Source organism: Segeticoccus rhizosphaerae (genome assembly GCF_005222685.1).
Lineage (GTDB): Bacteria > Actinomycetota > Actinomycetes > Actinomycetales > Dermatophilaceae > Segeticoccus > Segeticoccus rhizosphaerae.
In genome coordinates, this window is record NZ_SWMA01000003.1 from 171,649 (window position 1) to 278,162 (window position 106,514).

Annotated in this window: 104 protein-coding genes, 1 pseudogene and 1 riboswitch (1 of these 106 running past the window's edge); of the genes and pseudogenes, 62 read left to right on the plus strand and 43 right to left on the minus strand. The window is 69.6% G+C overall.

What is annotated here, in order from left to right; translation table 11 throughout:
- The 10 genes from FCN22_RS03650 to FCN22_RS03695 form a co-directional block, all read left to right on the plus strand.
- Positions 1–621, plus strand: partial view of an FAD-dependent monooxygenase gene (locus FCN22_RS03650; RefSeq protein ID WP_137120161.1) — the 3' portion only. It extends 528 nt beyond the left edge of the window; 621 of the gene's 1,149 nt are visible here — the last part of the coding sequence; its start codon lies off the left edge, out of view; its stop codon occupies positions 619–621.
- 137 nt (positions 622–758) lie between these two features.
- Positions 759–1,097 carry a YciI family protein gene (locus FCN22_RS03655; RefSeq protein ID WP_137120162.1) on the plus strand — a complete coding sequence of 113 codons (339 nt, stop codon included), beginning with the start codon at positions 759–761 and terminating at the stop codon, positions 1,095–1,097.
- Between the two features lie 14 nt (positions 1,098–1,111).
- Positions 1,112–2,257, plus strand: coding sequence for an RNA polymerase sigma factor (locus tag FCN22_RS03660; protein WP_238384493.1), 1,146 nt, complete (start codon positions 1,112–1,114; stop codon positions 2,255–2,257).
- 140 nt (positions 2,258–2,397) lie between these two features.
- On the plus strand, positions 2,398–2,940 hold the full coding sequence (locus FCN22_RS03665) for a YceI family protein (protein ID WP_137120164.1): 543 nt from the start codon (positions 2,398–2,400) through the stop codon (positions 2,938–2,940).
- 201 nt (positions 2,941–3,141) lie between these two features.
- Positions 3,142–4,554, plus strand: a complete 1,413-nt coding sequence (gene nhaA, locus FCN22_RS03670) for a Na+/H+ antiporter NhaA (RefSeq protein ID WP_137120165.1) — start codon at positions 3,142–3,144, stop codon at positions 4,552–4,554.
- A 24-nt stretch (positions 4,555–4,578) separates the two neighbouring features.
- Positions 4,579–4,908, plus strand: coding sequence for a DHCW motif cupin fold protein (locus FCN22_RS03675; protein WP_137120166.1), 330 nt, complete (start codon positions 4,579–4,581; stop codon positions 4,906–4,908).
- Positions 4,909–5,082: 174 nt separating this feature from the next.
- The gene (locus tag FCN22_RS03680) at positions 5,083–5,841 is read left to right on the plus strand and encodes a LamB/YcsF family protein (protein ID WP_137120167.1); all 759 of its coding nucleotides are present in this window, start codon (positions 5,083–5,085) and stop codon (positions 5,839–5,841) included.
- Positions 5,842–5,843: 2 nt separating this feature from the next.
- Complete coding sequence (locus FCN22_RS03685; RefSeq protein ID WP_137120168.1) at positions 5,844–6,794, plus strand: LLM class flavin-dependent oxidoreductase; 951 nt, start codon at positions 5,844–5,846, stop codon at positions 6,792–6,794.
- Positions 6,791–7,759: a CoA transferase subunit A gene (locus tag FCN22_RS03690; protein ID WP_137120169.1), complete on the plus strand. Its 969-nt coding sequence runs from the start codon at positions 6,791–6,793 to the stop codon at positions 7,757–7,759. The genes FCN22_RS03685 and FCN22_RS03690 overlap by 4 nt, the downstream gene beginning before the upstream one ends.
- On the plus strand, positions 7,756–8,517 hold the full coding sequence (locus FCN22_RS03695; RefSeq protein ID WP_202911378.1) for a CoA-transferase subunit beta: 762 nt from the start codon (positions 7,756–7,758) through the stop codon (positions 8,515–8,517). Before FCN22_RS03690 ends, FCN22_RS03695 begins: the two co-directional genes overlap by 4 nt.
- Positions 8,518–8,556: 39 nt before the next feature.
- Here FCN22_RS03695 and FCN22_RS03700 read toward each other — a convergent pair whose 3' ends face one another.
- From FCN22_RS03700 to FCN22_RS03710, 3 genes are read right to left on the minus strand one after another with little or no spacing between them, the layout of a single operon-like run.
- Positions 8,557–9,387: a putative hydro-lyase gene (locus tag FCN22_RS03700; protein ID WP_137120170.1), complete on the minus strand. Its 831-nt coding sequence runs from the start codon at positions 9,385–9,387 to the stop codon at positions 8,557–8,559.
- Positions 9,387–10,433 (minus strand): LLM class flavin-dependent oxidoreductase, encoded by a 1,047-nt coding sequence (locus FCN22_RS03705; RefSeq protein ID WP_137120171.1) that lies wholly within the window; start codon positions 10,431–10,433, stop codon positions 9,387–9,389. Before FCN22_RS03705 ends, FCN22_RS03700 begins: the two co-directional genes overlap by 1 nt.
- Positions 10,430–11,134, minus strand: a complete 705-nt coding sequence (locus FCN22_RS03710; RefSeq protein WP_137120172.1) for a GntR family transcriptional regulator — start codon at positions 11,132–11,134, stop codon at positions 10,430–10,432. Before FCN22_RS03710 ends, FCN22_RS03705 begins: the two co-directional genes overlap by 4 nt.
- A gap of 96 nt (positions 11,135–11,230) precedes the next feature.
- Between FCN22_RS03710 and FCN22_RS03715 the strand changes: the two genes are divergently transcribed.
- Genes FCN22_RS03715 through FCN22_RS03730 form a run of 4 tightly spaced genes read left to right on the plus strand, consistent with a single transcriptional unit; the run spans position 11,231 to position 14,753 of the window.
- Entirely contained in the window at positions 11,231–12,487 is a 1,257-nt protein-coding gene (locus tag FCN22_RS03715; protein WP_137120173.1) for an NRAMP family divalent metal transporter, read from the plus strand.
- A 30-nt stretch (positions 12,488–12,517) separates the two neighbouring features.
- Complete coding sequence (locus FCN22_RS03720) at positions 12,518–13,279, plus strand: LamB/YcsF family protein (protein ID WP_137120174.1); 762 nt, start codon at positions 12,518–12,520, stop codon at positions 13,277–13,279.
- Positions 13,279–13,896 carry a 5-oxoprolinase subunit PxpB gene (gene pxpB, locus FCN22_RS03725; protein WP_137120175.1) on the plus strand — a complete coding sequence of 206 codons (618 nt, stop codon included), beginning with the start codon at positions 13,279–13,281 and terminating at the stop codon, positions 13,894–13,896. The genes FCN22_RS03720 and pxpB overlap by 1 nt, the downstream gene beginning before the upstream one ends.
- A complete protein-coding gene (locus FCN22_RS03730; RefSeq protein WP_137120176.1) occupies positions 13,893–14,753 on the plus strand; it encodes a 5-oxoprolinase subunit C family protein in 861 nt (286 codons plus the stop codon). Before pxpB ends, FCN22_RS03730 begins: the two co-directional genes overlap by 4 nt.
- Positions 14,754–14,823: 70 nt before the next feature.
- Here the strand turns inward: FCN22_RS03730 and FCN22_RS22070 are convergent, their stop codons facing one another.
- The gene (locus FCN22_RS22070; RefSeq protein ID WP_238384494.1) at positions 14,824–15,441 is read right to left on the minus strand and encodes a VOC family protein; all 618 of its coding nucleotides are present in this window, start codon (positions 15,439–15,441) and stop codon (positions 14,824–14,826) included.
- A gap of 184 nt (positions 15,442–15,625) precedes the next feature.
- Between FCN22_RS22070 and ggt the strand changes: the two genes are divergently transcribed.
- The gene (ggt, locus tag FCN22_RS03740; RefSeq protein ID WP_137120177.1) at positions 15,626–17,497 is read left to right on the plus strand and encodes a gamma-glutamyltransferase; all 1,872 of its coding nucleotides are present in this window, start codon (positions 15,626–15,628) and stop codon (positions 17,495–17,497) included.
- 55 nt (positions 17,498–17,552) lie between these two features.
- Here ggt and FCN22_RS03745 read toward each other — a convergent pair whose 3' ends face one another.
- Genes FCN22_RS03745 through FCN22_RS03765 form a run of 5 tightly spaced genes read right to left on the minus strand, consistent with a single transcriptional unit; the run spans position 17,553 to position 22,700 of the window.
- Positions 17,553–19,148: a thiamine pyrophosphate-binding protein gene (locus FCN22_RS03745; RefSeq protein ID WP_137120178.1), complete on the minus strand. Its 1,596-nt coding sequence runs from the start codon at positions 19,146–19,148 to the stop codon at positions 17,553–17,555.
- Entirely contained in the window at positions 19,141–20,103 is a 963-nt protein-coding gene (speB, locus tag FCN22_RS03750) for an agmatinase (RefSeq protein ID WP_137120179.1), read from the minus strand. The genes FCN22_RS03745 and speB overlap by 8 nt, the downstream gene beginning before the upstream one ends.
- A 4-nt stretch (positions 20,104–20,107) precedes the next feature.
- Complete coding sequence (locus tag FCN22_RS03755; protein WP_274381537.1) at positions 20,108–20,875, minus strand: amino acid ABC transporter ATP-binding protein; 768 nt, start codon at positions 20,873–20,875, stop codon at positions 20,108–20,110.
- Positions 20,872–21,774, minus strand: coding sequence for an amino acid ABC transporter permease (locus FCN22_RS03760; protein WP_137120180.1), 903 nt, complete (start codon positions 21,772–21,774; stop codon positions 20,872–20,874). Before FCN22_RS03760 ends, FCN22_RS03755 begins: the two co-directional genes overlap by 4 nt.
- Positions 21,775–21,779: 5 nt before the next feature.
- Complete coding sequence (locus FCN22_RS03765) at positions 21,780–22,700, minus strand: ABC transporter substrate-binding protein (protein WP_162308124.1); 921 nt, start codon at positions 22,698–22,700, stop codon at positions 21,780–21,782.
- Positions 22,701–22,839: 139 nt separating this feature from the next.
- Here FCN22_RS03765 and FCN22_RS03770 point away from each other — a divergent pair, with 139 nt between their 5' ends.
- Positions 22,840–23,427 (plus strand): cupin domain-containing protein, encoded by a 588-nt coding sequence (locus FCN22_RS03770; protein ID WP_137120182.1) that lies wholly within the window; start codon positions 22,840–22,842, stop codon positions 23,425–23,427.
- 58 nt (positions 23,428–23,485) lie between these two features.
- Here the strand turns inward: FCN22_RS03770 and FCN22_RS03775 are convergent, their stop codons facing one another.
- Together FCN22_RS03775 and FCN22_RS03780 are read right to left on the minus strand one after the other, a co-directional pair.
- Entirely contained in the window at positions 23,486–24,994 is a 1,509-nt protein-coding gene (locus FCN22_RS03775; RefSeq protein ID WP_137120183.1) for an FGGY-family carbohydrate kinase, read from the minus strand.
- A gap of 67 nt (positions 24,995–25,061) precedes the next feature.
- Positions 25,062–26,090, minus strand: coding sequence for a LacI family DNA-binding transcriptional regulator (locus FCN22_RS03780; protein ID WP_238384495.1), 1,029 nt, complete (start codon positions 26,088–26,090; stop codon positions 25,062–25,064).
- Between the two features lie 417 nt (positions 26,091–26,507).
- Here FCN22_RS03780 and FCN22_RS03785 point away from each other — a divergent pair, with 417 nt between their 5' ends.
- The 7 genes from FCN22_RS03785 (at position 26,508) to FCN22_RS21555 (ending at position 32,602) form a co-directional block, all read left to right on the plus strand.
- Positions 26,508–27,455 carry an ABC transporter substrate-binding protein gene (locus FCN22_RS03785; RefSeq protein ID WP_202911379.1) on the plus strand — a complete coding sequence of 316 codons (948 nt, stop codon included), beginning with the start codon at positions 26,508–26,510 and terminating at the stop codon, positions 27,453–27,455.
- Positions 27,456–27,530: 75 nt separating this feature from the next.
- Positions 27,531–28,397, plus strand: coding sequence for an ATP-binding cassette domain-containing protein (locus FCN22_RS03790; protein ID WP_238384496.1), 867 nt, complete (start codon positions 27,531–27,533; stop codon positions 28,395–28,397).
- The gene (locus tag FCN22_RS03795; RefSeq protein WP_137120186.1) at positions 28,394–29,653 is read left to right on the plus strand and encodes a sugar ABC transporter permease; all 1,260 of its coding nucleotides are present in this window, start codon (positions 28,394–28,396) and stop codon (positions 29,651–29,653) included. The genes FCN22_RS03790 and FCN22_RS03795 overlap by 4 nt, the downstream gene beginning before the upstream one ends.
- A gap of 33 nt (positions 29,654–29,686) precedes the next feature.
- Positions 29,687–30,694 (plus strand): NAD(P)-dependent alcohol dehydrogenase, encoded by a 1,008-nt coding sequence (locus FCN22_RS03800; RefSeq protein ID WP_137120187.1) that lies wholly within the window; start codon positions 29,687–29,689, stop codon positions 30,692–30,694.
- 19 nt (positions 30,695–30,713) lie between these two features.
- Positions 30,714–31,583 carry a sugar phosphate isomerase/epimerase family protein gene (locus FCN22_RS03805; protein ID WP_137120188.1) on the plus strand — a complete coding sequence of 290 codons (870 nt, stop codon included), beginning with the start codon at positions 30,714–30,716 and terminating at the stop codon, positions 31,581–31,583.
- Entirely contained in the window at positions 31,583–32,416 is an 834-nt protein-coding gene (locus tag FCN22_RS03810) for an alcohol dehydrogenase catalytic domain-containing protein (RefSeq protein WP_137120189.1), read from the plus strand. Before FCN22_RS03805 ends, FCN22_RS03810 begins: the two co-directional genes overlap by 1 nt.
- A 36-nt stretch (positions 32,417–32,452) precedes the next feature.
- On the plus strand, positions 32,453–32,602 hold the full coding sequence (locus FCN22_RS21555; RefSeq protein WP_162308125.1) for a hypothetical protein: 150 nt from the start codon (positions 32,453–32,455) through the stop codon (positions 32,600–32,602).
- A gap of 117 nt (positions 32,603–32,719) precedes the next feature.
- Here the strand turns inward: FCN22_RS21555 and FCN22_RS03815 are convergent, their stop codons facing one another.
- The 3 genes from FCN22_RS03815 to FCN22_RS03825 are packed head-to-tail and all read right to left on the minus strand — an operon-like array spanning position 32,720 to position 35,824.
- Positions 32,720–33,592, minus strand: coding sequence for an amidohydrolase family protein (locus tag FCN22_RS03815; protein WP_137120190.1), 873 nt, complete (start codon positions 33,590–33,592; stop codon positions 32,720–32,722).
- Positions 33,589–34,545, minus strand: coding sequence for an aldo/keto reductase (locus tag FCN22_RS03820; RefSeq protein WP_137120191.1), 957 nt, complete (start codon positions 34,543–34,545; stop codon positions 33,589–33,591). Before FCN22_RS03820 ends, FCN22_RS03815 begins: the two co-directional genes overlap by 4 nt.
- On the minus strand, positions 34,538–35,824 hold the full coding sequence (locus FCN22_RS03825) for an enolase C-terminal domain-like protein (protein ID WP_137120192.1): 1,287 nt from the start codon (positions 35,822–35,824) through the stop codon (positions 34,538–34,540). The genes FCN22_RS03820 and FCN22_RS03825 overlap by 8 nt, the downstream gene beginning before the upstream one ends.
- Positions 35,825–36,009: 185 nt before the next feature.
- On the opposite strand from FCN22_RS03825, the gene FCN22_RS03830 reads away from it, so the two are divergent.
- From FCN22_RS03830 to FCN22_RS03860, 7 genes are all read left to right on the plus strand, one after another.
- Positions 36,010–36,774, plus strand: a complete 765-nt coding sequence (locus tag FCN22_RS03830; protein WP_202911380.1) for an SDR family NAD(P)-dependent oxidoreductase — start codon at positions 36,010–36,012, stop codon at positions 36,772–36,774.
- Positions 36,775–36,935: 161 nt separating this feature from the next.
- Positions 36,936–38,570 carry a fucose isomerase gene (locus tag FCN22_RS03835; RefSeq protein ID WP_137120193.1) on the plus strand — a complete coding sequence of 545 codons (1,635 nt, stop codon included), beginning with the start codon at positions 36,936–36,938 and terminating at the stop codon, positions 38,568–38,570.
- A gap of 223 nt (positions 38,571–38,793) precedes the next feature.
- Entirely contained in the window at positions 38,794–39,849 is a 1,056-nt protein-coding gene (locus tag FCN22_RS03840) for an ABC transporter permease (protein WP_137120194.1), read from the plus strand.
- A 44-nt stretch (positions 39,850–39,893) separates the two neighbouring features.
- A complete protein-coding gene (locus tag FCN22_RS03845; RefSeq protein ID WP_137120195.1) occupies positions 39,894–41,003 on the plus strand; it encodes an ABC transporter substrate-binding protein in 1,110 nt (369 codons plus the stop codon).
- 19 nt (positions 41,004–41,022) lie between these two features.
- Entirely contained in the window at positions 41,023–41,820 is a 798-nt protein-coding gene (locus FCN22_RS03850; protein ID WP_137120196.1) for an ATP-binding cassette domain-containing protein, read from the plus strand.
- 74 nt (positions 41,821–41,894) lie between these two features.
- The gene (locus tag FCN22_RS03855) at positions 41,895–42,893 is read left to right on the plus strand and encodes a LacI family DNA-binding transcriptional regulator (protein WP_137120197.1); all 999 of its coding nucleotides are present in this window, start codon (positions 41,895–41,897) and stop codon (positions 42,891–42,893) included.
- Positions 42,894–43,037: 144 nt separating this feature from the next.
- Complete coding sequence (locus FCN22_RS03860; protein WP_137120198.1) at positions 43,038–44,036, plus strand: LacI family DNA-binding transcriptional regulator; 999 nt, start codon at positions 43,038–43,040, stop codon at positions 44,034–44,036.
- A gap of 71 nt (positions 44,037–44,107) precedes the next feature.
- Here the strand turns inward: FCN22_RS03860 and glnA are convergent, their stop codons facing one another.
- Positions 44,108–45,532: a type I glutamate--ammonia ligase gene (gene glnA / locus FCN22_RS03865; protein ID WP_137120199.1), complete on the minus strand. Its 1,425-nt coding sequence runs from the start codon at positions 45,530–45,532 to the stop codon at positions 44,108–44,110.
- A gap of 122 nt (positions 45,533–45,654) precedes the next feature.
- Here glnA and FCN22_RS03870 point away from each other — a divergent pair, with 122 nt between their 5' ends.
- The gene (locus FCN22_RS03870) at positions 45,655–46,104 is read left to right on the plus strand and encodes an RDD family protein (protein ID WP_238384497.1); all 450 of its coding nucleotides are present in this window, start codon (positions 45,655–45,657) and stop codon (positions 46,102–46,104) included.
- 26 nt (positions 46,105–46,130) lie between these two features.
- Here FCN22_RS03870 and FCN22_RS03875 read toward each other — a convergent pair whose 3' ends face one another.
- Positions 46,131–46,919 carry a DUF4191 domain-containing protein gene (locus FCN22_RS03875; RefSeq protein WP_137120200.1) on the minus strand — a complete coding sequence of 263 codons (789 nt, stop codon included), beginning with the start codon at positions 46,917–46,919 and terminating at the stop codon, positions 46,131–46,133.
- Between the two features lie 5 nt (positions 46,920–46,924).
- Positions 46,925–47,953 carry a lipoyl synthase gene (gene lipA, locus FCN22_RS03880; RefSeq protein ID WP_137120201.1) on the minus strand — a complete coding sequence of 343 codons (1,029 nt, stop codon included), beginning with the start codon at positions 47,951–47,953 and terminating at the stop codon, positions 46,925–46,927.
- Positions 47,954–48,264: 311 nt separating this feature from the next.
- Between lipA and FCN22_RS03885 the strand changes: the two genes are divergently transcribed.
- The gene (locus tag FCN22_RS03885; RefSeq protein WP_137120202.1) at positions 48,265–50,088 is read left to right on the plus strand and encodes a feruloyl-CoA synthase; all 1,824 of its coding nucleotides are present in this window, start codon (positions 48,265–48,267) and stop codon (positions 50,086–50,088) included.
- A gap of 59 nt (positions 50,089–50,147) precedes the next feature.
- Here the strand turns inward: FCN22_RS03885 and FCN22_RS03890 are convergent, their stop codons facing one another.
- Both FCN22_RS03890 and FCN22_RS03895 read right to left on the minus strand, forming a co-directional pair.
- On the minus strand, positions 50,148–51,134 hold the full coding sequence (locus FCN22_RS03890; RefSeq protein ID WP_162308126.1) for an ABC transporter permease subunit: 987 nt from the start codon (positions 51,132–51,134) through the stop codon (positions 50,148–50,150).
- The gene (locus tag FCN22_RS03895; RefSeq protein ID WP_137120204.1) at positions 51,131–52,099 is read right to left on the minus strand and encodes an ATP-binding cassette domain-containing protein; all 969 of its coding nucleotides are present in this window, start codon (positions 52,097–52,099) and stop codon (positions 51,131–51,133) included. The genes FCN22_RS03890 and FCN22_RS03895 overlap by 4 nt, the downstream gene beginning before the upstream one ends.
- A 170-nt stretch (positions 52,100–52,269) precedes the next feature.
- Between FCN22_RS03895 and FCN22_RS03900 the strand changes: the two genes are divergently transcribed.
- Entirely contained in the window at positions 52,270–52,701 is a 432-nt protein-coding gene (locus FCN22_RS03900) for a hypothetical protein (protein ID WP_202911381.1), read from the plus strand.
- A complete protein-coding gene (locus tag FCN22_RS03905) occupies positions 52,698–54,266 on the plus strand; it encodes a GMC family oxidoreductase (protein ID WP_137120205.1) in 1,569 nt (522 codons plus the stop codon). Before FCN22_RS03900 ends, FCN22_RS03905 begins: the two co-directional genes overlap by 4 nt.
- 63 nt (positions 54,267–54,329) lie before the next feature.
- Here FCN22_RS03905 and lipB read toward each other — a convergent pair whose 3' ends face one another.
- Positions 54,330–54,959, minus strand: coding sequence for a lipoyl(octanoyl) transferase LipB (gene lipB, locus FCN22_RS03910; protein ID WP_137120206.1), 630 nt, complete (start codon positions 54,957–54,959; stop codon positions 54,330–54,332).
- Between the two features lie 86 nt (positions 54,960–55,045).
- Here lipB and FCN22_RS03915 point away from each other — a divergent pair, with 86 nt between their 5' ends.
- Together FCN22_RS03915 and FCN22_RS03920 are read left to right on the plus strand one after the other, a co-directional pair.
- Positions 55,046–57,301, plus strand: coding sequence for an MMPL family transporter (locus FCN22_RS03915; RefSeq protein ID WP_137120207.1), 2,256 nt, complete (start codon positions 55,046–55,048; stop codon positions 57,299–57,301).
- Positions 57,298–58,335, plus strand: a complete 1,038-nt coding sequence (locus FCN22_RS03920) for a Gfo/Idh/MocA family protein (protein WP_137120208.1) — start codon at positions 57,298–57,300, stop codon at positions 58,333–58,335. The genes FCN22_RS03915 and FCN22_RS03920 overlap by 4 nt, the downstream gene beginning before the upstream one ends.
- A 1-nt stretch (position 58,336) precedes the next feature.
- Here the strand turns inward: FCN22_RS03920 and FCN22_RS03925 are convergent, their stop codons facing one another.
- The gene (locus FCN22_RS03925) at positions 58,337–59,050 is read right to left on the minus strand and encodes a YwaF family protein (RefSeq protein ID WP_137120209.1); all 714 of its coding nucleotides are present in this window, start codon (positions 59,048–59,050) and stop codon (positions 58,337–58,339) included.
- A gap of 27 nt (positions 59,051–59,077) precedes the next feature.
- Entirely contained in the window at positions 59,078–60,493 is a 1,416-nt protein-coding gene (locus FCN22_RS03930; RefSeq protein WP_137120210.1) for an APC family permease, read from the minus strand.
- Between the two features lie 71 nt (positions 60,494–60,564).
- Here FCN22_RS03930 and FCN22_RS03935 point away from each other — a divergent pair, with 71 nt between their 5' ends.
- Together FCN22_RS03935 and FCN22_RS22490 are read left to right on the plus strand one after the other, a co-directional pair.
- Positions 60,565–61,590 carry a GlxA family transcriptional regulator gene (locus FCN22_RS03935; protein ID WP_137120211.1) on the plus strand — a complete coding sequence of 342 codons (1,026 nt, stop codon included), beginning with the start codon at positions 60,565–60,567 and terminating at the stop codon, positions 61,588–61,590.
- Positions 61,591–61,773: 183 nt separating this feature from the next.
- On the plus strand, positions 61,774–62,205 hold the full coding sequence (locus tag FCN22_RS22490; RefSeq protein ID WP_137120212.1) for a helix-turn-helix domain-containing protein: 432 nt from the start codon (positions 61,774–61,776) through the stop codon (positions 62,203–62,205).
- A 67-nt stretch (positions 62,206–62,272) separates the two neighbouring features.
- Here FCN22_RS22490 and FCN22_RS03945 read toward each other — a convergent pair whose 3' ends face one another.
- Positions 62,273–62,881, minus strand: a complete 609-nt coding sequence (locus FCN22_RS03945) for a ClpP family protease (RefSeq protein WP_137120213.1) — start codon at positions 62,879–62,881, stop codon at positions 62,273–62,275.
- The gene (locus tag FCN22_RS03950; protein WP_137120214.1) at positions 62,881–63,528 is read right to left on the minus strand and encodes a ClpP family protease; all 648 of its coding nucleotides are present in this window, start codon (positions 63,526–63,528) and stop codon (positions 62,881–62,883) included. The genes FCN22_RS03945 and FCN22_RS03950 overlap by 1 nt, the downstream gene beginning before the upstream one ends.
- Positions 63,529–63,790: 262 nt before the next feature.
- Here FCN22_RS03950 and FCN22_RS03955 point away from each other — a divergent pair, with 262 nt between their 5' ends.
- Positions 63,791–65,305 carry a serine/threonine protein kinase gene (locus FCN22_RS03955; protein ID WP_137120215.1) on the plus strand — a complete coding sequence of 505 codons (1,515 nt, stop codon included), beginning with the start codon at positions 63,791–63,793 and terminating at the stop codon, positions 65,303–65,305.
- A gap of 109 nt (positions 65,306–65,414) precedes the next feature.
- On the opposite strand, the gene sucB is transcribed toward FCN22_RS03955, so the two are convergent.
- Together sucB and lpdA are read right to left on the minus strand one after the other, a co-directional pair.
- Complete coding sequence (gene sucB, locus FCN22_RS03960) at positions 65,415–67,268, minus strand: 2-oxoglutarate dehydrogenase, E2 component, dihydrolipoamide succinyltransferase (protein WP_137120216.1); 1,854 nt, start codon at positions 67,266–67,268, stop codon at positions 65,415–65,417.
- A gap of 48 nt (positions 67,269–67,316) precedes the next feature.
- Complete coding sequence (lpdA, locus tag FCN22_RS03965) at positions 67,317–68,696, minus strand: dihydrolipoyl dehydrogenase (RefSeq protein WP_137120217.1); 1,380 nt, start codon at positions 68,694–68,696, stop codon at positions 67,317–67,319.
- Positions 68,697–68,995: 299 nt separating this feature from the next.
- Between lpdA and FCN22_RS03970 the strand changes: the two genes are divergently transcribed.
- Complete coding sequence (locus FCN22_RS03970) at positions 68,996–69,268, plus strand: hypothetical protein (RefSeq protein WP_137120289.1); 273 nt, start codon at positions 68,996–68,998, stop codon at positions 69,266–69,268.
- Between the two features lie 107 nt (positions 69,269–69,375).
- On the plus strand, positions 69,376–69,570 hold the full coding sequence (locus FCN22_RS03975) for a DUF5302 domain-containing protein (RefSeq protein ID WP_137120218.1): 195 nt from the start codon (positions 69,376–69,378) through the stop codon (positions 69,568–69,570).
- A gap of 110 nt (positions 69,571–69,680) precedes the next feature.
- Here FCN22_RS03975 and FCN22_RS03980 read toward each other — a convergent pair whose 3' ends face one another.
- The gene (locus FCN22_RS03980; protein WP_137120219.1) at positions 69,681–71,195 is read right to left on the minus strand and encodes a leucyl aminopeptidase; all 1,515 of its coding nucleotides are present in this window, start codon (positions 71,193–71,195) and stop codon (positions 69,681–69,683) included.
- 98 nt (positions 71,196–71,293) lie between these two features.
- Between FCN22_RS03980 and gcvT the strand changes: the two genes are divergently transcribed.
- Together gcvT and FCN22_RS03990 are read left to right on the plus strand one after the other, a co-directional pair.
- Complete coding sequence (gene gcvT, locus FCN22_RS03985; protein WP_137120220.1) at positions 71,294–72,403, plus strand: glycine cleavage system aminomethyltransferase GcvT; 1,110 nt, start codon at positions 71,294–71,296, stop codon at positions 72,401–72,403.
- 80 nt (positions 72,404–72,483) lie between these two features.
- A complete protein-coding gene (locus FCN22_RS03990) occupies positions 72,484–73,650 on the plus strand; it encodes a M24 family metallopeptidase (RefSeq protein ID WP_137120221.1) in 1,167 nt (388 codons plus the stop codon).
- A gap of 119 nt (positions 73,651–73,769) precedes the next feature.
- Here the strand turns inward: FCN22_RS03990 and FCN22_RS03995 are convergent, their stop codons facing one another.
- The 6 genes from FCN22_RS03995 to FCN22_RS04020 all read right to left on the minus strand — a co-directional run bounded on the left by FCN22_RS03995 (position 73,770) and on the right by FCN22_RS04020 (position 79,810).
- Entirely contained in the window at positions 73,770–74,534 is a 765-nt protein-coding gene (locus tag FCN22_RS03995; protein ID WP_137120222.1) for an adenosylcobinamide-GDP ribazoletransferase, read from the minus strand.
- A 17-nt stretch (positions 74,535–74,551) separates the two neighbouring features.
- Complete coding sequence (locus FCN22_RS04000; RefSeq protein ID WP_162308127.1) at positions 74,552–75,127, minus strand: bifunctional adenosylcobinamide kinase/adenosylcobinamide-phosphate guanylyltransferase; 576 nt, start codon at positions 75,125–75,127, stop codon at positions 74,552–74,554.
- Positions 75,124–75,972, minus strand: coding sequence for an ECF transporter S component family protein (locus FCN22_RS04005; protein WP_137120291.1), 849 nt, complete (start codon positions 75,970–75,972; stop codon positions 75,124–75,126). Before FCN22_RS04005 ends, FCN22_RS04000 begins: the two co-directional genes overlap by 4 nt.
- A gap of 152 nt (positions 75,973–76,124) precedes the next feature.
- Entirely contained in the window at positions 76,125–77,789 is a 1,665-nt protein-coding gene (locus FCN22_RS04010; protein ID WP_137120223.1) for an ABC transporter ATP-binding protein, read from the minus strand.
- Complete coding sequence (locus FCN22_RS04015) at positions 77,786–78,940, minus strand: energy-coupling factor transporter transmembrane component T (RefSeq protein ID WP_137120224.1); 1,155 nt, start codon at positions 78,938–78,940, stop codon at positions 77,786–77,788. Before FCN22_RS04015 ends, FCN22_RS04010 begins: the two co-directional genes overlap by 4 nt.
- Positions 78,941–78,952: 12 nt before the next feature.
- Positions 78,953–79,810 carry an SCO2322 family protein gene (locus tag FCN22_RS04020; protein WP_238384498.1) on the minus strand — a complete coding sequence of 286 codons (858 nt, stop codon included), beginning with the start codon at positions 79,808–79,810 and terminating at the stop codon, positions 78,953–78,955.
- Positions 79,811–79,910: 100 nt separating this feature from the next.
- A riboswitch (cobalamin riboswitch) is annotated at positions 79,911–80,042 on the minus strand.
- Between the two features lie 54 nt (positions 80,043–80,096).
- Between FCN22_RS04020 and FCN22_RS04025 the strand changes: the two genes are divergently transcribed.
- Positions 80,097–81,632: a cobyric acid synthase gene (locus FCN22_RS04025; RefSeq protein ID WP_137120225.1), complete on the plus strand. Its 1,536-nt coding sequence runs from the start codon at positions 80,097–80,099 to the stop codon at positions 81,630–81,632.
- A gap of 53 nt (positions 81,633–81,685) precedes the next feature.
- Positions 81,686–82,207: a SixA phosphatase family protein gene (locus tag FCN22_RS04030; protein ID WP_137120226.1), complete on the plus strand. Its 522-nt coding sequence runs from the start codon at positions 81,686–81,688 to the stop codon at positions 82,205–82,207.
- An 8-nt stretch (positions 82,208–82,215) separates the two neighbouring features.
- Here FCN22_RS04030 and FCN22_RS04035 read toward each other — a convergent pair whose 3' ends face one another.
- Together FCN22_RS04035 and FCN22_RS04040 are read right to left on the minus strand one after the other, a co-directional pair.
- A complete protein-coding gene (locus FCN22_RS04035) occupies positions 82,216–82,620 on the minus strand; it encodes a secondary thiamine-phosphate synthase enzyme YjbQ (RefSeq protein ID WP_137120227.1) in 405 nt (134 codons plus the stop codon).
- An 11-nt stretch (positions 82,621–82,631) separates the two neighbouring features.
- The gene (locus tag FCN22_RS04040) at positions 82,632–83,372 is read right to left on the minus strand and encodes a PIG-L deacetylase family protein (RefSeq protein ID WP_137120228.1); all 741 of its coding nucleotides are present in this window, start codon (positions 83,370–83,372) and stop codon (positions 82,632–82,634) included.
- Between the two features lie 133 nt (positions 83,373–83,505).
- Here FCN22_RS04040 and cobT point away from each other — a divergent pair, with 133 nt between their 5' ends.
- From cobT to FCN22_RS04055, 3 genes are read left to right on the plus strand one after another with little or no spacing between them, the layout of a single operon-like run.
- On the plus strand, positions 83,506–84,633 hold the full coding sequence (cobT, locus tag FCN22_RS04045) for a nicotinate-nucleotide--dimethylbenzimidazole phosphoribosyltransferase (RefSeq protein WP_238384499.1): 1,128 nt from the start codon (positions 83,506–83,508) through the stop codon (positions 84,631–84,633).
- A 53-nt stretch (positions 84,634–84,686) separates the two neighbouring features.
- Positions 84,687–84,905: a hypothetical protein gene (locus FCN22_RS04050; RefSeq protein ID WP_137120230.1), complete on the plus strand. Its 219-nt coding sequence runs from the start codon at positions 84,687–84,689 to the stop codon at positions 84,903–84,905.
- Positions 84,902–86,248, plus strand: a complete 1,347-nt coding sequence (locus FCN22_RS04055) for a serine hydrolase domain-containing protein (protein WP_137120231.1) — start codon at positions 84,902–84,904, stop codon at positions 86,246–86,248. The genes FCN22_RS04050 and FCN22_RS04055 overlap by 4 nt, the downstream gene beginning before the upstream one ends.
- Before the next feature lie 126 nt (positions 86,249–86,374).
- Here the strand turns inward: FCN22_RS04055 and FCN22_RS04060 are convergent, their stop codons facing one another.
- Together FCN22_RS04060 and FCN22_RS04065 are read right to left on the minus strand one after the other, a co-directional pair.
- A complete protein-coding gene (locus FCN22_RS04060; RefSeq protein ID WP_137120232.1) occupies positions 86,375–87,214 on the minus strand; it encodes a methyltransferase domain-containing protein in 840 nt (279 codons plus the stop codon).
- Positions 87,215–87,227: 13 nt separating this feature from the next.
- Positions 87,228–87,800, minus strand: coding sequence for a DUF3043 domain-containing protein (locus FCN22_RS04065; protein WP_137120233.1), 573 nt, complete (start codon positions 87,798–87,800; stop codon positions 87,228–87,230).
- A 105-nt stretch (positions 87,801–87,905) separates the two neighbouring features.
- On the opposite strand from FCN22_RS04065, the gene FCN22_RS04070 reads away from it, so the two are divergent.
- Together FCN22_RS04070 and FCN22_RS04075 are read left to right on the plus strand one after the other, a co-directional pair.
- Positions 87,906–89,252 carry a dipeptidase gene (locus FCN22_RS04070; protein ID WP_373681277.1) on the plus strand — a complete coding sequence of 449 codons (1,347 nt, stop codon included), beginning with the start codon at positions 87,906–87,908 and terminating at the stop codon, positions 89,250–89,252.
- Between the two features lie 14 nt (positions 89,253–89,266).
- On the plus strand, positions 89,267–90,313 hold the full coding sequence (locus tag FCN22_RS04075; RefSeq protein WP_137120235.1) for a glutathione S-transferase family protein: 1,047 nt from the start codon (positions 89,267–89,269) through the stop codon (positions 90,311–90,313).
- Positions 90,314–90,316: 3 nt separating this feature from the next.
- Here the strand turns inward: FCN22_RS04075 and FCN22_RS04080 are convergent, their stop codons facing one another.
- Positions 90,317–91,510 carry a cysteine desulfurase-like protein gene (locus FCN22_RS04080; RefSeq protein ID WP_137120236.1) on the minus strand — a complete coding sequence of 398 codons (1,194 nt, stop codon included), beginning with the start codon at positions 91,508–91,510 and terminating at the stop codon, positions 90,317–90,319.
- A 113-nt stretch (positions 91,511–91,623) separates the two neighbouring features.
- The gene (nadA, locus tag FCN22_RS04085; protein WP_137120237.1) at positions 91,624–92,847 is read right to left on the minus strand and encodes a quinolinate synthase NadA; all 1,224 of its coding nucleotides are present in this window, start codon (positions 92,845–92,847) and stop codon (positions 91,624–91,626) included.
- A gap of 156 nt (positions 92,848–93,003) precedes the next feature.
- On the opposite strand from nadA, the gene FCN22_RS04090 reads away from it, so the two are divergent.
- From FCN22_RS04090 to aat, 9 genes are all read left to right on the plus strand, one after another.
- A complete protein-coding gene (locus FCN22_RS04090; protein WP_137120238.1) occupies positions 93,004–94,581 on the plus strand; it encodes an ATP-dependent DNA ligase in 1,578 nt (525 codons plus the stop codon).
- Positions 94,582–94,659: 78 nt separating this feature from the next.
- Positions 94,660–95,190, plus strand: coding sequence for a hypothetical protein (locus tag FCN22_RS04095; RefSeq protein ID WP_137120239.1), 531 nt, complete (start codon positions 94,660–94,662; stop codon positions 95,188–95,190).
- Positions 95,191–95,244: 54 nt separating this feature from the next.
- Positions 95,245–95,754, plus strand: coding sequence for a mycothiol transferase (locus FCN22_RS04100; RefSeq protein WP_137120240.1), 510 nt, complete (start codon positions 95,245–95,247; stop codon positions 95,752–95,754).
- A gap of 133 nt (positions 95,755–95,887) precedes the next feature.
- Positions 95,888–96,583, plus strand: a complete 696-nt coding sequence (locus FCN22_RS04105) for a M50 family metallopeptidase (RefSeq protein WP_137120241.1) — start codon at positions 95,888–95,890, stop codon at positions 96,581–96,583.
- Positions 96,584–96,617: 34 nt separating this feature from the next.
- The gene (locus tag FCN22_RS04110) at positions 96,618–97,415 is read left to right on the plus strand and encodes a metallophosphoesterase (protein ID WP_137120242.1); all 798 of its coding nucleotides are present in this window, start codon (positions 96,618–96,620) and stop codon (positions 97,413–97,415) included.
- Between the two features lie 68 nt (positions 97,416–97,483).
- Positions 97,484–98,641, plus strand: coding sequence for a glycerate kinase family protein (locus tag FCN22_RS04115; protein ID WP_137120243.1), 1,158 nt, complete (start codon positions 97,484–97,486; stop codon positions 98,639–98,641).
- Between the two features lie 151 nt (positions 98,642–98,792).
- A complete protein-coding gene (locus tag FCN22_RS04120; RefSeq protein WP_238384502.1) occupies positions 98,793–99,191 on the plus strand; it encodes a HesB/IscA family protein in 399 nt (132 codons plus the stop codon).
- A 154-nt stretch (positions 99,192–99,345) separates the two neighbouring features.
- Entirely contained in the window at positions 99,346–100,332 is a 987-nt protein-coding gene (locus FCN22_RS04125) for a carbohydrate kinase family protein (protein ID WP_137120244.1), read from the plus strand.
- A gap of 25 nt (positions 100,333–100,357) precedes the next feature.
- Complete coding sequence (gene aat / locus FCN22_RS04130; protein ID WP_137120245.1) at positions 100,358–101,035, plus strand: leucyl/phenylalanyl-tRNA--protein transferase; 678 nt, start codon at positions 100,358–100,360, stop codon at positions 101,033–101,035.
- Here aat and FCN22_RS04135 read toward each other — a convergent pair.
- Together FCN22_RS04135 and FCN22_RS04140 are read right to left on the minus strand one after the other, a co-directional pair.
- Complete coding sequence (locus FCN22_RS04135) at positions 101,008–101,298, minus strand: sulfurtransferase TusA family protein (RefSeq protein ID WP_137120246.1); 291 nt, start codon at positions 101,296–101,298, stop codon at positions 101,008–101,010. The genes aat and FCN22_RS04135 overlap by 28 nt on opposite strands.
- On the minus strand, positions 101,295–102,485 hold the full coding sequence (locus FCN22_RS04140) for a cysteine desulfurase family protein (protein WP_238384503.1): 1,191 nt from the start codon (positions 102,483–102,485) through the stop codon (positions 101,295–101,297). The genes FCN22_RS04135 and FCN22_RS04140 overlap by 4 nt, the downstream gene beginning before the upstream one ends.
- Before the next feature lie 96 nt (positions 102,486–102,581).
- On the opposite strand from FCN22_RS04140, the gene ctaC reads away from it, so the two are divergent.
- From ctaC to FCN22_RS04155, 3 genes are read left to right on the plus strand one after another with little or no spacing between them, the layout of a single operon-like run.
- Positions 102,582–103,481 (plus strand): aa3-type cytochrome oxidase subunit II, encoded by a 900-nt coding sequence (ctaC, locus tag FCN22_RS04145; RefSeq protein WP_373681275.1) that lies wholly within the window; start codon positions 102,582–102,584, stop codon positions 103,479–103,481.
- Positions 103,481–105,247: an aa3-type cytochrome oxidase subunit I gene (gene ctaD / locus FCN22_RS04150; RefSeq protein WP_137120248.1), complete on the plus strand. Its 1,767-nt coding sequence runs from the start codon at positions 103,481–103,483 to the stop codon at positions 105,245–105,247. Before ctaC ends, ctaD begins: the two co-directional genes overlap by 1 nt.
- 2 nt (positions 105,248–105,249) lie before the next feature.
- Positions 105,250–105,651, plus strand: coding sequence for a cytochrome c oxidase subunit 4 (locus tag FCN22_RS04155; RefSeq protein ID WP_137120249.1), 402 nt, complete (start codon positions 105,250–105,252; stop codon positions 105,649–105,651).
- 54 nt (positions 105,652–105,705) lie between these two features.
- Here FCN22_RS04155 and FCN22_RS04160 read toward each other — a convergent pair whose 3' ends face one another.
- Both FCN22_RS04160 and FCN22_RS04165 read right to left on the minus strand, forming a co-directional pair.
- Positions 105,706–106,050 carry a metallopeptidase family protein gene (locus tag FCN22_RS04160; RefSeq protein WP_202911389.1) on the minus strand — a complete coding sequence of 115 codons (345 nt, stop codon included), beginning with the start codon at positions 106,048–106,050 and terminating at the stop codon, positions 105,706–105,708.
- Positions 106,051–106,154: 104 nt separating this feature from the next.
- Positions 106,155–106,514, minus strand: a pseudogene (locus FCN22_RS04165) (cytochrome bc1 complex cytochrome b subunit); the annotation flags it as partial.

Consider the following 106,514-nt stretch of genomic DNA (forward strand, 5'->3'; position numbering starts at 1 on the left):
CTCACCGACCCGTCAGACATCGACGAGGAGGGAGAGATGTGGGGGCGTGGCCTGCGGTTCGGGTGGGCACCGCTGCCGGACGGTCGGGTCTACTGCTTCGCCGTCGTCAACACGCCTGCCGGAGAGGGTCCGCAGGCTTTGCCGCAGGTGGCTGAGCGCTTCAGCGGTTGGCACGCACCCGTCCCACAGCTGCTCCGGGCCGTGCCGCCCGAGGCTGTGCTCCACCACGATCTGTACGAACTGCCCCCGCTGTCGACGTACGTCTCCGGCCGCGTCGGTCTCATCGGCGATGCCGCACACGGCATGGCACCGAACCTGGGGCAGGGCGCGGGGCAAGGGATCGAGGATGCGGTCACCTTGGCGGCCGTGCTCAATGCGGCACCCAGCATCCCGGCCGCGCTGGCCGCCTACGACCAGCAGCGCCGGAGCAGAACCCAGTCAGTGGCCCGGCGCTCCCGCCTCATCGGTGTCATCGCCCAGCTCCAGTCGGCCCCTGTCGTGGCCGTGCGCGATGCCGTCATGCGGTGCACGCCGGATCGCGCCGTGTTCCGTTCCCTGAAGCCGGTGTTGTCCTGGCAACCGCCGTCCGGCACCGGACGGTGGCGGAACGGCGGCGTGTGAGCCGCGGAATGGGGCTCGGCACCGTGGACGGAGCGGAGTAGCTTCGGGACGTTCTGAAACTGCGTTCCGGGCTGGTGTCCCCCACACGACGGCTTGTTCGTCGTCCTGGTGAGAGTCCACTCCCTCAGGAGGTTCCCATGCAGTACGCCTTGATGTTCTACTCCGAGCCTGGCGCGGGAGAGGCGTTGTCGGAGGCGGAACGCGATGTGGCCCGGGCCGACTTCTCGGAGCTGCTCCACGACCCCCGGCTCGTGGTCGGCGCCCAGCTTGCTCCGGTGGAATCGGCCACGAGTGTGCGCGCGCATGCAGGCCGCACCCTGGTCACCGATGGCCCGTTCGCCAACACCAAAGAGGTGCTGGGCGGCCTGGTACTGGTCGAGGCGGCCGACCTGGACGAGGCCCTCGAGCTGGCAGCCGCCGTCCCCATCGTCCGTTTCGGCGGGGTGGTCGAGGTCCGCCCGGTGGTGGCGCGCTGACCACTCTGGAGCAGGTGTTCCGCGACGAGTGGGGCCGTGTACTGGCCTCACTGGTGGGGTATCTCGCCGACTTCGACCGGGCGGAGGACGCAACCCAGGAGGCGTTCACCATCGCGGCGCAACGCTGGCCGGTCTCCGGCGCGCCGACCAACCCCGGGGCGTGGCTGACGACGACGGCCCGCAACCGGGCGATCGACCGGATCCGTCGCGAGCGCACGTTGGCGCAGAAGTTCCCCTTGCTTCAGGCGGCGGAGACGACCATGGACGAGTTCGACGACACCCCGATCAAGGACGAACGGCTCGAGCTGGTCTTCACCTGCTGTCACCCTGCTTTGCCCTTGGAAGGGCAGGTGGCGCTCACGCTGCGGGCACTGGGCGGATTGGAGACGGCCGAGATCGCACGGGCTTTCCTGGTGTCCGAGGAAGCCATGAAGCGTCGCCTGTCGCGCGCCAAGGCCAAGATCAAGGCCACGGGCATCCCGTTCGCGGTCCCGGACGCGCACCTGCTCCCGGATCGCCTCGACGCCGTCCTGGCAGTCGTCTACCTGATCTACAACGAAGGCTACGCGGGCCGGGTGGACCTCGCTGCGGAGGCAATACACCTCGGGGGCGTCCTTGCCGGGTTGATGCCGGACCAGCCGGAGACCCACGGGCTGATGGCGCTGATGATGATCCACCATGCACGACGGCGGGCCCGGTTCGCCGGTCAGGACCTGGTCCTGCTGGAAGACCAGGACCGCTCCCTGTGGGACCGGGACCAGATCGCCGCGGGACGAGCAGCGCTCGACCGTGCGCTCGCGCTCGGCGGGCGGGGTCCGTATGTCGTCCAAGCCGCCATCGCCTCGCTGCTCGCGGTCGAACGGGTCGACTGGCCGCAGGTGGTCCAGCTGTACCGCCGGCTGGCCGACCTGACTGACTCACCGGTGGTGCGGCTCAACGGAGCCGTGGCGTTGGCCCAGGACGGCTACCCCGAGGTGGCGCTGCGCGAGGTGGAAGCGCTCGACCTCGACGACTACCTCTACTACCACTCGACGCGCGGCGAGCTGTTGCGCAGGGTCGGCCGCGACGAGGAGGCCCGCGAGGCCTATCGACGGGCCCTCGACCTTGCGAGCAGCGTCCCCGAGCGCAGGTTCCTGACCAGGCGGCTCAACCAGACCTGACCGGGCTGTCCCACCAGGTGGTGTCCCTTCGTCGTCAGTATGACGGTGTCGTCCACGACGACACGGCATACCGCCTGCGGCGTAGAGCACGCGGCACCACCACACCATTGGAGGAGACAGTGGGACCCACCATCTCGACCGTGACGCACCCCGACTATCGAGTCGGCACGTGGAAGGCGGACCCGGTGCACTCCGAGATCGCCTTCTCCGTGCGCCATCTCATGCTGAGCAACGTGCGCGGCCGGTTCACCCGATACGACGTCACGATCAACACCGGCGAAGATATGTCGGAGTCGTCGATCACCACGACCATCGAGCTCGCGTCGATCGACACCGGCAACCAGCCGCGCGACGAGCATCTCCGATCCGCCGACTACCTCGACGTCCAGCACCACTCGGTGATGAGCTACCGCTCCACCGGTATACGTCGCGACGGCGACGGATGGGTCGTCGACGGCGAGTTGACGTTGCACGGCATCACCCGGTCGGTGTCGTTGACCAGTCAGGTGAACGGGTTCGCCGCAGACCCCTTCGGGGGTCGGCGGGCCGGATTCTCGGCCACAGCGAAGATCAGCCGGCGAGAGTTCGGCATCGGCGCGGCCCTCCCGCTGGACGGCGGTGGCGTCGCGGTCGGAGACACGGTGGCGATCAGTCTGGAGATCGAAGCCGTCCTGCAGCAGTGAACCCGGGGTCCAAGGCCCGTTCGAGGGACCGCGCTGAGCTCGGCCGCCCTGGCGGCATGACCACGTCGCGCGCTGGAACCGAGCTCAGTATTGCCCTCCGTGGACTGGTTCTCCGGTGCCGGTAGGTCTGACGCGGCCACCTCTCGACGCGTTCTTCGCCCCGCTGCTCGTCCGGCGAGGACCCGGCGGGAGGATGCGGCTGTGGACGAACACGACACCGACGATGAGCTGGAGCTGCGTGAACCGGTGCTCCGTAGCTGGCGGGAGAGTGACCGATTCATTCCCCGCAGAGTGGTTCGCCCAGCGCAGCGGCTGATGGACCTCGAGGTGAGCGCAGCCGTCCTCATGTTCGTGGCTGCAGTCATGGCGCTGGCCTGGGCCAATTCCCCCTGGGGCGATTCGTACCTGCGGTTCTGGAACACCCGGATCGACGTGTCCGTCGCCGACGTCAGCGTCCTGCGCATGGACCTGCGTGGGGGAGTGACCGATGGCTTGATGACGATCTTCTTTCTGGTTGTTGCCCTCGAGATCAAGCGGGAGTGGGTAAGCGGCGAACTGCGTGACCGGAAGACTGCGGCGCTGCCGATCGTGGCCGCAGCCGGGGGGATGGTCGTGCCGGCCTTGATCTATGCCGCCTGGAACGCGGAGGGCCCAGCGTCACACGGCTGGGGCATCCCCATGGCCACTGACATCGCCTTTGCGGTGGCGGTGGTCGCCCTGGTCGGCGGGAGAGTGCCGGCCAGCGCCCGACTGTTCCTGCTCACCCTCGCGATCGCCGACGATCTCGGCGCCATCCTGGTGATCGCTCTGTTCTACTCCGGCGGCCTTTCCGCCTACTGGCTGTTGGGCGCCATCGCCATGGGCATCGCGGCCTGGCTTCTCCAGCGCGTGAACGTCAGATCCATGTCGGTGTTTGTCGCGTTGGGTGTCGTCTGCTGGTACATGCTGCGCCAGTCGGGCGTCAACGCGACCATGGCGGGGGTGGCCTTCGGTTTCCTCACACCAGCTGGCTCCTTCCTGCCGAGTGACCAATTCGGTGACGTCGCTCGCGGTCTGGCCGCTCGAGTCGGCGACCGCACCAAGGACGGCCTCACAGAGGCCGACGTTGACGAGAACGCCAACAGCCTTCGCGAGATGGTGCGCCTCTCGCGTGAGACTCAAGCTCCGTTGGACCGCGTCGCCTGGCGTCTGGGCAGTTGGTCGGCCTTCGTGGTGGTCCCCGTCTTCGCTCTGGCCAATGCCGGCGTACAAGTTCCACACACATCTCCCGGCCGCTGGCTGACCAACCCGGTGGTCCTCGGTGTCGGAGTTGGTCTCGTGCTGGGCAAGACCATCGGGGTCTTCGGCACGTCGTGGGTCTTGGTCAAGCTGGGCTGGGTGCGTATGCCCGGCAGTATGACCAATCGGCACCTGCTCGGGGTATCGATCTGCGCGGGCGTGGGATTCACGGTGGCGTTGTTCGTCGCACGCCTCGCCTTCGCTGAGGCAGAACTGGGTAACGATGCTCGGCTCGGGATCATGTCTGGCAGTCTCGTGGCTGGCGTCATCGGCTACTTGGTGCTCCGGTATCTGTGCGGCCGAGAACCGGCGGCTGCCGCCTCTCTCGATCGTTGAGCCTTGCCCGGGTAGGGTCCAACGATGCGCTTGGAAGACACTCCGTTCGACGTCACGACCTGGGCGGCTGTTCCGGTGGTGGAGCATCCCGGTGCGAACGGCGTGGCACGCTGGCGCTCCTGCCAGTTCGGCCACCTTCGCGTCCGGATGGTGGAGTACTCACCCGGCTACCGCGCCGACCACTGGTGCACCAGAGGCCACATACTGCTGGTCCTGGAGGGTGAGCTCGTCACAGAGCTGAGTGACGGGACGGTCTACACCATCCCGGCTGGAAGCAGTTACCAGGTCGGGGACGACCTATCGGCCCACCGCTCGACCGCCCCCCGCGGAGCCAGGTTGTTCGTGGTGGACTGACGGGCCCGCGGTGTGGGAAGCGACTTCACCTGCCCGGGCTCGAGCAACGACCACCCGGTTGACGCTCTAGGCTGGCGGCGTGTTGGAGGTGCGCCTCACCGAGGCAGCGTGCGTTCTGGTTGACCACGCCGTCGCGGTCATCCGCGCCCTCGCTACGACGACGAGAGGTGGGTCATGTCAAGGATCGCGCTGACGACAGACATCGGTGAGGGCCTGGGACGCTGGGAGCTGGGGGACGACGAGGCGCTGCTCGGGATCGTCACCAGCGCCAACATCGCGTGCGGGTTCCACGGGGGCGACCCGAGCATCATGCGCCGCACCTGCGAGACGTCGGTCAAGAACGGCGTCTCGATCGGCGCGCAGGTCAGCTACCGCGACATCCACGGTTTTGGCCGCCGTTACATCGCCGTGCCGCAACGCGAGCTGACGGACGACCTGCTCTACCAGCTCGGTGCCCTCCAAGCCTTCGCCAAGCTGGCCGGCGGGCAGGTCGACTACGTCCGAGCGCATGGCGCGCTCTACAACGTGGCCGCCACCAACACCGAGCACGCACAGGCCATCGTCGACGCCACCGTGGCATTCGACCGCAACCTCCCGCTGCTCTGCCAGGTCGGTACCGAGACCTGGCGGTTGGGCGAGGAGGCCGGACTGCGCACCGTGGCCGAGGCGTTCGTCGACCGGGCCTACACGCCCGAAGGGCTCCTGGTCCCGCGCACCGAGAGCAATGCCATGCTGCGCGATCCGAGGGAGGCGGCCGAGCGGGCCGTCGAGCTGGCCACGAACGGCAACATCACTGCGGTCGACGGCACCTCGATCCACGTCGACGCGGAGGCACTGCTCGTGCACTGCGACACCGAGGGGGCGGTCGAGATCGCACGCGCCACCCGGGCGGCATTGGAAGCCGCGGGAATCGATCTCGTCCCCCTCAGCTGATCATGGCCGACATCCCCTTCGGGCTGGCCATCGAGAACTTCACCTCGAGCCACACGAGCCCCCGCGTCGGTGACCTGGTGCGCTATGCCACGCGGGCGGAGGAGCTGGGCTTCCGCTCGCTGTGGGCTTGGGACCACCTGTTCCTGGGCAGCCGGCAGCCCTTCCCGCAGCTCGAGGCATTGACCACGCTCGCGGTCCTCGCGGCCCACACCGAGCGCGTCACCCTCGGCACCGGTGTCCTGGTCCTGCCGATCCGTGACCCGGCCCTGCTCGCCAAGACCGCCGCCACGATCCAGCAGGTGTCCGGCGGCCGGCTCTGCCTCGGAGTGGCGGCCGGCTGGTACGAGCGAGAGTTCGAGGCGACCGGCACGCCATACAGAGGCAGGGGTTCCCGGTTCGAGCGCAACCTGGAGATCTGCAAGCAACTGTGGACCCAGGACGAGGTGAGCGGGGTCTGGGATGACCTGTCGTTCCGGCGAGTGCGCATGCTTCCCAAGACGGAGCGTCCGGGCATCCTCATCGGCGGCTACGTCGACCGGGTGCTGCGCCGTGCCGCGACGCTGGGCGATGGATGGCTGACCTACTTCTACACGGCCGACGCGTTCGCGGAGTCATGGGCCAAGGTGTGCCGCTTCGCCGAGGAGGCCGGGCGGGACCCGGGGGAGTTGCGCAACGTGTCGCAACTTCCGTTGTGCATCGGCGATTCCCACGAGGCGGCAACGAGGCAGATCGGACCCTGGCTGGCGTCCTACTTCGACACCCCGGAGTGGAGCAACGCGACACCGGACAGCGCCATCCGCGGCACGCCCGAGCAGTGCGCCGAGCAGTTGGCCGCCCACCTGGACGCCGGCGTCCAGGAGATCTGCCTGGTGCCCTACGGCTACGAGAGCGAGCAGGTCGAGCGGTTCGCCGCCGAGGTGAGTCCGCTGCTGGAAAGGAGGCCGCGGTCATGACAACCTCCGGGATCACCGCCCCGGCCGACACCCTGCGCGCCCGCCGCGAGCTGGAGTCGGGCCCAAGCCGCGTTCGTGAGAAGTTGACAACCGCAAGGGAAGCCGTCGCCGCGCACGTGCATGACGGCGACGTGGTGGCAGTCGGCGGGACCAACCACGCCCGCACCCCCATGGCTCTGCTGTGGGAGGTGCTGCGCCAGGGCCGCACCGGCCTCGCGCTTTCCCGCCCGTTGACCTGCTTCGAGTGCGAACTGTTCCTCGCCTCGGGCGCGGCCGACCGCGTGATCACCAGCTGGGTGGGGATCGGCCACGGGTGGGGCCTCGCCCGTGTGCTGCGGGAATTCGTCGAGCAAGGCCGCGCCACATATGAGGAGTGGAGCCATCTCGGGCTCGGGCTGCGCTACAAGGCTGGGGCCATGGGGATGCCCTTCCTGCCAACCCTGAGCATGCTCGGCTCCGACCTGGCCGACCGGCTCGAGCTCAAGACGACCACCTGTCCGTATACCGGGCAGGTGGTGCACGCCGTGCCCAGCCTCAACCCTGACGTGGCGCTGATCCACGTCCAGCAGGCTGACCCGTTCGGCAACTCGGTGATCGACGGCTACCAGCTGATGGACGCGGACGTGGCGCCTGCCGCACGGCGTGTGATCGTCTCGGCCGAGGAGATCGTGTCCACCGACGAGCTGCGTCGTGATCCTGCCCGCACGGTGATCCCCGGGTTCGCCGTGGACGCCGTGGTCGAGCAGCGCTTCGGCGCCTACCCACACGAGTGCTACGGGCGCTACGACACCGACAAGGACGCGTTCTCGTCCTACATGGAGCGCGTGAAGCAGGAGGGTGCCGAAGGAGCCCGAGCCTACGTGCGCGAGGTGCTCGCCCACGGCGACTTCGACTCCTACCTCGAGGCGGTCGGTGCGGATCGTCTCGCGACGCTGAGCCGTGTGGAAGGACTGATGCCGCAGTGATTACCACGACGGGCGCCCGACCCGACGAGGTCATGACGATCAGCGCGAGTCGACTGCTCGAGGACGACAAGGTGATGTTCGCCGGCATCGGGCAGCCGCTGCTTGCTGCGGGCCTGGCCCGTCGCCGCCAAGCGCCGGGTCTGACGGTGATCCTCGAGGGGGGCATGATCGGCGTGCAGCTGCTACCCGGCGAGTTCCCGGCGTCCACCAACGAGATGCGGGCCGCGGTGGGAGCTGAGATGCTGACGAGCGCAACGGACATCTTCCTGATGGCCCAGCGGGGCTTCTTCGACTACGGCTTCATCGGCGTCGGCCAGATCGACCGATACGGCAACGTCAACACCAGCCTGATCGGGGCACACGACCAGCCATCGGTCCGGCTGCCCGGGCCGGGCGGGGCCAACGACATCGCATCGATGTGCAACCAGACGTTGATCGTGACCAGCCACGAGCCGCGGCGGTTCGTCGAGCGGGTCGACTACATCACAAGCCCCGGCTACCTCGAGGGTGGCAACTCACGAGCGGAGGCGGGGCTCCTCCACGGCGGCCCGTCCTTCGTCGTCACCGACCTCGCGCTGATGGACTTCGAGCCGGAGAGTCGCCGGATGCGCCTGCGCGGGCTGCAACCCGGGGTGTCGGTCGAAGACGTCCAGAACGCCACCGGGTTCCAGTTGCTCGTCGCTGAGGAGCTCGACGCCCTCGACCCGGTCAACGCCGAGGAGCTGGCCATCCTGCGCCAACTCACCGGGCGCGTCTGAGACCCGGGGCAGCCCCGCTGGGCCGCCCCAGGTCAGGCATCAGTTCTGCTGATACACCGAGTCGGGGACATCGGTGACGAACATGTGGCCCGGGGCGTGCGTGATGGCGAACGGCGGCTTGGAAGCCATCAACGCCGCCTGAGGCGTCACACCGCACGCCCAGAAAACCGGTACGTCCCCCTCCTCGAACCGGACGGGCTGACCGAAGTCCGGTTGCGCGAGATCCGTGATGCCCAACGCCTCGGGCGCGCCCACGTGCACGGGCGCACCGTGCACCTCGGGCATGCGGCCGGTCACCTGGACGGCCTTGGTCACCAGGCCAGCGGGGATGGGACGCATCGAGACCACCAGTGGCCCGGACAGGCGTCCCGCTGACCGGCACTGCGTACTGGTGCGATACATGGACACGTTGGTGCCCTGGTCGATGTTGCGCACCGGCACCCCTGCCCCGATCAGCGCGTTCTCGAAACTGAAGCTGCAACCGATGAGGAAGCTGACGAGGTCGTCCCGCCAGAGGTCTGCGACGTCCGACGGCTCGTCGGCCAACTCGCCGTCGCGCCAGACGCGGTAACGGGGCAGGTCGGTGCGCAGGTCCGCGTCGGGCGCCAGCACCGTGCTGGTCACGCCCGGCTCGGTGACGTCGAGCAGCGGCACTGGCTTGGGGTTGCGTTGCCCGAAGAGCAGCATGTCGAACGCCCAGTCCTTCGGCAGGATCACGAGATTCGCCTGGGTGAAGCCAGTTGCCCAGCCGCTGGTCGGCGTGACCAAGCCGTCGCGGAAACGCCGGCGGGCCTCGCGCGGCGAGGAGCGTCTCGCCTCGTCCCGCTCGACCCGGGTCGCGGGGATGTTCGCTTGTTCGGTCGTGGTCATCACGCAGTCTCCTTAGATGTCGTGCTCGCACCGCGGTCGGCGGGCGCCGTGCCGCCCGCAGCGAGCATCGGCCCGATGACCCGGCCGAACGCTTCGACCTCGTCCTCGGGCAGGTGATAGTGGTCTTCCCAGGTATGCGTGGGAAACAGGAAGACCCGCTGCAGGCCGACCTCGTCCCGGGCCCGCAGCAGCCGCTCGGCGCAGTGTTCCGGGGACCCGAAGAGACCAAAGGCGTCGAGGATCCGGTCGACCAGCTCGTCGTCCAGGGAACCGGGGTCGAAGTCCTCGGCCAAGTCGATCCCGGCCTCACGCAGCCAGCGCAGATTCGACGCGCTCGGATAGGTCAGCCAAGGCTTGTCCTTGCGGAACCATGCCCGTGGCCAGCGGCGCACCTCGTCCTCATCGCCGAGCCCGATGGGCACGATGAGGATCTCCTCCAGCGAGGCAGGGTCGCGGCCGGCCCGCTCCGCGCCGCGTCGGACACACTGTCGGGCGGCCTCGACGCTGCCCGGGTCGAGGCCCACGAGCATCATCACGCCGTCGGCCACCTCGCCGGCCAGCTCCAGCAGTTTGGGACCGGAGGCCAGCACGATGACCCTGGAGCCGGCAGCCGGTCGGTTGGACAGCTCGAGCGGGTGACCGTCCCAGTCGGCCCGTCCGGGGCCGAGCAGTCCGCGCAGCGTCGTCACGATCTGGCCGAGCCGCGCGCGCGCGGCTCGCGGCTGCCCCGCCTTCTCTACGGACAGGAAGCCGGGTGCCACAGTGACGAAGGCACGTCCCGGGGCCAGCTCGTCGAGCGAGTTGACCAGCGACGCGAGCACGAGTGGGTGCCGGGTGACGACGTTGGACGTGGCGGGGAACAAGGCGATCCGGTCAGTGGCGTACGCCATTGCACTGAGGGCCAGGTAGGCGTCCCGCCCGGTGTGGTGGTGGTCGGGCACACCCACGCCGTCGAGTCCGGCCCGCTCACAACGCGCCGCGAACGCGGCGAGCTCGGGCAACGGACGCCCGAGTGGCACCCGGATGCTCACCTCGATCGGCTTCATCGGGAGGGGATTCCCTGAGGAGCAGCCACGATCGCGTGACCGCGTTCGTGAGCGCTGTCGGCGCGGTAGGCGGACAGCAGCTGGTCCTCCGAGTCGCGCAGGTAGCGCTGAAGCTCATCGGCCGCCTGCTCGACTTGCCCGGCCTCCAGCAGGCTCAGCAGCTCGTGGTTACGGGCCAAGTAGGGCTCGTGCCACTTGCGGGCGTCACCCACGACGTGAAACGCCAACCGTAGCTCGGCGAGCAGTCGCCGGACGACCTCGTCGGCGTGCGGACTGCCTCCGAGCCCGACCAACTCCTGGTGAAACCGCATGTTGGCGGTGCCGAGCGCCCGCCAGTCCTCACGCCGCTGTGCCACGTCACCGTCATACACCGACTCCCGGACCGATGCGAGCTCGTCGGGATCGAGGGCTGGCAGTAATCGCAGCGTGCCGCACTCCACGAGTCGACGCATGTGGTAGACGTCGACGAGGTCGGCCTCACCGAGCTCACGCACGAAGACGCCGTAGTTGAGCCGATGCACCAGCAGACCGTCGTGCGCGAGCAGCCGAAACGCCTCACGCAAGGTGTTCCGCGAGATGCCGAGCGGCCCGACCAGGTGCTCCTCGCGGAGTTGCTCGCCGGGCAGCAGGCTGCCCTCGACGATACGTCGGCGCAAGATCTCGGCGGCGCGTTCGGCGACCGTGCCTCGTCGTGCGGTCATCCTCCACCTTCGTCTTCGGGCTCGTGGGGCAAGGCGGGTGTCCACAGATAGAAACACACCCTTGTCGCATTGTTCAACACTCCCTATGGTGTGTCCATGCCATCGGTCGAGAAGTCCGATCAAACCCCTTCCGGAGACAGCTCCGCCACAGCTGGGGCCGTCCGCAAGACAGGCTCGCGTACGACGCTGATCGGCGCGGTCTTCCTGATGGCGACCTCGGCCATCGGACCCGGGTTCATCACGCAGACCACGTCGTTCACGGTCCAACTGGGCGCCGCGTTCGCCTTCGCCATCATCATTTCGATCCTGGTCGACATCGCCCTACAGCTGAACGTATGGCGGGTGATCGGGGTCGCGGGAAAGCGGGCCCAGGAGCTGGGCAACCTGGTGCTCCCGGGACTCGGCTGGGTGATGGCCGCGCTCGTGCTCATCGGTGGATTCGTCTTCAACGTCGGCAACGTGAGTGGTGCCGGCCTGGGCACCGACGCGATGTTCGGCCTGACCCCCAAGTGGGGTGGCGCGCTCTCCGCGCTGTTCGCGATCGGGATCTTCGTGTACAAGCGGGCCGGACTGGCGATGGACCGGTTGGTGATCCTGCTCGGTGGGTTGATGATCGGTCTGACCGCTTACGTCGCCGTGACCTCGGGCCCTCCGGTGGGGCAAGCGCTGCGCAATGTCGTGCTGCCCGAGAAGGTCGACTTCCTGGCGACGACGACGCTGATCGGCGGCACCATCGGTGGCTACATCGTGTACGCCGGCGCCCACCGGTTGCTGGACTCCAAGATCACGGGGCCGCAGAACGTCGCAGACATCACCCGCACCTCCATCATCGGGGTGCTGGTGACCGGGGTCATGCGGATCATCCTCTTCCTGGCGATCCTGGGTGTCGTTGCGTCGGGTGCGAAGCTCGACCCGGCAAGCCAGGCCGCCTCCGCGTTCCAGCACGCGGCCGGGACGGTCGGTCTGCACATCTTCGGTGTGGTGCTGTGGGCTGCCTCCATCACCAGCGTGATCGGCGCTTCCTACACGAGCATCTCCTTCATCACCTCCAGCACCCGCACCTCCGAGCGCACCCGCTCCCTGCTGGTGGTGGGCTTCATCGTCATCACCACGGGGATATTCCTGGCCATCGGGGCAGCCCCCGTGACGCTGCTCATCTTCGCCGGCGCCTTCAACGGGTTGTTGCTGCCGGTTGGCATCGGCATCGTGATGTGGGTCGCCTGGCGACGCACCGACCTGCTGGGCGGCTATGACTACCCTCGCTGGCTGGTGGTCATAGGGGTGCTCGCCTGGCTGCTGACCATCTACCTCGCGATCAAGTCGATCGGTCCCGTGATCGACCTGTTCCACTGATCAGGCACCCAACGGAAGCGGAGGCACACTATGACCAGCGTCGACCTGAACTCGGATCTGGGTGAGGGATTCGGCCACTGGACGCTCGGTGACGATGACGCGCTGCTGAAGGTCATCACCAGCGCCAACGTCGCGTGTGGCTTCCACGCGAGCGACGCCTCCATCATGCGGCGGGTCTGCGAGCGCGCGGTCATGGAGGACGTCGCGATCGGTGCCCAGGTGGGTTACCGCGACCTGCCCGGCTTCGGCCGCCGGTTCATCGACATCGAGCCGGAGGCGCTGACCCAGGACGTGATCTATCAAATCGGCGCGCTCGAGGCATTTGCCCGGGTGGCCGGCTCGCGGGTGCGCTACGTCAAGCCGCACGGCGCGCTCTACAACGCGATCGTCCACCATGAGGAGCAGGCCGCCGCAGTGGTGCAGGCCATGCTCGACTACGACCGCACACTTCCAGTGCTGGGGCTGCCCGGCTCCGCGTGGGTGCGTCAGGCCCGCGAGGCCGGCCTGACGGTGGTCGAGGAGGCCTTCGCCGACCGTGCCTACACCCCGGAGGCCACCTTGGTGTCGCGCCGTCTGGAGGGAGCTGTGCTGCATGACGGCGCAGCCATCGCCCAGCGGTGCGTGGCGATGGCCACCGGCGGCACGATCAAGGATGTGGAGGGCGGCGACCTCACCATCACTCCCGGCTCGATCTGTGTCCACGGCGACACCCCGGGCGCCGTGACCATTGCGCAGCAAGTCCGGGATGCTTTGAGCGAGGCGGGCGTGTCGCTCTCCGCTTTCGCCCCCTGATGCGTGTCCTGCCGAGCGGGAGTACAGCACTGCTGGTCGAGCTGGAGCACCTGGACGAGGTGCTCGCGCTCTACACCGCGCTGATCGACCTCCAACTCGAGGGCGTGATCGACGTCGTCCCTGCCGGGCGCACCATCCTGCTGTCCATCGACCCGGACGTGACTGAACTGTCCACGGTGGAGCGGGAAGTGCGTGCCGCCGAGCCACGCCATGCGGCACGGAAATCGGGAGAGCTGGTGGAGATCCCGGTGGTCTACGACGGGCAGGACCTCGACGGCGTGGCAAAGATCCTCGGATGTGACGCGGCAGAAGTCATCCGCCGACACACTGCCGACGAGTGGACTGTCGCCTTCTGCGGATTCGCCCCCGGATTCGCCTACATCACCTCCGCCAGCGGCGCCTGGCAGATCCCACGCCGAGAGAGCCCCCGCACCTCCGTCCCCGCTGGATCAGTCGGACTGGCAGGGGAGTTCAGCGGGATCTACCCGCAGGCTTCTCCCGGTGGGTGGCAGTTGATCGGGCACACCGAGGTCGCCGTCTTCGACATCGATCGAGAGCCCCCGGCACTGCTCAGTCCTGGCACGCCGGTCCGCTTCGTCGACGTAGGGCGGTCATGACCGACACCCTCGCAACCCTGACCGTGGTGGAGCCCGGCCCGTTCACCACCGTGCAGGACTCAGGACGACCCGGGCAGGGCTCGCTGGGCATCGGCCGCTCCGGCGCCTGTGACCGAGCCTCCTACCAGTTGGCCAACCGCCTGGTCGGCAACCCCAACGGCGCCGCGGCCCTCGAGGTCACTCTCGGCGGCCTGGTCGTCCGCGCTGAGGGCGACCTCTGGGTCGCAGTCACCGGGGCGCCGTGCCCGGGCGTGCCCCTGAACTCGCCCGTGCTTCTTCGCCGGGGCGAGCAGTGGCGGTTCGGGGTGCCGTCTGTGGGCGCGCGCAGCTACCTCGCGGTCCGCGGCGGCATCGACGTGCACCCCGTGCTGGGCTCGCGGTCCACCGACGTGCTGGCTCGCCTGGGGCCGGACCCCCTGAGCGTCGGAGACCGGCTCCCCATCGGGACATCAACGGATGCCATGCCCGGGGTGGACGTCGCGGCCGTTCCAGCTCCGACGGGCGATGAGCTTCGGGTGCAGGTCCTACCCGGGCCTCGACGCGACTGGTTCAGCGACGACGCATGGCTCTCCCTGCTCGACCAGCGATACACGGTGACCCCGGACAGCAACCGAGTCGGTCTGCGCCTGGACGGGATCCCGCTCGAACGCACCAACAACGGTGAACTCATCAGCGAGGGAATGATGCGCGGAGCGCTGCAGATCCCGCCCTCCGGCACGCCGGTGCTGTTCCTGGCCGACCACCCGGTCACGGGGGGGTATCCGGTGATCGGCTATGTCGCCGACCACGACGTGGACCGCTGTGGGCAGCTGCAGGTCGGTCAGGGGCTCCGCTTCACCACACGCCCGTCTCGATAGACGTCCTTCAGCGCGGTCGCCCCTGGTGTCGGCGCCGGGCCCCGTTCGCGACGACTCGCGGCTTGACGGCTCACCCCTCCGGGTAGCCGGAGTCGAGGCAGAGGATGTTGCCCTCGCTGTCCTTGAACCAGGCCGCGTGGCCCATCCCGGCCATGTCGGCGATGCCGTCATCCCACTCCACGCCCGGCATGTCATAGGTCTCGAGTGCGACGCCCTTGGCTTGCAGGGCGCGCGCCTCTGCCACGACGTCGTCGACGTGGAACTGGGCGATGGTGTGGCCGGCCTGACCGGCGTAGTCGGTCTGGTAGACGCTGAAGGTGGTCCCGCCGTCGGTGTGGTAGATCAGCACTCCGGCGTCGCCCAGCTCGGTGGCCGGCCTCAGGCCCAGAACGTCGGCGTAGAACGATCGAGCACGCGCCAGATCCGCGGCGGGGATGTTGGCGGTGACGGATGCACTGGTCAGCATGGGGTCCTCCTGATGAGCTGCCTCCCGGCATACACCCCCTCCGGGTGACGCCGCAGCCGAACCACAAAATTGGATTCGCACTGCCTGCGGGTACAGCTGGTCCCCGACAGGTTGGAGGGACTCGTCGACGTGCCGGCCGTCGCGGACCATGATGTGGATCCTTGCGGAACGTGCGAGTCGCTGCGCCAGCCCGTCGACGAACAGCGCGATCTTGCGTCGCACGTCCGGCTCCCTGTGCCCACCACCACCGTTGCGTCACGCAACACCCCACCATGGAAGGAACGCCTGGTCCTTCGGTTGACGAGGACTGCGTGCGGCAGGTTCTGGTGCACAACTGTTGCGCCGGTCGAGGAGCGGGGCCATGGTGATGGGTGGATCTTTTACGCCCTGTGAAGGAGAGGCACCCATGTCGCTTGCGCACCGTCTCCGTCGTCACCGCGTCTTCGTCGGCACCTGCGCGGCGGCAGTCGCCGTGGCGACCGTGGCCGCAGCAGGTCAGACCGCCGTCGCGGCAGGCCAGCCAGAACTCGCCCATCCCGCGGGCCTACAGGGGGAACAGTCGAAGCAGCCGGTCGCGACCGGCACGGGTGGAGCGGTCTCGTCGGTCGACCCGGATGCTTCCCGGGCGGGCATCGCGGTGCTGAGACGCGGCGGCAACGCCGTCGACGCGGCGATCGCCACCGCGGCGACTCTCGGGGTGACCGAGCCGTTCGTAGCCGGGCCGGGTGGCGGCGGCTTCATGGTGATCTACCTGGCCAAGCAACATCGGGTCGTCACGATCGACGGTCGCGAGACCTGCCCCGCCGCCTGCACCAAGAACCTGTTCGTCGAGAACGGCGCACCGCTGGAGTTCGAGGAGGCTCGACACTCCGGGCTGGCTGTCGGTGTCCCGGGCATGGTGGCCACCTGGGCGCAGGCGGTGCGCCGCTACGGCACCAAGCGGTTCGCTCAGGACCTGCGCCCGGCGATCCACCGGGCGCAGCGGGGCTTCATCGTCGACGACACCTTCGTGCAGGAGACCAAGGAGTCGCTGGCCGACCTGCAGGCCTTCACCTCCAGCCGGAAGCTGTTCCTCAAGCACGGGCAGCCGCTTCCCGTCGGCACCAGACTGCGCAATCCCGACCTGGCCCGCACCTACCGGCAGCTGGCCCGCACCGGCCCGAGCTTCTTGTATGACGGTCCGCTCGCCAAGGCGATCGCCCACACCGTGCAACACCCGCCGGTGTGGAAGGGCACGCCGCTCCAGGTGCGGCCCGGCATCATGACCGTGAAGGACCTGGCGCGCTACCGCGCCGAGGAGCCGGCCCCGACTCACGTGAACTATCGCGGCTTCGACATCTACGGGATGGCCCCGCCCTCCTCGGGAGGCTCCACCACCGGTGAGGCGCTGAACATCCTGTCCGGCTACGACATGTCCGGTGAGTCGCGCGTGCTGGCGCTGCACCACTACCTGGAGTCGCTGCGCTATTCCTTCGCCGATCGCAACCGCTACGTCGGCGACCAGGACTACGTGGATGTGCCACTGCACGGGCTGCTCGATCCCGACTTCGCGGCCACGCGGCGCTGCCTGATCACCGACCGGGCAGCGACCAGCCCCGTCGCCCCGGGCGACCCCTACCGGCCCTACGCCGGGTGTTCGGATCGTACGGCCGCGGCATCGGCATCCGCCGACCACGAGCAGTCGACGAACAACATCGTGACGGCCGACAAATGGGGCAACGTGGTGGCCTACACCAACACCATCGAGCACTTCGCCGGCACCGGGATGACCGTGCCCGGATACGGCTTCCTGCTCAACAACGAGATGACCGACTTCGACTTCGCGCCGGCCAGCCCGGACGTCCCCGACGTCAACCTGCCCGCTGGCGGCAAGATCCCCCGCTCGAGCATGAACCCGACGGTGGTGCTGCGCGACGGCAAGCCGGTGTTCGCGGTAGGGAGCCCCGGCGGCGCCACCATCATCACGACGGTGCTGCAGATCCTGATCAACCGGATCGACTTCGGCATGTCGATGGAGAAGGCGATCGAGGCGCCCCGGGTGGGCAACTTCAACACGCCGACCAGTTTCGCCGAACAGGCCTTCCTCGACTCGCGAGCCGCAACCCGGCTCGAGAAGGAGCACGGGCAGAAGTTCAGCGTGGTGACCGGCCCCACCCAGCTCGACAAGGAGATCGGTGCCGCGACTGCGGTCGAGCTGCTACCCGGCCATCGATTCCGCGCTGACGCCGAGCCGGTCCGTCGAGGCGGCGGATCCGCCATGGTGGTGCACCAACGCTGACGCCGGCCGGGAAGCCCGGCCAGCGACGAGGCTCATCGTGAGCGACTGGGGGGACTCACACGCTCAGATGGATGAGCGTTGGCCGGCCTGCGTCCAGCGCCTGGGCCGCCAAGGGGCCCAGCTCGTCAGGTGAATCCGCCGAGACCCCGCGAGCGCCCATCGCCCTGGCCATCGCAGGGAAGTCGGGACGCGTCAGGTCGACTGCCTGCGGCTCGATGCCCCGAACAACCATCTCGTCGCGGATCTCTCGGTAGCCGCCGTTGTCCACGACCACGACAGGGATGGAAAGACCTTGCTCGACCGCCGTGACGATCTCCTGGATGCTGAACATCGCCGCCCCGTCACCGAAGAGCGCAACCACGGGTCGGGACGGAGCGGCCACCTTGGCTCCGATCGCTGCTGGAAGTCCATAGCCCAAAGTCGCGTAGCCGGTGGGGTAGACGAGCCGATTGGCCCTCGTGAACGGCCAGTGGTGAACCGTGCCGTAGTAGGTCACCTGCGAGCTGTCGCCCGCCACCACCGTGTCGGGCGGGAGCGCCTCTGCCAGTGAACGCTGCATCTCCGCCCACGGATGGCCGTCCATTCGCGCCTCGATCGCTATGCGCTCACGGTGCCGGCCAGCGATCCCTCGGTCCCACTGGACCTCCGAACCATCGCCGAGGCGGGCCAGCAGACCGTCGAGTACCAAGGCTGCGTCGCCCAGGATCGGCAGGTCGGCTGCCACGTTCTTGTGCAGCTGGGCCGGTTCGATGTCGATCCGCAGGATGGTGCGGTCGCCTTCTCGGCCCGCCTCGATCTTGCCGCCCCAGAGATCGGAGTCACCGAGCTCGCTACCGACGACGACCAGGACGTCTGCCTCGTTGGCGGCAGTGTGGGCGGACGGCAGTCGTAGTGAGGCTCCCAGCGCCGCAGGATGGTCCTCGTCCACCACCCCCTTGCCGTTGACCGTCGTCAATACGGGAATACCGCGGTCCGCCAGAGCCGTCACCTGGTCCGAGGCGCCTCGGCTGCCTCCTCCGGCGATCACCAAGGGATACTTCGCGGTCGCAAGGACGCGAGCAGCTGTCGCAAGTGCATCGCCGGAGGGCGCCGTGGGCGGAGCCGTCCGCCGGGGATGGACGTCGCGCCGGGCCCAGTCTCCTTCGAGCACGTCCACCGGCACCTCCAGGTGCACGGGTCTGGGTCGGTTGGACGCGAAGCGCTCGAAGATCATGGACACGACGTCGGGCACCTCGTCGGCTGCTTCGACGCGGATGCTGGTCCCGCAGACCGCGGCCAGAGCCCCTTGCTGGTTCTTGACCTCGTGCAGCCAACCGGCGTCCGCACCCACCTGCCCTCGTGGAGGACCCGGCGAGACGGCCAACACTGGGACGGAGTCGGCATACGCCGTCGCCAAGGCGGTCATCGCATTGGTGATGCCCGGTCCGGAGGTGGTGATCAGGACGCCGGGCCCGCCGGACGTGCGCGCATACCCGTCCGCGGCATACCCCGCGCCTTGCTCGTGTCGGGTCACCACCTGGCGGATCCCTGAGTCCGGGAGGTAGCGGTAGAGCTCGAGGTTGTGCGTGCCCGGGATGCCAAAGACGGCTCGGACCCCTTGGGCCACCAGGGAGTCGATGACCGCGGCACCTCCCGTGACGGAATCAGGCACGCTCCGCCCCCGGCCGCGGTGCCATGGCGCTGATGAGCTCGTAGGCGGCGTGCGCGGCGGCGATACCCGTCACCTCGGCGTGGTCGTAGGCCGGTGCAACTTCGACGATGTCGGCACCGACGAGGTTGAGCTCGGCAAACGAACGCAGGATGGACAGCAACTCGCGGCTGGTCAGGCCGCCGGCCTCGGGGGTTCCCGTGCCAGGCGCGAATGCCGGGTCGAGGACGTCGATGTCGAGCGAGACGTATGTCGGCCGGTCGCCCACGCGGGACCGGATCCGCTCCACGACGCCACGCCAACCGATGTCATCCATCTCGGGGGACCCCACCAGTTGAAATCCCAGGACCTGGTCGTCTTCGAGGTCCTGGGGTGAGTAGAGGGGGCCACGGATTCCGACGTGCATGCTTCCGGTCCTGTCGATCAGCCCCTCCTCGCTGGCTCGGCGAAATGGTGTTCCGTGCGTCAGGGGAGCTCCGAAGTAGGTATCCCAGGTGTCGAGGTGGGCGTCGAAGTGGACCACCGCGATCGGACCGTGAGCCTCGTGCATGACTCTCAGCAACGGGAGCGCGATCGTGTGGTCTCCTCCGATGGTCATGAGCTTGGCCCCGGTGGCCGCGAGATCCCGTGCCCCCGCATCGATCTGGCCGATCGCCTCTTCGATGTTGAACGGGTTGCACGAGATGTCACCGGCGTCGGCCACCTGCTGGAGCGCGAAGGGCTCGACCTGCTGGGCCGGGTTGTAGGTGCGCAACAGCTTGGACGACGCGCGGACGTGGGCAGGGCCAAACCTGGCGCCGGGGCGGTAGCTGACGCCGGAGTCGAAGGGCACACCGACGACCGCCACGTCGGCCCGTGCCACCTCGTCGATCCGTGGGAGCCGGGCAAACGTCGGCGGGCCGACGAACCGGGGATGCACCGTGGCGTCGACGGGACCGTGCGGAGAGGAGTGAGTCATGTGATCACAGCACCTTGGAGAGGAAGGACTTGGTCCGGGTATGGGTGGGGTTCGTGAAGAGACCACTGGGTGATCCTTGTTCGACGATGACGCCGGCATCCATGAAGGCCACCTGGTCACAGACCTCGCGTGCGAAGCCCATCTCGTGGGTGACCACGATCATCGTCATGCCGCCTGCGGCGAGCGACTTCATCACGTCGAGCACCTCGCCGACCAACTCCGGGTCGAGGGCCGATGTCGGCTCGTCAAAGAGCATGAGCCTGGGCTCCATGGCCAGGGCCCGGGCAATGGCGACGCGCTGCTGTTGACCACCTGACAGCTGCGCGGGGTAGGCGGCCGACCGGTCTGCCAAGCCGACCTGCTCGAGCAGAGCCAGGGCCCTGTTGCGGGCAGCTTCCTTGCTTTCCCTCTTGACGAAGACCGGTGCCTCCATCACGTTCTCGACCGCAGTCCGGTGTGGGAAGAGGTTGAATCGCTGAAAGACCATTCCGACGCTGCGTCGGGCAGCGGCCACCTCACGAGGCCGCAGCTCGTGCTTCTTGCCGCCCTGCCGCCGGTAGCCCACCAGTTGACCGTCAACGCTGATCTCCCCACCATCGATCCGCTCGAGGTGGTTGATGCAGCGTAGGAACGTGCTCTTGCCCGAACCCGATGGCCCCAGCAGGGAGATCACCTCGCCGGGCGCCACGGTGAGATCGATGCCCTTGAGGACCTCCTGGTCCCCGAACTTCTTGCGCACCGCACGGGCATCCACCATCGGTGTGGCCATCATCGCCCTCCCAACGCCAGACGGAATCGCTTTGCCGGCATGGCTGCCGAACTGCGCGCCATGCGTCGTTCCAGTCTCGTCTGGAGGAGCGTGAGGATGGTGGTGAGGACGAGATACCAGATGCTGGCCACGATGAGCAGCGGGATCTGCTGGAAGTTGCGTCCGTAGATCAACTGCACGGTCGTGGTGAGCTCAGGCAGCCCGATCACGAGGCACAAGGACGTCAGCTTCAGCATGGAGATGGTGTCGTTGGCGGCGGGCGGGACGATGATGCGTGCCGCCTGCGGCAGAACCACCCTGCGGTAGTTGATCCAGGGACTCATCCCGAGGGCTTCTGCCGCCTCGGTCTGCCCCTTGTCCACCGAGGTGATCCCCGCACGCACGATCTCGGCCATGTAGGCGGATTCGTTCAGACCAAGGCCGAGGATGGCCGCTGCGAAGGGTGAGATCAACGTGTTCGTGGAGAACGTCACCGCTTCCGGGCCGAACGGGATGCCCAAGCTGATCTGGGGCAACACCGTGCCCAAGAAGAACCAGAAGAGCAGCTGGACCAGGATCGGCGTGCCCCGGAAGAGCCCGATGTAGCCGGACGCCGCACCGCGCAGCAGGGGATTCTCCGAGAGGCGCATCACCGCGAGGATCGTCCCCAGCACGATCCCGACGGCCATCGCGACTGCCGTCAGTTCGATAGTCATCACCAGGCCCCGCATGACCGACTTCTCGAACAGGTAGCCCCACACCAGGTCGAGCCGCAGCTGCGGTGAGGTCACCACGAAGTTGACGAACATCGCCGCCAGCACCAACAGCACGGCCGCAGCGACCCAGCGGCCCGGGTGGCGCAGGCGAACGATCGGCTCGTCGGCGTGGCCGGTTTCTGTCTGCGTGGCGGTGTCGGTCGTCATCGCCGTCACGTCCCAGAGTTGATCGGCGCGGTCTTGAGCGCCTGGTCCTGAAGGTTCCATTTCGCGAGGAGCTGGTCGTAGACCCCTGAAGAGATGACCTTCTTCAGCGCGGCTTGCACCGCATCACGAAGCTGCGGGTCCTTCTTGGGGATGGGGATGCCGACCGGCAACGTGCCAAAAGGCTTGGCGGGAACCTCGAAGGACTGCGGATCCTGCTTCACGTTGTAGGCCAGCGTCAGGTCGAGCGCGACCACCGCGTCCGCGCGCCCGGACTGCAGCGCCTGTACTGCACTGGCCTGGTCGGGGAAGGGCAGCTTGTTCACCGCCTGCTTGCCGTCCTTCTTGCAGGCCTTGCTGATGTCGTCCACCGCGAGGTCCCCGGTGGAGCTCTTCTCCACCGCTGCCTTGACACCACACAGGTCGAGCTTCTTGGTCAGCTTCTTGGGGTTGCCCTGCTTGACCATGAAGGTCACGCCCGAGTGGAGGTAGTCGACGAAGTCGACCGTGCCCTGTCGCGACTTCTTGTCGATCATGCTCGTCAGGGACAGGTCATAGCGTCCCGCGTCGAGTCCGCCGATGATCCCGTCGAAGTTGGTGTTGTGGAACTCGAACTTGACGCCGAGCACCTGCGCGAGTGCGCGCCCGAGGTCGGCGTCGAAGCCCAGCACCGTCTTGTTGTCGCTGGCGAAGTACTCCATCGGCGGGAAGCTCACGCCTGACGCCACCTTGACCACGCCGGACCCGGCGATGTCCTTCGGCAACTTGGCCGCGATGGAGTCATCCTTCTGCAGGCTCTTGACCTGGGCGCTGGAGGGCGTGCTGCCCGCCGTGGCCCCCGCACCACCGCCCTCGTCCGGGGCGGAACACCCTGCCGCCACCACCGTGGTTGCCAGGGCGCCGACGAGAACCAGATGACGTAGCTGCATGGTGGTCTCCATGGGATATTGTTTCGTCTGAGACAACAGAAGTTGCGTGTCAAGGGTCAGTGCCAGCGCTTGCGTTGTCAAGGGTTACGGCGGGATTGACCGAAACTTCCGCACCGCAGAAGAAGTGGAGACATCGACCATGAAGCCCTTGCCCGTCTCGCCCACGAATGACGGCGTCCGCATCGGCGCCAAGTTGCGGGCTGCCCGCAAGGCCAATGGCTTCACGTTGGAACAACTGGCTGGGGCGGCGGGGCTCACCAAGGGCTTCCTCAGTCGGATCGAGCGCGATGAGACGTCACTGAGCGTGGCATCATTGATCACGCTCTGCCAGGTCATGAGTCTGGATGTCGGGACGCTCTTCAGCTCGCCGGACGTCGCGCTGGTGCGACACAGGTCGGCGCCGGCCATCAACCTCGGCGGCGCGGGCGTTGACGAGCGACTGATGACGCCGCGGTCCCAGTCCCACCTCCAACTGGTGCACACCACAGCAGAGCCAGGGGGCACCGGCGGCAGGGAGCTCTACACCATCAACTGCCAAGTCGAAATCGTCCACGTCCTCAAGGGAGCCGTCGACCTCGTCTTCAACGACCACACCCAGCGGCTCACCGCAGGAGACGCCTTGACGTTCCCCGGGGGCGAGCCACACACCTGGACCAACGTCAGTGACACCAGGAAGGCAGAGCTGCTCTGGATCCTCGTGCCGGCTCCCTGGAGTGGAAGCGCCTGAGCGGATCGACGCCATCCGCCACACAATGTGGACGAGCCCGGGTTCACCAGCTTCGGTGTCAGGCGTCGGTGTCCCAAGCAGTGCCTTGCAGGCGGGCCAACGCATGCGCCTGTTCTCGGGTGGCTGGGTACAGGGACTCGTAGTGGTCGAAGAGCTCGTCATACAGTGGCCGAACCGTTGCGTCCGGACTGATGACGTGGTCGACGCGGGACCAATCGGTGTCCGCGGACGCCAGCCCGCTACCGATTGCCGACATCAGGGCGTCGCCGTAGCTGGCACCGATGGTTTGCTCGGGGACGTCCTGCTCCCGACCGGTGACATCGCTGACGATCTGGGTCCAAAGCCGACCCTGCGTGCCGCCACCAACTGCAATGAGTCGCTGGACCGGATTGGCCGGTGTGTCAAGAAGTTCGAGGATCTGGCGGATGCCGAAGGCGATGCCCTCGTAGACGGCTCGGAACAAGTGGCCGCGTCGATGTCGCAACGTGAGACCCGCGATCACGCCACGGGCGTGGCGATCGAAGATCGGGGTGCGCTCGCCGGCGAAGTACGGGAGGAGGAGCAACCCGTCAGCGCCAGCCGGGGCCGCCGCTGCCTCCTCGACGAGCGTCTCGAATGGAACGCCGCCGACCAGTTGGCGTAGCCAGTCGGTCAAACTTCCTGACGTCGACATCCCCGCAGCCAGGCAGCGGCTCCCCGGTTCGACACCCACCGTGTTCCACAGTTGCGGGTGGGGCGCGACGGCGCGCAGTTGTTGGACGAAGAACATCGTCGAGCCATACATCAGCATCAGGTCACCGGGCTTTCGTGCGCCGCCACTGAGCGCTTCGGCCCACGCGTCCACGGTGCCAGCGCACACTGGAGTGCCGGGTCGGAGCCCCGTCTGCTCCGCTGCGCGCGCAGTCACCGAGCCGACCACCTCGGCCGGCCATGCGAGTCGGGGTTGAGGCATCGAACCCATCACCTGGTCATACCAGGGCTGGTGCCAGGACTCGGAATGAATGTCGTAGAGCGGCACGCTCTGGCTGGCGGTGTGATGGTCGAGGATGTACTCGCCAGTGAGCCGGAAGGCGACATACGAGCTGGAGTTGAACCATCGCGCCGCGCGGTCCCAGGTCTCCGGCTCGTGACGCTGCACCCAGAGGGCTTTCGGCCCGACTGCCTGCGTGGTCAAGGGCGTCGCACATCGCTCGAGCACAGCGGCTGCGCCGAGTCTCCGAGTCAGTTCATCGATCTCCGCGGTGGCCCGCATGTCGATCCCGTAGAGGATCGCGGGGCGTACGGGGGCGCCGGCTGCATCGGTCAGCAGTAGGCAGGGACCTACACCGCTGACGGTGATCGCTGCGACTGCGTCGGATCCAACTCGCTCCGTGAGTTCCCGGGAGATCTCGACGACGTCCTCCCACCAGGTCCCCGAGTCCATCTCCGCCCACCCTGGCGCGGGCAGCGACATGCTGTGCGGGCGGGGACGAGTCACGGTCGCCACGATGTCGCCGTCAGGCGTCGCCAGCACCCCCTTGCTGCTGGCCGTGCCGAGGTCGATGCCCAGCAGGTACTGGCCACTCATGCGTGACGCCGATGGCACAAGGGGGTGTCACGGGGGAGTCGGTAAGGAGTTGGTTCCCGGTGGTGCTTCATGTGCCCTCCTTGTAGTCGGCTGGTCCGGCGGTGGATGCCCGTACGACGAGCTCCGGCTCGAAGACAACATGTCGGTCTTGCGGCGTAGCGCCGGTCAGGACATCGGTCAGCAGATGAGCCGCCGTCGTGCCCATCTCGTAGTGAGGTCGACGAACACTGGTCAGGGAGACCGAGAGCTGCCTGGCGAACGGGATGTCGTCGTACCCCATCAACGACACGTCATCAGGCACACGAAGGCCATGCGACAGCAGTGATTGCAGGACCCCGAACGCCAGCAGGTCAATGGCGGCGGACACGGCGGTCGGCCTGCGTTTGGCGGGAAGCTTCGCGAGACGTTCGCCCACTTCGCGACCCGCCTCGACGGTCAGCTCGGCGGGGATCACCTCGAGTCGTACGTCGAGCCCCTCACCGACCGCCTCATCCACCGCCCTCCGGACACCGGCGAGCCGGTCGTGCACTGGCGCAGCCGTCAGTTCGTCCCCGACGAACGCCAGGTGACGGTGCCCGAGCTCGATGAGATGCCGTGCAGCGTCGCGGCCACCGGTCACATCGTCGACTGCCACCGAGAGCCTGTGCTCACCGCTTTCGGCACGGTCCACGACAACGACAGGAATGCCGCCCGTCCGGATCCGATGGAGACCATCGGCGGACTCGTCGTGGGGGATGACGATCAGGCCAGCCACACGCCCCTCCGCAAACAGCCGGAGGTACGTCTTCTCCCTGCTTATGTCACGGCCACTGTTGGAGATCAGCACCGTCCAGCCCCGTTCGGCCGTGGCGTCTTCCACGCCTCGGGCAAGATCCATGAAGCCGGGGTTCCAGGCATCGAGCAGAAGCAGTCCCACGGTGTTGGAGTAGCCGGCTCGCAGTTGCCTGGCCGGCTCGTTCCGGACAAAACCGAGTTGCGCGATCGCCGCCTCGACGGCAGCCGTCTTCCCCGGGCTCACCCGGTCGGGGTGATTCAGGACGTGCGAGACGGTCCCTTGGGAGACGCCAGCGAGCCTGGCCACATCCTTGATGCCCACCCGTGGACGACGTCCAGAACCCATGGCGATGGGAGGGTTGGGTCGGCCGTCAGGGCGTCGGCGACCGTCTTCAGCTGATTCCGATGTGACTCTTGACACGTTCCAAACCTGTCACTAATCTCCGTGAATATCCAACTTTGACACGATTCAAAAATCGGGTTGAGCACCGCGGGCAACAGAGTCCAAGAAGGGACCGACATGAGGTCGCAGAGGATGCCGGATCGGATGACAACGAGGAAGTGGGCGGGGTCTCGGCGGACCCTGGCCGTGACGGGAGCGCTCCTGCTGGCTGCCACCACGGCGGCCTGCGGTAGCAGCGACAACGGAGGCTCCGGTGGAGATGGGGGTTCCGACGCCGGTGGTTCCGCTGGTTCCGCTGGTTCCGGCGGCAGCAAGGCGGCAAAGGTCGCCTTCTTGATGCCTGACACGGGATCTACACGTTACGAGCTGCACGACCGACCAGGCTTCGAGAAGAGGCTCAAGGAGCTGTGCAGCGACTGCACCCCTCTGTACAACAATGCCGATGGCAGCGCGGACAAGCAGCAACAGCAGTTCAACTCCGCGATCACCCAGGGCGCCAAGGTGATCGTGCTTGACCCAGTCGACTCCGCTGCCGCCGTCTCGCTGGTCAACGCGGCGCATGCTCAGGACGTCAAGGTGATCGCCTACGACCGCCCCATCCCAAAGGCCAAGGTCGACTTCTACGTCTCGTTCGACAACGAGGAGATCGGGAAGAAGATCGCCACCTCGCTCATCGAGAAGGTCAAGACCAACAAGGTGCCCGCAGGATCTGGGATCCTGATCGTCAACGGCTCCCCGACCGACGCGGCCGCCGGCTTGATCAAGAAGGGCATCCACGAGGGTGTCGACAACAGTGGCGTTCCGGTGCTGGCCGAGTACGACACCATCGACTGGAAGCCGGAGAACGCACAGAAGTGGGCCTCGGGTCAGATCTCGAGGTTCGGCAAGAAGATTGTGGGCGTCGTGGCCGCCAACGATGGCACCGGAGGTGGAACCATCGCCGCCTTCAAGGCCGCTGGAGTCAATCCGAACCCACCAGTCAGTGGCAATGACGCCACCGTGGCGGGACTTCAGCTGATCATCTCGGGCGATCAGTACAACACCATCAGCAAGCCGAGTGAGATCGTCGGTGGCGCGGCTGCCGAGGTGGCGGTCAAGCTGATCAACGGTGAGAAGCCGGAGGCGAGCGACACCCTCTTCGGGTCGCCGACGAAGCTCTACCAGCCGATGCTGATCACCGCGAAGAATCTGAAGTCCGAGGTCGTGGACAAGGGCATCACTCCCGCCAAGGATCTGTGCACCGGCGCATACGTCAAGGGCTGCAAGAAGCTCGGAATCCAGTGAGCCGCCCCTCCCGCCGGTCCGGGTGACCGGCGGGAGGGCCCTCGAGAAGCGCAAGACCTTCGTGGGAGTGAGCAGATGGACACCATGCCCCAGGTCAGCCCGACCAACCGGAAGACCGCGTTGCTCAGTATGCGCGGGGTGACCAAGACCTTCGGAGCGGTCAATGCGCTCACCGACATCGACCTTGATGTGGAGGCCGGCGAGGTGGTCGCGATCGTGGGCGACAACGGAGCCGGCAAGTCGACGTTGGTCAAGGTCCTCGCCGGAGTGCACCAACCTGATGCCGGCACGATCACCTTCGACGGCTCGCCCGTCCAGATCCCTGACCCGAGCGCGGCGATTCGCCTGGGCGTCGCCACGGTCTTCCAGGACCTTGCGCTGTGCGAGAACCTCAGTGTCGTCGACAATCTGTTCCTGGGTCGGGAGCTCAGCCCGATGCGGCTCGATGAGACCGGCATGGAGGTCAAGGCGTGGGAGCTGCTGCAACAACTCTCGGCGCGCATCCCCACGGTGCGCATAGCGATCGCCTCGCTGTCGGGTGGTCAACGACAAACCGTCGCCATCGCGAGATCGCTCCTGGGTGACCCGAAGATCATCGTCCTCGACGAGCCGACCGCGGCGCTGGGTGTGGCCCAGACCGCCGAGGTTCTGGACCTCATCGAGCGACTGCGCGAGCGCGGGCTCGGCGTGGTCATGGTCAGTCACAACATGGAGGACGTCCGGGCGGTCGCCGATCGGATCATCGTCCTGCGCCTGGGGCGCAACAACGGCGAATTCGATGCGGTGTCAGTCACCTCCGAAGATGTCGTTGCCGCCATCACGGGCGCGACCGACAACGTCGTGACCCGTCGACGCGACCGGATCGCCGGGTCACGCGAAGACGCGCCGGCCGGCCATGTGGTGCCGACCGAGGAGAGCACTGACAAGGGAGAGGTCCGATGACCACGCCAACCTCCAACGCGGCCCCTCCGCGGCGCGCACTCGATCAGACCGACGAACGGCTGCGGCAGAGCGAAGGTGTCGCAGGTGCCCTCGCCTCCTTCGTACGCAGCATGCGTGCTGGGGATGTAGGGGCGCTTCCCGTCATCATCGGCTTGGTCGTGATCTGTGCGATCTTCCAGTCGCTCAACTCGGTCTTCCTGTCCAGCGGCAACTTGGTCAACCTCACCCTGGACTCGTGTGCGGTCGGGATCATCTCGCTCGGCATCGTCTGTGTGCTGCTCGTTGGAGAGATCGACCTTTCCGTCGGCTCGGTCAGCGGCTTCTCGGCTGCCGTGGTTGCCGTGCTCTTCGTACGGCACGGCTGGAACTGGATCCTCGCCTGCGTGGTGGCATGTGCGATCGCCGTTGCGATCGGCCTGCTGTTCGGAGTGCTCCTGACCCGCTTCGGCATGCCGAGCTTCGTCTCCTCGCTCGCGGGGCTACTCGCCTTCCTTGGCCTGCAGCTCGCCATCCTCGGTGACCAGGGCTCGGTCAACCTGCCATTCGACTCCACGCTCGTCGGCTTCGCCCAACTGGACTTCGTGCCGGCGTGGTTGTCCTACCTGTTGGCTGGGCTCGCGGCCCTGGCAGTGTTCCTTGCCGGCTACGAAACCCGTCTTCGGCGCCGAAAGGCCAACTTGTCTGCGCGCTCGATCAACGCGTTGATCGTTCGCTCGCTGGCGCTGCTCGTCGGGCTCGAGGCGTTCTTCTGGTACCTCAACCGGTCCCGCGGCGTGGGCTGGATGGTGGTCTTCTTCGTCGCGCTCGTGCTGCTCATGAACTACGGGATCACCCGAACCAAGTGGGGTCGCTCGCTGCTGGCCGTGGGCGGCAACGTCGAGGCGGCGCGCCGGTCGGGGATCAACGTGCGCAACATCTACCTCAGCGCGTTCATGCTGTGCTCACTGCTGGCCTGCGTCGGCGGCATCCTCGCTGCTGGCCGGCTCGCTTCGGCGAACTTGAGCAGCGGCACCGGCGACGTCAACCTCAATGCCATCGCCGCCGCGGTCATCGGTGGAACCAGCCTCTTCGGAGGTCGCGGCAGCGCCTTTTCCGCGCTCCTTGGCACCCTCGTCATCGCGTCCATCGCGAGCGGCCTGACCTTGCTCAACCTGGACTCGTCGTACCGCTTCGTCATCACCGGGCTGGTGCTCGCGGTCGCCGTGGCGATCGACTCGCTGGCCCGCAAGTCACGCGCCTCGCACGGTCGGGCATGACCCGGCATACGAGCCAACAAGAGGAAGATTCCCATGTCGAACCGTGCTGCCGTCATGACCGAACTCGAGCACATCGAGGTGCGGGAGGTCCCCGATCCAGCTCCCGGGCCGCGGGAGGCGGTCGTGCGCATCGAGGCCGTCGGAGTGTGCGGATCGGATACCGCGTACTACAAGGTGGGTCGGATCGGTGACTATGTGGTTGACGGGCCGATCATCCTTGGTCACGAGGTGTCCGGCCAGGTGGTAGAGGTCGGCAGCGAGGTCACGAATGTCGCTGTCGGTGACCGCGTGGCGATTGAGCCGGGCACGCCGTGCCGTGACTGCCGAGAGTGCATGGCCGGTCGCTATCACCTGTGCCCCGACCTGGTGTTCCTCGCCACACCACCGTACGACGGAGCACTTGTCGAGCGGATGGCCATCGACGCGCGCAACCTCTACCCGATCCCTGACGACATGACCTATGAGGAGGGGGCCCTGCTGGAACCGCTCTCGGTGGGCATCTGGGGTTGCCGGCGGGCGAACCTCGAGCCGGGTGACGACGTGCTGGTCACGGGCGCCGGACCTGTCGGGCTGCTGTCAGCTGCCGTCGCCCGCGCCTTCGGCGGGGGCACGGTGACCATCACCGACATCTCCGACTTTCGGCTCGGGCTGGCGAAGGAGATGGGCTTCGAGATCGAACGCAGCGAGGTGCCCAGCGAACGACGCTTCGATGTGCTGCTCGAGTGTTCGGGAGCTCCCGGCGTGCTCGCCAACGGTATGCGGCGGCTGCGGCCAGGAGGGCGCGCGGCCATGATCGGGATGAGCAAGGAGGGGTCTATCGGGCTGCCGCTGTCGCAACTCAACGTCAACGAGCTGTCGCTGAGCCTCGTCAACCGCTACAACCACACCTGGCCGACCGCGATCGAGCTGGTGTCCTCCGGCCGCGTTGACGTCAAGCCCCTGGTCACTCACCACTTCCCTCTGGAGGAGGCTGCGGATGCGTTGACCTTGAGCGGCCGGGTCGGCGACTCGGTCAAGGCCGTGGTCCATCCCCAGAAATGAACCCACCACGGGAGTACACATGTTGATCGGTTGCCACGGCTCGGTGTGGACCGGCGAGTTCGACGATGCGGGCCTGCAGCGGGCCATCGCGCGCACGGCCGCCGCGGGATTCGACCTGGTCGAGATCCCGCTCATGGACCCCGACAAAGCGGACGGGTCTGCCGTACGCCGCATGGCCGAGCAAGCCGGCCTCGCAGTCACAGCCTCGTTGGGACTCTCCGAGCAGACCGACGTCTCCAGCGAGGACGACCAAGTCGTCTCGGCCGGGGAGGCTTTGCTGGGGCGGTGCCTGGAGTTCCTCAGTGACGCTGGCGGCACGCACCTCGTCGGAGTCATCTACTGCGCCATGCGCAAGTACATGGCTCCTGCGACGCCGACGAACCGCCAGCACAGTATCGACGCCATCGGTCGCATCGCGGAGCGAGGGGCTGAGCTCGGGATCCGGGTCGGTGTGGAGGTGGTGAACCGTTACGAGTCCAACCTGCTCAACACGGGTCGCCAAGCGCTGGCCTACGTAGAGGAGGCGAAGTCGGACAACTTGGTGGTGCACCTGGACACGTATCACATGAACATCGAGGAGCCGGACATGTTCTCGCCGGTACTCGCCGTGGCCGACAGGCTCGGATACGTGCACATCGGGGAGAGCCACCGAGGCTACCTCGGCTCGGGCACGGTGGACTTCGATTCCTTCTTCCGTGCCCTGGCCACGGTGGACTACGACGGTCCGGTGGTGTTCGAGTCGTTCTCGTCCACGGTTGTGCACCCCGAACTCAGCTCGATGCTCGGCGCCTGGCGCAACCTCTGGCAGGACGGCGAGGACCTCGGACAGCACGCCAACAGCTTCATCCGGAACCAGTTGCGCAGCGTCGAGTCGATTGCCATGCACTGATGCGTGCCGTCGTCTACGACGCTCCTCGCAGCTTCGCGGTGCGGGACGTGCCGCGTCCGGTCGCTGACCCTGGTCAGGTCGTCGTCGACGTGCACCTCGCCGGACTGTGCGGTACCGACCTGCACCTGCACGAGGGCGGCTTCTTCGCCACGTTCCCGTTGACACCCGGGCACGAGAGCGTTGGAGTCGTTCGGGAGGTCGGGGCGGGCGTGGACGGTTTCGAGCCTGGACAACGGGTCGTGGTGGACAACGCCTCGGCCTGCGGTCGCTGCCGCGAATGTACTCGCGGACGACCGCTCTTCTGCAAAGCGTTCCTGTCGCTCGGCGTCAACGCTCCGGGCGGCTTCGCAGAGTCGCTGGTCAGCCCGGCACACAAGGTCTACCCTGCCGGCGACCTGGCCGATGACGTTGCCGTTTTCGCGGAGCCGCTTGCCTGCGCCGTGCACGGGATGGACATCCTTCAGCTGCGGCCTGGCGCTGACGTACTCCTGGTGGGCTCCGGTACCACCGGCCAACTGCTGGCCCAACTCCTGGTGCATGGCGGTGCCGGCCGGGTCACGGTGGCAGCACCGACCGCCTTCAAACTCGAACTCGCAGAGTCATTCGGCGTCGACCGCGTCGTGCAGATCACTCGCGACGCCGAGAGCGCCAAGCAGACTCTGCTCGAGTTGGCACCCGACGGCTTCGATGTGGCCGTCGACGCGACCGGCGCCGTCTCCGTGGTGGACATGCTGCCGGAGCTGGTGGCGATTGACGGGACCGTCTTCGTCTACGGAATGTGTGACGCCGACGACCGCCTGGCCTGGAGCCCCTACGACATCTTCCGGCGGTAGTTGACCGTCAGGGGATCCTTCGCTCAGGTGAACTGCATGGACCGTTCGTTGGCCTTGCTGCGCTCCGGACGCGTCCGCACCGCCGGGCTGATCACCCATCGCTTTGCGCTGGGGGAGTATGCCGACGCGCTCACCGCCATCTCGGACCCGACATGTCTCAAGGCTGTGGTCACGCCGGCCGACTGACCGGAGCAGCTCGTCGATAACCGAGCGGTAGGGCCCACCTACCATGACGACCTCGGGAGAAGGATCGAGACCTCGGTATGGCGTGAGTGGTGGGTCAGGGGGCGGCCGGAGCGCTGCTCATGCCCGCTGGTCGCCTCCTTCCAGGACAGTTCGGTGGTACACCCGCTCTGCGGTGCCGGCGAAGAGCTGCCCGCGCTCTCTGGGGGAAAGCTGTTCTGCCAAGGTTGTGGCGAGGGACAACGCAGCGGGATATCCGCCGAAGTCCGTCGTCATGGGCCAGTCCCCGCCGTACATCAATCGGGAGGGGCCGAACAACTCGACTGCGGTGTCCCAGACCGGGCGGATGACCTCGGGAGTGAAGGGTTGCCCGGGCGCCTGCAGGCCGGAGACCTTGGCCGTGGTGTTGGGGCACGCGGCCAGTTCGCGCAGGCAAAGGCGCCACCGGCCTTGCCCTACTGCGTCATGGGGAGGTTTGCCGAGGTGGTCCAGGACGATGGACAGTTCGGGCACGGCGCGCGCGAGGGAGACGGTCCTCTCAAGGTGGCGGGGCCAGGCGTCAGGGACATCAAAAGGCAGACCAAGCTCGGCGACCATTGCCAGGGACCGGCGCACGTTCGGCAGATCGAGGAAGTCGTTGCGGGGGTCGTTGTGGACCAGGTGCCGAATGCCGCAGAAGGCTGGGTGAACGGTCCAACGGGCGAGCTGCTGCTCGGCTCGCTCTGGGTCGTCGAGCTGGATCCATCCGACGACGCCGGCGACCCAAGGTTGGTGACTGGCCACGTCGAGGAGGTACGTCGTGTCGCCCTCGGAATCCTCGGCCTGGACCAGGATGGCGGCATCGACGCCGGCCGCTGTCAGCTCGCGGCGGGCCTTCTGGGGGGTGAAGCTGGCTCGGAGGCGGCCGTGGGCGGGCGTCAGCCAGGCGTAGTCGCTGACGGACAGGTCCCACACGTGCAGGTGGGCGTCGAGGATTCGGTGAGTGCTCGTCATACCGTCACCAAACCGGCGTTCGCGAGAGTCTCCCACAGGTCTTGCGGCAACGGGGTGACGGTGCGCTGCCAGTTCTGGCGCACTTGCTCTGGAGTGGCGCCGCCGGCCACGACGGTTCGCACCAGCGGATGACGCAGGGGGAACTGCAGCGCCGCGGTGGGCAAGTCGGTGCCGAACTGCGCGCAGACCTGCGCGATGGCACGGGTGCGTTCGAGCACGTCGGCTGGCACCGCGCCGTACTCGTAGAGGCCGTCGGCGTTGGGCGGATCGGTCGCCAGCAGCCCTGACATGAATACGGCGGCGGCGACCACGGGCAGTCCGTGTGAGACGGCCTCGGGCAGGACTTGCTCGGCGGCGCTCTGGTCGGTGAGGGTGTAGCGGCTCGCGACCATCAGCAGGTCCAGGCAGCCGGTGCGCGCACCGGCGAGTAGGGCCTCGTTCGACATGGAACCGATCCCGACCGCCGTGACCAAGCCCTCCTCGCGGAGCTGGGTGACAGCAGGCACGCCGGTGTCCAGGGCGGCTGCCAGCCCGAAGCGTTCAGGGTCGTGCAGGTAGGCGATATCGACCCGGTCCAGGGCCAAGCGCTGCAGCGATTCCTCGAGGCTGCGCCGAATGCCGTCGGTGGAGAAGTCCCACTCTCGGCGTAGGTGCGTGCTCACGATGAAGTCGTGGGCGAGGTCGAGCGCGTCGCTGCCCCGGTCGTTGGGAACGAGGAGGCGGCCGACCTTGGTGGAGAGCACGAATTGATCGCGGGGCTTGGTGGTGAGAAAGGCGCCGAGCCGTCGTTCGGACAACCCGAGGCCGTAGTGCGGAGCCGTGTCGAAATAGCGGACGCCGCACTCCCACGCGGTCTCCAGCAACTCCCACGCGGCGTCGTCAGTGAGAGCGCGGTGCAGGTTGCCGATGTTGGCGGCACCGTACGACAGCCGCGGTAGTTGGAACTCAGGCATGACGGGGATGGCGGAATTCGGCTAGAGAGGCGGCGAGCATCTCGGTTCCGGCGCCGGGGGTCGTCGGGGCAACGTAGCGTCCGTTCTCGACCCGGGCCGGTGAGATGAAGTGTTCGTGCAGATGGTCGACATACTCGATGACGCGGCCTTCCATCGTGCCGGAGACGGCGACGAAGTCGAACATCGACAGGTGCTGCACGGCCTCGCAGAGCCCTACCCCGCCAGCATGGGGGCACACCGGCACACCGAACTTGGCAGCGAGCAGCAAGACCGCGACGTTCTCGTTCACCCCGGCGACCCGGGTTGCGTCGATCTGCAGGACCTGCAACGCATCTGCTTGCAGGAACTGCTTGAACATCACCCGGTTGGCCATGTGCTCACCGGTGGCGACGGGTAGCGGGGTGATGCCCCGGGCGATCGCAGCGTGAGCCAGCAGGTCGTCGGGGCTGGTGGGCTCCTCTACCCACGCGAGGTCGAACGGTTTGAGTTCGCTGAGCCAACTGATGGCCTCAGCAACCTCCCAGCGTTGATTGGCGTCGACGGCGATGCGCACCCCCGGCCCGAGCGTCCGCCGCGCCAGGCCAAGGCGCCGGACGTCGTCTGTGCGGTCTGCGCCGACCTTCAGCTTGATCAGGGTGAAGCCCTGGTCGACCGCTTCGCGACACAGGCGGACGAGCTTGTTGTCGTCGTAGCCGAGCCATCCCGGCGTCGTCGTGTATGCCGGGTAGCCCACCTCAAGCAGCGTGCGGACCCGCTCGGCGCGCCCGGGCTCGGTGCGTCGCAGGAGCCGGAGTGCCTCGGGCGGGGTGAGCACGTTGGTGAGGTAGCGGAAGTCGACGAGGTCCACCAGCTGCTCGGGGGTCATGGAGGACAGCAGCTGCCACAGGGGCATCCCGGCGCGTTTTGCCTTCAGGTCCCACAGGGCGTTGACCACGGCGCCGATCGCCATGTGCATAACGCCCTTCTCGGGTCCCAGCCATCGCAGCTGGGAGTCGTGCACCAGGTCGCGCCAGAAGCCGCCCATGTTCGCGAGCGTCTGCTCCACGTTGCGTCCGAGAACGTGATCCTCGAGCGCCTGGATGGCCCCTACCTCGACCTGGTTGCCGCGCCCGATGGTGAAGACGAAGCCGTGCCCCTGCAGACCGTCGTCGGCGTCGGTGCAGACCTGGACGTAGCTGGCCGAGTAGTCAGGGTCCGGGTTCATCGCATCCGAACCGGCCAGCGAAAGGGATGTGGGGAACCGCACGTCATGGGTCTGCAGTGCGGTAATGGCGCTCACGGGGCTCCTCACGAATGACGGGCCGTGTTGTCCCTGAGCGTAGAGAGCGGATGTATCACCCGTCAACGGAGGCGGGACCTATCCCCTCGCGTGCGTCGGCCAGCAACCCCGCCCCGCCCTGGCCGCCGGCCGGTGGCTGATGCCACCGATCGATTCATTCACGAGCCAGCGGGTAAGGAGTAGGCATGCCCACCCCGTTCGGCGGTATGTCGGCAGTGGTCACCGGCGGTGCGTCCGGCATCGGTGCCGCGGTGGCCCGGCTGCTGCGCGAGCAGGGCGCCGCTGTCGCGGTTCTCGACCTACACCCTCTCCCCGAAGGGAGCAGCGGCGACGGGGTCGTTTCGCTCATCGCCGATGTCAGCAGGGACGCATCGGTGCGTCGAGCCGTCGGGCAGGCGGCCGAGGCGCTTGGTGGCATCGACATCGTCGTCAACAACGCGGGCATCGGTGCACAAGGCACGGTCGAGGACAACTCAGATGAGGAATGGTCTCGCGTGCTCGATGTCAACGTTGTCGGCATGGTGCGCGTGAGCCGTGCCTGCCTGCCCTTCCTGCGCAACTCCAGGGCGGCCGCGATCGTCAACACCTGCTCGATCGCGGCGACTGCCGGGCTGCCGCAGCGAGCGCTCTACAGCGCGAGCAAGGGGGCAGTCCTGGCGCTCACTCGCGCGATGGCCGCCGACCACCTGCGCGACGGGATCCGGGTCAACTGCGTTAACCCCGGCACCGCCGACACCCCTTGGATCGGCCGGTTGCTCGAGCACGCGTCCGACCCCGCGGCCGAGCGTGCCGCGCTGAACGCGCGGCAGCCCCATGGCCGTTTGGTCTCGGCCGACGAGGTCGCCGAGGCAGTCGTCTACCTTGCCAGCCCGGCCGCGGGCTCGACCACGGGGATCGATCTGGCCGTCGACGGTGGCATGCAGGGCTTGCGGCTCCGGCCAGAACGCTGAGCGACGCCAACCTTGACGTATGAAAACGATTTCTGGCAGTGTGCCGTTGTGGGAGCGTCGGCCGCCCTCCGCGTGAACACCGGCGGCTCGAGCACCGAGGGCGTGCTCGTCGATCGGGCCGGTCACCGCCTGCGCGCCGCCCAGAGGACAAGGAGCCTCACATGTCCACCTACACCATGCCCGCCCCGACGTCACGAACCGTCGCGGAGCCGCACACCGTCTACACGGTCGCCAGCGGCGACCTGCGGCCGGCGGCGAACCAGACCTGCTGGCCCGCCCAGCGCAAGCTAGAGGCCGACCTGGCTCGGGCGGTGGAGTCGCTCGGGTGGTCCGTGCGGCGCGGCCACGCGGTCGACGAGGCCAAGGGGCACGGCTTTATAGACAGCCAGGCAGCCGGCATACGTGTGTTTCGGGAATTGCCCCCGGATGCACCGCTCATCGTCGTGGAGGCGGTGTGGCAGTACAGCCATCACGTCCTGGCCGGACTGCGCACGCACCGAGGTCCCCTCCTCGTGGTGGCCAACTGGATGGGAGAGTTCCCCGGCCTGGTGGGTCTGCTGAACCTCACCGCGAGCCTGACCAAGGCTGGGGTGGGTTACTCCGCCTTGTGGAGCCAGGACTTCACCGACGAGTGGGCGCTGGATGGATTGCGCACCTGGTTGGAGACGGGGGAGCTGGTCCATGACCAGAGCCATGTGCGTGACCTTCCCGCCCTGTCGGATGGTCCCGAGGTGCAGCTGGGTCGGGCGCTGGCTGAGCAGCTGCGCGCCGACAAGGCGATCATGGGCATCTTCGACGAGGGTTGCATGGGGATGTACAACGCCATCTTCGACGACGAGCTGCTCAACCCCCTGGGCATCTACAAGGAGCGGCTCTCCCAGAGCGCCCTCGTGGTCGAGATGGGCAAGGTCGCCGACGACGAGGCGCGGGCCGTCCGGGCTTGGCTCGAGGGGGCCGGGCTGGACTTCCGCACCGGCACCGACGAGGCCACCGAGCTGACCGATGCCCAGCTGCACAGCCAATGCGCGATGTACGTCGCCGCGATGCGGATCGCCGACGACTTCGGCCTGGACGCGGTAGGCATCCAGTACCAGCAGGGCCTGAAGGACGTCGTGCCCGCCAGCGACCTGGCCGAGGGGCTGCTCAACGACCCATACCGCCCACCCGTACGATCCCGGGACGGCTCACGGGAGCTGTATGCCGGCCGTCCCTTGCCACACTTCAATGAGGTCGACGAGGGGGTCGCCGTGGATTCCCTGGTGACCAACCGGATCTGGACCGCCATGGGTCTGAACCCCGCGACCACCCTGCACGACATCCGCTGGGGCGAGCAATACGGTGACGACTACGTCTGGGTCTTCGAGATCTCCGGATCGGTTCCAGCCTCGCACAACGGCGGCTACGACAAGTCTTGGAGCATGCGACAGCCACCGATGTTCTTCCCACTCGGCGGAGGCACACTCAGCGGCGTGTCCAAACCGGGGGAGATCGTCTGGTCGCGAGTGTTCCTCGCTGGCGGCCGCCTGCACACCGACCTCGGACGCGCAACCGTTGTCGAACTCCCCTGGGAGGAGACCCAGCGGCGGCTAGAGGCCACCAACCCACAGTGGCCAGTCATGCACGCGGTGCTGCACGGGGTCACCCGCAACCAGATGATGGCGCGGCACAGGGCCAACCACATCACGGTCGTCTACGCTCCCGACGCCGACACCGCCGACAAGGGTCTGCTCGCGAAGGCCGCCATGTTCGACGCACTCGGCGTGCCGGTGCACCTGTGCGGAGAGGTGACCCTCTGACCCAGCCCGCGCGATTGAATCCTCAATCGAACCCATGTTTGCGTTGACAGTGGTGCGGATCCCGATTTACCGTTGCAGATAACGATTTCTGGAGCGATTGACACGGGCTTGTGCGAGCCGGCCAGCCAAGCGGTGAAGTTCCTGTTGATGGAGCGGAATGTGCGCAGCGAGTTACGCGACGGGCGGCTTCGGCCATGTGCCAAATGACGAGGATTGACGTCGGATGAGTTCATCCGCGGGCCGCCCAGATGGCCGTACCGGTGACTTCGGGAAGCAACCGGGTGCCGCCGCAGTCGGTGGGCCGTGGGGGTTAGTACGCCGCCGCCTCGCCGATGTGATCTCCCAAGTGGCCGCGCTGGGCGCACTCCTGGTGATCTTCGTCCTGCTGTCGCTGCTCTCGCCCAACTTCCTTACCTACAACAACCTGAGCGAGGTCGTGGTCGAGGCGGCCGTCACCGCGATCATCGCGATTGGCATGACACTGGTGATCGTCACCGCGGGCATCGATCTGTCCGTGGGGGGGGGGATCGCCGCACTCGCCGGAGTTCTGGGCGCCATGCTGATGGTCGATGCGCACCTGTCATGGCCCTTGGCGACGGTCGTAGGGGTACTCATCGGTGGAGCGGCCGGACTCGTCAACGGCGGACTGGTCGGATGGGTCAAGCTGGCACCGTTCATTGCCACCCTGGGGATGATGGGGGTCGCTCGGGGCCTGACATTCGTATCTACCGGCGCGGTTGCGGTCTACGGACTGCCCGTCGGCTTCAATGTCCTGGGTCAGGGCTATGCCGGTCCGATCCCGATTCCGGCTATCTGTCTCATCGGTGTCATCGTCATCTTCGGCTTCATCTTCACTCGCACCAAGCTGGGGCGGTACTCCTACGCCATCGGCTCGAACCACGAGGCAGCGCGCCTCATGGGGATCCCGGCCAGCAGGTACCTGGTCCTTGTGTACGTCCTGCAGGGACTCCTCGCAGGCTTCGGTGGGATGATCGCAGCCTCCCGCGTCTCGTCCGGGCAGCCGAACTTCGGAGTCGGTCTGGAGCTCGACGCGATCGCGGCTGCCGTGATCGGGGGCGCCAGCCTCTTTGGCGGGCAGGGGACCGTCTCCGGTGCGATCATCGGTGCCTTTCTCATCCAGTTCATCCGCAACGGGTCCGTCTTGTTGAACGTCAATATCTACTGGCAAGACGTCATCATCGGCCTCGTCGTGTGGATAGCCGTCAGCTGGGACCAGTTCCGTCGACAGCGGATCACCGAACGCGCCCACGTCACGTGATGACAGGTGCCTGACCTAACAGCCCGACAATCGAGGAGGTCTCCATGAACACACAGAAGAGCCGTTGGTGGTTGGTGGCACTCACCATCCCGGTGGTAGCCATGGCCGGCTGCAGCAATGGCCCGAGCTCGGCGAGTTCCTCCACGTCCAGTGCGCCTGGGTCATCCACATCGTCGAGCTCGACCAGCGGCGCGGGCGGCGCCGCCGGCGCGGCATCAGCTGGCAAGAAGCTCAACGTGGCGGTGATCCCCAAGGCGGTGGGGTTCGACTACTGGACCCACGTCAAGGCTGGAGCCCAGTGCGCTGCCCAGAAGCTGGGCAACGTGAACATCGAGTGGAACGGGGTCTCCGCGGAGACTGACGTCACCGGCCAGATCAACATGCTCAACGGCTACCTTTCCCGCCACGTGGACGCGCTGATCTATGCGGCGACCGATGCCAAGGCTCTGGTGCCGGTGACCCAGAAGGCGCAACAGGCAAAGATCCCGGTCTACAACATTGACTCCGGCACAACGCCCCAAACGGTCCCGCTGTTTGCAACCGACAACGTCCAGGGTGCCAAGGAGGTGGCCAAGTTGATGAACACCGCACTGCACGGCCACGGCAAGGTGGCTCTGCTGGAGTTTCAACCGGGTTCGATGACCAACGACCAGCGCAAACAAGGCTTCATCGAGGGCTTGAAGAAGTACCCCGGTCTGAAGCTGGTCTCGGACCAGGCCGACCAGAGCGACGCCAACCAGGCGCTCAACGTCACGAACAATATCCTGACCGCGAACCCGGACCTCAACGGATTGTTCGCGTCCAACGAACCGGGAGTCATCGGCGCCTCGCATGCGGTCTCCCAGCGGAACCTCAAGGGCAAGGTCGTCATGGTCGGGTGGGACGCAGCACCCGACGAGGTGAAGGCGCTGAGTTCGGGCGAAATCACTGCACTGATCGTGCAGAACCCCTTCCGCATGGGCTTCGACTCGGTCGTCGCAGCGGTCGAACACATCCGCAAGGGCGTCGCCGTCACCAAGGAGGACACCGGCGTCTACGTCGTGACCACGAAGAACATGAACCAGCAGCAGATGAAGGCAATTCTGGCGCCCAGCTGCACCAACCCGCCGCTGAAGTCGTCCGACCCGTGGTTGAAATACGTGCACATGAAGTGAGGCACCGAATCGAGAGCGTATGGAACTGATGAATTCGCAGGATGCCAGCGTGACCGAGCCGATGCTGAAGGTAGAGGGCATTTCGAAGCGGTTCGGTGGTGTTCAAGCCCTTCAGGGTGTCGACCTGCAAGTCGACGCCGGTGAGCACGTCGCGCTCGTGGGTGACAACGGTGCCGGGAAGTCGACCTTGGTCAAGATCCTCACGGGCGCAGAGCATGCTGACGACGGCAGCTTTTGGTTCGCGGGAGAGGAAAGGCATTTTCGCTCCCCCCTGGAGGCGCGCAGGCATGGCATCGAAACCGTGTACCAGACGCTCGCGCTCGCCGATCACCTCGATGTCGTTGCCAATCTCTTCCTTGGCAGAGAGCGTTACCTGCTCCGCCTCGGGCCGTTCAGTGTGCTGAACCGTGCGGCCATGAAGACCGAAGCACGCGCCCTGCTGGAGCGAACTGGCGTGCAGATCCCCGACCTGGGGGCCATGATCATGGGGATGTCCGGCGGCCAACGCCAAGGGGTGGCGATCGCCCGCGCTGCGGGGTGGGGTTCGAAGATGATCGTCCTGGACGAGCCGACGGCGGCGCTCGGCGTCCAGGAGACCGCAAAGGTTGAGGAGATCATCCACACTCTGAAGGACCAGGGTGTCACCGTGCTCATGGTGAGCCACAACCTGCGCCAGGTCTTCGACCTCATGGACACCATCTGGGTGCTTCGACACGGAAGAATGGTCGGCGCGCGGAAGGCCGCCGAGGTGCGCCCCCAAGAGATCGTCTCGATGATCACCGGAGCCGACGACGCCTCTGGACTGGAGTTTGCGTGAACCACCCAACCGCCCAGGCGCATCCAGGCCGTCCCACGCCCGAGCGGGAGCGATTGACGGGGGCGTGAGGGTGGGTGGTCAAGATCGTCGATGTGGCGCGGCTCGCCGGCGTTTCGTCGGCAACGGTGTCGCGTGTTCTCAACAACGTCCCCACCGTCGATCAGTCCCTGGCTGAGCGAGTGCGCTCAGCGGCCGATGAGCTCGCCTACCGCCCCAACGGTGTCGCGCGCAACCTACGCCGGCAACGGACCGACGTGTGGGCGCTGATCATCTCCGACATCGAGAACCCGTTCTTCACCGCGGTGGCGCGCGGCGTGGAGGACGTCGCCCGAGAGCACGGGTTCTCGGTCCTCTTGTGCAACTCCGACGAGAACAGGGGCAAGGAGGACCGTTACCTGCAGGTGGCCGAGCAGGAACAGGTGGCGGGGGTCATCATCTCCCCGAACATGCGCGGCAGTGACGTCGCTCGCTTGGTGGACGCATCGATCCCAGTGGTGACCATCGACCGGACCGTGCGTAAGCCGGTTGACTCGGTGACGGTTCAATCGAGGCGAGGAGCGCGTGGCGCCACGCAACACTTGTTTGACAGCGGCTGGCGCCGCCCGGCCTGTATCACCGGGCCGGACTACGCACAGACTGCCGAGGATCGACTCCAGGGATACCTTGATGCCATCGCGCGTGCTCCACGACGGATGACCCAAGGCTTGGTGCGGCACACGGACTTTCAGGAAGCGGGCGCCGTGGCAGCGGCGGCGAGCTTGCTCGACGTGCCGGACCCGCCGGACGCGTTCTTCGTCGCCAACGCAACGATGACCCTCGGCGTCCTGCAGGAGTTGGCCGAGCGTGGGCTGAAGCCCGGCCGCGACGTCGGACTGGTGGCCTTCGACGATGCCCCGTGGGCGCGCTTGACCGATCCGGCCCTGACGGTCGTCGCGCAACCGACCCATGAGATCGGGGCGACCGCGGGCCACCTGCTGACCGAACGCATTACGGGCTCGGCGCGGAAACGAGCCCGTCACATCGTGCTCTCCACGGAGCTCATCGTTCGTGAGAGTTCCCTGCGGCACCGCTGACCCCGCAGCGGCGAAGCGAAGCACGCCAGGTATGTCGGGTCAGGCCACCAGCGCGCCGTAGGCTGCCACGTAAGAATCGCCGGAGGCAGGGTCTCCGAGCGGTGTTCACTCGCCGCGAGTTGGCTGAACTAAGTGGAGGTCGGGTTGGCGAAGCTCATCGACGTGGCGCGTCGGGCCGGTGTCTCTCCAGCGACGGTGTCCCGCGCCCTCAACAACGTCACGACGGTGGACCCGACGCTCGCTGAACGGGTCCGTGCGGCGGCTGACGAGCTGGGCTACCGCCCCAACGGTGTGGCGCGCAACCTGCGTCGGCAGCGGACTGACGTGTGGGCGCTGATCATCTCGGACATCGCGAACCCGTTCTTCACGGCGGTCGCCCGCGGTGTTGAGGACGTCGCCCAGGGTCAGGGTTTCTCCGTGCTTCTGTGCAACTCAGATGAAGACCAGGACAAGGAACAGCGTTACCTCAGGGTCGCTGAGCAGGAGCAGGTCGCCGGCGTCATCATGTCGCCGAACACGCGGGGCAGCGACGTGTCCCGCTTGGTGAACGCGGCGATCCCTCTGGTGACGGTCGACCGGTCGAGTCACAAGGCCGCCGACTCGGTGATGGTGCACTCCCGCGCTGGTGCCCGCGATGCGACCAACCACCTGTTCGCCACTGGTTGGTCGCGCCCTGCCTGCCTCACCGGGCCGGAGCGGGCCGACACTGCCCAAGAGCGCCTGCAGGGATACCTGGACGCCGTGAAGGACGCGCGCCGGCGCCCAGCGGTGTCATTGGTGCGGCACGCAGACTTCCATGAGGAGAGTGCACGCGAGGCGATGGGGTCGCTGCTGGACGAGCGCAGGCCGCCGGACTCCGTGTTGATCGCCAACGCGACGATGGCGCTCGGCGCCCTCGGGGAACTCAACCGGCGGGGTATCAAGCCGGGGCGCGATCTTGGCCTGGTCGCCTTCGACGACACCCCGTGGGCCCGCTTCATCGACCCGCCTCTGACCGTGGTCGCCCAGCCGGCTTACGACATCGGGGCGACCGCAGCCCGGCTGCTGACCGAGCGGATCGCGGGCACCGCCCCGAAGCGCGCTCGCCACGTCAGGCTCTCGACCGAGCTGATCGTCCGCGCGAGCTCTCGCCACATCCGCTGAGTGGACGAGCAACCACCACGCGCCACATCGGTGCGCCTCACGCGAGGAGACGAGCAGGCGCACCGAGAGGCCTACAGGTCGTAGTACATCTCGAACTCGTGCGGGTGCGGCCGGAACCGGATCGGGTCGATCTCGTTCTTGCGCTTCCACTCACACCACGTGGAGATGAGGTCTTCGGTGAAGACGTCTCCCTCGAGCAGGTAATCGTGGTCGGCCTCCAGGGACTGCAGCACCTCGGGCAACGAACCGGGGACCTGCTGGATCTCCTGGTGCTCCTCCGGGGGCAGCTCGTAGAGGTCCTTGTCGATGGGCTCTGGGGGCTCGATCCGGTTGCGGATCCCGTCGATTCCCGCCATCAGCTGGGCGGCGAAGGCGAGGTAGGGGTTGGCCGACGGGTCCGGGACGCGGAACTCGATCCGCTTGGCCTTGGGGGAGTCGCCGGTCAGCGGGATGCGGACGCATGCGGAGCGGTTGCGCGCCGAGTAGACGAGGTTGACCGGAGCCTCGTAGCCCGGGACCAACCGGTGGTAGGAGTTGATCGTCGGGTTGGTGAAGGCGATCACCGAGGGCGCGTGCCGCAGCAGACCACCGATGTACCAGCGCGCTATGTCGGACAACCCGCCATACCCCTGCTCGTCGTAGAAGAGCGGTTCGCCGTCCTTCCAGAGCGACTGGTGGCAGTGCATGCCGGATCCGTTGTCACCGAAGATCGGCTTGGGCATGAACGTCGCCGTCTTGCCGGCGTCCCAGGCAGTGTGCTTGACGACGTACTTGAACTTCATCACGTCGTCCGCCGCGCCGAGCAGGGTGTCGAACCGGTAGTTGATCTCCTGCTGCCCGGCTGTGCCCACCTCGTGGTGCGCCCGCTCGACCTGCAACCCGACCCCCTCGAGGTTGAGCGTCATCGTGTCTCGCAGGTCGGCGAAGTGGTCGGTCGGGGGCACCGGGAAGTAGCCACCCTTGTAGCGGGGCTTGTAGCCGCGGTTGCCGCCCTCCTCCTCGCGGCCGGTGTTCCAGGCCGCGGCGACGGAGTCGATGAAGTAGTAGCCGGCGTGAGCATTGGTCTCGAACCGGATGTCGTCGAAGACGTAGAACTCCGCCTCGGCGCCGAAGAAGCAGGAGTCGGCGATCCCGGTCGAGGCCAGGTAGGCCTCCGCCTTCGCCGCGATGTTGCGTGGGTCGCGGCTGTAGGGCTCAGCGGTGTACGGGTCGACGATGGAGAAGTTGAGGATGAGCGTCTTCTCCTTGCGGAACGGGTCGAGGTAGGCCGTTGTCGGGTCCGGGATCAGCTTCATGTCGGACTCGTGGATCGCCTGGAAGCCGCGGATGGACGACCCGTCGAACATCTGGCCCTGGGTGAACGCGTCCAGGGTGAACGACTTGGCGGGCACGTTGAAGTGCTGCATCACCCCGGGCAGGTCACAGAACCGCACGTCGACGAACTGCACCTCCTCGTTCTTGATGAACTCGAGGCACTCTTCGGGGCTGCTGAACATCAATCCTCCTGTGGATGGCGCCGACGCCTGCTGCCGACCCTCGGAGCGAGACTATCGGGCCCGTGTTTCTCGGTCGTGACCCGAACGTTTCACCCGTGTTTCGTCGCGTCTAACCTTGGTGTGTGCCAGATCCTCACGCCGCCGGGCCCCGCCCCGACTCCGCCCGGCCGTCCCCGACCTATCCCGGCGAGCTCCTGGGGCTCCCCGAGGAGGGGCGAGGCGCGATGGGCACCTTCGGCCGCCGACTCATCGCGATCTTCATCGACTGGGTCCTGTGCAGCATCATCGCGGCAGGCTTCCTCGGTTACCGGCTCGGCGGCGGAGAGGGCAGCCTCTGGCCGCTGGCGGTCTTCGCCGTGGAGAACCTGCTCCTGGTCAGCACGCTGGGCTCCACCATCGGGCACCGCGTCCTCGGGCTGCGGGTGATCCGTCTCGACGGCCATCCCGCCGGGCTGTGGCGGGCGCTGGTCCGCACCGTCCTGGTCTGCCTCGTCATTCCTGCGCTGATCCTGGGTCGCGACGGGCGCGGCTGGCACGACAAGGCAGCCGGGACGCTGATCGTCCGCCTCTGAGGTAGCCGGGCAGGGGCCGTGCCGGGTCAGCGACCCTTGAGTCCCTTGCGGTCCATCCGGACCTTGGTCGGGTCGACGCCGGCGGGCACGGGGGGCTTGAGGCCGCCCAGCGCCTTGAGGCGCTTGTTGACCGCGGACACCTCCGCCTTGGTCAGCGTGGGCTTGAGCTTGGTGATCCGCTTGGTCAGCTTGTTGACCGGGACCGCGTCGTCGCCCTGGCCGATGCGCAGCACCGTGATGGGCACGTTGCCCCCGGTCACCCGGGTGACCTTCTTGCGCTCGGACTCGGCCAGGCGGATCGCGGGCCCCTTCGGTCCCTCGGCCACGAGCACGACGCCCGGCCGCCCGATGGCGCGGAAGACCATGGCAGCGTTCGCGAGGTCACGCGGGTTCCGGCCACGCGGCGCCTCGGCCGCCACCGGCTCCTTGTCGTAGTACCAACCGCGCCGCAGGGCGCCCAGCGCAGCACCGGTCGCCCCCGCCTTGCCCTCGATGCTCTTGTATGCCGCTCGCTCGGCTCGCCGGCTCATCACCAGCATGGCCACCATCAGGCCGAACATGATGCCGAAGAACCCGAACAGGTAGGGGTGCCCGGTGAACAGCCCGACCACGAGCAGGACCGCAAAGACCACGAGGGCCGAGAGCAGCATCCACCACCCGATGTTGGGGTCGGTCTGGCGGGAGACCGAGTAGATCTGACGGATCTGCGCGACCCGTCCCGGCTTCTTGTTGGGGTCCTTCGGCTTGCGCCGGAACCTGGACGAGAGCCCGGACGAGGGCGCGGTCGACTGCTCGGAGTTCTTGCTGCGGGCCATGGGGGTCAGGATACGTCGGAGAGGGCGCGCCCCACGAGTGAGGCCGCCTCCTGACGCGCCGGGGAGGCCGCCGCGGCCTCGGCCAGGTGCGCCAGCTCCGGCGGCACGGGCTTGCCGCTGCGGCGCATCGCCTGGGCCCAGAGGCGCCCGGCCCGGTAGGATGAGCGGACCAGGGGCCCGCTCATGACGCCCTTGAAGCCGATCTGCTCGGCCAGGTCCGACCAGTGCACGAACTCCTCCGGCTTGGCCCACCGGTCCACCGGGTGGTGGCGAGGGGAGGGCCGGAGGTACTGGGTGATGGTGAGCAGGTCGGTGCCCGCCTCGTGCAGGTCGCGGATGGCCTGCTCGATCTCGTGCTCCTCCTCGCCCATGCCGAGGATCAGGTTGGACTTGGTCACCAGACCGGCGTCCTTGCCGCGGGTGATCACCGCGAGTGACCGGTCGTAGCGGAAGGCCGGGCGGATCCGCTTGAAGATGCGCGGCACCGTCTCCACGTTGTGGGCGAACACCTCGGGCCCGGCGTCGATCACCTGGTCGACCTGGTCGGGGACCCCGTTGAAGTCGGGGATGAGGATCTCGACGCCCGTGCCGGGGTTGAGCTCGTGCACCTTGCGCACGGTCTCGGCATACAGCCAGGCACCGCCATCCGGCAGGTCGTCACGGGCGACCCCGGTGATGGTGGCGTAGCGCAGGCCCATCTGCTGGACCGACTCGGCGACGCGACGTGGTTCGTCCCGGTCGAGCTCGGCAGGGCGCCCCGTGTCGATCTGGCAGAAGTCGCAGCGCCGGGTGCACTGTTCGCCGCCGATGAGGAAGGTCGCCTCCCGGTCCTCCCAGCACTCGAAGATGTTGGGGCAGCCCGCCTCCTGGCAGACGGTGTGCAGTCCCTCGCTCTTCACCAGGGAGTGCAGCTGGGTGTAGGCCGGGCCCATCTTGGCGGTGGTCCGGATCCAGGACGGCTTGCGCTCGATCGGGGTCTCGGCGTTGCGCGCCTCCACGCGCAGCATGCGGCGGCCCTCGGGTGCGACGGTCACGGACGGCTCCCTTGCCAGTCGAGGTTGCAGCGGGTCACTCGTGCGAGAGGCTCCGAATCGTGGCGTGCCTCCCGCCCCAGCCTACGACCCCCGCGTTGAGCGCCGCGCCGAACCCTGAGCCGCCCTCGACGCGCCGCTCCCGTCGATCTTCACGGTGGGCTGACGAAAACGGCTACAAGGCATTGACGTCGCCGGCCCGGTACGTCAACTATCAGAGCTCCCAGCGCCACGATGGGGCAGACCACGCGTCGGGTCGTGATCTGGGTTCCACCAGGTCCCGGGGCAGACGGCAGTCCCCCGAAGGAGGCTCCATGACCACTTTGTACGCCACCCCGCGGATCGTCCGGGAGGACCGACCCGACGGCAGCATCCTGCTCCGCTCGGCCGACCAGCTGCGGCCCTATCCCGCCTCGATCCTCCACTCACTCCGTGAGTGGGCGTCCCGAGACGCCGACCACCTGCTGGTGGCCGACCGGGACGGGAGAGGGGACTGGCGGACCGTGACGTATGGCGAGGCGGTGGCCGGCGCGGAGTCGATCGGCCAGGGCCTGCTCGACCTCGGCCTGGGCGCGAGTCGGCCGCTGCTCGTGCTCTCCGGGAACTCCGTGGACCACCTGTTGATGATGCTGGGGGCGCTCAATGCCGGCGTGCCCGTGGTGCCGACCAGCACGGCATACTCGCTGCAGTCCAAGGACCACGCGCGAATCCGGCAGGTCGCCGAGCTCGTCACCCCTGGTGCGGTGTTCGCCGACGATGCCGACCGCTTCGGCGCCGTGCTCGACACGCTGCAGCAGACGCCCGCGATCACCAGCCGCGGCAACCGCGCGGTGGGCGCGACCGTCGAGGAGTTGCGTGCGGTCGGGGCCGGGTCGCAGGTGCGTCAGGCGTTCGAGGGCATCGGGCCCGAGACGGTTGCCAAGATCCTGCTCACCTCGGGGTCCACCGGCGCACCCAAGGGTGTGCTCACGACACACCGGATGCTCGCCTCCAACCAACAGATGATGCGGCAGGTGTGGCCCTTCCTCGAGGAGGAGCGCCCGGTCATCGTCGACTGGCTGCCGTGGAGCCACACCTTTGGTGGCAGCCACAACCTGAACATGGTCGTCACCAACGGCGGCACCCTCTACGTGGATGACGGCGGGCCTCCGGCGCTGTCCCGCAGCCTGGCCAACCTGGCCGACGTGCCACCCACGATCTACTTCAACGTGCCAGCCGGATACGCCCAGCTCGTGCCGGTGCTCGAGGACGACCCGGAGTTCGCCGAGGCGTTCTTCTCCCGGCTGCGGCTGCTTTTCAACGCGGCGGCGGCACTGCCCAGTGCCCTGCGCCAACGGCTCGGAGCCGTCGCGGAGAAGACCACCGGCAGGCGGATCCCGGTCAGCGGTTCATGGGGCCTGACCGAGACCGCGCCGGCCGTGACGAATGCGCACTTCGACTTCGATGACGCGCGGTGCATCGGCGTGCCGCTGCCTGGCGCCGAGGTGCTCCTTCGCCCCGAGGGGGAGGCCTACGAGATCCTCGCGCGCGGACCGATGGTGACACCGGGCTTCTTCCGGCGACCGGACCTCACCGCGTCGGCCTTCGACACGGAGGGTTTCTATCGCACGGGAGACGCCGTCCGGCTGGCCGACGACGCGGATCCCGACGCCGGGCTGCTCTTCAGCGGCAGGGTCGCCGAGGACTTCAAGCTCACCACCGGCACCTTCGTCCGGGTCGGCGCCCTGCGGACCTCCCTGCTGTCGGCGCTGCCGCAGCTGTCCGACGCGGTCATCGCGGGCCAGGACAGGGACGAGGCGTGCGCGCTCGCCTGGCTCAACCTCGCGGAGACCCGCAAACTGCTCGGCCGTGACCCTGTTGCGGCCGGTGACGCCTACGTCGATCCGGCGCTCGCGGGCCACCTCGCTCGCGGACTCGAGGTCCACGGCAGGGGAGCGGGCCGCGCCGGGCGGATCGAGCGGATCCTGCTCATGACCGCACCGCCTGACCTGGATGCCGGCGAGATCACCGACAAGGGATACGTCAACCAGCGCAAGGTGATAGAGCTGCGCAGTGATCTCGTCGACCGACTGTATGACGAGCCGGCTCACCCGAGCGTCGTCCATGTGGCGTCGTCCGAGGCCTCGGAGTCGCGCTGAAGGCGCCGGACGAAGTCACCGACTGAGCCCCGTCACCGGGGCGGCCGCTCGGCCGCGCCTCAGGCCACGTCGCGTCGACGGAACAGGATTGCCCCCAGCAGCACGATGAGCCCGCACGCGACGGCGAGGTATGCCGTGCCGTGCCCGAACGAGACGTTCCGCTCCACCCCGGCGCACATGTAGTTGCCGGCCTGGTCGACGCGGCACTCGTCCAGGAAGAACGTCGTGCCCTTGGCCACCCAGGCCTCCACGTTCTTCAGCAGCAGCCACGGCTGTTGAGGCTGCAGGAAGGAGTTGACGAACATCCCCTCGACGAGGACGAGGTAGGCCATCGCGAGGCCGATCGCGGCGGCGGTGTGACGGACCAGGGAACCCAGGGCCGCACCCGCCACGGCAGCCACGGCGGTCAGCGCGAGCACGCGCAACGCCATCAGGAGCGGTGGCCCCCAACCCTTCGGCATGGCCGTGGAGCCCCAGGCGTCGCAGATGATCCAGACGCTCCCGACGAGCAGGGCCAGCACCACGACCGCGGGCGCCAGGACCCCAAGTCCAGCAGCCAGCAGCTTGCTCCCGTAGACCCGCAGGCGGCGGGGCTCGAAGGTCAGCCAGTTGCCCATCGACCCGGTGCTGAACTCGGCGGCCAGGAATCCCGCGCCGAGGAGGAAGGCGACGAAGGCCAGCGCGTAGGAGCCGATCTGGAGGGTGTCCGGCAGGGCTCGTTGCAGCTCGACGGCGGGTTTTCCCCAGTTGGCCCAGGTGGGCGCTTGCATGTCACACCCGAAGTTGACGGTGGGGTCGGTCTCGCGCTCCGTGGCCTCGGCCTTGCGGCACTCCTTGACCATCTCGGCGCCGTGCAGCTTCCAGTCCTTCTGGGCCTGCTCGAAGCTCTGCTGCGCCATGGTCAGCTCCTGGCCGGACAGCGGCTTCGCGTCGTGCGCGGTCCCGAAGATCACCACTGCGGTGATGACGAGGAGGCCGAGGCTCGTGAACAGCGTCAGCCGACGCGAAAAGAGCCGCTGCAGCTCGACGCGCACCAGGCGGATCACCGGGCCACCTCCTCGACCTGCGCGCGGGCATCCGCCTCGAGCGTGTCGTCCGCGGTCAGCTGCAGGAAGACCGACTCGAGGTCGGCACGCACCGGCACCAGCTCGTTGACCCAGAGGTCGTGGTGGGCCAGTCGCCTGGTGACCTCCGCGCCGTCGGTGACGCCGTCGACAGCGATGAGCCGGCCGTCCGGCCGAGCCGAGAGGCCCGCCGCGGTGAGCACCTGGATCGCGGCCCGGGGGTCGGACACCCCGACCCGCACGCCGCCCGCCGATCCGGCGCCGATGACGTCCGACACCCGACCCGAGGCCAGGAGCCTGCCGTGGCCGATGATCGACACCGTGTCGGCCACCTGCTCGACCTCACCGAGGATGTGGCTGCTGACCAGGACCGTCCGGCCCTGCGACCCGAGAGACCGCATGGTGTTGCGGATCTCGCGGATCCCCGCCGGGTCGAGCCCGTTGGTGGGTTCGTCGAAGATCAGCAGGTCGGGGGACTTCAGCAGCGTCGCGGCGATGGCGAGCCGTTGCTTCATGCCGAGGGAGTAGCCCTTGTAGCGGTCCTTGCCGCGGTGACCGAGGCCCGACTCGTCCAGGACCTCGTCGACCTTCGTGCTGGGCGCGCCGATGGCCTCGGCGAGCAGGCTGAGGTTCTTGCGACCGGTGAAGGCGGGGAAGAACTTCGGGGACTCGACGATCGCGCCGACGCGGCCCACGACCTCTGGCAGGTGCTCGGGGACTTCGCGGTCGAACAACCGCATGGTGCCTGCATCAGCGCGAATCAGGCCGAGCAGCATGCGGATCGACGTGGTCTTGCCGGACCCGTTCGGCCCGAGGAAACCGTGGACGCCCCCGACCGGAACGTCGAGGTCCAGGCCGGCGACGGCAACCTGCCGGCCGCGCCGTGTGCGATAGGTCTTGCGCAGTCCTCGGGTGGAGACGGCCAGTTCAGTGGCGGTGGAAGGCATCGCGGTGGTCCCCAAAGTTGTGCTCCGACCGCGGCCCGTCAGCCGCTTGACCGGAAACCTACCGTTGCCGAGAGGTTCGCGTGGGCGCAACACGCGATAGTCGATTGGTGCTGTACTGGTCGTCATCGGCTCGCCCAGCGTTCTCGCGGCGAGGAGAGGCAGGTTCTGGCATGACGCTGTTGACCGACCACGACACGGTGACCCTTGTGCGGCTGCTCAAGATGGCGTATCCGCACGAGGCGTTTCCGGACGGACCGTATGAACGCACTGCCCAGGCCGTCCTCGCCGCCGTCGCCGGCGCTCCCCGACAGCTGGCGCAGCTGATCCAGGGGCTGCACGACCTCGACGAGCTGCGCGAGGTGCCGTTCGCCGAGCTCGACGACGACACCGCGTTGACGGTGCTGCGCGGGATCCACGAGGCCGCCTTCTTCAAGAACGTCCGTGGCGTCGCGGTGGTCGCGCTCTACGACGACCACGAGGTGTGGGATCTGCTCGGTTACGAGGGGCCCTCCTTCGACAAGGGAGGCTATGTGGACCGGGGATTCAACGATCTCGACTGGTTGCCCGAGCCCAAGATCTCGATCGAGGAGGCGAGCGCGTGAGCCGCTTCGACGCCGACGACGACGACGTGGTGGTGGTCGTCGGTTCCGGAGCGGGTGGAGGGACGCTCGCCAACGAGCTGTGCCAGCGGGGCATCAGGACGGTGGTCCTGGAGGCGGGGCCGCACCTCACCGGCAAGGACTACCACAACGACGAGTGGCAGGCCTTCAGCCAGATGGCCTGGACCGATCCCCGCACCACTTCCGGGAGCTGGCGGTTGGCCACCGACTTCCCCACCCTCCCCGCGTGGATCGTCAAGGCCGTCGGCGGTACCACCACCCACTGGGCCGGCGCCACCCCACGCTTCAAGGAGCATGAGTTCCGCATCCGCAGCACCTACAGCGACATCGACGGGGCGAGCCTGCTGGACTGGCCCATCACGTTGACGGAGCTGGAGCCCTATTACGACCAGGCCGAGGTCAAGATGGGATCTTCCCACCTGCACGGCCGTCCGCCGCTCCCGGCCAACAACAACTACAAGGTCTTCGCCAACGGCGCGGAGCGGGTCGGCTACCGCCGCTACGCGACCGGCCCCTATGCCACCAACGCGGAGCCGTATGACGATCGGCCGGCCACCGTCCAGGACGGCTTCAACTTCCAGGGGGACAAGGGAGGCTCCAAGTGGTCGACGCTGGTGGCCGAGCTGCCCAAGGCGGAGAAGACCGGCAAGCTCGACCTCCGGCCGGACAGCCACGCAGTGCAGATCCTGCACGACACCAGGGGTCGTGCCACGGCAGTGCTCTACACCGACAGCGAGGGCACCCTGCGCCGGCAGCGCGCCCGGGTCGTCTGCGTGGCGGGGAACTCGATCGAGACCCCGCGGTTGCTCCTGCTGTCCGCATCCGCGCTGTTCCCCGCCGGACTCGGTAACTCCTCCGGTCAGGTCGGGCGGAACTACATGCGGCACACCACCGCGACGGTGTGGGGTCAATACGACCAGCCGGTGCGGATGTACCGAGGCGAGACCATGGCCGGTTGCATCCAGGACGAGTCCAGGCTGGACACCAGCCGCGGGTTCGCGGGTGGCTACTACATGCAGACCATCGCACTCGGCCCCGCCTTCTTCGCCTCCTTCGTGGCGCCGGGCACCTGGGGCCCCGATTTCACCAGCCACATGGACGCCTACCGGGATACGGCCGGCATGTGGATCGTCGGAGAGGACATGCCGCAGGCCGACAACCGGGTCACCCTCAACGACGGTGTCCTCGACCAGCACGGGCTGCCGGTGGCCAACGTCCACTTCGACGACCACCCCAACGACGTCGCGATGCGCGAGCACGCGCAGCGGCAGGGTCAGGCGGTGTACGAGGCGGTGGGAGCGAAGCGCACCATCGTCACCCCGCCGTACCCCTCGACGCACAACCTCGGTACCTGCCGCATGAGCGAGCGGCCGGTGGACGGTGTGGTCGACCGGCATGGTCGGGCCCACGACGTGCCCAACCTGTTCGTCTCCGACGGCAGCCAGTTCACCTCGGGAGCCGCTGCCAACCCCACCTTGACCATCGTCGCGCTCGCGATCCGGCAAGCGGAGTACATCGCAGGGGAGTATCGCCGCCAGGGCGCGTGACCGCCATACCTCGTCCGGGTGGCTGACCAGGTGCCCGAGGGGAGCCTGGTCAGCCTGGTCAGCTCAGCCGAGGACGTCGGCCAGGTGCTTCTCGGCATACGGGAGCACCTCGGCGACGGTGACGTCGCGGTCGAGCTCCGCGGACAGGGAGGTGACCCCGGCGTCGGCGATGCCGCACGGCACGATGACCTGTGACCAGGCCAGCTCGCAGTCGCAGTTCAGGGCGAAGCCGTGCATCGTCACGTCGTGGCTGACGCGGATCCCGATGGCGCCAAGCTTGCGGTCGGGGCCACGGCCGTCGGCCGTCACCCACACCCCGCTGCGGCCCTCGACGCGCACCGCCTCGACCCCGAGGTCCGCCGCCACGGCGATCATCATCGCCTCGAGACGTCGCACGTGGCCGACCACGTCGACAGGTTGGGGGAGGTGGACGATCGGGTAGCCCACCAGCTGCCCGGGACCGTGCCAGGTGATCTTGCCGCCGCGGTCCACGTCGATCACCGGGGTGCCGTCGAGTGGGCGCTCATGCTGCTCGGTGCGTTTGCCCGCGGTGTAGACCCGCTGGTGCTCGAGGAGCAGGACGGTGTCCGGCTCCTCGTCCGCCACGACGGCTGCGTGCACCTCACGCTGACGGGCCCAAGCCTGCTCGTAGTCGACGAAATCCGGGTCGAAGCCGAGGTGGACGAATCGCATGACACGAGACTACGCGCCCGCATCGACCGCTTCGCTGCCCCTAGGCTGTCGCCCGGACAGACCGTCGACCCGAGGAGGGTCCCGCCATGGCCCGAACCGACCTCAGGCCCGAGCAGGGATCCGCCGAGCGCGCCGGGCTGTCACGCCGCCAGCGGATCCTCCGGTCGGTCGTCGTGGCGCTGGTGCTCGTCGGCTTCCTGGCGGTGGCCGGAGTCGGCGGTCCGCTCGTGGGCCGGCTGTCGGAGGTGCAGAAGAACGACAACGCCTCGTTCCTGCCGGCGTCGGCCGAGTCGACCGAGGTGAGCCAGCTGGCGCGCTCCTTCGCCCCGGTCGAGGCGTTGCCCTACTTCCTCGTGGTCGAGCGTCCTTCGGGCCTGACCCCGGCCGACCGGCAGGCCGTGCAGGACTTCGTCCAACGCATACCGACGCTGCCCTTCGCGGTGGACGACCACAGGCTGGGCCAGTATCTCGTGGCGCCACCGGGCCAAGCCATACCGAGTGCCGACGGGGAAGCGCTGATGGTGCCGGTCCTGCTCGACGCCGACAAGGCGAGCAAGGCCGTCGCCGGGACCACTCCCTTGTACGAGGGCGCACAGGCCATGCGCACCGCAGCGCAGAAGACCCTCGAAGCGGACGGGCTCAAGGTCTACGTGACCGGACCGGCCGGCATCCTCGCGGACTTCGTGGACGCCTTCTCGGGCATCGACGGCATCCTGCTGCTCGTCGCGCTCATCGTGGTCTTCGTGATCCTGCTCATCGTCTACCGCAGCCCGATCCTGCCGGTCACGGTGCTGCTCAGCGCGATGCTCGGGCTGTCGCTCGCGGCCCTCGTGGTCTTCCCGCTCGCGAAGCACGGTGCCCTGGACGTGAACGGGCAGACCCAGGGGATCTTGTTCATCCTCGTCGTCGGGGCGACAACGGACTACGCGCTCCTGCTCGTCGCCCGCTACCGCGAGGAGCTGCACGACCACCAAAGCAAGTGGACTGCGATGCGGGCGGCATGGCGTGCCGCCGTCGAGCCGATCGTCGCCAGCGGCTCGACGGTGATCCTGGGCCTGCTCTGCCTGCTGCTGTCCGACCTCGGCAGCACCCGCGGGCTGGGACCGGTGGGCGCCCTCGGGATCGCCGGTGCGCTGCTGTCAGCGCTGCTCTTCCTGCCGGCGGTGCTGATGCTGTTCGGCCGGCGCATCTTCTGGCCGCTGATCCCGCACGTCGACCACGTCCACTCGGAGGACTCCGTCGGACGGCGTGGCATCTGGGGGCGGGTCGCCGGCATGGTGGGTCGCCACCCCCGCCGCACCTGGGTCACCACCTTGGTCGTGCTGCTCATCTGCGGGGCCTTCGTGCCGACCTTCCGGGCGAGCGGGACGACCCAGGCCGAGCTGTTCCGCAACCCGGTCGAGTCGGTGACCGGCGAACACGTCATGGCCGAGCACCACTTCCCGGGAGGCTCCGGGACACCGGTCGAGATCATCGCGCCCGCCGACCAGGCCGACCGGGTCGCCTCGATCGCGAAGCAGGTCGACGGAGTCGAGGACGTGTCGGTGTCCGGTGGCAACGACGGCGGTTCGCCGAAGGTCGTGGACGGACGCGTCCTGGTCGACGCGACGCTGCAGTCCGGCTCGGACAGCCAGGCCTCGATCGACGCGGTCAAGCAGATGCGCACCCAGCTCGACGCCGTGGGCACGGACGTGCTCGTGGGCGGCGACACCGCCGCCAACCTCGACGTGCGCGACGCCAGCAAGCGTGACCTGCGGGTCATCATCCCCGCCATCCTGGCGGTCATCCTCGTGGTGCTCATGCTGCTGCTGAGGTCGGTCCTCGCAGCGATCCTGCTGGTGGTGGCCAACGTGGTCTCGTTCGCCGCCACGATCGGTGTCTCCGCCCTGGTCTTCAACCACCTCTTCGACTACCCGGGGGCCGATCCGGGACTGCCTCTGTATGCCTTCGTCTTCCTCGTCGCGCTCGGCATCGACTACTCGATCTTCCTGATGACCCGGGTGCGTGAGGAGTCGGGACACCGCGGCACCAGACCGGGTGTGCTGGTGGGCCTGGCGGTCACCGGAGGCGTCATCACCAGCGCCGGAGTGGTGCTGGCCGCGACGTTCTCGGCACTGTCGGTCATCCCGATCCTGTTCCTGCTGCAGATCGCGTTCCTGGTGGCCTTCGGTGTCCTGCTCGACACTCTCGTCGTCCGTTCGCTGCTCGTCCCCGCGGTCGTCCACGAGGTCGGTTCGGTGATCTGGTGGCCCAGTCGGTTGGACCGCCCGAAGGGCCGGCACGAGATGGGCGCCGTGGGCCGGACAGCCGCCACCGTCGGCGCCACCGAAGGAGAGCGATGACACGAGTGGGGATCGCGGGCTACGGCCTGGCCGGGCGCCACCTGCACGCCGCGCCGATCGCGGCAGTCGGTATGACGGTCGCGGCCGTCGCGACCAGCAACGCCTCGCGAGCGGAGCAGGTGGCCCGGGAACACCCGGGCGCGCAGGTCGTGCCGGAGCTCGACGCACTCCTGGCGGTCGATGGCCTCGACCTGGTCGTGCTGGCCACGCCGACCGGCGACCACGCGGCGCAGGCGCTCGCCGTGGTCGAGGCTGGGATCGCGCTGGTGGTCGACAAGCCTCTCGGCGTCGACGCCACGCAGGCCCGCGAGGTCGTCGCCGCGGCGGCGGGGGCGCACGTGCCCCTCACGGTCTTCCAGAACCGTCGCTACGACCCGGAACATGCCACCCTCCGCGAGGTCGTGCGGAGCGGCCGCCTCGGTGAGACCTACCGGCTCGAACTGCGTTGGGAGCGTTGGCGCCCCACGCCGCTGACTCGCTGGCGCGAGACCATGCCACCCGAGCAGGGCGGCGGCCTGCTGCTCGACCTGCAGTCACACCTGGTCGACGGGGCGGTGGAGCTCTTCGGCCCCGTCGAGCGGGTCTACGCCGAACTGGCCTCCCACCTGACCACTGCGGAGGATGACGCGTTCCTCGCCTGCCACCACGCATCGGGCGCGGTGTCCCACCTGGGCACGATGTCCGTGGCGGGCGCGCCGGGCCCACGGGTGCGGCTGCTCGGCCGTGAGGGCGCCTTCGTCCTCGGCGACTTCGAGGGCGAGATCAACGTCTTCCCCGACACCGCTGACGCCGACGGCGAACACTGCGGCTGGATCTACACCGGCGAGTCGCGCGTGCCGGTCCTGCGCGTCCCCTCCGAGCAGGCCGACTTCTACCGCGCGGTCGCAGCGGCCCTCGGGCGCGGCGACTTCCGCGAGGTCCAGGCGGCCATGCCGGTCGACCCGCACGACGCCGTACACGTGATGGACGTCATCGACGCGGCCCGGGTGAGCGCCGTCGGCAGCACTGTCGAGACCATCCGCCCACCGGAGTGAGTCACGACTCCTGGTGGGTGACCGGAGCGGATGCCTTGCGGTTCCACGGCCAGGTGAGCAGCGCCCAGGCGCCGGCAATCAGCAAGGCCTCGACGACGACATACCAGGGCCACGGGCCCAGCACGTCCAGGATCGAGGCGCTCACGGGCTTGGCGTTGAGGTATCCGTAGTTGCTGCCGACGGCGAAGTTGAGCGACATGACGGCGGCCGCCCAGACCGCGGTCAGGGCCAGGGTGAATCGGTAGCCACGCCAGTCGGGTCCCTTGCCGGCACCGACCAGGTAGCAGGCCGCCCACACCGCCAGCACGTGCCGCACCCAGTAGCCGAAGAACTGGACCTGCGGGAAGACGCTCCCGAGGTCCGGGGTCACCACGGCCTGCACCGTGAGGGTGAGGCCCCAGTAGTAGAGCACCGCCGACCACGTGGCCCTGCCGGTCAGCAGGGCGACCACCGCGACGATCCAGGCGAAGTCGCAGATCTGCACCGGCAGCCCGGTGCGCCAGGCGCCGACGGCGTTGACCCAGTTGATCGTCTGGAACGGGCCACAGATCACCAGGATCGCCAGCCCGGCGACGCGCCGGAACCACACCTGCGACGGCCCCGTCAGGCGCAGGCCCACGAGGACGGCCGCGGCACAGCCCGCCGCGAAGAGGCCGAGGATCAGCCAGTGCTCCGGCCCGAAGGCGACGAACCGGTCGTCGGCCTGCTCCACCATGGGCCAAGTCTCCCGTGTGCACGGACGTCATGCTTCTCCGTGCGGCCGCGCGGGGCAGCACTCGGCCACCAGCCGGGTGGTGGCTCGACCTGGCGGACGCGGCTCTCCGACCCCGGCGCGCCCGTCCACCGCCACCGGTGGGCCCGGCCACGGGCTGCGGGAGCGCGACGGCCGGTGCGTCCACGCGAGAGCGGCCAGCGCGATGCCCGCGGGCCAGAGCAGATACCAGCCGAAGGTCGTGGCCACCAGCCCCACCAGAGCCAGACCCACGGCGGCCACGACTCGCTCGCCACGGCCGGGCAGCAGGCGCAGCGCCGCGGCCATGGCCACCACGTAGACGGTGACGAGGGCCGACGTGGTGAGCAGCACCAGGGTGGTGACCGACACCGCGTCGGCGACCAGCACCGCGAAGCCGGCGAACGCGAGGACGGCCAGGACGGCCAGGCTGTGCCGAGGAGTCTCGCCCGGCGCCGCGCCCTGACCGAGCCAGGCCGGTAGGCTCCCGTCCCGGCCGAGGGCAGCACCGAGCTTGGCGCAGCCGGCGGCGAAGGCGTTGACGACCCCGAGGGTCAGCACGACCGCCAGTCCCGCGGTGATCGGCCCTGCCGCACCGCCCAGGCCGTAGGCGAGCAGGGCGGCCAGTGGCGCGCGCCCCTGCGCGGCGTCGGTGGGCAGCGCGAGGACCGTGGTGACGGCCAGCCCGAGGTAGAGCACACCGACGACCACCAGAGCGCTTGCCGTCACCCGCGGCAGATCCCTTGCCGGGGAGCGGAACTCGCCGCCGAGGTGGCTCATGTCCTCCCAACCGGAGAAGGCCCAGACCACCAAACCGAAGGCCTGCCCGATCGCACTCCAGCCGTGCGGGGTGAAAGGCTGCAGGCGAGCGAGGTCCACGTGTGGGATGGCCACGGCGACGGCTGCGACCAGCATGATCACCAACACCGCGGCGACACCGAGCTGCACCATGCTCGACGTGCGCAAGCCGAGGGCGTTGGCGACGATGACGGTCACCATGATCAGTCCGGTCGTGACGAGCGCCGTCACGCGGCCGCCACCGAACGAGTGGGCCGTGTAGTCGCCCGCGAAGTGGGCCGCCGCCGGTATGCCGACCGGGATGGTGAGGTAGAAGCACCAGCCGATCGCTCCGGCCACCCGGTCGCCGAAGGCGCGCCTGGCGTAGGTCGACACGCCCCCGGCATCGGGCATGCGGGCACCGAGTGACGCGAAGGTCCAGGCGATCGGGACGGAGGCGGTGATCAGGCCGGCCCAGACCAGCAGTGAGGCCGGTCCCGCGGTGCGGGCTGCGAGGCTGGGCAGCGCGAGGACTCCGGTGCCGAGGATCGCGCCGAGGTAGAAGGCCAGACCCGAGGAGAAGGACAGGCCCGAGTCCTTCGTGCTGGCGGCGGGTTCGGCGCCGGCGGCGCGCGCGGCGAGGTGCGTCATACATCCCAGCGTGTGGCGGCGGCGAAAAATTCGATAGAGGCATCAATGCCGCCTCTGCCATGATTTGTGCCATGGTATCGGTCGCCAACAACAGCCCTGCCGCCAAGCGTGCCCCTCGGTCCGGACGCCGCCCTCACAAGGTGGCGGTGGTCGTCACCCGCGGACTGCCCATCTTCGAGCTCGCAGTGCCCTGCGAGGTCTTCGGCATCGACCGCAGTGACCTGGTGGACCCTTGGTATGACTTCAGATTCGTCGCCGGACAGGCAGGAGACCTGTCGACCACCGGCGGCTTCCACGTCCACCCCGAGAGCGGGCTGGACTACCTCGACGAGGCGGACACGGTCATCGTGCCGGCGTGCGACCGCGTCGTCCAGATCGAGCCGCCGCAGCCCCTGCTGGAGGCCCTGCGGAGGGCCCACGACCGCGGCGCCCGCATCGCCTCGCTGTGCAGCGGCTCCTATGTCCTCGCGGCGGCCGGCCTCCTGGACGGCCGGCGCGCCACGTCGCACTGGATGAACCTCGACGACTTCGCCGCCCGCTACCCGCGCGTGCACGTGGACCACAACGTGCTGTTCACCGACAACGACGGCACGGTCCTGACGTCTGCGGGCACGGCCGCGAGCATCGACCTGTGCCTGCACCTCGTGCGACACGACTTCGGTGCCGGTGTCGCCGCGTCGGTGGCACGGAGGATGGTGATCCCGGCGCAGCGCGAGGGTGGGCAGGCGCAGTACGTCGACCGCGACACCGAACCGGTGCCGCCACCTGCGGTCTTCGGTGACATGCTCGAGTGGGTCAGCAGTCACCTGGACGAACCGCTCACCGTGGCCGACCTGGCCCGTCGAGCATCGCTGAGCCGCCGCCATTTCCACCGGAACTTCGTGCGTGCCACCGGACAGACGCCCCTGCAGTGGGTGCAGAGCCGGCGGGTGCGGCGGGCGCAGGAGCTGCTCGAGAGCACCGACCTGTCGGTGGAGCAGATCGCGACGCGCACCGGTTTTGCCAACAGCAATACGCTGCGCACTCACTTCGTGCGCGCCGTGACGGTCAGCCCGCAGCAGTACCGCCGCAACTTCTCGGAGGCCGCCGCCTCCTGAGCGCTGCGCGGTCCCCTGGTTTCGGCGGCAAACGCGCAGCCGGTGGCACGAGCTCGCCGCAACAACGGAGAAGACCGGACGGTTACGCCGATGGCGCAAAGGGTTGCCCGGTCGCGTCACGGGCGTCGTACCGTGAGGAGGACGCCGGAGTCGGTGGTCGAGGTCGCGACCGTGGGAGGCAGCATGTCCGAACCATCCGGGGTGCTTGCCCTGCACCGGCCGGGCGCGCGCCGCGTGCGACGTCTCCGCCGGGAGCCGTTGTGGCGTCACGTGGTCGGCGAGGTCCTGCGCGTCGAACGGCAGAGCCAGGGCCGCACCCTGCGCGACGTGTCCGACGAGGCGCAGATCTCGATGGCCTACCTCTCCGAGATCGAGCGCGGTCGCAAGGAGCCGTCGTCGGAGATCCTCGCCGCCGCGGCGCACGCCCTCGGCCTGACGCTGGCCGAGGTCGTGCACCGGGCGGACGCACTGCTGGCACCACCGGCCGAGCAGGAGCCTGAGGCGGTCTCGCCGGTGGGCCGGACGCTCGACCTGACCACACGTCATACGCTCCGGCCCGCGAGCCCTCCCGACCGGGTGCAGGGACCGGGAAGCCAGGTCACGCTCGCCGCCTGACGGCAGCGACCCGCTGGTGCCGGGTGGAGCCGGGACGCACCAAGCCAGACCTCGTCGCGGATCGGCCTCAGGAAGCCGCGTCCTCGCGCCTGGTGATCACCTCGTCGGCGAGGCCGTAGTCGACGGCCTCCGCGGCGGTGAAGACCTTGTCGCGGTCCATGTCGGCGCGCAGCCGTGCCGTGTCGTGCGGGGTGTGCCGGGTGAGCACGTCCTCGACCTGGGAACGGATCCGCAGCACCTCCTTGGCCTGCACCGACAGGTCCGAGACCGTGCCCTGCTGTCCGCCGGCGGCGGGCTGGCTGAGGAGGACCCTGGCGTGCTCCAGCACGAACCGGCGGCCCGGTGTTCCCGCGGCCAGCAGCACCGCGGCGGTCGAGACCGCCTGCCCGACGCAGAACGTGGAGATGGGCGGACGGACGAACTGCATCGTGTCGTAGATCGCCATCAGCGCGGGAAACGAACCGCCGGGGGAGTTGAGGTAGATCGCGACCTCCCTGTCGGCGTTCTCCGACTCCAGGTGGATCAGCTGGGCGATGACGACGTTGGCGACGCCGTCGTCGATCTCGGTGCCCAGGAAGATGATCCGCTCGGAGAGCAGGCGGCTGTAGATGTCGAAGGACCGCTCGCCGGTCGACGTGCGCTCGACCACGGTGGGGATGGTGTACTGCCCGGCCATCACAGACCCACCCTTCGCTGCGCCGGCATCGGCCTGACGTCGGTGAGGGTCTCCACGATCCGGTCGACCATGCCGTAGTCCAGCGCCTGCTCGGCCGTGAACCATCGGTCACGGTCGCTGTCCGCGGCGATGGTCTCGGCGGTCTGACCCGTGTGCTCGGCGATGAGGCGCTCCATGGCGTGCTTGGTGTATTCATGGCTCTCGGCCTGGATGGCGATGTCGGCCGCGGTGCCGCCTATCCCGGCGGAGGGCTGGTGCATCATGATCCGCGCGTTCGGCAGGCTGTAGCGCTTGCCCTTCGTCCCGACGCAGAGCAGGAACTGGCCCATGCTCGCGGCGAAACCCATGGCCATGGTCGAGACGTCGTTGGGGACGAGGCGCATCGTGTCGTAGATCGCCATCCCGGCCGTCACCGAACCACCCGGTGAATTGATGTAGAGGCTGATGTCGCTGCGCGGGTCCTCGGCCGACAGCAACAGCAGCTGGGCGCAGACCCGACCGGCCGACACGTCGTCGACCTGGGTGCCCAGGACGATGATCCGCTGGCGCAGCAGCTCGGTCGCCAGGTGGTCGTCGAAGGGCGTGGGTGAGGTCTCACCGTCAGCGAGGCGTGGCATCAGCCGGCGGGTGTCCGGTGGGCTGGTCATGAGGTCCTCCTTGGCGTCGTATGGCGGCCGCTCGCCGCCCGAGGTCTTCCACCCTGCGCCGATGGTCACCTCGTGTGGAAGCGAATCTGCCTGTGGCAGATCTGCTCTCGGCGGAGGGCCGGCACTCCCGCAGCGCGCCCTCGTTTCCAGAGCCGCGGCCCTGTGGACAGAGCGCACGGGGCGGCGCCGTTTCGCGACATAGTGCGGAGTCGGCACGGCTGGTGCGGGCCGGCCGACGGCGGCAGGCAAGGAGGGTGGACCGATGGGCACACCGCAGGTCCCGGGCTACGCCATCGGTTCGCTGCTGGGCCGTGGCGCCTCCGGCGAAGTCTGGTCGGCCGTGCCGAGCGGCGGAGGGCCGCCCCGCGCGATCAAGCTGGTGCAGCCGGGCACCGGTGACCTCGACGGCGCCGTGCGGGAGTCGGCCCTCCTGCGCGAGATCACGCACGAACACGTGCTGCGTCTGTTGGAGGTCGTCCTCCTGCCCCCGGCCGAGCCCGGTGGCGAGCGGCCGGACTTCTCGGCCGCGCGGTTGGCGCTGGTGCTCGAGCTGGCGGGGGGTGGCTCGCTGGCGCACCTGGTCTCCGCGCGCGGGCACCTGAGCCCCGGCGAGCTCGTCACCGCGCTGTCGCCGGTCGCCGCCGCGATGGGAGACCTGCACCGTGGAGCGATCGTGCACGGTGACCTCTCACCCGGCAACGTCCTGTTCAGCGAGGACGGGCGGCCCCTGGTTGCCGACCTCGGGGTGGCGCGGATCGCGGGCGAGCCCTGCGACGGTGCGCACGGCACAGCCGGATTCGTCGCTCCGGAGCTGCTGGACGGTGCCCTGCCGGGTCCAGCCTCCGACGTCTACTCGCTCGGTGCGCTCGCCTGGTACTGCCTCACCGGGCAGCCACCGGCGCCGGCCGCCGTGCGCGAGCCGCTGCTGGCGGATGCACCGGGCACACCTGACGCCGTCGTCGAGGTGGTGGAGCGTGCCCTGTCCGGAGACGCGAGCCGGCGTCCGAGCGCGGACGAGCTGGCCACGACGTTGTTCGACGCCGCCGAGGCCGCGCCGGTGCGGCTCGCGCCGGGTCTCGACCCGGCGCTCGGCATCACCTACCGGATTCGGTCGGGTGCGGAGGCACCGGGACCACCGGCGCAGGGCACGGGCAGGCACCGGCGGCGACTGCACCGCGTCCTGGTCGGGGCGGCCGTCTCGGGAGTGGTGCTGGGGGCCGGCCTGGGCGTTGGGGCGCGGTGGTGGCACTCGGGCCACGGCGGGGGAGTCACGTCCCAGCTGGTTGGTGGAGGCATGGGCGGTGCCGTGACCGCGACGCCGGCACCGTCCGGCGCCGGCCGCCCGGCGCCGCGAAGGACCCACGCGACCGATCAGGTCGACCCCGTGGCGCAGCGGGCGGCCGCGCGCACCGCTCCCCGCCGGGTCCTTACGAGCCTGGTCGAGGGGCGGGCGAGGGCCTGGCGGCTGGGCTCGCCGGACCGGCTGACGCGGGTGCTCGCCCCGGACTCGTCCGCCCTGGCCCGGGACCGACGCGACCTGCGGCGGGTGCGTGAGGCAGGAGCGCGCTACGTCGGCCTGACCTTCACCGTCAGCCAGGCGAGCGTGCTGTCCGCGTCACCGGACCGGGTGCGCATCCGCGCGCGGGTGGGGCGATCGGCATACCGCATCGTCCGCGACGGACAACCCGTCGCCACGACCCCGCGGACACAGGACGCCCGCACCGTCTTCGAGCTGCGGTGGACCGGTCAGGGCTGGCGCATTGCCGGCTGGAGCTGACGGACGACGAGGAGCCACCCGCCGAGCGGGCCGCGGGACACGGCAGCGGCGCGGCCGCCCGTGAGGACATCCGCGCCGCCGTCGGGACCGCCCGCTGGGCGCCGGTGGGTCAGACCTCGAAGGCGCCTTCCTCGAGCCGCTCCTTGATCGTCATGAGGAACCGCGCCGCGTCCGCACCGTCGACGATCCGGTGGTCGTAGGTCAACGCGAGGTAGACCATCGAACGGATCGCGATCGTCTCGCCGCCGTCGACGTCGGTGACCACGACCGGGCGCTTGACCACTGCGCCGGTGCCGAGGATGCCGACCTGCGGCTGGTTGATGATCGGGGTGTCGAACAGCGCCCCGCGGCTGCCGGTGTTGGTCAGCGTGAACGTGCCGCCGCCGAGCTCGTCCGGCGTGATCTTGTTCGTGCGGGTCCGCTCGGCGAGGTCGGCGATCTTGCGCGACAGCCCGGCGATGTTGAGGTCACCGGCGTCCTTCACCACCGGGACGAGCAGGCCCCGTTCGGTGTCGACCGCCATGCCGAGGTTCTCGCTCGGGTGGTAGACGACCGAGTCGTCCTCGACGCTCGCGTTCAGGCTGGGGTGCACCTTGAGCGCCTCCACGGTGGCCAGCGCGAAGAACGGCAGGAAGCTGAGCTTGACGCCCTCCCGCTCCTCGAAGCCGGCTTTCGCCTTCGCGCGCAACCGGGCGATCTTGGTGACATCCACCTCGACGACCGTCGTGAGCTGGGCCGAGGTCTGCAGCGACTCGACCATGCGCATGGCGATGACCTTGCGCAACCGCGACATCTTCTCGGTGGTGCCCCGCTTGGGGGACACCGCCTCGGCGAGACTGCCGCCGCGCGTCGGGGCCGGTGCCGGAGCGCTCTCGGGGGCAGCCGGGCGCTGCTGGGCGCTCTCCTTGGCCGCCTTCGCCGCGTCGAGCACGTCCTGCTTGCGGATCCGCCCGCCGACCCCGGTGCCCTTGACGGACTCCAGGTCGATGTCGTTGTCGGCGGCGAGCTTGCGCACCAGGGGCGTGACGTATGCCGAGGCGTCGCCTCCAGCGGGCACCGGCGCGTGCCCCGTGGCGGCCTCCTCCTTCGGGACGTCCTCCTTGGGGACCTGCTGCTTGGGAGCTTGCTGCTTGGGCTCCTCCTTGGGGGCCTCCTGCTTCGGCTCCTCCTTGGGCTCCTCCTTGGGAGCTTCCCGCTTGGGCTCCTCCGTGGGAGCCTCCTCCTTCGGAGCTTCCTGCTTGCTCTCCGTGTCCGAGCCGCCACCGCCCCCGGCGGTTCCGCCGACGATGGCGAGGTCCGTGCCGACCGGGACGGTCTCGTCCTCGGCCACCAGGATCTTGGTCACGGTGCCGGCGACCGGAGAGGGGATCTCGGTGTCGACCTTGTCCGTCGAGACCTCCAGCAGCGGCTCGTCGACCTCGACCTGCTCGCCCTCCTGCTTGAGCCAACGGGTCACGGTGCCCTCGGTCACCGACTCGCCGAGAGCCGGCATGGTGACCTTCTCGCCCTCACCACCACCGGAATCGCCGCCGGAACCACCTTCGGAGTCGCCCGAGGACTGACCGCTCGAGGGCTGCTCGTCGCCTGCCTCCTGCGCGGGCTGCTCCTGCTCGCTCTCCTGCTTGCCGGAGTCGTCGGAAGACTCCTGCGCCCCGGAGTCGTCGGAATCGTCGGGACCCGAGTCCCCGACCTCGTCCGAACCTGAGTCGCTGGAGGGCTCGGCGTCCCCTTCACCGATGACCGCGAGGTCGGCACCCACCGGGACGGTCTCGTCCTCCTCGACGAGGACCTCCTGGAGGGTGCCCGCGACGGGCGACGGGATCTCGGTGTCGACCTTGTCGGTCGAGACCTCGAGCAGCGGCTCGTCGACCTCGATCGTGTCGCCGACGCTCTTCAGCCAGCGTGTCACGGTGCCTTCGGTGACCGACTCCCCAAGGGCCGGCATGGTCACGCGTTCAGACATCTGCTTCTCTCCTGGGACGGTGTGAGGTGACTCTCGGACGGTAGTCGATCAGGCGTGGGCGTGCAGAGGCTTGCCGGCCAGGGCCAGGTGGGCCTCGCCGAGCGCCTCGTTCTGGGTGGGGTGGGCGTGGATCAGCGCGGCGACCTCGGACGGGAGGGCCTCCCAGTTCACGATGAGCTGGGCCTCCCCGACCTGTTCGCCCATCCGGGCCCCGATCATGTGGACTCCGACGACCGGACCGTCCTTCTCGCGGACCAGCTTGACGAAGCCCTGGGTCTGCAGGATCTGGGACTTGCCGTTGCCTCCCAGGCTGTAGTCGTAGGTCTCGACCTCACCGAACTTCTCCTTCGCCTGGGCCTCGGTGTAGCCGACCGAGGCGATCTCCGGGTCGCAGTAGGTGACGCGGGGGATGCCCGCCTCGTCGATCGGCGCCGGGCTGAGGCCCGCGATGTCCTCCGCGACGAAGATTCCCTGGGCAAAGCCGCGATGTGCCAGTTGCAGACCGGGCACGATGTCACCGACCGCGTAGACCCCCTCGACGTTGGTCCGACAGCGCTCGTCGGCGAGGACGAAGCCGCGGTCCATCGCGACGCCCACCTCCTCATAGCCCAGGCCACCGGCCACCGGGCCGCGCCCGACGGCGACCAGCAGCAAATCGGCCTCGACCGTGTCACCGGACTCGAGGGAGACGGTGACCGCGTCGTCGGACTGGGTGGCGCCGGAGAACTTCACGCCGGTCCTGACGGTGATCTTGCGCTTGCGGAAGGAGCGTTCCAGCTGCTTGGAGATCGCCTCGTCCTCGAGGGCCACCAGCCTGGGCAGCGCCTCGATCACCGTCACCTCGGAGCCGAACGACCTGAAGATGGAAGCGAACTCGACCCCGATCACGCCGCCGCCGAGCACGACGACGCGCCCGGGCACCTCGTCGAGGGAGAGCGCCTGGTCGCTGGTCATGATCCGGCCGGTCGGCTCGAGACCGGGCAGGGTCTTGGCGTAGGAGCCGGTGGCCAGGACGACGTGCTTGCCGACCAGGGCGCGGTCGCCGACCGCGACCGTGTCCTTGGCGACGAGCTTGCCCTCGCCCTCCACGTAGTCGATCTGCTTGCCCTTCACCAGGCCCTGCAGCCCCTTGTGGAGGCGGCTGACGACGCCGTCCTTGTATTTGTTGACGCCCGCCATGTCCACCGACTCGAACGTCGTCCGCACGCCGAACTGCTCGCCGTCGCGTGCGGTGTCGGCCACCTCTGCCGCGTGCAGCAGGGCCTTGGTCGGGATGCAGCCCATGTGTAGGCAGGTGCCACCGAGCTTGTTCTTCTCGACGAGCGCCACGGACATCCCGAGCTCGGCAGCCCGCAGCGCGCAGGCGTAGCCTCCGCTGCCCCCGCCGAGGACGACGAGGTCGTAGGTCTTCTCGGCTGCTGCCGGCATCGGCCAACGCTCCCTTGCGTGCGCATCTGACACGTGTTCGTCTAACAGAAAACGGTCGCCCGGAGGTCGTTTCCGGCAGCGCGCTGTCGGCGGCGACGCGGCGGGCGTCAGGAGCATCTTGTCACTGTTGGACCACCCGGTGTCACGCAGGGCTCGACCGTGTCCGGTCCCGGTCGCCCCGGTGGGCAGCCCGTTTCGCATACAGTTCTGCCATGGGTTGGTGGAGCCGAAGGCGAGCGCGCCGCACAGCTGACGCCGGTGGGGGCCACCACCGCCGGCGGCCGGTGGACGGGCCGGACATGTCGATCGACGTGGCCAAGGTGCGCACCCACCTGGAGTCGTTCGCGCAGTCACGCCGCGGTGTCGAGGCGTACGTCGAGCCGCCGACCAACGTCAGCGCCACCACCGTGATCCTGATCGCCCACGACGGGGAGTGGACCCGCCGTGCCGTGCCCTCCAGGGACGCAGGGTTCGAGCTGGGGCGGGCACTCGGCATACCCGTGTATGACGTGCACCAGACCGGCTATCCCTCGCGCATGCGCGAGTGGAACTCCCGGCAGCGCAAGGGCTGACTCCGCGGGGTTGCCGCCCGTGCCCCGAGATTGCCGGATCTAACCGGTGGTCCCCGGCGGAGGTCCGTGCGAGGCTGTGCGTGTCAGCGATGCACGAGGAGGCCCGCATGTCAGCAGAGTCCAAGCCGAGTGGTCACGGTCCGGGGGAGGACGTGAAGCGTAAGTTCCGCGAGGCCCTGCAGAAGAAGCAGGCGCACGCCGGCAGGGACGTCTCCGACGACGCCGAGCGCGGCAAGGTCCACGGCCCCCATGCGCCGGAGACCAGTGGTGCGCAGCAGATGTTCCGCCGCAAGAGCGGCTGACCTGTTCGGGACGGACCGGACGACCCACCGGAACAACGACCAGGGCGCGGACTCCCCAGTGGGGTCCGCGCCCTGGCTCGTTCGTGGACGTGCGAGCGGCGTGGCGGGGGCTACTTCGCCGCGTGGTCCTCGGCCAGGCCGACCAGGGTGCGGACGCCGTAGCCGGTGCCTCCCTTGGGGGTGTAGCCGAACGCCGCCGACTCGTTGAACGCGGGACCGGCGATGTCCAGGTGCGCCCACGGGATCAGCCGGCCAGCCTTGTCCTTGCCGATGAACTCCGACAGGAAGGTCGCGGCCACCATCATCCCGCCCACCCGGTCGCCGGTGTGCTTGAAGTCGGCGACCGTGGAGTCCATGCCCGAGCGGACCTCCTCGACCAGCGGCATCTGCCACATCGACTCGCCGGCGCCGGTCGCGACGGCGTGCACCCGCTCGCGCAGGTCGTCGTCGTTGGCCATGACCGCCGACGTGCGGTGGCCGAGTGCCATCACCGCCGCGCCGGTCAGGGTGGCGATGTCGACGATCGCGTCCGGCTGCTTCTCGGAGGCGAGAGCCAGCCCGTCACCCATGACCAGCCGGCCCTCGGCGTCGGTGTTGATGATCTCGACCGTCTTGCCGCCGCGCATGGTGACCACGTCGCCCGGGCGCTGGGCGTTGGATCCGGTCATGTTCTCGGCGAGGCACAGGTAGCCGGTCACCGCGACCGGCAGGCCGAGCTCGGCGATGGTGAAGATGGCCGCGGCGACGGCCGCGGCACCGGCCATGTCGCACTTCATCGTCACCATGCTGGCGCCGGGCTTGAGGCACAGGCCGCCGGAGTCGAAGGTGATGCCCTTGCCGATGTAGGCGAGGCTCGCCCTGGCCTTGGCGGGCTTGTACGTGAGGGTCACGATGCGGGGTGGACGGGCCGAGCCCTGACCGACTCCGAGGATGCCGCCGCAGCCGGCCTTGGCCAGCGCCTTCTCGTCCATGACCCGCACGCTGACCGCGGTGCCGGCCGCGCGAGCCCGGACCGACTCGGCGAAGGTCTGCGGGTAGAGCAGGTTGGGGGCGGTGTTGACCAGGTCGCGTGCATAGTTCTGGTGGCCGGCGAGGACGCCCGCGCGCTTGACCGCGGCCTTGACCCCCCGGTCCTTCGCGCCGTCGGTGTGCACGATGACGGCCTTGACCGGCGCCTTCGCGCGCTTGGCGGACTCTCCACGGTGCTCCAGGAACGCGTAGGCGCCGAAGAGGGCGCCCTCGGCGACCGCTCCCACGAGAGCAGCGTCCGAGCCCGGGAAGCGGACGCTCACCTTGGCGCTGCCGGACAGCGACCGGGTCGCCGCACCCGCGGCGCGGCGCAGCGTCTCGGCGGTGAACCCGCTCTTCTCCGGGGCGGCGCCGAGGCCGCTCACGACCACGAGCGGGGCGGCGACCTCCGGCACGTCGGACAACCGCACCAGCTCGTCCGGGCTGCCACCTGCCTGGGTGTTCCTCAGCGCGACGTTGACGTGGGCGGCGGCCTTCTTGGACAGCCCGTGGCCGGCGGCCAGCTCGGCTCCGCCGTCGGTCTTGACGGAGGCCAGCACGAGGGCGTCCGCCTTGGCGGCGCCGGCAGGTCGGTCGGAGACGGTCACGGTCGTCACAGATGAGTCCTCTGGTTCGGTGGTGTGGTCGCCCGGTTCGAGGGACCCACCGCGAGGATACCGGGCAGCTCGCCGCCCCTGCCGCTACCGTGTCGCTCATGACCGATGCGCCACTCCAGACCTCGCCCCTGCACGAACGCCACCTGGCCCTCGGCGCCAAGATGGCCGACTTCAGCGGCTGGCAGATGCCGATCGAGTACCCGGGGGGTGGGGTGGTGCGCGAGCACACCGCGGTCCGTGAACGGGTAGGCATCTTCGACGTGAGCCACCTGGGCAAGGCCAGCGTCACGGGGCCGGGAGCCGTGGAGTTCGTGAACTCCTGCCTGGCCAACGACCTGCACCGCATCGAGGTCGGCAAGGCGCAGTACACCCTCTGCTGCACCCAGGATGGCGGCGTGGTCGACGACCTGATCGCCTACCTCAAGGCCGACGATGACGTCTTCCTGATCCCCAACGCGGCCAACACCGCCGAGGTCTGCCGGCTCCTCGCCGAGGCTGCCCCGGAGGGCATCAGCGTCGAGAACCGCCACGACGAGTTCGGCATCATCGCGGTGCAGGGGCATCGCAGCAAGGACGTCCTCGAGTCGCTCGGGCTGCCCACGGGGCACGACTACATGTCGTTCGTGGAGGCGGACTGGCAGGGCAGGCCGGTCATCGTCTGCCGCACCGGCTACACCGGCGAACAGGGCTACGAGCTCGTGCCGCGCTGGAACGACACCGCCGAGCTGTGGGACGCCCTCACCGAGGCCATCGCCCCCTACCAGGGGCTGCCCTGTGGTCTCGGCTCCCGCGACACGCTGCGCACCGAGATGGGCTACGCCCTGCACGGTCACGAGCTGAGCCTGGAGATCACGCCGGTCCAGGCGCGCGTCGGCTGGGCGGTGGGCTGGAAGAAGGACACCTTCTGGGGCAAGGAGGCGCTCGAGGCGGAGCGGGCGGAGAAGAAGACGCCGCTCTCCCGTGGCCTGAAGGTGACCGGACGCGGCATACCGCGCGCCGGCTGCGGGGTGAAGGACGCGGACGGCGCGGTGGTCGGCACGGTCACCTCCGGCACCTTCTCGCCGACCCTGAAGGAGGGCATCGGACTCGCGCTGCTCGACCGAGCGGTCTCCGAGGGCGACGAGGTAGTCGTGGACGTGCGCGGTCGCGACGTCGCCGCAACCGTGGTCAAGCCTCCGTTCGTCGAGGTCCAGGTGCGCGAGGACTGAACCGCTGCCCGTGTGCCGGGTGGGCGCCCTGCCGCGCCACGCTCGGTTCGTCCGAACACCGCAATGGCTAACCTCGAGGCATGTCTGAGCCTGCTGCCCTCGACCGCGACCCAGCCCTGTCCGCACGCGCTTCCACGGACGCGCTCGTCGAGCGCCTGGGGAGACTGTCAGCCGAGGCCGAACGCGCGGGCCTGGACGCGGTGCTGGTCGGTCCGGGGGCGAACCTGCGCTACCTGGTGGGCCACTCGGTGCCGTCGCACGAGCGGCTCACGTGTCTGGTCATCGTCCCGGGCGCGAGCCCACGGCTGCTGGTGCCGGCGCTCGAACGGCCCGGCTGGGACGGTGTGCCCACCGACGCCCTCGGCGTCGAGGCGGTGACCTGGCTGGACGGGCAGGACCCGCATGCCCTGCTGGCCTCGCTCCTGCCGGCTGCTGCGCGGGTGCTCGGCGTGGACGACGACCTGCCGGCCCGACACCTGCTACGGGTCCAGGCGGCGGTGGACGGGTCGCGGCTGCGGCTGGCCGGCCCGACGATAAGCGAGCTGCGGATGCGCAAGAGCGGCGACGAGGTCGCGGCGCTCGCGGCCGCCGGAGCGGCGATCGACCGGGTGCAGGCGAGGATGGGCGAGTGGCTGTGGGCCGGTCGCACCGAGCGTGACGTGGCGGCCGACATCGCGGCCGCGATCGTGCAGGAGGGGCACGCCACCGCAGACTTCGTCATCGTCGGTTCCGGGCCCAGCGGCGCCAGTCCCCACCACGAAGCCGGGGAGCGCACGATCCGCGAGGGTGACTCGGTGGTGGTCGACATCGGCGGCCCGACGCCGGCCGGCTACTGCTCCGACTGCACCCGCACCTACGTCGTCGGCGCTCCCGTCGACCGCGAGCTCGAGACCGTCCACGAGGTCGTGCGCCGGGCCCAGCAGGCCGGCGTCGCCGCGGCCCGGGCGGGCAGCAGCTGCGATTCGGTCGACGCGGCCAGCCGCACGGTCATCGAGGAGGCCGGCTACGGCGAGTACTTCATCACCCGCACGGGCCACGGCATCGGTCTGGAGGTCCACGAGGAGCCCTACCTCGTGGCAGGCAACGAACGGCCGCTCGAGCCGGGGATGGCGTTCTCGGTCGAGCCGGGCATCTACCTGCCCGGTCGGTTCGGCGTCCGCATCGAGGACATCGTGGTTGTGGACGACGACGGATCACCGCGCCGGCTCAACCACTTCGACACCTCCCTGGTGCGCCTCGCCCCCTGACCGGGACACCCGCGTGCGAAGTCCGCGGGTTCGTGGACTCGGCCCGCTCTGGCCGGCTGGTGGCGTGCGAAGTTCGCGGGTTCGTGGACTCGGCCCGGCGACAGAGCAGACCAGGCGACTCAGGTCAGCAGGGCCGCGGCGGTCAGCGACACCGCGAAGGAGACCTCGACCGTCGCGCCGAGGACGTCGCCGGTGATCCCGCCGAACCGACTGACCGCACGTCGTATGACGGCCGCCCCCGCGAGCAGCGCGGCCGCCACGACAACCGGTCCGCGCCACCATCCCGTCCCGACCGCGAAGGTGGCCGCGCCCGCCACCAGCAGCAGCGCAAGGGTCGCGCCGCCGGCGAGGGCACGCGGGACCGACCCGGCGACGGTGGCGCCGAGGCCCTCCGGCCGAGCGGCCGGCACACCGCGCGCACACGCCCACGCCAGCACCTGGCGGCTGGCGACGAGGGCGAGGGCACCGAGCACGAGACCGGACCACCCAGCGAACACCTCGGCAAGAGCAGCGAACTCGACGACCAGCACGAGGACGACGGCGGCCACTCCGCTCGGCCCGATGTCGCTGCGCCGCATCACCTCGAGGCCCCGGGCGCGGTCGTAGGAGGCGGAGAGCCCGTCCGCCGTGTCCGCCAGCCCGTCCAGGTGCATCGCGCGGGTGAGCAGCGAGAGCACCACGAGCGGGAGGGCAGCCGCCACCAGCGGCGAGGCGCCGAGGGCCAGCACGGCCCAGCCCCACAGACCGAGCAGCACGAGCGCGGGAAGCGTCGTGAATGGCGCGAGCGCCATCGCGCGACCGGCGACGGAGCGTCCCAGGTCGCGGGGAGGAGGGACGGGGACGGCCGTCAGGGTGCCGAAGGCCAGGCGCAGCGCGTCACCCATCGAGCGGCCGGCGCGGGTCAGGCATCCGCGAACCCGGAGACGTCCGCGACCACCGGCAGCGACGAGAGGTCCATCACGCGCCCCGCGATGACGAGGTGGACCTGATCGCTGGCGGCGCTGACCGCGGCGTTGACCCGGCCCAGCCCGTCGCGGAACAGGCGACCCGAGGCGGTGGCGGGCACGACCGCCATACCGACCTCGTTGGACACCGCGACCAGGTCGTAGGGCACCGAGGTCCACGCGACCAGGAACTCGGCGGTGCGCGACTCGAGGTGCTTGGTGGCGCGCGCCGGGTCGTCCCAGGCGCCGATTTCGTCGATCAACGAGGCGACCCAGGTGGAGAGGCAGTCCACGAGGACCGGACCGCGCGCCGCGATGATCGCTCCGCTCAGGTTGGTCGTCTCGACGGTGCGCCAACCGGCCGGGCGCCGGTCTCGATGTGCGGCAACACGATCGGCCCACTCGGGGTCGACCTCACGGTTTGGCAGCGGACCGGGGGCGAGGTAGTGGACGCCGGACTGCCCGGTCAACAGGCTCTCGGCGTGCCGGCTCTTGCCGCTGCGGGCCCCGCCGAGGACGAGCGTGGTGGTCACCGTGACTCCTTGAACGACTCCTTGGACGACTCCGTGAAGCCGACGTTCGCGTCGAAGGATGCGCGTCGGACTGCACGTCGGAGCGTACCGAGGATCGGGCGACCTGCCACCAGCACCAGCGCAGCGGTCAGGATCGATCGCGGCACGTCCCAGCCCAACGAGGTGGCGACGTAGAAGACGACGTAGTGGTGGAGGTTGTCGAGCACGCCGTCGCCCGGCACGAACCCGGCGCCCGGGGGAGCCGTCGGACCCATGAAGGGCCAGAACCAGAGGTTCATCACCGCGCCGTAGAGGAGGCCGACCACCAGGCTGTATGCCGCGAGCAGGCCCAGCTCGACCCGCCCCGAGGCGCGGGGCAGCAACGCAGCCCCCAGGCCCACCCACCCGGCCGCGATCATCTGGAACGGTGCCCACGGGCCCACCCCGCCGGTGAGGAACGCGCCGGTGATGATGGCCAGCACCCCGAGCACGAACCCCATGCCCTTGCCGAGGACCCGGCCGGCGAGCACCAGCAGGAAGAAGACCGGTTCGAGGCCGGCGGTGCCGGCACTCAGGACACGTAGTGCGCCTCCCGTCGCGGCGAGCACGCCGAGCACCGCGATCGTCTTCGCGTCCAGTCCGCCGGTGGCGATCTCGGCGAGGACGACCAGGGCGAGCAGTCCGAGGAGCACGCCGAACAGCCAGGGCGCGTCCTGGCCGTGGGCGAGCCCGGAGTCGGGCGAGACGAGGAAGGGCCAGCCGAACGCCATGATGCCGACACCGCTGACCAGTCCGAGCGACACCGTGCTCGGCCAGTGCAGCCGGATCGGCTCGAGCCGCCGGGCCGTCGCTGCGCCCAAGGTCATGTCGAATGTTCGCGCTCCTCGGCGCTCCGGGCCTCGCTCGTGCCTCGCTCGTGTCCTCACGCCGTCGTCGCCGCTCACGCCCGATGTTCGCGCTCCTCGGCGCTCCGGGCCTCGCTCGTGCCTCGCTCGGGTCCTCACGCCGTCGTCGCCGCTCACGACGCGGCCTCCAACGCGGCCTCCACCTCGGCCACGGTCAGGAACGGCAGCGGGTGGACGATCTTGGCGACCTGCGGTGCGAAGGCCGGTGAGCCCGCCAGGATGTCGTGCGTGCGCCCGTCGGCCACCACGTCGCCCTCCGCGAGGATCACCACCCGGTCGGACACCTCGGCCGCCATCTCGACGTCGTGCGTGGCCATCAGGACGGTGTGCCCGCGCGAGGCGAGGTCGCGCAGGAGGCGCACCAGCCTGGACTTGGCCTGGTAGTCCAGCCCGCGGGTCGGCTCGTCCAGCAGCAGCAGGCCGGGCTCGCCGGCCAGGATGATGGCGAGCGCCAGGGAGAGTCGCTGGCCCTCGGACAGGTCGCGAGGGTGGGTGCCGGTGTCGATCGGGCCGCCGATCGTGGCCAGCAGCGCCGCCGTGGTGCCGACGGGAACGCCGAAATCCCGGTCGGCGCTGCGGCACTCGGCGGCGACCGAATCCGCGTAGAGCAGCACTCCGGCGTCCTGCGGCACCATGCCGACGCGACGCACCAACTCGCGTGGCGGGGTCTCGTGCGGCACCAGGCCGCTCACCGTCACCCGGCCGCCGGTCGGCTGGAGCTGCCCGGACAGGGCACCGAGCAGGGTGGACTTGCCCGCGCCGTTGCGGCCCATCAACGCCGTCACGGAGCCGGGCTCGAGCGTCAGCGAGAGGCCACGCAGCGCAGTGACCAGCCCGCGCCGCACGACGAGATCCTTGGACTCGGCGGGAGGTCCGCCGTTCGCACCCGGCCGCCGACGCGCACTCGTCGCAGACGGCGGGTCGGCCTTCCTGGTCGGTGCTGCGGTCACCGGCGCGGGTCTGGCGTCCGCGAGTCGCTCGCGCAGCGAGGACGCCTGGCGTCGCGCGTCGCGAACCGACAGCGGCAGAGGTGTCCAGCGCGCCAGCCGGCCGAGCCCGATGACCGGTGGGAAGATCGTCGATGCGGTCATGGCGTCCGCCGGCGCCAGCAACGGAGAGACCCGCCCGTCGCGGACGAGCAGGACCTGGTCAGCATGGTGGATCACGCGTTCGAGTCGGTGCTCGGCGAGGACCACGGTGACCCCGAGGTCGTAGACCAGTCGGTGGAGGGCGGCCAGGACCTCTTCTGCGGCAACGGGATCCAGTGCGGAGGTGGGCTCGTCGAGGACGAGGACGCGCGGCCCAGCGGCAAACACCGCCCCGATGGCGACCCGCTGCTGCTGCCCGCCCGACAGGTCCCGCAGGTTGCGGTGACGGACGTCGGCGAGCCCGAGAACGTCGAGCGTTTCCTCCACCCGGCGGCGCATGCTGGCCGCGTCGAGCCCCATGGTCTCCATGCCGTAGGCGAGCTCCTCCTCCACCGTGTCGGTGACGAAGGCCGCTGCCGGGTCCTGCCCGACGACGCCCACCAGGTCGGCGAGGTCGCGCGGCCGGTGGTCGCGCGTGTCCCGTCCACCCACCACGACGTGACCGGCGAGTGCGCCGCCGGTGAAGTGCGGGACCAAACCGTTGACGCAACGCAGCAGGGTGGTCTTGCCGCTGCCCGTGGGCCCGACGACGAGGACGAGCTCGCCCTCCGGGACCACGAAGGTCGCACCGTCGATGGCCGGCTGGAGCCGACCCTCGAAACGCACGCTGACGTCGCGGAACTCGATCATGAGGGCACCATTGTGTCGGAGGGGACAGCCGGCCTCGCCGCACGCGCCGCGTCGAGTGCCGCACGCTGGGGCGGCAGGGGCGCGAGGACCGACGCGAGGGCTGCGACGAGGACCGCCGCCACGGCGAGGATCGGGAGCGCGGGGAAGGTCAGCGGCACCTGGACCGGGACGAGTCCCTCCCACGCCTGCTGGCTGCCGACGACCAGGACGACGGCGGGCACCACGCCCGTGACCACCACGACCCACTCGGGCAGCCCCCACGGGTCGCGCCGGTAGGCGGACCGGCGGTCCCGCCGTGCGCCCACCAGCAGCGCGGCCCCGGCCAGCAGCACGCCGACAACCAGCAGCGGTAGCCCGAGCAAGGCAGGGGTCGACCCGTCGAGCAGGCCGTAGAGACCGGCCACCACACCCAGCAGGCCGACCATCGTGAGCAGACTTCCCGCGCGCCTCGACCGGGCGGTGCGGTGCACGGAGCGGCCGTAGCCGCGCGACTCCATCGACGCGGCGAGGTCGAGCGAGCGTTCGAGGGCTCCCTCGAGCACCGGCACGGCGAGGTGCGCGAGCTCGCGCAGCCCCCGACCGGAGTGTCCTCGAAGGCGTCTCGCGGCCCGCACGCGGCCCGCGTCCTCGACCATCTGCGGCGCGTAGGTGAGGCCCACCACGACCGCCGTGCCCACGTCATACAGGGTGGCGGGCACGTAGCGCAGCAGCCGGCGCGGGCTCGCGAGCGCGTTGGCGGCGCCGAGGCACGCCAGGATCGCGGCGAGCCGCAGGCCCTCGTAGGCAGCGGACAGCAGCCCCTCCGCGGTGACGGGGCCGCCGATCCGCACGCCGGCGGCCCAGTCGGGCAGCGGCACCTCCGGGAGCCGGACGAGCACCACACGGCCGGTCACCCCACCGCCCAGCACCGCCACCATGGCCAGCCGCAGCACGATGGCGAGCAGGCCGATCGCGAGGAAGACCGCGAACGCGTTCGAACCGCCGATCTCCCGGCGCTCCAACACCGTCCAGGCCGCGACCGCGATGACCAGCAGCAGCAGGAACGGGTTGGTGGTGCGTGACGCGGCCGCGGCCAGGCCGACGGCCCAGACCCACCACGCGACAGGGTGGAGCAGTCGCGCGAGGGTGGGCCGGTCGGCAGCGGACAGCACGGGATCGTCGCCTCAGGGCTGCTGGCGGCGGCGCAGCGCGACGGCGCCCACGGCGAGCACTGCCAGGATGACGACCCCGACACCGACCCACGTGCCGGTCCCCGTGCCGGAGCCCTCGTCGGACCGGTCCTGGGACGCGCTGGCCTGGACGGATGCGTTGTCGCTGCTGGGGCTGCTGCTCGGCACCGCTCCGGCGGTTGACGCGGCGGTCGACGTCGCCGTGGACGTGGCGTCGGTGGACGGCGCGGGTGTGCTCGCCGCCTTGCCGGCGACCGTGAGCTGGACAGGCGTGTCGGGCTTCTTGGCCGCGGCAGACACGTCCTTGACCTCCTCGCCGCAGCCTTGGGCGGGATAGGCGTTGATGGCGCACACCAGGCCCTTCTGCGCGCGGACGTCGGCGACCGAAGCCAGCACCTCGTCACCGTGGGCCGCTTCGTCGACCTGCGCGCACTCGGCCACGGCGGCAGGAGGCTTGGCGCCGGCCGAACCGTCGGCAGGCCGCCCGTAGTCGATCACGACACCCACGCGCTTCTTGCCGTCGACGGCTGCGGTGTCACCGCAGATCTCTCCGAAGCTCGGAGTCGCCCGCGGGTCGCGGACGTCCTTGCTCGCGCCGGTGACGGCGAAGCGCCAGCCGTCGACAGAGCCGTCCTTGGGGGTGAGCTCGGCGGGCCCCTTGCTGGCGAAGGCCCATGCCCCGTCCTTGAGCTGGTAGTAGCCCCAGTAGCGGTAGGCCGCGGCGTGGGCCGGGCCGGCCGGCGCGAGCAGCATGGTGAACAGCGCCGCGAGCGCGGCTGCGACGAGCAGGATCACGAACGGGTGGCCTGCCCGGGCCTTCCGGACGGGGGCGGCAGTGGTGGCAACTGACATGTGCATTCCTCCTCACGGCCGGTGAGTGAGGCGCGGGACGGGACCCTGGGGCCCGCCCGAATCTCTGACTCCGGTCCGCGTTCCACGACGGATCTGATGTTGGAGCCGAGGGCCAGTGGCAGGTGCTCCGGCTTGCCGGCCCCGGGTGGTCACACCACGGGACACGGCCTACGGTTGCGGGTCAGCGCCGGACTTCGACCGGCTTCCCCTGATCACAGGCTTTCGGTGATCGAACCGTCCCACGTGGTCGGCGGGGTGTCAAAGGCGTCTCGAGGAGGAGGCACGCGTGGGTCGTGGCGGCGGAGGACTGCTGGTCGCCGGGACGACCTCGGACGCGGGCAAGAGCCTGGTGACCGCGGGGCTGTGCCGGTGGCTGGCGCGGGAGGGGGTGCGTGTCGCTCCCTTCAAGAGTCAGAACATGTCCAACAACTCGATGGTCTGCCCGGACGGTTCGGAGATCGGTCGGGCCCAGTGGCTGCAGGCGGTGGCCGCCCGGGCGACCCCGGAGGCGGCGATGAATCCGGTGCTGTTGAAGCCGGGCTCCGACCTGCGCTCGCACGTGGTGCTGATGGGCCGGCCCCACGGCGAGCTCGAGGCGGGGGAGTGGGCGACGAACCGGCGCGTTCTCGCGGAGCGCTCGTTCGAGGCCTACCGCGACCTGGCGGGCCGCTACGACGTCGTCATCGCCGAGGGGGCCGGCAGCCCGGCCGAGGTCAACCTGCGCGAGGGCGACTACGTCAACCTCGGCCTGGCCCGTTCGGCCGACCTGCCCGTCGTGGTCGTGGGCGACATCGACCGAGGGGGCGTCCTGGCCGCGATGTACGGCACGCTCGGCCTGCTCGACCCGGCGGACCGGGCCCACGTCCGCGGATGGATCGTGAACAAGTTCCGTGGCGACCTCGACCTGCTCCGGCCCGGTCTGTCGATGCTCGAGGAACGCACCTCACGCCCCGTGCTCGGTGTCCTGCCGTTCCTGTATGACGTGTGGCTGGACGGTGAGGACTCGCTCGCCGTGGCGGGGTGGTCCGGCGCCGACTCCGAGGGCGCATCCGAGCCGGCTGCCGCCGCGACACGGCCCGGCCCGACGATGACCGTTGTCGTGGTGCGGTTCCCGAGGGTCTCCAACACGACCGACGTCGACGCGCTGGCCGCCGAGCCCGGCGTCGACGTCCGGGTGGTGGCGGACCCCGACGCGGTGGCCCGGGCCGACCTGGTGGTCCTGCCGGGCTCGCGCGCCACGGTGTCCGACCTGTCCTGGCTCCGGTCGCGCGGCCTCGACCGGGCGTTGGCTCGGCGGGCCGCGGAGGGCCGTCCGGTGCTGGGTATCTGCGGCGGCTACCAGATGCTCGCCCGGACGATCGAGGATCCAGACGGTGTCGAATCACCTTCGGGCGGAAGCGTGCCCGGCCTGGGCCTCCTGCCGACGACGGTGCGGTTCGAAGCGGTCAAGAAGTTGGGGGCGCCACGGGGGGAGTGGCGCGGGACGGCCGTGACGGCATACGAGATCCACCACGGGACAACGCGGCTCCACCCGTCAGCCGCAGTACCGGACACCGTGGGGGATTCGCGCGAACGGTTCCTGGACGGGTGGCGGGTCGGCAGCGTCTGGGGGACGACCTGGCACGGCACGCTGGAGAACGACGCCTTCCGCCGCGCGTTCCTCCGGGCCGTCGGGCGACAGGCCGGTCTGCGGTGGCGTCCGCTGGCCGACGCTCCGGGTTTCGCACAGCGGCGGGAGGCGATGCTCGACCGGCTCGCCGACGCGGTCGAGGAGCACCTCGACACCGACGCGCTGTCGCGCCTGATCGGCCTGGAGGGCTGACGAGCCGACCGCCGAGGCATGACAAAGCTGCCCGGTCGCGGCATGCTCGAGGTATGACGCGCGCCAGCCACGACCGGACGCTCATCCTCCTGCGCCACGCGAAGGCCGAGCAGGGCAGCGGGGTGGATGCCGAGCGGAAGCTGACCGACTGCGGGGTGCGGGACGCCAAGGCGGCCGGCCGGTGGATCGCCGAGCACGGCTACGGCGCCGACGAGGTGCTGTGCTCACCGGCGGTCCGCACCACGATGACGTGCGACGCGGTGGCCACTGCGGGGTGCTCGGAGGCCGAGGTGCGGCACGACCGTCGGATCTACAACGCCAGTCCCGAGGCGTTGCTCGAGGTGCTTCACGACGCGCCGGAGGACGCGAATGTCGTCCTGCTGGTGGGCCATGCTCCCGGACTCCCTTCGCTCGCCAGCCTGCTCGCGGACGGCAAGGGGTCGACGATCGCCCACGAGCACATGTCCGAGGGGTTTCCCACCAGTGGGATCGCGGTCCTCAGCTACGCAGGGGCCTGGTCGGAGCTCGGGTTCGCGGACGCGCGGCTCGAACGCTTCGGCGTGGGGCGCGGCTGACTGCCCGGTCAGCCGGCCAGGAACGACAGCCGGACCCGGCGTTCCTCGTTGTCGACGTTGAGGTCAACCAGGCAGATGCTCTGCCACGTGCCGAGAGCGAGCCGGCCACCCTCGACGGGCACGGTGGCATACGGCGGGATGAGGGCCGGCATGACGTGCGAGCGGCCGTGCCCCGGCGTGCCGTGCTGGTGCCGCCAGCGGTCGTCGGCCGGCAGCAGGTCGCGCAGGGCCGCCAGGAGGTCGTCGTCGCTGCCGGCGCCCGTCTCGAGGATCGCGATCCCCGCGGTGGCGTGCGGCACGAAGACGTGCAGGAGTCCGTCGCCCTCACGGCTCACGAACGACGCGCAGTCGTCGGTGAGGTCGAGCACCATGTCGCTGTCGCCGGTCCGGTAGGTCTGCAGCTCGGAACGCATGCCCCCGAGTCTCACACGGAGAAGACCTCGAAGAGGAGACCGTGCCGCACGGCCAGGGTCTTGCCGCCGGCGGACAGCATGCCGTCGAGCAGCTCCTCGGGCGCGGGATAGTCGGCCGCCAGGCCCGCGAGGTACTCGCGGTGCGCGGCCAGGGAGGCGACCGCCGCCTCGAGGTGGCCGCTCACGTCCACACCGTGCGTCGGCACCGGCGAGCCGGCGAAGCAGACGTGGTGCACGCCCGGCCACGGTTCGTGCCCCTCGTCGACCAGCTCGGGAAAGATCCAGCGGTTGCCGGCGTCCCGGGCACCATCGAGCGCGGCGAGCCCGACTGCCCGGTGGTCGGCCTGGTTGGCGAAGCCCCCATCGAACGCCTCCCGATGGGTGACCGAGAAGACCACATCCGGCCGGTGGGTCCGCACGGCCCTCGCGATGTCGCGGCGCAACGGGAGGCCGTACTCGACCACGCCGTCACGGTGGTCGAGGAACTCGACGACGTCGACCCCCACGGCCGCCGCACCGTCGCGCTCCTCCTGCTCACGCAACGGGCCGGACTGCGTCGGTGGCATCCCGTCGATTCCCGCCTCGCCCCGGGTCGCCAGCAGGTAGGTCACCTGTTTGCCCTGACGGATCCACTTGTCCACCGCGGCCGCGGTGCCGTACTCGAGGTCGTCCGGGTGCGCCACGACGCACAGCGCCCGGGTCCACGACTCGTCGAGGGCGGGCAGGGGCGTGGGCAACGCGTCATCGCTCATGGCGTGCACGCTATCCCCGCCACCACGCCCCGGCGCCGATTTCGGGGAGGCACGATGGGGCGATCACCCCGTCACAACTCCCCAGCGGTGGTGACGGCCCTGCCGATGGCTCGCCCTGGGGCATGATGGCCGCGTGCCCCTGACAGAGAACCGCCCGTCGCTGCTCGACACCACCCTCACCGCGATCGTCCCGGTCTCGGCGCAGGCGGCGCGGGCCGCCGAAGAACGACAGGGGTTGCTCACCAAGCCACCCGGCTCGATGGGGGCACTCGAGACCCTGGGCAGCCGGCTGGCCGGGATGTATGACGAGTGCCCACCACCGCTGCCCGAGCCGGTCGCCATCGCCGTCTTCGCGGGCGACCACGGAGTGCATGCCCAGGGCGTGACGCCGTGGCCGCAGGAGGTCACGCTGCAGATGGTGGGCAACTTCCTGGCCGGAGGTGCCGTGGTCAACGCGTTGGCCCGGCAGATCGGCGCCCGGGTCGTGGTCGTGGACGTGGGCGTGGCCGGCGAGGTGCCTGACGCGCCGGATCTGTTCGCGCGCAAGGTCGCTCGGGGGACTGCTGACATGACACGAGGTCCCGCCATGACACCGCAGCAGACGCTCGCGGCGGTCGAGGTGGGCATCGAGGTCGCCGGTGCGCTGGTGGCGCAAGGACACCGGCTGCTGGTCACGGGTGACATGGGGATCGCCAACACGACGGCATCGGCTGCGCTGACCAGCGTCCTCACCGGGGCGCCGGCCGCCGACGTGACCGGCCGGGGCACCGGCATCGACGATGCCACCCACGCCCGCAAGACCGAGGTCGTCGGCCGTGCCATCCGCGTGAACGGGCTGGCCACCGATGATGTCGGCACCGACCCGCTGCGGGTGCTCGCCGCGGTCGGGGGTCTCGAGCACGCGGCCCTCCTGGGCTACCTGCTGGCCGCCGCGGCGCACCGGACACCGGTCGTGCTCGACGGCGTCATCGCGTGCTCGGCCGCGTTGGTGGCGCAGGCCCTCTGCGCCGACGCGGCCGGCTACTGGATCGCGGGCCACCGCTCGGTCGAGCCCGGCGCCAGCGCCGCCTTGGCCCACCTCGGGCTCGATCCGCTGGTCGACCTCGGTCTGCGCCTCGGAGAGGGCAGCGGCGCCGCCCTGGCCGTGCCGCTCGTGCAGTCCGCCGCTCGACTGTTGCGCGAGGTCGCAACCTTCGATTCCGCCGGGGTGACCGACAAGTCCGGCGGAAGCACCGCCGGGCCCGGGCGCCACGCCTCGTGAGGGCCGCAGTCATCCGCGTCGAGTTGGTTGCAGCGTCCCCCTAGGCTGAGCGCATGAGCACTGCGTGGACGTGGACCTTCCAGGACGCCGAGGGCAAGGAGCTCGCCGACCGCGAGAAGCTGGGCGGTGGCCCGTTCCCCTCCCAGGGCGACGCGGAGAGCTGGATCGGTGAGGAATGGCGTGCGCTCGCCGACGCCGGTGTCGAGTCGGTGACCCTCCATGAGGACGGCACGGTGGTCTACGGGCCCATGAGCCTGCGGCCGGCCGAGTGAGCGGCCTGGGGGAGGCCACCCGCAGCACGCTCGATCGGCTCGCCGCGAACGCCCAGCGCGACTGGCGCACACCGGGACTGAGCGCCGGACTGGTCCGCGACGGAGAGCTGGTGTGGTCGTCCCACGTCGGGTCGGCCCGGCTGGAACCCGAACCCGAACCTGCCACCGACGACACGCAGTACCTGATCGGGTCGGTGACCAAGACGTTCACCGCGGTGCTGGTCATGGCGTTGCGTGACGAGGGCAAGCTGCGCCTCGACGACCCGTTGTCGACGCACCTGCCCGGGACGGCGCACGGGACGATCACGATCCGCCAGATGCTCGCCCACGCCTCAGGGCTGCAGCGCGAACCCGTCGGCCGGATCTGGGAGAGCCTGGACGCGCCGGACGAGGAGCGCCTGCTGCGGGAGCTGGGGCAGGCCGAGCGGGTGCTTCCACCACACTTCGCGTTCCACTACTCCAACCTCGCGTATGCCCTGCTCGGCCAGGTCGTCGAGCGTCTCGAGGGTTGCTCGTGGCAGGAGTCGGTGACACGCCGCGTCCTGCAACCCCTCGGGATGGCGCACAGCGGCCTGACTCCCGACGACGCACGTCGCGCGCACGGCTACTCGGTGCACCCGCACAGCCGGGTCGCGAGGCGCGAGCCGCTCTTCGAGCTCAGGGCCACGGCTCCGCTCGGTGGCCTGTGGAGCACCGTCGCCGACCTGGCGCGCTATGCCGCCTTCGTCGCCGACCCGGACCCGGACGTCCTGTCCCGCGACACGGTCGACGAGATGTGCCGGCCCCTGATCATGACCGACCTGGAGGGCTGGTCGCGCGCCTACGGACTCGGCTACGACCTGCAGCGAGCCGGTGATCGCGTGCTGGCGGGCCACGGCGGCGCCATGCCGGGCTACGTCACCGGGCTCCGCGTGCGCCGCAAGGACAAGGTGGGCGCGGTCGTCTTCGCCAACACCACTGCCGGCGCCGATCCGGTGGCGTTGGCCACCGACCTGGTCACCGCCGTCCTGGACGCCGAACCGACTCCGGCCACGCCGTGGACCCCGTCACGTCCGCAGCCGGCCCTCGACGGGATCCTCGGCAGCTGGTGGTCCGAGGGCGAGGAGATCGTCCTGGAGGTGCGGGACGGCCAGCTGTGGTCCCGGTTGCCCGCGCTGCCGGGGCCCCTGGCGGAGACCCGGTTCGAGGCTGATGGGACCGGTCGCTTCCGTGCGGTCGAGGGGCGCGAGCGTGGTGAGCTGCTCGAGGTGACCCGCGACGAGCAGGGAGCGGTGTCCCGCCTGCACTTCGCGACCTACGCCCTGACCCGCGCGCCCGCCTCCTTCGGCGAGCTGGCTGACTAGGTCGGCGCGGACCCATGCAGAGTTCACGGGTCCGCGGACTGTGCCCGCCTGAGCGGCCGATCCGCGTGCAGAGTTCACGGGTCCGCGGATTGTGTCCCGCCCCAGCGGCGCGGCCGCGTGCGAGGGTCAGAGCAGTGTCGTCGTCGACGGCCACGGCCGCCGGGCGACCAGGTGCATCAAGGTGCCCATCCTGCGGTAGGGGTCGGTGCGCCCGAACCGCTCCTCGAGGTCGAGCAGGGCCCGCGCCTGCTCGGGGTCCTGCGGAAAGGACTCCTCGACCGGCACGTTGTCGCTCGCGATCCGCACGCCGTACCACGCCTCCAGGGCGAGCCCGGACGAGCGCAACAGGTCCTCCAACCCCTCACGCCAGTCGGCCCGGGCGTCAACCCCGATCTCGTTGCGGTAGACCGGTGAACGGTGCTCCCGGTCTGCACGATCGACCTCGTCCAGCAGCTCGAGGGCCCCGCGCCAGTCGTGCCGCGCGGCAGGGCGCCAGGCCAGCGCCTCGGCGTTGCGGGTGAGGACCGACAGTGTCCCGCCGGCCGCGACGAGCCCGGCCAGCTCGGTCAGCGCCACGACGGGGGAGTCGAGGTACATCAACACCCCGTGGCACAGCACCACCTGGTAGCCGCCCGGATCGGCCACGTCCGCGAGATCACCGATGCCCCCCGCGCGGAGGTCGACCCGGGCGCGGACCGCAGGAGTCTCGTCCTCGAGCGCCTCCGCACAGGCCTCGCGCATCCGCGGTTCCGGCTCGACCGCGGTGACCTCGAAACCCTCCCGCGCCAACCGGATCGCCTGCGTGCCCTGGCCCGAGCCCACGTCGATCGCGCTGGCGCCCGACGGCATCGGCAGGTGCGCGGTCAGCTGGCGCGCCACCACCTCCTGCCGGACCACGTTGCGCAGGTTGCCGAGCCGCGACAACCACGATCCGCTGCCCGTGGCAAAGGCGTTGGTGGCGTCCATGTCGACCGCCGCGTCAGCGGGGCTTGTCTCCGCGCTCGACCTGGGGCTTGGGCATCCGCGAGCGGCGCATCTGGAACGAGCGCATCACGGCATACATCATCGAACCGCGGGGCGGCGCCTCATGGAACCTCTCCTCGATCCGCTTCCTGATGCGGCGCCAGAGGAAGAAGGCGTCGACCACCCCGATGACGACGATGCCGTAGACGAGGACCAGCACGAGGAACTGCGTGGTCGCGTTCCTGACGAAGGCGAGCGCGAGCACGACCACCATCAGCGGCAGCAGGAACTCTCCGATGTTCCAGCGGGAGTCGACGGTGTCGCGGATGAATCGCTTGATCGGACCCTTGTCGCGAGCGGGCAGGTAGCGCTCGTCGCCCCGCATCATCGCCTCGCGCCGCTTGACCCGCTCCTCGCGCGCCTTGGCCTTGTCGGTCTTGCCGGCAGCCTTGCGGTCGGTCGGCACGAGGGGCTGCTTGCGAGCAGCCTCCTGCGCGCGCCGCTTGGGCGTCGGACGGTTCTTGGCCCCCGGCCGCTCGACCGGGTTGCTGTCGGCCTCGGCCTCGGAAGTCTTCTTGCGTCCAAACACGAAGCACACTGTATGTCGTGTGCTCACCGCCGCTCCCACCGCCGTCGCCCGACGACGCGCCGCAGTAGTCTCGCGAACGTGACCGACGACGCGAGCAAGACCGACCTGACCGACGACGCCGCGCGGCTGAGCACCCTGCGCGGGCGCGTGCGTGGCCTGATGCCGACCGTGCGCCGGGACCTCGAGGCGCTGACCCGCATCCCCAGCGTGTCACTCGACTCGTTCGACCAGGGTCTCGTCGACCAGAGCGCCTCCGCCGTGGCCGAGCTGCTCGAGTCAGAGGGGCTCGTGGTGGAGATCGTCCGCGAGGGCGGCCGGCCGGCCGTGATCGGTCACCTCGACGGACCCGAGGGCGCGCCGACGATCCTGCTCTACGCGCACCACGACGTGCAGCCGCCGGGGGACGACGCCGACTGGGACAGCCCGCCGTTCGAACCCACCGAGCGCGGCGGCCGCCTCTACGGCCGGGGCGCGGCCGACGACAAGGCCGGGATCATGGCGCACGTCGCGGCCCTGCGCGCTCACGCCGGGGGCCTTCCCGTGGGCGTGTCGATCTTCGTCGAGGGCGAGGAGGAGGTCGGGTCGGACAGCCTGGCCACCATCCTCGAGCGGCACGGCGAGCGGCTGCGCGCCGACGCGATCGTGCTGGCCGACTCCACCAACTGGGACATCGGCACCCCGGCGCTCACGACCACCCTGCGGGGCATGGTGCGGGTGGTCGTCGAGGTGCGCGCGCTCGACCACTCCATCCACAGCGGCATGTTCGGCGGCGCGGTGCCCGACGGCATCATGGCGCTGACGCGACTGCTCGCCAGCCTGCACGACGACGAGGGCAACGTCGCCGTGGCCGGGCTGAGATCGGGCCACGCCGCCGAGCTGGAGATGACCGAGGACCAGCTGCGGCGCGACGCCGGCCTGCTCGAGGGCGTCCAGACGATCGGTACCGACTCGTTGCTCTCACGGATGTGGACCAAGCCGTCGCTGACCGTGATCGGGCTGGACGCACCCTCGGTCGACACCTCCTCCAACACCCTGGTGCCGTCGGCCCGGGCCAAGATCTCGATGAGGATCGCTCCGGACGAGAGTCCGCGGACGGCATACGAGGCACTCGAGCGACACCTGCGCGAGCATGCGCCGTGGGGGGTGCACGTGGACGTCCGGCTCGACGACGAGGGCGAGGGCTTCGCCGCGCAGGCGGAGGGCCCGATCTATGACCAGGCACGCGCCGCCTTCGAGGACGCCTGGGGCGTGCCGCCGGTCGACATCGGCGTGGGCGGGTCGATCCCGTTCGTGGCCGCGTTCGCGGAGAGGTTCCCGGACGCCGCGATCCTGGTGACCGGCGTCGAGGACCCCGACACCCGGGCGCACGGTGCCAACGAGAGCCTGCACCTCGGGGAGTTCGAGCGGGTCTGCCTGGCCGAGGCCGTGCTGCTCGACCGCCTCGGCCGATGACGTAGGTTCGGGGTATGGCCAAGGACACCAGCACGGCATACGTCGAGGAGAGCTTCCAGCGGGACACGCGTTACCTCGACGACCGGATCACCAGCGACGGCAACAGCGGCTGGCCGGTCGAGGCGGGCCGCTACCGGCTCGTCGCGGCGCGGGCCTGCCCCTGGGCCAACCGGGCCATCATCGTCCGACGGCTGCTCGGGCTGGAGGGCGCGCTCTCGATGGGCCTCGCCGGTCCGACCCACGACGCGAACAGCTGGACCTTCGACCTCGACCCCGACGGCCTCGACCCGGTGTTGCGCATCCCGCGGCTCAAGGACGCCTACGAGAAGCGGCAACCCGGCTACCCGCGCGGCATCACCGTGCCGGCCATCGTCGACATCCCCACCGGGCAGGTCGTCACCAACGACTTCAAGCAGATCACCGTGGACCTGTCGGCACAGTGGACCGCCTTCCACCGCGAGGGCGCCCCGCAGCTCTACCCCGAGGCGCTGCGCGAGGAGATCGAGGAGGTCTCCGAGCGGGTCTACCGCGACGTCAACAACGCGGTCTACGAGGCGGGCTTCGCCGGCACCCAGGAGTCGTATGACGAGGCGTACCACCGCCTGTTCGCCGCCTTGGACTGGCTCTCCGAACGGCTCGAGGGCCGCCGCTACCTGGTGGGCGACACCGTCACCGAGGCCGACGTGCGCCTCTTCACCACGCTGGCCCGCTTCGACCCCGTCTACCACGGGCACTTCAAGTGCAACCGGAGCAAGCTCTCGGAGATGCCGGTGCTGTGGGCCTACGCGCGAGACCTGTTCCAGACGCCGGGTTTCGGCGACACCATCGACTTCGCGCAGATCAAGCGGCACTACTACGTCGTGCACCGTGACGTGAACCCGACCGGTGTGGTGCCCGACGGCCCGGACCTGTCCAACTGGGCGACACCGCACGGCCGGGAAGCCTTGGGCGGCAGGCCGTTCGGTGACGGCACCCCGCCCGGGCCGCCGCCGGAGGGCGAGCGTGTGCCGACCGAGCACAACCCCACCCTGGACGCCGAGGGGATGTTCGCCGGCGCCTGATCGTCAAAGCGCGGCGAGCCGCTCCAGCAGACGGTCGACCTCGGCCTCGGTCGTGTAGGGCGCGAGACCGACCCGGATGCCACCCTCGTCGCCCAGTCCCAGGTGCCGGGAGGCCTCCAGCGCGTAGAAGTGGTCTGCCGGGGCGTTGATCCCGTCGGCGGCGAGGCGCTCGTAGACCTCGTCCCCGGGACGGTCTGCATGTGTCATCAGGACGGTCGGCGTGCGGCGCCTCGCTCGTCCGTGCACGGTGATCTGCGGCTGGTCGGCCAGCCCCTTCAGCAGCCGAGCCAGCAGGGCGTCCTCGTGCTGTTCGACCGCGGCCATCGACGCGAGCACCCGCGTCCGCCGGTCGCCGTCACCGGGGACCAGGTCCGCGATGAAGTCCACCGTCGCGGTCGTCCCCGCGAGGACCTCGTAGGGCAGCGTGCCCAGCTCGAAGCGTTCGGGGACGACCTCGGTGGAGGGCATGAGCTTGTCCGGCCGCAGCGTCTCGAGCAGCTCGGGAGCAGCCGCCAGCACCCCGTGGTGAGGACCGAAGAACTTGTAGGGCGAGCAGGTGTAGAAGTCGGCTCCCAGCTCGGCGACGTCGACGGGTGCGTGCGGAGTGAGGTGCACTCCGTCGACGTAGAGCAGGGCCCCCACGTCGTGCGCGGCGAGCCCGATCGCCGCCGTGTCGGGTCGGGTGCCGATCAGGTTGGAGGCGCCGGTGACCGCGACGACGCGCGTGCGTTCACCGAGCAGCCCGGTGACCGCCGAGACGGGCAGCTCGCCCGTGTCCGGGTCGAACTCGGCCCACCGGACCACCGCACCAGCTACCTCGGCGGCGATGACCCAGGGCCGGATGTTGGCGTCGTGGTCCAGCCGGGAGACGACGACCTCGTCGCCGGGGGACCACTGCTTGGCCAGGGTGCGCGCCATGTCCATCGTCAGCTGGGTGGCCGAACGGCCGAACACGACGCCACGAGGATCGGCACCGAGCAGGTCCGCGACGGCCGCTCGGGCCGCGAGGACCACCGCTTCCGCGCGCTGTTCGGCAGCGGTCACCGAGCCACGGTTGGCCAGGCCCGCCACCATCGTGTCCGCCACCGCACGGCCGACGACCTCGGGAGTCTGCGAACCCCCGGGCCCGTCGAAGTACGCCACCTCGTCGGAGACGGCAGGGAAGGCGGAACGGATGCGGTCGACGTCGAGGCTCATGGGCCAATTCTGCTCCGGGGCGGTGGTGCGCCCGGACCCGGTCCGGTGGCTGAGAACGGGCCGGGCGGCCAGCGGGCCCGCCGCGTCGCCGAGCAGCGCGCCGCCGACGGGTCTCAGTCCTTGGCGGTCCCGCCGGGCAGGGCCAGCATCTGGTCGAGCGCGACCTGCGCCCAGTGCGCGACGTCCGGGTCGACCTCGATCCGATTGACCACCCGGCCGGCGACGAGCGACTCGAGGGCCCACACGAGGTGCGGCAGGTCGATCCGGTTCATCGTCGAGCAGTAGCAGACGTTCTTCTCCAGGAAGGCGATCCGCTGCTTCGGGAACTGCCGGGCCAGTCGCTGCACGAGGTTGAGCTCGGTGCCGACGACCCAGGACGTGCCGTCGGGCGCCGCCGAGATGGTCTTGATGATCTTCTCGGTGGAACCGACCTCGTCGGCGAGCGCGACCACCTCATGGCGGCACTCGGGGTGCACGATCACCTTGACGTCCGGGATCTCCCGGCGCGCGGTCTCGACGGCGTCGACGCTGAACCGCCCATGCACCGAGCAGTGGCCCCGCCAGAGGATGATCCGGGCCGACCGGACCTGCTCGGGGGTCAGGCCACCCATGGGTCGGTGCGGGTCGAGGACGACACAGTCCTCGAGCGCGAGCCCGAGGTCGAGGGCGGTGTTGCGGCCGAGGTGCTGGTCGGGCAGGAAGAGCACCTTGCCGCTGCCGCCGACGCCGCCGACCTTGTCGAAGGCCCAGGTGAGCGCCGTGCGGGCGTTGCTGGAGGTGCAGACCGTGCCGCCGTGCCGGCCGGTGAAGGCCTTGATCGCGGCCGAGGAGTTCATGTAGGTCACCGGCACCACGTCGTCGGCGACGCCGAGCTCGACCAGGTCGTCCCAGGCGTCCTCCACCTGGCCGATGTCGGCCATGTCGGCCATCGAGCAGCCGGCCGCCAGATCCGGAAGGATCACGGCCTGTTCGTCACTGGTCAGGATGTCAGCGGACTCGGCCATGAAGTGCACGCCGCAGAAGACGATGTATGGCGCGTCCGGCCGCGCCGCTGCCTCCTTGGCCAGTTTGAACGAGTCACCGGTGACGTCGGCGAACTCGATGACCTCGCTGCGCTGGTAGTGGTGTCCGAGCACGAACACCCGGTCGCCGAGTGCGGCTTTCGCCGCCCGGGCGCGCTCGACCAGCGCCGGGTCGGACGGTGCCGGGAGGTCTCCCGGGCACTCGACACCCCGCTCGCTGGCCAGCTCGGTGCCGTGGCCGAGGACGAGGAGCGGCAGGGCCGGCGTGCCGGTCGGTGGAGCGGGGCGGTCCGTGGTGGTGCTCACGCGCGTCATCGTGCCACAGCGTGCGGCCGTGGCCGTCGGCCTTTCGCCTGCCTACCGCCCTTGGTGCCTTCCTGGCCCTTGCGCACGGCACCGTTCGGTGACGCGGTGACACGAGCACCGGCGCCAGCGGCGCCGGGTGTCGGGGGCGGCGGGCAGGATGGGGTCATGCTCCTCGCCGAGGTCGTGGCCGTCTCCCGCGAAGTCGCCGCCACCCGCTCCCGGTTGACGAAACGTGATGCGCTCACCGAGTTGCTGCGCCGCACCGAGCCGGAGAACGTCGAGGTGGTCGTGGCCTACCTCGCCGGCGAGCTGCGCCAGCGGCGCACCGGCGTCGGCTGGGCGGGTCTCGCGCAGCTGCCACCCCCGGCGGCCGAGCCCTCCCTGACGGTTGCGGGGGTGGACGCGCAGTTCGAGGCCATCGCGGCACTCGCCGGGCGGGGCTCCGCCGCGGCGCGCACCGAGGCGGTGGCGGCGTTGTTCGGCGCCGCGAGCGCCGACGAGCAGCGGTTCCTGCGGGGACTCGTCTCCGGGGACGTGCGGCAGGGCGCGCTGGAGGCGGCGATGGTCGAGGCCGTCGCCCTCGCAGCAGATGTGCCACTGGCCAGCGTGCGGCGCGCGGTCATGCTGCGTGGGGCAACCGGGCCGGTGGCTCTGGCCGCGCTGACCGGTGGCCCGGACGCGGTGGCCGACTTCAGCCTCACCGTGGGACAACCCGTGCGGCCCATGTTGGCCGCGAGCGCCCCTGACGTGGCGTCCGCGTTCGACAAGGTCACCGACGGCCGGGGTGGGGCCGGTGCGCACGAGGGCCACCGCGGCGAGGGGGTCGGCGCCGGGGTCTGCGTCGACACCAAGCTCGACGGCATCCGCATCCAGGTCCACAAGCGCGGTGACGAGGTGCGGATCTTCACCCGGAGCCTCGAGGAGGTCACCGAGCGGCTGTCCGACGTGGTGGCGGTGACTGCGAGACTCGGTGCGCGGCACGTCATCCTCGACGGGGAGGCGATGACCCTCGACGCCACCGGTCGGCCGAAGCCCTTCCAGGAGACCGCCTCCCGCACGGCGCGACGCCTGGCCGGCGACGACGCGGCGAGCGACACGGTCACCCCGTTCTTCTTCGACGTCCTGCATCTGGACGGGGAGGACCTCATCGACCTGCCTCTGCGCGATCGACTCGAGCGGCTCGACGCCACGGTGCCTTCGGCCTTCGTCGTGCCACGCACGCTGACCGACGAGGCGGACGCCGCGTCCGGCTTCTTCGAGGACGCGGTGTCCAGCGGACAGGAGGGAGTCGTGGTCAAGGCCCTGGACGCGCCCTACGAGGCCGGCCGGCGCGGCGCGGCGTGGGTCAAGGTCAAGCCCCGGCACACGCTCGACCTCGTTGTGCTGGCGGTCGAGTGGGGCAGTGGCCGCAGGCAGGGCTGGCTGTCCAACATCCACCTCGGAGCGCGCGACCCGGACGGTGGCTTCGTCATGCTCGGCAAGACCTTCAAGGGAATGACCGACGAGGTCCTCCGATGGCAGACCGAGCGGTTCCTCGAGCTGGAGGAGTCCCGCTCCGCACACGTCGTCACCGTGCGACCCGAGCAGGTCGTGGAGATCGCCTTCGACGGGTTGCAACGCTCGACCCGCTATCCGGGTGGCCTCGCGCTGCGGTTTGCGCGGGTCGTGCGCTACCGCTCCGACAAGTCCGCCGACGAGGCCGACACCATCCTCGCGGTGCGAGACCTCGCCGCATCCCTCTGAAGGGCCCCTGCGTGGCGTACTGTCAGAGCACCAACGAGCACGTCAGAACGGATGCACCAACGAGGACTAGGAGACGCCGTGCCCACCTACGGTTGGATCATCATCATCGTCGTGGTCGTGCTGATACTCATCGCGATCGCGGTAGCCGTCTCCCGACGGCGGCAGATCGAGGGTCGGCGCGTGGAGGCGACGGAGCTGCGCGACAGGGCTTCGGCGCAAGCGCCTGCGGTCGACCTGCGAGCCGCCGAGGCCGACGAGGCAGAGGCACGCGCTCGCCGCACCCGGGCCGAAGCCGACGAGAAGCGCGCCCAGGCAGAGCAGGCTGAGGGCGAGGCGAAGATGCACCAGGTCAGGGCAGAGGGTGCCCGCACCGAACACCAGGAGCAGCTGCGACGTGCCGACGAGATCGACCCCGACACCGACTCGTCCACCGGTGACAGGTCGGCCGAGAGGCACGCCGAGCCAACGGACGGCAGGACCGGCGAGCAATTCGACGAGCAAGGCAACGACCGCACCGGCGAGCGTTTCGACGAGCAAGGCCGCGACCGGACGAGCGAGCGGTTCGACGAGCGATCGGATGAAGGGCCACGTGACGACCGCCGGGCCTGAGAACACCCGGTAGCGCGCAGGGCGAGTGCCACGCCCGCCTGCTATACCGGAGGCATGGACACCAGCGCACTGCTCAGGGAGGCCTTCGGCCGGATCGAGCCGCTCGTCAAGGCCGCGGTGGAGGATCTCGACAGCAACCAGCTCGCTGCCTCGCCGGAGCCGCGGGCCAACTCGATCGCCTGGCTCGTGTGGCACCTCACCCGCGTCCAGGACGACCACGTCGCCGACGTGGCCGGGGCCGAGCAGGTCTGGACCAGCCGCGGTTGGGCGGAGCGTTTCCAGCTGCCGTTCGACACCTCGGCCACCGGCTACGGGCACGGCGAGAAGGAGGTCGCCGCCGTGCGGCCCGACTCGGCCGACTTGTTGACGGGTTACTACGCGGACGTGGCGGCACAGACCATGGCCTACCTCGGGGAGCTTCGTGACGACGACCTCGACCGTGTCGTGGACGACGCCTGGGACCCGCCCGTGACCCTCGGTGTCCGGCTGGTCAGCGTGCTGGGCGATGACCTCGAGCACGTGGGCCAGGCTGCCTACGTGCGCGGTCTGGTGACGCGCCGATAGGTTCTGGCGCGGCCTTCAGGGCAGGAACCGGGTCGCGCTCGGTGTGCGGCGTCACCACCGGTGTCGGCGGTTGCGCGGGTGCTCACGCGCGGTGCGCTGTCATCGGGCGAGGACGCACTGACGAGGGAGGTATGTGGACGGGATCTGGGAATCGGTCACGAGCAGCGCGCCGAGGCCCGCGACCGGCGTGGTCCTCGCCGCGGCCCTGTGCGCGGCCGTGTGCGTGCTCTGGTCGCCGGCCTGGCAGCGCACCAGACACCTGGTCACCATCGCCCACGAGGGGGCGCACGCGCTCGTCGCGACCGCGGTGGGGCGCGGGCTGACCGGGATCCGGTTGCACTCCGACACCTCCGGGCTGACCGTCTCGCGTGGACGGCCCACCGGTCCCGGCATGGTCGCGACCCTCGCGGCCGGCTACCTGGGACCGAGCCTGCTGGGCCTGGGGGCGGCGCTCGTGCTCGACACCCGTCACGCCGCCGCGCTGCTCTGGGGCGTGGTCGTGCTGCTCGGCCTGCTGCTGCTGAAGATCCGCAACTGGTACGGCCTGTGGTCCGTGCTCGTCTGCGGCTGCCTGGTCTTCGCGGTCACCTGGTGGCTGTCCCCGCAGGTTCAGTCGGCGTTCGCCCACGCCCTGACCGCGTTCCTGCTCCTGGCCGGGCCGCGCGCGGTGCTGGAGCTGCACCACGGCCGCCGCCGCGGGCAGCAGCGCGGGAGTGATGCCGACCAGCTGGCGCGACTGACCGGCATACCGGCTGCCTTGTGGGTGTCCCTCTTCGGTGCGCTCACGCTCGCGGCCGTCGTCGGCGGCGCCCTGATCCTGGCGAGCTGAGGCGGGCCCCCAGCAGGGGTGGCAGAGTGGGGCCATGCCGACCAGCAGCGCGCGCTACGCGATCAGTGACGTGCACGGGCACCGCGACCAGATGCTGGCGGCGCTCGCCACCGCCGGGCTGGTGGACGGCGACGGGGACTGGGCGGGCGGCCAGGCGAGCCTGTGGTGCCTCGGCGACTTCTTCGACCGGGGCCCCGACGGGGTCGGCGTCGTGGAGGCGGTGATGCGGCTGCAGACGCAGGCGCAGGAGGCGGGTGGGCACGTCGGTGGCCTGCTCGGCAACCACGAGGTGCTCGCGTTAGGGATGCGCGACTTCCGGGACGCGCCGGTGGCCGGTGGGGTCGCCGAGCGGCCCAGCTTCGCCAACAGCTGGCTGATCAACGGCGGCCAGCCGCAGGACCAGGACCGGCTGCAGCCCGCGCACCTGGACTGGCTGCGTGCGCTGCCGGCGGTCGTGCGCGACGGCGACGACCTTTTGCTGCACTCCGACACGCTCGCCTATCTCGAGTGGGGCGCGGGGCTCGAGGAGATCAACGCCGGCGTCCGCGCTTCGCTCATCGAGGACGACCTGACGGCGCGGTGGACCTGCTGGGCCAGGATGACCACCCGTTTCGCCTTCAACGGCCCGGAGGGCGAGCAGGAGGCCGACGCGCTGCTCGGAGCGCTCGGCGGCACCCGGATCGTGCACGGGCACAGCCCGATCACGGTCCTGACCGGCGTCCCACCGCACGAGGTGACTGAGCCCTACTCGTATGCCGGCGGCCGCGCGCTCGGCATCGACGGCGGCCTCTTCGCCGGCGGCCCCTGCCTCGTCGTCCCGCTCGAGCGGTGAGCGGCAACCTGTCGAGTCACGGGGGAAGCCGCCGCCACCGCATCCCACCCGGCTGAGAACATGGGTCCGTGCGCGTCCTGATCGCCCCAGACTCCTTCTCCGGCACCCTCACCGCCACCGAGGCAGCGGAGACCATCGCCGCCGGATGGCGCGACCACGCCCCCCACGACGAGCTGACCGTGCTGCCGCTGTCCGATGGTGGTCCCGGCTTCCTCGAGGTGGTGCATGGCGCACTCGGCGGTGACCTCGTCTCGGTCTCCGTCAGCGATCCGCTGGGACGCACCGTCCCCGGAGCGTTCCTGCTGCGCGACGAGGGCGGGCGGCGGACGGCATACGTCGAGGCGGCCCAGGCGTGCGGACTGCACCTGCTGGAGGAGGGGGAGCAGGACCCGGCGGTCACCAGCACCTATGGGGTCGGCGAGCTGCTTGCGGCCGCCGTGGAAGCCGGGGCCATCCGCATCGTGGTGGGGCTCGGCGGCAGCGGGACCAACGACGGCGGCGCCGGGGCGCTCGCGGCGCTCGGGGCGGGGGACGCCTACGCGCTCGGCCGCGGGGGAGTCGCCCTGGCAGCGCTCACCGACGACGACCTGGCCGGGCTGGAGCAGGTGCGGCAGCGGTTCGGGGAGATCGAGCTGGTGCTGGCCTGCGACGTCGACATCTCGCTGCTCGGCTTCCACGGTGCCAGCGCGTCCTATGCGGCCGGCAAGGGAGCCACCCCGGAGGTCGCGCAGCAGCTGGAGGCGGCGCTGGGGCACTTCACCGACGTCGCGTCGCGGGTGGTGCCGGTCTCGACCGACCTGCTCAGCGGCGAGGCCAGGCGGCTGGAGCGTGAGCCGGGCGCGGGCGCGGACGGGGGACTCGGCTTCGGCCTGATGCTGCTCGGCGGCCGCTACCGCAGCGGCGTCGGCACGGTGCTGGAGACCGTCGGCTTCGACCGCCTGCTGTCGACCCAGCACCTCCTGCTCACCGGTGAGGGCACCTTCGACTGGCAGAGCCTGCGCGGCAAGGTCGTGGCGGGCGTCGCCGCCCTCGCCCTCGAGCACGCCGTGCCCACCGTGGTCGTCGCCGGTCAGTGCAGCATCGGCCGGCGCGAGACGATGGCACACGGCATCAGCGGGACGTATGCCGTTGCGCGGAGCCCCGACGAGGTGCTCACCGCGCTGGCCGACCCGGTCGGCACCCTGCGGTCCCTGGCCCGGCGGGTGGCCGTGACCTGGTCGGTCTGACCCGGGGCGCGGCGATCGGTTGGCTGCTGGCGTACGCTGAGGGCAGTCGGGAACAACGCCCGCAGCCGGTGTGTTGCCACCGGGTGAGGCTTGAACGCCACAGCCGGCAACGCACGACAGGCAAGACCCTCGACACGAAGGACCAACCACGATGAGTGACCAGGTCGACACCCAGATCCGCGCCGCGGACGCCGCCGCCGAAGAGGCCGAGGCGCACACCCCCACCCACGGCGTGCAGTTGAGCGACGTCGCTGCGGGCAAGGTCAAGAGCCTGCTCGAACAGGAAGGCCGCGATGACCTGCGGCTGCGGATCGGCGTGCAGCCGGGCGGCTGTTCCGGACTGATCTACCAGCTCTACTTCGACGAGCGCTCCCTCGACGGCGACCTGGTGCGTGACTTCGACGGTGTCGAGGTCGTCGTGGACCGGATGAGTGCGCCCTACCTCGACGGGGCATCGATCGACTTCGCGGACACCATCGAGAAGCAGGGCTTCACGATCGACAACCCCAACGCGGGCTCCTCCTGCGCCTGCGGCGACTCCTTCGGCTGAGCCGCTGCCGTCCTTCGCCGCGGTTCCTTCGCGGCAGGGGCGCCTGCGTTGACTCGATGACCGCGGTTCCTCCGCGGCAGGTTTGCTGCGCCCCATTGTCGCCGCCGTCGTTGCCGCGACGTATCGGCACGGTGTCGTCAGGTAGGTTTCGCTCGTGAACATCGCCGTGACCGGATCGATCGCCACCGACCACCTGATGACGTTCCGCGGGCGCTTCGCCGACTCGCTCGTCGTCGAGCAGCTCGACAAGATCTCCCTGTCGTTCCTCGCCGACGAGCTGCAGATCCGGCGCGGGGGAGTGGCCGCCAACATCGCCTTCGGGATGGCGGGCCTCGGGTTGCGCCCCGTCCTGGTCGGCGCGGTCGGTGAGGACTTCGTCGACTACCGCTCCTGGCTGGAGCGCCACGGCGTCGACTGCACCTCGGTGCACGTGTCCGGCACCCGGCACACCGCCCGGTTCGTGTGCACCACCGACGAGGACATGGCACAGATCGCGACGTTCTACGCCGGTGCCATGAGCGAGGCACGTGAGATCGAGCTGGAGCCGGTGGCCCGGCGGGTCGGCGGGCTCGACCTGGTCCTCGTGGGGGCGAACGACCCCGAGGGCATGCGGCGACACACCCAGGAGTGCCTCGTCCGCGGCATACCCTTCGTCGCCGACCCCTCGCAGCAGCTGGCCTTCGCCGACGGTCCCTTCATCCGGCGGCTCATCGACGGCGCCACCTACCTGTTCACCAACGAGTACGAGGCCCACCTCACCGAGCAGAAGACCGGGTGGTCGAGCGACGAGATCCTGGAGCGGGTCGGCACCAGGGTGACCACCCTGGGCAAGGAGGGCGCGGTCATCCAGCGCAAGGGTGAGCGGGAGATCCGGGTGCCCGTCGCCGACGAGGTCAAGCGGGCCGACCCGACCGGCGTGGGCGATGCCTTCCGCGCCGGTTACCTCACCGGGCTGGCCTGGGGCCTGGATGCCCGAGTGTGCGCCGAGCTCGGCTCGATGCTCGCCACCTACGTCATCGAGACCGTGGGCACCCAGGAGTACGTCCTCTACCGCAGCGAGTTCCTGCAGCGGTTCGAGGCGTCCTACGGCAAGGAGCCGGCGGCGCTGATCGAGCCCCACCTGAGCTGCCGGCGCTCCTAGCCTGCCTGGACGCCCCACACCCGGTATGCCGATCGAACCGCCCGCCACGCACTGGCACCTCAGTCTGGCCTCGGCCCAGGCGGGCGAGGACCTGGTCGGTGTGGGCGCGGACCTCGAGCCCGGCACGGTGCTGGCGGCCTACCGCCGCGGGCTGTTTCCCATGGGCCTGGGGGAGCACGGCGCCGGGCCGGTGGGCTGGTGGTCGCCGGATCCTCGCGGCGTTCTGTTGGCCGGTGGGCTGCGGGTGAGCCGGTCGCTGCGGCGGTCACTGCGCCGCTTCGAGGTGACCGTCGACACGGCCTTCGGCGACGTGGTGGCCGGCTGCGCCGACCCGAACCGTGACGGCCGCTGGATCACCCCGGAGGTGGTGGCCGCCTACAGCACCCTGCACGGGCTGGGCTGGGCCCACTCGATCGAGGTGTGGAAGGACGGCGAGCTGGCTGGGGGCCTCTACGGACTCGCCATCGGGGGCCTGTTCGCCGGGGAGTCGATGTTCCACCGGCGCACCGACGCGTCGAAGGCGGCGCTGTGCGGGCTGGTCGACCTGCTGGCGGCGGACGGTGACCCGCGCAGGCTGGTCGATGTGCAGTGGCGCACCGACCACCTCGCGACCCTCGGGGTGGTCGAGGTGCCTCGCGGCGACTACCTGCGCCGCCTGAGGGCTGCCCTGCCGGTTCAGCTGCCGCAGGCCTTCGCCGACTGAGCCGGGTGCGGCCGGACCACGACGAGGTATGCCGTGTGGTCACCACGGTCCTGCGACTGCGGCGCCGCGTGACCTCGCATCCGGCACCAGGCGGCGACGTCGTGGCGGGCGGCCGGGTCGTCGGCGAGGAGGGTGACCCGGAGTCCGTCGGGACCGGCCGCGGCGTCCGGTGGCGCCGTCGCGTGGCTGCGGACCGCCTCGGCGAGCCGGATGACCGGCAGCGGGCAACGCAGTCCGCGAGCATCGACCAGTACCTCCGTCACAGCCGGTGCGCCCCCAACCGGGCCCGCACGGTCGCAACGACGTCCGGCAGCTCGTGCAGGAACCGCTCCACCGAGGCGGCACGGTCGGGGCACACCGCCAGCAGCGGCAGCGTGACCCGCACGTTCCCGTGGGTGAGCACCCCCATGGCGGCCAGGACGTGGCTCGGCTCGAGCGAGCTGGACGTGCAGGCCGAGCCGGAGGCGACGGCGAGGCCGCGGCGGTCCAGCTCGGTGACCAGCGCCTCGCCGTCCACATAGAGGCAGGAGAACGTCACGACGTGGGGGAGCCGGTCGACCCCGTCGCCCACCACCTCGACGTCGGGGATCTGCCCCACGCGATCCCGGATCTGCGCCACCAGCTCGCGCGCCAGACGGGCGTCGTCGGCCCGGACGGCCGCGGTCTGCTGCCACGCCTCGGCGGCGGCGAGCACCAGCGGCACGACTGGCTCCACGTCGGTGCGGGACTGCTCGATGCCGCTGGGCGGCCCCGGCCGGCGCCAACGGGTGCGTGCCGGCACGACCAGCAGGCCCACGCCGGGCGGCCCACCGAACGAGCGGGCGTCGCCGACGAGCACGTCGTGCGCGGTCGGGACGTCGTCGCGCCCGAGGCAGGCCATGGCTTCCACGACCAGGGGCACGCCCTGGGCCCGACTCGCGGCGTGGACGAGGTCCAGCGGTTGCCGGGTGCCGACCTCGCCGTTGGCGGCCTGCAGGGTCGCGGCGACCGTGCCCTCGACCGCCAGGGCGCGCGTGAACGCCTCGACGTCGGCCCGGCCACGGTGGTCCACCGGGACCTCGGCGAACCCGTGACCCCGTGCGGCGCGGTGTCGACCGTGGGTGAGGACCGTGGAGTGGTCGACGGCGCACGCCACGAGCCGGTCGCCACGACGTCGGCCGGCCCACAGCAGCCCCTCGATGCCGGCGTGCAGGGCCGCCGGGCCACCGGGCAGGAACGAGAGCTCGGCAGGGCGCACCCCGAGGCCCTCGGCGAGGACCTCCCGGGCCCGGTCGAGCAGCGCGCGAGCGGTGCGCGCCTGCGCATACAGCCTGCTCGTGTCGGCCCAACCCTGGTCCCACGCGGCCGCCAGGGTCGCTCGGGCGGCGGGCAGCATCGGGGCCTGCGCCGCGTCCAGCAGGGCACGGGCGGGAGGCTCCGGGACCGGGTTCGCGGGGACGGGTGACGGCACGCCACGACGGTATCCGGCCCTAGGGGGACTGACGAGCCGGGCTGGAGTAGGGTTTCGCTCGTTGGCTCGACTGAATCTGTCCGGTTTGTCTGGAAGGTGCGCCCCTTGCGTCGGCACGAAGACTCCCCCGCGCGCGTGAAGAACGCGCGGCGCGGCCTGACCGTCGCCGGTCTGGCGGTGGCGTGTGTGGCCGTCCTCAGCGGATGCGGCACCGCTGTGGAACGTGGCTTCCTGCCGCACGGCGTGACCGAGAACGCCGCCAAGGTGCAGAGTCTGTGGAACGGCGCCTGGATCGCCGCGCTCGGCGTCGGCGTGCTGGTGTGGGGTCTCACCGTCTGGTGCGTCGTGCGTTATCGCCGCAAGAAGGACGACGTCGGCCTCCCCGAGCAGATGCGCTACAACGTGCCGATCGAGATCCTCTACACCGTGGTCCCGGTCTTCATGGTGGCCGTGCTGTTCGCGCACACCGTCAAGGACGAGTCGGCCCTGATGGACGTCAGCAAGAAGCCCGACGTGACCATCAACGTGGTGGCCAAGCAGTGGAGCTGGGACTTCAACTACGTCAATGCCAACACCTACGAGGCCGGCACCCACGTCCACCTCACCGGGAAGCCCGGCGTGGAGAAGACGCTGCCCACCCTCTGGCTGCCCGTGAACAAGCGGGTCGAGTTCATCCTCACCTCCCGCGACGTCATCCACTCGTTCTGGGTGCCGCAGTTCCTGCAGAAGCTCGACGTGCTGCCCGGACAGGTCAACCGGTTCCAGGTGGTGACGACCGAGAAGGGCATGTACCAGGGCAAGTGCGCCGAGCTGTGCGGTGCCTACCACTCCGAGATGCTCTTCCGGGTCAAGGTGACCTCGGAAGCCGACTACCAACAGCACCTGAAGAGCCTCAAGGCGCAGGGCAACAACGGGCTGCTGTCCAACTCCCTCAGCCGCGAGGGCATCATCGGCCGCGACCAGCAGTACCTGCCTCCGAACGACGGGAGTAAGTGATGGCCACCATCAGTCCGACCACCACGGCTCCGGCACCTCCGGTCGCGGCTCCGCCGCGGCCGGTCCGGTCTCCGGGCAGCACGGTGATCAAGTGGGCCACCACCACCGACCACAAGGTCATCGGCAACCTCTACTTCATCACCTCGTTTGCCTTCTTCATGCTGGGTGGCCTGCTGGCCCTGCTGATCCGCGCCGAGCTGTTCGAGCCGGGGCTGCAGGTCGTCGACAACCCCGAGCACTTCAACCAGCTGTTCACGATGCACGGCACGATCATGCTGCTGCTGTTCGCGACGCCGTTGTTCGCAGGATTCGCCAACGCTCTGATGCCGATCCAGATCGGCGCGCCGGACGTGGCGTTCCCGCGGCTGAACATGTTCGCCTACTGGCTCTACCTGTTCGGCGGTCTGATCGCGGCGGCCGGCTTCCTCACTCCCCAGGGGGCCGCGTCCTTCGGGTGGTTCGCCTACGCGCCGCTGTCGGACACGACATACAGCCCCGGCCTGGGTGGCAACCTGTGGGTGTTCGGTCTGGCGCTCGCCGGGTTCGGCACGATCCTCGGTGCGGTCAACTTCATCACCACGATCATCTGCATGCGCGCGCCCGGCATGACCATGTTCCGGATGTCCGTCTTCAGCTGGACGGTCCTCGTGACCTCGATCCTCGTGCTCATGGTCTTCCCGGTGCTGGCCGCCGCGCTCTTCGGGCTGGGTGCCGACCGGGTCGTGGGCGCGCACATCTTCGACCCCGCCAACGCGGGAGCGATGCTGTGGCAGCACATGTTCTGGTTCTTCGGCCACCCCGAGGTCTACATCATCGCGCTGCCCTTCTTCGGCATCATCAGCGAGATCCTACCGGTCTTCTCGCGCAAGCCGATCTTCGGCTACAAGACCCTGATCATGGCCACGATCGCCATCGCGGCCCTCTCGATGACGGTGTGGGCGCACCACATGTACGCGACCGGCCAGGTGCTGCTGCCGTTCTTCTCGGTCATGACGATGCTGATCGCGGTGCCGACCGGGGTGAAGTTCTTCAACTGGATCGGCACCATGTGGGGCGGGTCGCTGACCTTCGAGACCCCGATGTTGTGGTGCATCGGCTTCCTCACCACGTTCCTGTTCGGCGGTCTGACCGGCGTCATCCTGGCCAGCCCGGCGCTGGACTTCCACGTCACCGACACCTACTTCGTGGTCGCCCACTTCCACTACGTGGTCTTCGGCACCGTGGTCTTCGCGATGTTCGCCGGGTTCTACTTCTGGTGGCCCAAGCTGACCGGCCGGATGCTCGACGAGCGGCTGGGCAAGATCCACTTCTGGATGCTCTTCTTCGGCTTCCACATCACCTTCTTGATCCAGCACTGGCTGGGCGTGATCGGGATGCCCCGCCGCTACGCGGACTACATGCCCGAAGACGGCTTCACCTGGGCCAACCAGGTGTCCAGTGCCGGCGCGTTCCTGCTCGGCGCTTCGATGCTGCCGTTCATCTATGCCGTGTGGAAGGCGTGGCGGACCGCGCCGCTGGTCGAGACCGACGACCCGTGGGGCTACGGCGGCTCGCTGGAGTGGGCCACGTCCTGCCCGCCGCCGCGGCACAACTTCGACTCCATCCCCCGGATCCGCTCCGAGCGTCCTGCGTTCGACCTGCACCACCCCGAGGTCGGCACGCTCGAGACGCCCGTGCCCGACAGGGGAGTCGTGGAGGAGCTGCTCGGTGGCCCCTCGTCTGGTCCCGAGACCGTCCAAGATGACCACCGGAGAGAGGGTCACTGACGATGAAGGTCGAATACAAGTTCTTCGTGATCCTGTCGGCGTTCTTCCTGATCGTCGGGACCGTCTATGGCGTCACCACCGAGTGGGACGAGCCGGTCGGGCCGGTGGGCCTCTACCTATGCATGGGTCTGTGCCTGATGATCGGTGGATTCCTGTGGTGGACCGGACGCAAGCTCGACACGCGTCCCGAGGACCGCCTCGACGGCGAGATCTCCGATGTCGACGGCGACTACGGCTTCTTCAGCCCGCACAGCTACTGGCCGCTGGCCGTGGCGGCCTCCGCCGCCGTCGTCTTCCTCGGCCTGGCAATCGGGTGGTGGCTGGTCTTCATCGGCGCCCCGCTGGTCGCGCTGGCCGCCACCGGATGGGTCTTCGAGTACTTCCACGGCGACCACGCCATCTGAGAGCAGCTGGACGCGACCGGCCCCGGCCGGGGACCTGCGGGGTTCCGGATCCCCCTAACCCCAGCCGAGGGCATGCAGCCGCGCGTCGTTGATCCCGAAGTGGTGTGCGATCTCGTGCACCACCGTCACCGCGACCTCATCGAGCACCTCGTCCCGCGTGTGGCACATCCGCAGGGTGGGCCCGCGGAAGATCGTGATGCGGTCCGGTAGCGAGCCGGCGTGCCAGATCGGATCGCGCTCGGTCAGGGGAATGCCCTCGTAGATGCCGAGCAGGTGCGGGTCCTCGGCGGGTGGCTCGTCCTCGACGAAGAACGCGACGTTGTCCATGAGGGCCAGCAGTTCGGCCGGCACGTCGTCCAGGGCGTCGCCCACCGCCTCCTCGAACTCCTGCGCGCTCATCTCCATGCGGCCCAGCCTGCCATCTCGCCGAGGACTCACCAGAACGGCCCGGCCGCGCCGTGGTGGCGCTGCCGGGCCGTTCTGTTCTGGGAGGTGCGGCCGGGTCAGGGGCGGCCGTCTCCGTCGTGGTCGTCGCCGTCGTGGGCGCTGGCCACGAGCTCACCGGCGCGCGGCTGCTCCTGCTGCCCGCTCTCGATCGCCTCAGTCGACCCGTCGTGGTGCGCCGCCGCCAGTTCGCGGGGCGTCACCGCCTCGATCCGGTCGCTGAAGTAGAAGTGCGACAGGCGGGCCCGGACCTTCTCCTTGGCGCTGCCGGGGCGGCGCACACCGTTGTCGTCCACCGGCGCCTCGAGGGCGAGCGGGTGGTGCACCTCCTGCTGCACCAGTGGCCAGCGGGTGTACTCGTCCAGCGGCTCGTGCGCCTCGAAGAACTTCCCGTCGGCGGTGCGCACGATCCGACCGGT

Bases quoted from the DNA above. Each gene is read 5' to 3' on its own strand.
- FCN22_RS03655 (WP_137120162.1), top strand. From the start codon at position 759: ATGCAGTACGCCTTGATGTTCTACTCCGAGCCTGGCGCGGGAGAGGCG.
- FCN22_RS03675 (WP_137120166.1), top strand. From the start codon at position 4,579: ATGCGCTTGGAAGACACTCCGTTCGACGTCACGACCTGGGCGGCTGTT.
- FCN22_RS03680 (WP_137120167.1), top strand. From the start codon at position 5,083: ATGTCAAGGATCGCGCTGACGACAGACATCGGTGAGGGCCTGGGACGC.
- FCN22_RS03685 (WP_137120168.1), top strand. From the start codon at position 5,844: ATGGCCGACATCCCCTTCGGGCTGGCCATCGAGAACTTCACCTCGAGC.
- FCN22_RS03690 (WP_137120169.1), top strand. From the start codon at position 6,791: ATGACAACCTCCGGGATCACCGCCCCGGCCGACACCCTGCGCGCCCGC.
- FCN22_RS03700 (WP_137120170.1), bottom strand. From the start codon at position 9,387: ATGACCACGACCGAACAAGCGAACATCCCCGCGACCCGGGTCGAGCGG.
- FCN22_RS03705 (WP_137120171.1), bottom strand. From the start codon at position 10,433: ATGAAGCCGATCGAGGTGAGCATCCGGGTGCCACTCGGGCGTCCGTTG.
- FCN22_RS03710 (WP_137120172.1), bottom strand. From the start codon at position 11,134: ATGACCGCACGACGAGGCACGGTCGCCGAACGCGCCGCCGAGATCTTG.
- FCN22_RS03715 (WP_137120173.1), top strand. From the start codon at position 11,231: ATGCCATCGGTCGAGAAGTCCGATCAAACCCCTTCCGGAGACAGCTCC.
- FCN22_RS03720 (WP_137120174.1), top strand. From the start codon at position 12,518: ATGACCAGCGTCGACCTGAACTCGGATCTGGGTGAGGGATTCGGCCAC.
- pxpB (WP_137120175.1), top strand. From the start codon at position 13,279: ATGCGTGTCCTGCCGAGCGGGAGTACAGCACTGCTGGTCGAGCTGGAG.
- FCN22_RS03730 (WP_137120176.1), top strand. From the start codon at position 13,893: ATGACCGACACCCTCGCAACCCTGACCGTGGTGGAGCCCGGCCCGTTC.
- ggt (WP_137120177.1), top strand. From the start codon at position 15,626: ATGTCGCTTGCGCACCGTCTCCGTCGTCACCGCGTCTTCGTCGGCACC.
- speB (WP_137120179.1), bottom strand. From the start codon at position 20,103: ATGACTCACTCCTCTCCGCACGGTCCCGTCGACGCCACGGTGCATCCC.
- FCN22_RS03755 (WP_274381537.1), bottom strand. From the start codon at position 20,875: ATGATGGCCACACCGATGGTGGATGCCCGTGCGGTGCGCAAGAAGTTC.
- FCN22_RS03760 (WP_137120180.1), bottom strand. From the start codon at position 21,774: ATGACGACCGACACCGCCACGCAGACAGAAACCGGCCACGCCGACGAG.
- FCN22_RS03765 (WP_162308124.1), bottom strand. From the start codon at position 22,700: ATGCAGCTACGTCATCTGGTTCTCGTCGGCGCCCTGGCAACCACGGTG.
- FCN22_RS03770 (WP_137120182.1), top strand. From the start codon at position 22,840: ATGAAGCCCTTGCCCGTCTCGCCCACGAATGACGGCGTCCGCATCGGC.
- FCN22_RS03775 (WP_137120183.1), bottom strand. From the start codon at position 24,994: ATGAGTGGCCAGTACCTGCTGGGCATCGACCTCGGCACGGCCAGCAGC.
- FCN22_RS03785 (WP_202911379.1), top strand. From the start codon at position 26,508: ATGCCTGACACGGGATCTACACGTTACGAGCTGCACGACCGACCAGGC.
- FCN22_RS03790 (WP_238384496.1), top strand. From the start codon at position 27,531: ATGGACACCATGCCCCAGGTCAGCCCGACCAACCGGAAGACCGCGTTG.
- FCN22_RS03795 (WP_137120186.1), top strand. From the start codon at position 28,394: ATGACCACGCCAACCTCCAACGCGGCCCCTCCGCGGCGCGCACTCGAT.
- FCN22_RS03800 (WP_137120187.1), top strand. From the start codon at position 29,687: ATGTCGAACCGTGCTGCCGTCATGACCGAACTCGAGCACATCGAGGTG.
- FCN22_RS03805 (WP_137120188.1), top strand. From the start codon at position 30,714: ATGTTGATCGGTTGCCACGGCTCGGTGTGGACCGGCGAGTTCGACGAT.
- FCN22_RS03810 (WP_137120189.1), top strand. From the start codon at position 31,583: ATGCGTGCCGTCGTCTACGACGCTCCTCGCAGCTTCGCGGTGCGGGAC.
- FCN22_RS21555 (WP_162308125.1), top strand. From the start codon at position 32,453: ATGGACCGTTCGTTGGCCTTGCTGCGCTCCGGACGCGTCCGCACCGCC.
- FCN22_RS03815 (WP_137120190.1), bottom strand. From the start codon at position 33,592: ATGACGAGCACTCACCGAATCCTCGACGCCCACCTGCACGTGTGGGAC.
- FCN22_RS03820 (WP_137120191.1), bottom strand. From the start codon at position 34,545: ATGCCTGAGTTCCAACTACCGCGGCTGTCGTACGGTGCCGCCAACATC.
- FCN22_RS03830 (WP_202911380.1), top strand. From the start codon at position 36,010: ATGCCCACCCCGTTCGGCGGTATGTCGGCAGTGGTCACCGGCGGTGCG.
- FCN22_RS03835 (WP_137120193.1), top strand. From the start codon at position 36,936: ATGTCCACCTACACCATGCCCGCCCCGACGTCACGAACCGTCGCGGAG.
- FCN22_RS03840 (WP_137120194.1), top strand. From the start codon at position 38,794: ATGAGTTCATCCGCGGGCCGCCCAGATGGCCGTACCGGTGACTTCGGG.
- FCN22_RS03845 (WP_137120195.1), top strand. From the start codon at position 39,894: ATGAACACACAGAAGAGCCGTTGGTGGTTGGTGGCACTCACCATCCCG.
- FCN22_RS03850 (WP_137120196.1), top strand. From the start codon at position 41,023: ATGGAACTGATGAATTCGCAGGATGCCAGCGTGACCGAGCCGATGCTG.
- glnA (WP_137120199.1), bottom strand. From the start codon at position 45,532: ATGTTCAGCAGCCCCGAAGAGTGCCTCGAGTTCATCAAGAACGAGGAG.
- FCN22_RS03875 (WP_137120200.1), bottom strand. From the start codon at position 46,919: ATGGCCCGCAGCAAGAACTCCGAGCAGTCGACCGCGCCCTCGTCCGGG.
- FCN22_RS03885 (WP_137120202.1), top strand. From the start codon at position 48,265: ATGACCACTTTGTACGCCACCCCGCGGATCGTCCGGGAGGACCGACCC.
- FCN22_RS03895 (WP_137120204.1), bottom strand. From the start codon at position 52,099: ATGCCTTCCACCGCCACTGAACTGGCCGTCTCCACCCGAGGACTGCGC.
- FCN22_RS03900 (WP_202911381.1), top strand. From the start codon at position 52,270: ATGACGCTGTTGACCGACCACGACACGGTGACCCTTGTGCGGCTGCTC.
- lipB (WP_137120206.1), bottom strand. From the start codon at position 54,959: ATGCGATTCGTCCACCTCGGCTTCGACCCGGATTTCGTCGACTACGAG.
- FCN22_RS03915 (WP_137120207.1), top strand. From the start codon at position 55,046: ATGGCCCGAACCGACCTCAGGCCCGAGCAGGGATCCGCCGAGCGCGCC.
- FCN22_RS03920 (WP_137120208.1), top strand. From the start codon at position 57,298: ATGACACGAGTGGGGATCGCGGGCTACGGCCTGGCCGGGCGCCACCTG.
- FCN22_RS03925 (WP_137120209.1), bottom strand. From the start codon at position 59,050: ATGGTGGAGCAGGCCGACGACCGGTTCGTCGCCTTCGGGCCGGAGCAC.
- FCN22_RS03930 (WP_137120210.1), bottom strand. From the start codon at position 60,493: ATGACGCACCTCGCCGCGCGCGCCGCCGGCGCCGAACCCGCCGCCAGC.
- FCN22_RS03935 (WP_137120211.1), top strand. From the start codon at position 60,565: ATGGTATCGGTCGCCAACAACAGCCCTGCCGCCAAGCGTGCCCCTCGG.
- FCN22_RS22490 (WP_137120212.1), top strand. From the start codon at position 61,774: ATGTCCGAACCATCCGGGGTGCTTGCCCTGCACCGGCCGGGCGCGCGC.
- FCN22_RS03945 (WP_137120213.1), bottom strand. From the start codon at position 62,881: ATGGCCGGGCAGTACACCATCCCCACCGTGGTCGAGCGCACGTCGACC.
- FCN22_RS03950 (WP_137120214.1), bottom strand. From the start codon at position 63,528: ATGACCAGCCCACCGGACACCCGCCGGCTGATGCCACGCCTCGCTGAC.
- FCN22_RS03955 (WP_137120215.1), top strand. From the start codon at position 63,791: ATGGGCACACCGCAGGTCCCGGGCTACGCCATCGGTTCGCTGCTGGGC.
- sucB (WP_137120216.1), bottom strand. From the start codon at position 67,268: ATGTCTGAACGCGTGACCATGCCGGCCCTTGGGGAGTCGGTCACCGAA.
- lpdA (WP_137120217.1), bottom strand. From the start codon at position 68,696: ATGCCGGCAGCAGCCGAGAAGACCTACGACCTCGTCGTCCTCGGCGGG.
- FCN22_RS03970 (WP_137120289.1), top strand. From the start codon at position 68,996: ATGTCGATCGACGTGGCCAAGGTGCGCACCCACCTGGAGTCGTTCGCG.
- FCN22_RS03975 (WP_137120218.1), top strand. From the start codon at position 69,376: ATGTCAGCAGAGTCCAAGCCGAGTGGTCACGGTCCGGGGGAGGACGTG.
- gcvT (WP_137120220.1), top strand. From the start codon at position 71,294: ATGACCGATGCGCCACTCCAGACCTCGCCCCTGCACGAACGCCACCTG.
- FCN22_RS03990 (WP_137120221.1), top strand. From the start codon at position 72,484: ATGTCTGAGCCTGCTGCCCTCGACCGCGACCCAGCCCTGTCCGCACGC.
- FCN22_RS03995 (WP_137120222.1), bottom strand. From the start codon at position 74,534: ATGGGTGACGCGCTGCGCCTGGCCTTCGGCACCCTGACGGCCGTCCCC.
- FCN22_RS04005 (WP_137120291.1), bottom strand. From the start codon at position 75,972: ATGACCTTGGGCGCAGCGACGGCCCGGCGGCTCGAGCCGATCCGGCTG.
- FCN22_RS04010 (WP_137120223.1), bottom strand. From the start codon at position 77,789: ATGATCGAGTTCCGCGACGTCAGCGTGCGTTTCGAGGGTCGGCTCCAG.
- FCN22_RS04020 (WP_238384498.1), bottom strand. From the start codon at position 79,810: ATGTCAGTTGCCACCACTGCCGCCCCCGTCCGGAAGGCCCGGGCAGGC.
- FCN22_RS04030 (WP_137120226.1), top strand. From the start codon at position 81,686: ATGACGCGCGCCAGCCACGACCGGACGCTCATCCTCCTGCGCCACGCG.
- FCN22_RS04035 (WP_137120227.1), bottom strand. From the start codon at position 82,620: ATGCGTTCCGAGCTGCAGACCTACCGGACCGGCGACAGCGACATGGTG.
- FCN22_RS04040 (WP_137120228.1), bottom strand. From the start codon at position 83,372: ATGAGCGATGACGCGTTGCCCACGCCCCTGCCCGCCCTCGACGAGTCG.
- FCN22_RS04050 (WP_137120230.1), top strand. From the start codon at position 84,687: ATGAGCACTGCGTGGACGTGGACCTTCCAGGACGCCGAGGGCAAGGAG.
- FCN22_RS04060 (WP_137120232.1), bottom strand. From the start codon at position 87,214: ATGGACGCCACCAACGCCTTTGCCACGGGCAGCGGATCGTGGTTGTCG.
- FCN22_RS04075 (WP_137120235.1), top strand. From the start codon at position 89,267: ATGGCCAAGGACACCAGCACGGCATACGTCGAGGAGAGCTTCCAGCGG.
- FCN22_RS04080 (WP_137120236.1), bottom strand. From the start codon at position 91,510: ATGAGCCTCGACGTCGACCGCATCCGTTCCGCCTTCCCTGCCGTCTCC.
- nadA (WP_137120237.1), bottom strand. From the start codon at position 92,847: ATGACGCGCGTGAGCACCACCACGGACCGCCCCGCTCCACCGACCGGC.
- FCN22_RS04090 (WP_137120238.1), top strand. From the start codon at position 93,004: ATGCTCCTCGCCGAGGTCGTGGCCGTCTCCCGCGAAGTCGCCGCCACC.
- FCN22_RS04100 (WP_137120240.1), top strand. From the start codon at position 95,245: ATGGACACCAGCGCACTGCTCAGGGAGGCCTTCGGCCGGATCGAGCCG.
- FCN22_RS04110 (WP_137120242.1), top strand. From the start codon at position 96,618: ATGCCGACCAGCAGCGCGCGCTACGCGATCAGTGACGTGCACGGGCAC.
- FCN22_RS04120 (WP_238384502.1), top strand. From the start codon at position 98,793: ATGAGTGACCAGGTCGACACCCAGATCCGCGCCGCGGACGCCGCCGCC.
- aat (WP_137120245.1), top strand. From the start codon at position 100,358: ATGCCGATCGAACCGCCCGCCACGCACTGGCACCTCAGTCTGGCCTCG.
- ctaD (WP_137120248.1), top strand. From the start codon at position 103,481: ATGGCCACCATCAGTCCGACCACCACGGCTCCGGCACCTCCGGTCGCG.
- FCN22_RS04155 (WP_137120249.1), top strand. From the start codon at position 105,250: ATGAAGGTCGAATACAAGTTCTTCGTGATCCTGTCGGCGTTCTTCCTG.
- FCN22_RS04160 (WP_202911389.1), bottom strand. From the start codon at position 106,050: ATGAGCGCGCAGGAGTTCGAGGAGGCGGTGGGCGACGCCCTGGACGAC.